Below are 115,343 nucleotides of genomic sequence, written 5' to 3'. Positions count from 1 at the left end.
CATACTTCTTCACTCCGCTTTCTCGAAACATTCCTTGAAGCAAAAACCGGGAAGAAAATTCCCGAGTCGAATATCAGCACCTGGCGAAAGACAATTTGTGGCAATCTCACCTCGGCCTTCCGCCAGTGGAACGGCGAAAAAACCGACGCACCTCAGCCTGTTGTACGCGAACCTTTCCTGGAAAGCATTCACAACGCAAAATTCAAACCTGTCCCTTCCAATTTCAGGAAGCTTGGCAACGACGAAATTTCCGGGATCAGGAAAGATCCTGGTGGATCGGAATTACTGCCGAAGCAGGAACCAGGGATCCGTTCTTCATGTGCCCTTTCATACGAACTATATGCAAATGGGAAAACCAGCGCAGATAAAAAAAACGTAGAGATCGAAATGAGTGCCGGCTCAGAAGTATTCGGTGACGCATCCTGTGGCTCCCCCTTCAGCATCTATGCATACCGTGCATACAAGAACGAAAAAGGAAGAAACTGGTCCTATACAGTAAGCGCAGGGAATTCATTAAAGGAACAATGGCCGGTGGCAGATTTCGCAGAAGGAAAATACCACCTTGCAGTTTATGGTCCCAATGGCTTCCACCGTGAATTCAGGGGAAGTGCCGACGACCCTTCGTTCGAAGTTCTTTTACAATATGAACGGCAAAAAGGCAAGCCGGCCCAGCTCACCGGGAACGTGGTTATTTCGCTGCGTAATACAGGAAACAAAGCCCTGGTAGTTGAAATAACTGACAATGCTTATGGCGGTGCGGCCAGGACCATTAACATCTCCGCGTCCGGGCAGAAAGGTGCTGAGGCCGCCATAGTAATTTCGCTTGCGTCGTCACATAACTGGTACGATCTTTCGGTCCGCCAGCGCGGTAACCGTGATTTTGAAAAACGATTCACGGGACGCGTAGAAAACGGCAAACCGGGCAAAACTGATCCATTTATGGGTAAAGTGGTATCGTAATAATCCTTATGTTTGAATTTTTCCATTAACGACCGTCAATGAAAGCAAGTCACGCCCTGCTGCTCTTAGCCATGAACAGTGCAGCTATCTGTTATGCCCAACCGAAAGCAAATGTTACTCCTGTCGCAAAGGAAGAGAAGGTTCAGCCTTCCAGCCAGGTTTTCAACCCCGACTCCTTCATCACTTCCAATCATGAGGTGAACATCAAGGGCCAGCGGGTTCCTTATAAGGCGGTTGCAGGTACGCTGCCTGTGTGGGATGAGGAGGGAAAGACAATTGCCGGACTATTCTACACTTACTACGAACGGACTGACGTGAAAGACCGGGGTGCCCGGCCGCTTGTCATTTCATTTAATGGTGGCCCGGGTTCTGCATCTGTCTGGATGCACCTTGCCTATACAGGCCCGCGAATTCTCAAAATTGATGATGAAGGTTACCCTGTGCAGCCCTATGGCTTCAAGGATAATCCCTATTCTATCCTGGATGTTGCTGACATCGTTTATGTTGACCCGGTTAATACCGGTTTCTCAAGGATAACGAACAAGGAAACACCACGGAGCCGGTTCTTTGGTGTGAATGCTGATATCAAATACCTCGCGGAGTGGATCAATACTTTTGTTTCCCGCAATAACAGGTGGTCATCCCCCAAGTACCTGGTTGGGGAAAGCTATGGAACGACAAGGGTTAGTGGCCTCGCCCTGGAACTCCAGGAGTCACAATGGATGTACCTGAATGGCGTGGTCCTGGTTTCCCCTACAGAACTGGGAATCGAACGTGACGGTGCAACCGAAGCTGCCCTTCGGCTCCCCTACTTTGCTGCAACCGCCTGGTTCCATAAAATGCAGCCTGCAGATCTTCAGCAAAAAGACCTTAACGCAATGCTTCCGGAAGTGGAAGATTTTACTATGAATGTGCTGATGCCGGCAATGCATAAGGGACACCTTCTTACAGATGCTGAAAAGAAGCAGCTTGCCGCACGTATGGCACGATATTCCGGAATTTCCGAAAAGGTGATCCTCCAGTATAATCTCAATGTACCGGTTAACTTTTTCTGGAAGGAACTGCTTCGCGAAAAAGGCCAAACTGTTGGCCGGCTTGACTCAAGGTATATCGGGATTGATAAAATGGACGCCGGTGAAAGGCCGGATTTCAATGCGGAACTTACTTCCTGGCTGCACTCCTTCACTCCCCCGATCAATATGTACCTCAGGGAAGAGCTGAATTATAAGACCGACCTGAAGTATAATATGTTCGGGCCTGTTCATCCGTGGGACAGGACAAATGACCAAACCGGTGAGGCGTTACGCAGGGCCATGGCCGAAAATCCCTACCTGCATGTGCTGGTGCAATCCGGTTATTATGATGGCGCCTGCGATTACTTTAACGCAAAATACAATATGTGGCAAATGGACCCCGGGGGCAAACTGAAAAACAGGATGAGCTGGGAGGGTTACAGGAGCGGGCACATGATGTACCTGCGCAAAGAAGACCTGATTAACAGTAATGAACATATCCGCCAGTTTATCCTGAAATCAACGCCCAAACCTGGTCAGCCAGCCAAATATTAACCTGGCTGAAGGCCCAAAGTCTGTAATTTTACAGTTCGATGAAAACCAGTTTTAAGATACTCTATATTGAAGACGACCAGGATGACATTGAGTTGTTGCAGGACGCGCTGAAAGAGCAGGAGGTTACCTGCCAAATGGACGTCATTACCGATGGCCAGCATGCAGTTGAGCACCTGTCGAAGATCAACACCCATCCGGATATCATTATACTTGATCTTAATCTCCCAAAGGTTCATGGTCGCGATGTTCTCAAATACATCAAGAATAATGAAGCGATCCAGCATTTGCCGGTATTAATCCTGACCACATCCAATCACCTTTCGGACATAACTGAGGCCTATAAGAACGGTGCTGTAAAATATCTTCCCAAGCCTTCATCTGTTACAGCGATCCGCAATACTGTTGAGACCATTATTCACCTCGTGAATTCCGCTACAGCCGTCTCCTGATTACCCGCTGTCCAAGCAGCACCATAGGAACAACCAGAAGTAGAGTTGCAATCCACATCCAGAGGGGTGATGGGATCATGAAGAGATTTGCGATACAAACCAGCAGGAAGATGCCTCCGGTGATCGAAGAATTTCTTCTGCCGTTGGGCTGGTCGATCAGGGTTGTAACCATACCGCCGGCAAACGCGCCGGCCAGCCAGCCGACCAATACCAGAATTATTACGGAAAGAGGCAGTTTGCTGATATAATTTTCCAGTTCTTCGCGACTCTCCATCTGGAAATCCGGTGGCAGCGGGTTCACCTTCTGGCCGATTGTTTCCACGATGAACACCACAATGCCAGCGGCAACAAGTCCGCCCACAACTGATAGAATACTTCTTATCATAAAAGCCCCTGGTTTTATCACCTTGAATTTAGTGAAAAAACCAGGGGCTTCATCTCACCCGTCGGGTGCCACCCGACGGGTGAATATTGGTCAAATGGGTGAAATCACTTCCAGCCACCGCCGAGGGCACGGTACAGGTCAACCACAGCGCTCACCTGCTGCCGCTGAACCTGGGCCAGGTTCAGTTCTGCGAGAAGTGCACTGCCCTGGGCATTCAGCACCTCGAGATAGTTGGCCATATCGCTCCGGAAAAGTAACTGGGCATTGTCGACAGCCCGGTTAAGCGTGTCCGTTTGTGCGCCTGCAATAAGTCGCTGCTCTTTCAGCTTATCCACCCTTACGAGTGCATCACTTACTTCCGTCGTGGCAACCAGAACTGTCTGCCTGAACCGTAACACGGCCTGTTCCCTTTCGAGTTTGGCAACCTCGTATGCAGTCTTTAACGCCCTGCGTTGAAACACCGGTTGCGCAATTGTACCTGCCGCGATACCAAACAGTGAACCCGGCATATTGAACCAGTTGCTGGCTTTAAATGATTCCAGTCCACCGCCTGCTGAAATATTCAGCGCGGGGTACATATTAGCCTGTGCAATCCCGACCTGGGAGTTGGCTACAACAAGCGCCATTTCTTCTGCACGCACATCCGGCCTCCTGCTTACGAGGGCAACCGGCAAACCGGCGGAAAGATCAATAGAAAGGTCAAATGAGTTCAGCGATGCATTTCGTGAAACAGCGCCCGGATATTGCCCGGTCAGTACCTGCAATGCATTCTCCTGCAGTGCGATATCCTGTTCCAATACGGGAATCAGCAACTCTGCACTCTGTTTTTGTGACTCTGCCTGTTGCACCGCAAGTGTAGTAGTTACACCTGCGTTCCGCAGTAGTTTCGTCGCTACCAGAAATGAATCGCGGATGCGGATGTTCCGCATCGTTATATCTTTTTGCAGATCAAGCATGAGCAGGTTGTAGTAGCCCTGCGCAATGCCCGCCACCAATTGGGTCTGTATGGCTTTCGCTGCTTCATTAGTACGCACGTACTCAGCCAGTGCAGCCTCTTTCTGCCTGCTGATCTTTCCCCAGATATCGATCTCCCACGACAGGTTTACAGCGACGAGGTAATTTTCGATATGACTTTTACCAAGAAAGCTGTTGGCACTTACCCCGTTCAAACTGTTCTTTGACGGATGATTATACTGGCCTGTCACCTGCAGGTTTACTTCAGGATACCAAAGTGCTTTCGATTGCCTCACCTGCTGTTGGGCAACGTCGATCCTCCTGAGTGCGATGAGCAGGTCATTGTTGTACCTGAGCCCCTTGTCGATCAGCGACACTAACACCGTGTCCGAAAAAAATCGTTTCCATTCAAGATTTGCTATACTGCTTGTGTCAGAAAAACTTTTTCCGGCAGTATCTGACAACCGGCTGTCTGAAAAGCTTTCCGGCAATTTCAGATCTGGCTGGCTATAATTCTGTCCCACTTTACATGCTGAAATGAACAGCACAGCAAGCATTATCAGGTTTATCTTTCTATTTATGAATCTGATTAACATACATTCTGATTATTGACCATTACTAATTACTGGTTTTCCACTAACCTTTTCCTGCAGGTACTGGAAGATGATGAACAATACCGGGATAATGAATATACCCAGGACAACCCCCGTGAACATTCCTCCCAATGCCCCGGTACCGATTGACCTGTTACCCAGTGCTGACCCACCTGATGCCCATGTAAGGGGAAGCAGGCCTACAATGAAGGCGAACGATGTCATAAGGATTGGCCTTAACCTCAGCTGTGCAGCTTCCAGTGCGGCGGCAACAAGTGTGAGTCCGTTTCTCCTGCGCTGAAGCGCGTACTCTACGATCAGGATCGCATTCTTAGCCAGCAATCCGACGAGCATTATCAATCCCACCTGCACATAGATATTGTTTTCAATTCCAGCCAGATTGATGAATGCAAACACTCCAAGCATGCCTGTCGGAATAGTAAGAATCACCGAGAGCGGCAGGATATAACTTTCATATTGTGCAGCAAGCAGGAAGTAAACAAACAAGATACTCAGCAGGAAAATGAAGATCGTTTGCGATCCCGCACCAATTTCTTCTCTTGTCATACCAGCCCATTCGTAAGTATATCCCCGCGGCAGGAATTCTGCGGTAACCTCTTCGATCGCCTTGATGGCATCACCTGAACTATATCCCGGTTTGGGCATACCATTGATTGTAACTGCATTGAACAGGTTGTTGCGGTTAACGGTCTCCGGACCAAATACCCTTTGCAGGCTAACCAGGTTATTCACAGGCACCATTTGCCCCAAGTTGTTCTTTACATAAATGTTATTAAGTGAAGTTGGCTCGGCACGGTAAGGGATATCAGCCTGCACTATAACCCGGTAGTATTTACCAAACCGGTTGAAGTCGGATACAAGGCTGCTTCCGTAATACACCTGTAATGTCTGCATGAGCTCACTTATTGAAACACCCAGCTGCTTTGCCTTGGCTTCATTTATGTCGAGCATATACTGCGGATTACCGGTATTGAAGGTGGTAAACGCATAGGCGATTTCCGGACGTTGCATTAATGCACCGATCAGTCCATATGCCGTATTTGCAAGCTTATCCAGCTGTCCGCCCGTCCTGTCCTGCAGGATGAATTCAAAGCCGCTTGTATTACCAAATCCCTGGATTGTCGGATAAACGAAGAGGAATATACTTGCCTCTTTGATCACACTGAATTTCTGGTTAAGCACTCCAATGATCTCATTGATATCTTTTACGGGGCCGCGTTCCTTTACTGGTTTCATCCTGATAAATCCTACGCCGTATGCTGAACTGTTTGCGTTTGCAACGATATTCAACCCGTTTACAGCACCCCGCCGCTCAACTGCCTCCACCTGTTGCAGGAGACTGTCCACTTTCGCCATCACCTTTTCCGTTCTGTCGAGCGAAGCTCCGGGCGGAAGGTTAACTGAATAGATCACAAAGCCCTGGTCTTCCGTAGGTATAAAACCTGATGGTGTGGTCCGCATCAACCAGAAGCTGGAAAGGGTTACCACGATCAATCCGCCAATGGCAACCCACTTGTGCCGGAACAGGAATTGGAGGCTTCGTTTATACTTATCTGTTGTTGCCTTGAAACCGGCATTGAATGCTTTAAAGAATCGGGCACCAAAACCATTCTGCACAACAGTATGGCCCTCGTCATGTGAATGATTGTTTTTCAGGAGCAGCGCTGAAAGTGCAGGACTAAGCGTCAGTGCATTCAGGGCTGAGATCAGGATAGCTATCGCAAGCGTGAATGCGAACTGCTTATAAAATACACCGGCAGGTCCCTGAATGAATCCAACCGGTACAAATACTGCGGTCATTACCAGTGTAATGGAAATGATGGCACCCGAAATCTCACTCATTGATTCCACCGTGGCCTGTCGCGCCGACTGTTTCGTTCGCTCCATTTTGGAATGCACAGCCTCCACCACCACGATGGCATCATCCACAACGATACCAATGGCAAGTACCAGTGCAAAGAGAGTAAGCAGGTTGATTGTAAATCCAAACAGCTGCATGAAGAAGAAAGTGCCGATGATCGCGACCGGTACTGCAATGGCAGGGATCAGCGTCGAGCGAAAGTCCTGCAGGAAAATGAACACTACCAGGAATACGAGTATAAACGCTTCAATCAGGGTCTCCTTTACCTGGTCTATCGACGCATCAAGAAATTCCTTGGCATTGTACATATTGAAGTATTCGATGCCTTTCGGAAATGACTGTGACGCCTTCTTCATCACCTTATCTACTTCTGTGAGGATATCGTTGGCATTTGATCCGGCAGTCTGGAATACCGCAATCCCGATACCAGGCTTGCCGGCTATCATCGTATTTGCACTGTAGGAAAATGCGCCGAATTCAATCCGTGCAACGTCTTTAAGTTTTACTACGGAACCATCGGGATCAGCCTTGAGAATGATCTCTTCATATTCCTGGTTCTTAGACAATTTGCCTTTGTACTTCAGGATGTATTCGAATGATTCTTTACTGCTCTGGCCAAACCGGCCCGGTGCTGCCTCGATATTCTGTTCCCTGATCGCATTCAATACGTCCTGGGTACTCAGGTTGTTGGCCGTGAGCCTGTCAGGTTTAAGCCAGATCCGCATTGAATAATCCTTGGCGCCGAATACCATTGCCTGGCCCACACCAGGTACCCGTTGGATTTCCGGGATGATATTGATCTTGGAATAGTTCTGCAGGAATGTTTCGTCGTAAGAACTGTCTGTACTGAAAACCAACGGCACGAAGATCATACTGTTCTGCTGCTTCTGTGTGGAGATCCCGGCCTGCACAACTTCCACAGGCACCTGGCTGACCGCTTTTGATACGCGGTTCTGCACGTTCACTGAAGCCAGGTCGGGATCAGTACCCAACTTGAAAAAAACGTTCAGGGTCATGGTGCCGTCGTTGCTTGAGGTGGAAGTCATATAAGTCATGTTCTCCACGCCATTAATGGCTTCTTCAAGCGGAGTGGCTACAGCCCTCGCAACAACTTCTGCATTTGCACCTGGATATGTAGCCGTGACCTGTACGGTTGGCGGCGCAATATCCGGGAACAAGGTAATGGGCAGGGAATAGAGTGATAACAAACCCAGCAATGTGAGTATGATAGACACGACGGTAGATAATACCGGTCGTTCAATAAATGTCTTTAACATCCGGAATTAGTTTGAATAATAAATAGTAGTGTGCTGATGCGCTTACAATGGCCTGCTGCGCAACAGACTGTCCATGGAAATGGGTTCCGGAACAATAGCAACACCTTCTCTCAGCCTGTCGAGGCCCATGTAAACAATCTTGTCACCTGCCTGCAGCCCGTTACCCACGAGGTAATAATTGCCACTGCTTGCTGTGATGGTGATGGGCTTACTGGAGACTTTATTGCTGTCTGCGACCACAAAGACGAATACCTTGTCCTGCAGCTCATAAGTAGCTTCCTGTGGAACCACGAGGGCCGACTGGATACTGCGTGGTATCCGTACCCTGCCGGTGTTGCCTGAACGAAGTAGTCCCTCGGTATTTTCAAATGCCGCCCTGAATGTGATCGATCCCATGCTGCTGTTAAATTGTCCTGATGCTATCTCCACTTTTCCTTTGCGGGGATAAACACTATTGTCGGCCAGCACCAGGTCTACCTGGGGCATCTTACTTATCTTCTCCTCAATGGAACTGCCTTCATACTGGTTCTTGAACAACATAAAATCCTGTTCGCTCAGTGAAAAGTAGGCATATACTTCCCTTACTTCCGAAAGAACGGTGAGTGGCTCAATGGTTGCTGAACCTACAAGGCTCCCTGTTTTGAACGGGATCCGACCGATGTATCCGTCGACCGGTGCTTCGATTGTGGTGTAACCCAGTCTTATTGAAGCGTTTTGCACCATGGCTGCGGCCTGCTCTACTGAAGCTTTTGCTGCATTCTTTGATGCTGTTGCTGCTTTCAGCTGAACGTCGGATACAACATTGTTCTCTACTAGCGGTGTAAGTTTTCCCACGTTGATCTCTGCGTTTGCGAGATTGGCTTCTGCTGCTGCCAATATGGCCTTAGCATTATTCAGCTCCTCACGGTAACGCTGTTCATTGATCTTAAAGAGAACGGTTCCCTTCTTTACATGTGCGCCTTCATCTACATAGATCCGGTCGATATATCCTTCGACCTGGGGCCTGATTTCAATATCCTTCGTGCCTTCGATGGAGGCAGAAAAATCCTGGTACGTGGTAGCCGGGATCCTGGCAACAGTCAGCACGGGAAGTGCAGGCGCCTGCGCCGCTGCAATCGGAGTGCTGCCTGATGTGGAATTACAGGAGTATGCAACGATGGTGAGTACTAACACTGCAGCTACAACCAACCTGTTCTTCGGTGACAAAAGAATCTTCACTAGGTTTCTGTTTAATCTGGTTAAGTTTTGCATAACGTTGTTTTTAGCCTTAAAAGGCTCTTTGCGTTTGATAATTGATCAGTGAGGCATTTGTAACACTATTACTTTTCCTAACAGTGTTAAATAATGTCGAAAAAAATTTTATTGCCGGAGGTTTTTGATGAATCCTTCAATTGCATCATCAAGCACCATCTTATTCAGGTCAGGTTCCACCGATGTGTTCATCAGCTTGATGGAAATCAGTCCGTGCATTACCGACCAGAAAGTGTGGTATTTCAGGCAGACGTTGACGTTGCGCGGATCGTTTTCCGATTTCGTTATGGCAATAATGGGACTCATCACAATGTCGCGGAAGGCAGATTTCTCCGCGATGCATTTGTCCGCTTCACAGCACGCTATACCAAGCCCAAACATCAGCTGGTAATATTCCTTGTGCTGGAACGCGAAATTCCAGTATGCATCGGCAATCGCTTTGAGTTGTTCAGCGGGGTCTTTGGATTTGCGGCTGGCCTGCTGCAGCTTTTTGGCAAGTAATTCAAATCCCTGTTTGCCAAATTCCAGCAGAATGGCCTCTTTATTTTCGAAGTGGTCGTAAATGACCGGGACGCTGTACTCGATGGCATCGGCAATTTTCCGGATGGAAAGGGACTGCCAGCCCTCCTCCAGCACCAGCTTCCAGGCCGTCGCCAGGATGTTGGAGCGGATTTCCTCCTTTTGCCGTAACCTTCTTTCCGTTATTCCCATGTTGTCATTTTTCCTAACACCGTTAGCAAATATAGCAACGTTTTAAAATCCCTGCCAAAAAAAATTTTGTTAAAGGCTGAAAACTCTCACCCGTCGGGTGCCACCCGACGGGTGAAACGGACCGCTGAACATAAATGGAGGAACCTGTTGGAAGGAGGCCGTTAACTTGGCGGCTTATAACCATGAAAACCATAACCATACTACTAGCTTTAATTTGCTATGCATTCGTTTTGCGCGCGCAACCGGGATTGTCGTCGAGCGGCCGGATCGAGATCGTGGTTAGTAGCCCGCAGCAGCAGCTTTCCTTTGTTACCGTTGAACTGGTAACGTCCCGCGACTCTGCCCGTGTTGCGGTAACCACAACAGATTCTACCGGAAAGGCTTTTTTTACCAGCATCCCCGCAGGCTTTTACCTCTTACGTTTGACCAGGGTGAACTTCACCGGCCGGATCATTGAGCTGAATCACAATCCACAGGGTGAATCAGCTGCCACAATCCGGGTAACGCTTCTGCCACTTGAAAAAGCCATGCAGGAAGTAGTGGTAAGCGGTAAGAAAAATTATGTCCGCCAGCTTGCGGATAAAACTGTTATCAATGTTGACGCAGCTATCAATAATACCGGCACGACGGCGCTGGAAGTCCTGGAAAGGTCGCCCGGAGTAACCGTAGACAAGGATGGGAACATCAGTCTTAAAGGCCGCCCTAATGTAATGGTTATGATAGACAACAAGCCGTCCTATGTGTCAGGCGGAGAACTGGCAACACTGCTGGGTGGAATGAGCAGCAACCAGATCGAATCAATTGAACTGATTGATAACCCTTCAGCCAAATATGACGCGGCAGGCAATGCGGGCATTATCAATATCATTACAAAGAAGAACAGGCAGCGTGGATTCAATGGCAATGCGAGCCTTTCGTATGGCCAGGGCCGTTATTACAAAAACAACAATAGCCTTGGACTGAATTACCGGGAAGGGGCATTCAATTTCTTCCTGAATTACAGCATGAACCTGAACCGGAACTATCTCGATATGTATGCCCTGCGAAAGTATTATAAGGACGATGGCCGACTCGAGTCCCAAATGGAACAGCCCACTTATATGAGATTCAAAGGGCAAAACCATACGATCCGGACAGGTGTCGATTACTTTGCCGGCAAAAAGACCACTATCGGCCTGGCATTGGTTGGAACTAACCTGAACCGCACAAGTGAAGGTGAAGGAGATGCGCTGTGGATGGACGCGTCGGGACTACCTGATTCCTCAATCAGTACTGAAAGCGCAAATAAAACACATTGGCAGAATGCCGGACTCAACCTGAACCTGCGCCACGCGTTCAACGCCACATCTGAACTTACTGTGGACCTGGACCTGCTCGGCTACCGTATTGCCGGATCCCAGGCATTCAGCAACCAGGTGGATAGCAACAACAGTGAAATAGAAACCTTTGTGGGCGATTTGCCATCCAATATCAATATCCTTTCTGCAAAAGCAGACTATTCCACTTCGATCGGCAATGACCTGAAGCTTGAAACAGGTATTAAAACTTCCGGAATATCCACAGACAATGAAGCGTCCTACTTTATCATGAAAGATGACAAGTGGGAACCAGACCCGGGTAAGACCAATCACTTTCTTTACCGGGAAAACATTCATGCTGTTTACGGAAGTCTGCATAAGAAACTGGACAAATGGACTTTCCAATCCGGCCTGCGTTATGAATACACACGTTATGAAGCCGAGCAGCGTGGCTATAATGGCAGGAAGGATTCAACATTCTCCCGGAACTACAGCAGTCTTTTCCCATCGGCACTAATCGGGTTGCAGGCTGATTCATCTCACCAGTTCAATCTCAGCATAGGAAGAAGGATTGACCGCCCCCCTTTCCAAAAGCTAAACCCTTTTGTATTCATCATCAACAAATACACCTACCAGCGGGGCAACCCCTTCATTCTTCCACAATACACCTGGAATATCGAACTATCGCACATTTTCAAAGAAGTACTGACCACCAGCATTTCCTATAACATAACAAATGACTACTTCTCACAGATCTTTTATTCCGACACTAGCGGCATGGTCATTTATACTGAAGGCAACCTCGGAAAAATGAAGAACCTGGGGATTACGGTAAGTGGACAATTTTCGCCGGCAAACTGGTGGACCGCCTCTGCCGAAGTAACCCTGAACCACAAGAACATGGAAGGGTTTGTGTGGACTAAACAGAAAGCCACTATCACGCAAATGAATATGAACATCAATAACCAGTTCAGGTTCAAACGCGGATGGGCAGCCGAATTATCCGGATATTACATCACAAAGAGCCAGACGGACATCCAGGAAATTGTTGAACCGACAGGCCAGGTGTCGCTCGGTTTATCAAAGCAGGTTTTGAAAAACAAAGGGAGTATCAAGCTGTCATTCCGCGACATTTTCTACACCCAGGCAATGGCAGGCAATACGCAATTCCTTGACGCCACAGAATACTTCAAACTTACCCGCGACAGCAGGGTTGTAAGCATCACTTTTGCCTATCGTTTCGGCAAGCCACTGAAAACTCCAGGCAAACGTAACAGCGGCGGGGCTGGTGATGAGATCGAACGCGTTGGAACCGGCGGATAGGCCCGGAAATTGCATGAATCATTTCATGAATGAAAAGCTGGGTAAAGTCGAAGAATTTGCGAGGCAGGCGCATGGCACCCAACGGCGTAAGTATGCCGACGAACTGTATATCAATCACCCGATCAGGGTAATGACAACAGTCCAGGCATATATCAATTCATTACCTGTTTTATCGGCTGCATTACTTCACGATGTGCTCGAAGACACCGAAATAAAAAAGCATGAGATCCGTGACTTCCTGTTAACAATTATGAATACACGCGATGCGGATGAAACAATTAACCTGGTCGTCGAACTTACAGACCAGTATACAAAAGATAATTACCCGCAATGGAACAGGAGAAAGCGAAAAAAGATGGAAGCTGAAAGGCTTTCGAAGATATCTCCCGCCGCACAAACAATCAAGTATGCCGACCTGGTCGATAACAGTGAAGACATTATAGATTCTGACACGGACTTCAAGCTCACCTACCTTAACGAGGCCCGTGATCTCCTGAAGAAAATCACTGCCGGCGTGCCCGATTTATATGAGAGGGCCAACCAGACAGTGCAGGAATGTATTGATACAGTGGAGAGGATGTCAAAAACTACAGGCAAGGACCATCAAATATGATTAACTTCCCTTAAAAGTGATTTATGGGATCCCCTTCCATATCCCGGGTAAGTATAACCAAAATAAAAGCCGGTATTGCGCACCCTGAGACCGATGCGCTTGCAATTGAAGAGCCATTGCAGATAAGTATCAAAAAGGGGAATTCAACTGAGCCGGTTTCTGTGACGATGCGCACGCCTGGAAATGATGAAGAGCTTGCATCAGGCCTGTTGATTACGGAAGGAATAATCGGTCACACTGCTGTCATTACTGATTTTGAGACTCCGGCCGCAGACGAACGCAATCACATCACCGTTATACTGGACGAAAATACGACACCTGATCTCCGCAACACCTCCAGGAATTCATATTCAAGTTCAGCTTGCGGAGTGTGTGGAAAGACAACTATCGATTCAATAGAGATCAACTCCCCTTTCATTCCATTACCGGAAGGCCCATTGATCCGGCACGAAGTATTGATTGAACTGCCACGAACGCTCAGGCAACACCAGTCGCTCTTTGACTCAACCGGCGGATTACACGCTGCTGCATTGTTCGATAGTTCTGGAGAAATAAGAATACTACGTGAAGATATCGGCCGGCATAATGCGCTCGACAAATTAATTGGTGCCAGTTTTCTTGAAAAATGTTTACCTCTACGCAATTGCATCCTGCTCCTGAGCGGACGTGCCGGTTTCGAACTGATCCAGAAGGCGGCAATGGCGGGGATCCCCGTAGTAGCAGCAGTCGGCGCACCTTCAAGCCTTGCAGTGTCCCTGGCAAAATCTGCCGGCATCACCCTCGTCGGTTTCCTGAGAGAAGATCGGTTCAACATCTATTCACACGAAGAAAGAATCTACTGTTCATCTTAAAATCATTAGCGATGAAATTAAGGATAAGCTCAAATTCTGTAAGGTTGAGACTTTCCCCGGAAGAGGTGAAACGACTGGCCCTCTCCGGATATATCGAAGAATACACAGAATTCGGAAATATGCCTTTTGTATATGCGCTGCAATGCAAACATTCGGGGAATGAACTTACTGCAGACTTTGACGGGGGTAAGATAACTATTTTCATTCCTGCGGATTTTGCTGCCGCCTGGACGACCAGCGATACGAACTCTATTTCAAGCAATATGCATGTGACCGATTCTGAATCCCTTTCACTACTTGTTGAAAAAGACCTGAAACCATGAGTGAAGAGCGCATTCCTGAAGCTGAAAATCCGGAGGATTTTACCGGGCTGAAACAGGAGAATATTAAACATTCCGCCGGGGGCATCCCTGCTGTTGTTTCCGCATTGAAACATGTTTTACCAGAAGCAGGTTTCGTTCGTGGATTGAAAGCGCTTGGTAAAATCAACCAGAAAGACGGGTTTGACTGTCCGGGTTGCGCATGGCCCGACCCCGATGATGAACGAAGCGGTATAGCAGAATACTGCGAGAACGGCGCTAAAGCCATTGCGGAAGAAGCTACGCTGAAAAAACTCGATCCGGAGTTTTTTGCAACTCATTCCATAGAAGAGCTGGCTTCATGGAGTGATTACCAGATCGGCAAAAGCGGCCGCCTTTCCCAACCAATGATGCTCTCAGTCGGTGACAATCATTATCGCCCCCTGACCTGGAGCGATGCCTTTGATAAAATCGCATCAGAGCTGAATAGCCTGGATTCACCTGATGAAGCGATCTTTTATACTTCTGGACGCACCAGCAATGAAGCAGCTTTCCTGTACCAGTTGTTCGTGCGCGAATTCGGCACCAACAATTTACCTGACTGCAGCAACATGTGCCACGAAAGCAGTGGTGTAGCACTGGGTGAATCACTTGGTATCGGCAAAGGAAGTGTTACGCTGGAAGATTTTTATGATGCACAGGTAATCTTTATACTGGGACAAAATCCCGGTACAAATCACCCGAGAATGCTTACTGCGTTGCAAAAAGCGAAAAGGAACGGGGCCATGATAATCTCCGCCAATCCTTTACCTGAAGCAGGGTTAATGGCATTCAACAATCCGCAGGAACTCAAAGGGCTCCTTGATCTTGATAGTAAGTTGACCGACCTTTTCCTGCAGGTGAGGATTAATGGCGACCTTGCCATGCTGCTGGCGATCGAAAAGAAATTGCTCGAAGCCAATAGCCACCAACGGGTATTCGACGAGGAGTTTATAAACAGGAATACGATCGGCTATGACGCACTCACTGCGCATCTTTCCCATTTGGATATCGAAGAATTGTATAAAATCAGCGGCCTTTCACCGGAGCAGATCGGTGCAGCAGTAGAAATACTGAAAGACAAAGAACGCATCATTGCCTGCTGGGCGATGGGACTCACACAACATAAAAACGCGGTAAATACGATCAAAGAAATAGTGAACCTGTTATTGCTGAAAGGTAGTATCGGCAAACGCGGAGCGGGTACCTGCCCGGTACGTGGGCATAGTAATGTACAGGGCGACCGGACAATGGGAATCGTGGAAAAGCCATCAGAAAGATTCCTGCAGAAAATAAAGGACAACTTCGGCTTTATTCCCCCCTCCCAACATGGACTCGACACGGTAGAAAGCATTAAAGCCATGCATGCAGGAAAAGGAAAAGTGTTTATCGCCCTGGGTGGAAATTTTCTATCCGCCACGCCGGATACACAATTCACTGCCGCAGCCCTTCAAAAGACGAGGCTCACAGTTCATATTTCCACTAAGCTGAACAGGAGCCACCTCATTCACGGAAGGGAAGCGATCATCCTTCCAGCGCTTGGAAGAACTGACCTGGATTTCGTTAACGGCATGCAGCAATTTATTTCCTGTGAAAATTCAATGGGAGTTGTACAAGCTTCGAAGGGAACACTTAAACCGGCTTCTGAACACATGCTTAGCGAACCTGTAATAGTCTGCAGGCTCGCCAAGGCAACACTGTCAAAATCAAAGGTAAGCTGGGACAAGTACCTGCAGCATTATGACCAGATCCGTGAGGACATCGAGCGTACTATTCCCGGGTTTGAAAATTACAACGAGCGCGTAAGAAATCCTGGGGGCTTTTACCTGCCAAATGCCAATCGGGCCGGCCTGTTTGACACAGCCACAAAAAAAGCGCACTTCAATATTGCGATGCCAGGTTATATCGAAACGAAGGCAGACGAACTAACAATGATGACCATACGCAGTCATGACCAGTTCAACACAACCATTTATGGACTGAACGACAGGTACCGCGGTATCAATAATGAAAGGCGCGTGATTCTGATGAATAAAAATGACCTGCAAAAGCGCGGACTGCAAAACGGATCAATGGTTACGCTTGTGAATGAACACGATGGCACACGACGTGAAGCGCATAATTTCATCGCAATTGATTACCCGATCCCTGAAGGGAATGCAGCGACTTATTTTCCTGAAGCAAATGTGCTGGTACCTATAAGCAGTGTTGCGGAGAAAAGCAATACTCCCACTTCAAAAATGGTGATCATAAAAGTTATCCCCTCAGGTGCCAGGCTTTAGGCTGTACGAAAGCCCTGATACCGGTGTATGACAGCGTGGAACCAAACCCGGAATTTTTTCTTCCCGACCATGGCAGTCCGGCGCTGACCCGGTCACAGCAATTCCAGTAGACTGTTCCTGTATGCATAGTCTTCATTAGCTTTTCCGCCCTGTCATAATCGTCAGAGTAAACGGCAGCGGTAAGCCCGTATTCCGTATCCATCATTAGCCTGGCCGCTTCTTCATCATCACGCACTTTTTGAATGCCGATCACAGGTCCGAATGATTCGTCCTTCATGACCTTCATCGAATGATCCACATTCGACAGTACCACAGGCCGCATATAATAACCGCGCAGATCCAATGGTTCGACGCCGGTATGCTGAATTGCTCCTTTTTCCCTTGCATCATGGACCTGGTCATTAAGGACTGCCATTTGCTCCTTCCTGCTTAACGGACCAATGTCGGTAGCGGAGTCCATCGGATCACCGATGACCATATGGTTGCATTGCTCAACAAATGATTCCAGGAAAGTGTCATACACATCTTCATGCACATAGATCCTTTCAACTGCGCAACAGCTCTGACCGTTGTTATACACAACGCCTTCAAGTGCGGCAGCTGCAACCTGGTCAATGTCCACGACATCATCCATTACATACAGCGGGTCTTTACCGCCAAGCTCGAACTGGCAGGGTACCATCCGTGCAGCGACACGTTCCGCAATATGCTTTCCGGTTTTGTAGCTCCCGGTAAAATAAAATCCGTCAAATGGCAGATCAAGCAGTTGTTCCCCTGTTTCCCGCCCGCCAATCACGGCCTGGAAACAGTTTTCAGGCACACCGGACCTGTATAGCATCGAAGCGATTTTCAATCCCGTAAGACTGGCATATTCCGAAGGCTTATAACAGACTGTATTACCGCCAATGAGTGCAGGCACAAATACATTAACACCAACCAGGTATGGATAATTCCAGGCGGAAATATTAGCAATTACACCAAGTGGTTCATAAGTGATCTTTTCTCTTGTGCCACCTTCAGTGGTGATCCATTCTTCCGACAACCATCTTTCAGAGTTCTCAAGAAAAAAACGGATCCGGTTGCGCGCACCCTTAAGTTCGTTATAAGACTGGCTGACGGGCTTTCCCATTTCACTGGTAAGCGTCCTTGCGAGTTCGTCTTTTTCAGTTTCAAGAAGATCATAAAACCTGGACAGGCACTGAAGCCTTTCCTGTAGTGGCAATGCAGCCCAACCCAGCTGCGCAGCCTTAAGCGAGCGGAACTTCTCTCCTACACTTTCAACGGTGTCTTCCTGCAGGTCTTTGATTTTTTCTCCGGTAGCAGGATTGATTACTGCAAACATGTAAAACTTATTATGTATTTGAACGTGGTTCCTGTTTTCTTACTTCGGCGAGAAACCTTTCCTTGATCCTGATTGACATGGGGTTTTCTTCTCCGCCAGGGATACGTTCCGGGTGCCACTGTACGCCAAGCATAAAAGCTTTACCGGATTTATCAGCAAATTCTATCCCTTCAATGCAACCATCGGGCAGGGACCATGCATTTGGTTTCAGGTTCTTTCCCAACATTCCCTCGCCTATCGCCTGGTGGTGAGCACTGTTGACCGCACCATTGTCTGCGTCAGTAAGCTCATGAAGCAGGCTTTCATCGTTGATTGTTATCTCATGACTTTTGTCAGTATCTGCATCTTTCTTGTGGATCAGGTTCTCTTCAGCCAGGTCCTGTACAAGCGTTCCACCTTCCAATACGTTGATCAGTTGCATACCCCGGCAGATCCCGAGTACCGGCAGCGAAGCAGATTGGGCATAACGGTAGATCTCGGATTCGAAAACGTCACGCTCAGGCTGTGCATTTATATCGATGCCACCCGTCAATACAAAGCCATCACATTCCGGTATTGCCGAAACATTATTTTCCTGGAAAGAAAGTATTACCGTTTCCAGGTCATCTCCCAGGTCATGCTCAGAAAACCATTTGACATAGTTTTCAAAGTTGGTAGTAGTAAAGCTTATTCCAATTTTCTTTTTCATCACCGCATATTTATAATGCCTCCTGGTAAAGCCTACGAAAGTCCTCCCGGGTAACAGGCTTTGGATTGTTGGGATGGCAAAAATCAGCTTCTGCCAGGTCAGACAAAGCTTCTATATGCCCTTCATTCACACCGATATCCCGTAGTTTAACGGGCAACATGACTTCGTTGTTCAATTGAAACAGGTAGTCGATCAGCTTAGCGCCATCATCTTCCTCCAGGTCCATCACCTGTGCCATGCGCCTGAACTGTGGTTCAAGCCCGGCCAGGTTGAAGCGCATGCCGTAGGGAAGATTTACAGCATTTGCGAGTCCATGATGCGTATCCAGCAAAGTCGACAAAGGGTGTGCCAATGAATGCACAACCCCCAGTCCTTTCTGGAAAGCAACCGCTCCCATCAATGAGCCGAGCATCATCTTCGCCCTTGATTCCAGGTCGGGTTTGTTCACAGCAGTTACGATCGACTGGCTGATCAGCCTCATACCTTCAAGAGCAATTCCTTCACAAAGCGGGTGAAAGTTTTTCGCGACAAAGGCTTCCATATTATGGGTCAGTGCATCCATCCCGGTTGCAGCAGTTACAAATGCTGGCAAATCCATCGTAAGCATTGGATCTGCAAACACCATTTTAGCCAACAGTTTAGGGGAGAACAGGATCCGTTTCCGGTGTGAATCGTCTTCCGAAATAATGGCGCTTCTTCCCACTTCACTACCGGTTCCACTTGTAGTAGGCACGGTTACAAAATATGGAACAGAACCAGTCACATAAATATCCCCGCCGATTAGGTCATCATAGTCGAAAAGGTCGCGTCTATGGTCGACGCGCAAGGCTATGGCGCGGGCAACGTCCATCGCTGCGCCACCACCAATGCCGATGATACAATCTCGCTTCCCGTCCTGGAACTGTTCGTCACCTGCCAGCACATCTGCCTTCACCGGGTTTTTGTGAATTGATGAAAACACAACAGGAGAGATTCCTGACCGTTCGAGATGATTAAGGATCTCTTTGAAAAATCCAAGGTCTTTAACCGTTGGATCTGTTACAATCAGGGGTCTGCCGAATCCGCCGTCACGAAGGTGATCCGGAAGTTCTTTGATAACTCCGGCGCCGAAACGAACAGTTGTCGGGAAATTGAACTGTCTGATCGAATTGAAATCTGTCATTTTGTTTTTCAGATTATTTCCAGGTAACGTTGAAGTTCCCAGTCTGTTACTGCTTTACTGTATTGACGCCACTCCCATTCCCTGCTGCCAACGAAATGACGCACAAATTCTTTTCCAAAAAGTTCTTCAGCCAGTGGGGATTGTTTCATGGCTTGTGTTGCATCCCAAAGTGACGCGGGCAATACCCCGTTCTTTTTATCTGTATATCCACTTCCGGAACTGGATTTAATGGTGAGTTTCATTTTGTTCCTGATCCCATACAATCCGGAAGCCAGGCAACCTGCCATAGCCAGGTATGGATTCGAGTCCGATCCCACAACACGCGTCTCCAGCCTTGTGGATGCATGGCTTCCAGGTAAAGCACGCAGCGCGGTCGTTCGATTGTCCATGCCCCAGGTTATCGTTGTTGGTGCCCAGGCGCCTTCAACAAGTCGTTTATAGCTGTTGACAGTAGGTGCAAACATGGGAAGGATATGCGGAAGGCAATGCAGCTGACCAGCAATATAACTTTCCATGACCGCACTCATTCCTGACACCGATTTCCCATCGTAGAACAGGTTGCGCTCACCGTCTGGCGACCAGAGGCTTTGATGCACATGCCCGCTGCAGCCAGGAAGTTTGTCACTGACCTTGGCCATAAAGGTGGCGATGATACCATGACGATAGGCAATCTCTTTTACTCCAGACTTAAACAGGACTGCACGGTCTGCCGCCTCAAGTATATCATCATACAGGATCGCCGCTTCATAAACCCCGGGACCTGTCTCAGTATGAAGTCCCTCCAGCGGCACTTCGAACTTCTTCATAAAGTCAAAAATGTCGCGGAAATATTCGCTGTTCTGCGACGACCGCAAAATTGAATAACCGAACATTCCCTGGGTGATCGGCTTTAAGGCATGGAAACCTGTTGAATATAACTCATCAATATTATTGACATAATTGAACCATTCAAACTCCTGGGAAAAGGAGGTAACAAACCCTTCATCCTGTGCGATTGAAGTAATTTTTTTAAGCAGGCTGCGGGGACACACAGCAAGTGGCTTACCTTTTCCAGGCGTGAAATCAGCGAGGAAAAATGGCGTATCACTTTCCCAGGGCACCTGGCGGAATGTGTTAACGTCTATATACGCTTTAGCATCGGGATAGCCCGTATGCCAGCCTGTGAACGCGGCATTATCATATGCCTGATCACCTGAATCCCAACCGAAAACCACATCACAAAAACCAAAGCCATTCTCGGCTACGGATCGGAATTTATCGAAACTGATGACCTTTCCCCGTAAAACTCCGTCCAGGTCTGTTATGGCGAGCTTTACTTTTTCTTCGTTCTGGTCAACCAGTTGCTGCAGGATCTCTTCTAAGGATTTTTTCCTGACCATCAGATTTTCTTTTTACAAAAAGATGAAACCATACATAGGATACTACCAATATACCAAAATATATCAGGGATAATTTCTTGTAAAGCGTGCACATTGCGATCATACAAATTACTGACAATACCAGGGCAACGATTGGGAAAACAGGGTACAATGGCACTTTGAAGGGCCTATCAAGCTGTGGCTCCTTTTTGCGCAACAATAATACGGAGATCATTGAAAGGAGGTAAAGGGTTACGGCACCGAAGCATGCGAGTGTGATAATCTCAGCGGTTTTGCCGGTCAGCAGCGCCAGAATGCCTATGATCATATTCGCCACCAGTGCGTTTGCAGGAGTCCGGAACCGCGCATTTACTTTTCCCAGTGCGGATGGAATATATTTCACGCGACCGAATTCAAACGTTGCCCGACCTGCAGCTAGAATGATGCCATGAAACGATGCCACAAGGCCCATCAGGCCAATTGAGATCAGGAGATGGTAAAACAACCCACTGTTACCGGTTATCTCAGACATGGCCAGCGGCAGTGGCGAGTCCGACGGCGTGGCTCCCCGTGATGGATAAACGATAGCCTCCCAGCCTGCAACACCTATTGATGAGATGAAAACAAGGATACATAAAATTACCAGTGTAATCAATGCAGAGCTGAATCCTTTAAGGATTGTTTTCTGTGGGTTGATTGTTTCCTCAGCAACATTGGCTACCCCTTCCAGCCCCAGGAAAAACCAGATTGCAAATGGGATTGATGCCCATACGCCTGTCCACCCATTAGGAAACGCATTCTGCCTGAGGTTAGCAATTTCAAAATGTGGCAACGTTATACCTGCGAACAGCAGCAGTTCAAATACTGCAAACAGGGTGATCACCAATTCGAATGTTGCGGCAGCCCTGACCCCGGCTATATTGAGGATTGTAAAAACAAAATATGCAGATACGGCAATAACATGTACGGGTACCTGCGGAAAGAAGATGTGGAAATATGCTCCGATAGCTGCAGCGATTGCAGGAGGAGCAAATACAAATTCGATGATCTGGGCCATGCCGGCAACAAATCCAAGATCACGTCCCAGGGCTCTTGTAGCGTAATCAAAAACACCGCCGGCGCGAGGGATGGAGCAGGCCAGTTCCGTGTAAGAAAAGATAAACGTGACATACAGTAAAATGATCATCAGTGTGGCGATGGCGAGACCCAGTGTACCACCTTCTGCAAGCCCGAGGTTCCACCCGAAATACATTCCTGAAATCACATAGCCTACTCCTAGTCCCCAAAGCATAAGAGGCCCTAGGGAACGGGATAAATGAGGAGAAGATTCGTTGGCTTGTGATCCGGGCATGAAAAAATTTGAAATGGAATATAACACAAAATTCTAATAACCATATTGGTTATATTTGATCAGACAAACTGAAGCTTATGTCGACACCAAAACGCTGTTTTGTGGTAATGGGCTTTGGAATTAAAACTGATCTGGCTACCGGACGCAAGCTCAACCTTGATAAATCATACCAGGCCCTCATCAAACCTGTCGTTGAAGCAAAAGGCATGACCTGCATCCGGGCAGATGAGATAAAACACTCGGGCCCGATCGACCTGCAGATGTTCCAGCAATTATTTTCAGCAGACCTTGTGATTGCAGATCTCTCCACATCAAACCTGAATGCCTTTTATGAATTGGGAATACGTCATGCGCTGAAACCCCACACGACCATTATTATCTCTGAAGCACAAATGGCTTATCCTTTCAACATTCAGAATCTCACAATCAAAAATTACACACACCTTGGCGACAGCATCGACTATTTTGAAGTGTTGCGTTTCCAGCAGTTGCTGGGTGAAACAATCGACCAGGTAGTCAACCAGGCCAATACTGACAGTCCCGTATATACGCTGCTGAACGGTCTTGTACCTCCATCATTGCAGGAGCAGGCAAGAATGGTTGTGGAAGAGATCGATGCGGCGATTACTGCCGGTTCTGACGTCGAAGAGACAGCGAACGATAGCAGCAACAGCTCGCTGGCAACTTTGACCAGGGAAGGTGAACTTGCATTGAAACAAAAAGATTTCGATGCCGCTAAATCATTCTTCGACACCGCCCTTCGATTGTCGGATAAAGAAATTGACTTAAATGAGAATTCTCATAACACCTACCTGATCCAACGGCTTGCACTTGCCACTTACAAAGCTGCAAGGCCGGATTATATCAGTGCGTTGAAAGCTGCACTGAACCTTCTCAGCAAAATAGACCTGGGTCGCACCAATGACCCGGAAACGGTTGCCATGGCAGGGTCTATAGAAAAACACCTGTATGAAGAAGGACAGGGTGACGCGCACCTTGAAAATGCCATCCTTTACTATCAACGGGGATATTACCTGCTGCACAACCGGCATAATGGGGTTAACCTCGCATACCTTTTGCACTGCCGTTCTCTTTCGTCTACACTTGACCCTTCACGTGAGGAACAGATTGCAGACCTTGTATGGGCAAACCGCTTTCGCCGGGATGTATTGATGCTATGTGACAGAGATGCCGCAAACAACCTAAAAAGGGAAACAATGGCCAGCGGCGCCGATACTGTCAGTAAAGAACAAGGCGAATTGTTAAATGAACAAAAATTCTGGATACTTGTAAATAAGGCGGAAGCACATTACGGACTTGGGGAAATGCCTGAATATGAAGCAGCTGCAATGGCAGCGTCAAAGGTTCTGCATGAAGACTGGATGATGGAGAGCTTCACCAGGCAACTTCAGAAGCTCGGCAAATTGCTTGAAAAGCCTAACTTGCACCCCCAGTAAAAAATTCAATATGCTTAAACGCGTGGTAATAACCGGCATGGGCGTCTTGTCCCCTACCGGCAGTGATATCAGGACATTCTGGAACAATACTGTAAACGGTGTACGCACCGCATCAACCATCACTAGGTTTGACGCTTCTCTCTTCAGGACACAATTTGCAAATCAGCTTCAAAACTTTGATGCTGCTGCATATCTCGATAAAACAACCATTAAAAGGACCGACCTGTTTACGCAATATGCACTGATTGCCTCTGACCAGGCAATCAAAGATTCAGGTTTCGACTTCCCGTCGATGAACCCTTTTGATGTGGGAGTTATCTGGGGTTCCGGTCAGGGCGGAATGGATACATTTGAAGAACAGGTTAAGGAATATGTGCTGGGCAACGGTCAGCCGAGGTTTAGTCCGTTTCTGATCCCGAAGTTCATCCCGAATATGTCATCTGGAATGATCTCAATCCGCAATGGCTACATGGGAATCAACTACACCACCATTTCTGCTTGCGCAACTTCCAATACGGCCATTATGGATGCGTTCAACTATATCAGGCTTGGCAAGGCAAAGATCATCGTAACCGGTGGTTCTGAAGCGCCTATCACACCAGCTTCATTTGGTGGCTTCAGCGCAATGAAAGCTATGTCTCACCGGAACGATGATCCCGGGCATGCATCCAGGCCCTTTGATTTACATCGTGATGGTTTCGTGATGGCCGAGGGCGCGGGCGCACTGGTGCTTGAAGATTATGATCACGCAGTAAAACGTGGCGCAAAAATTTATGGAGAGGTCGTTGGTGCTTCTATGACCTCCGATGCATATCACATGACGGCTACGCATCCCGAAGGATTGGGCGCCATCCAGGCGATGAAGTTCGCGCTCGAAGAAGCCGGTCTAACCATCAGTGATGTCAACTACCTGAACCCCCATGCCACATCGACTCCGGTTGGTGATCTGTCTGAAACAAAAGCCATCACGACATTGACAGGGGATCAGAAAAACGGGATGTTTATCAGCGCAACGAAATCGATAACAGGACATTTACTTGGTGCGGCCGGAGCGGTTGAAGCCATCATTGCACTCATGGCCATGCAGGAAAACACCATTCCACCGACGATCAATACCGAGGAAATTGATCCCGCTATCTCCGGCAACCTGAACATAGTAATCAATGAAGCAGTTCAGGCGCCTGTTTCAGTAGCTATGAGCAACACCTTCGGATTCGGTGGTCATAACGGAACGGTAGTGTTCAGGAAATTGTGATCTCCGGATCACTCTTTCACTACCAGGTCGCGTCGTACGATAGTTTTTGTGGCGAGTTCAAAGTTCCGGCTTGCCTGGAACTTTCCGTCAGTAACAGACACCTCGTAGTTACCGTCTTCCACATCGGACATAATATACCGGCAACGGAATACCGGGCTGCAGATCATTGTATCAACTACCGGTCCGGTTCCACTGTGCCGGATAGTGAGCCAGAGTCTTTTCTTTGCGGGATTTTCCACCTGCAGGATAAAAGCCTCATTGGATTCAGCCTTTACCTGCAGGGTGAAAGACGCCGGTTCACTAAATGCTGCCGCAACAACAGCGACGATAACAACTAATGCGGACAATGCAATTTTCATAACAAAGGTTTTAGGATGATTTGATGTCGCAAAGCTCAAATCACACTGTTACCCAGTTGTTACCGCAATAAGAATGAATGATTAATCTTTAGGAAGCTGTATTAGGAATCCACTGTTCCCACCCGCAACAGTTGTAGGAACCTGTCCTGACCATTTCTGAATTTTGACGTATTCAATGTAAAGTGGTGTCAATGAAAGCTGCTCACGCTTGATCGCCTCAGCACGACCAGATGCCTGGATCACCGCCTGCGCTGAGTCACCCCTTGCTTCCGCAATCTTTCGTTCAGCTTCTGCAATAGCGACCTGTCGTTGGTTCTCGGCCACCTGTACTTCCTGGATTGCACGCGTTTTCGCCACAATACTTTCGGAAATTTCCTTGGGAGGAATGATGTTCGTTCTTAATTGAGAAACATTGAACCATTGGGATACGCGCTTATTACATTCCTTAACTATTGATGCCTCAAATTCTTCCCGGTGATTAAAGATCGAGTCAACAGTATACCTGTTCGCCACATCATTAACCGAACCTATAATGGCATTCTTCAGCCAGCCCAGCTCCATCTCCTTCACACCCACGCGAAGGTTCTGGAACATATCCGCAACATTACCCGCATTAATGGAATAGTTGAATGATGGTTTGATCGTTGCCCTGAAACCACCCCTGGTTACGATATCCGCTTCTTCAAAATCGATGTGCTGCTGGTGAATTGGAAACTCATAAATACGCGAAATCCACGCGTTATAAAAAACCCAACCTGTAACGTATTCCGTTTTACCTACACCACGATTGTCACCAATATTGCTCACTTTAATGCCAACATGCCCCGCATCGATCCGCTCCATGTCGATCGGATTAATTATGGTGATTAATATGGCAAGGATTAATACAACTACAGGCCGCCAGATTGAAATGGCCCGGAATTTTCCGGCATCATCAAAATACATCCGCCTGCGGAACAATTGGAATACTATACTCAAAATGAATAGAGCAAGGAGGAAAATAACAAAAGAGATCATTTGGTTTTGGTTTTGATATAATTGATGAAGGAGATAACATGGGCCATAATGGTACCGATGACCAGCAATACCAAAAATGCGAAACCAATTACGGTCAGCCAGCTTCCGGTAATGTCAAAATCCGTAAGCCAGGAAATAAAGATAAAATTGATAAGGGCGTGCAAAAACAGGAGGACTACCCTCAGGTATATGGCATCAGGTTGCATTTTTCAAGCAGTTGTCTATGTATGAATAGATGTAAACTGCCGATGCGCGGTTGCATGTAGCCGATAGAAAATATTTATTAAACTGAAACACAGGCATGTTTCAGTGACTCCAGCCATGCCGATAACGGCCGGGATCGCTCCGATAAGCTGTCGGCCAGTGAATCAGTAAGGAATTCAAAATGTTCAAGTTCTGAAGTCTTCTGCCCTTTTGATCCTGCATTCTGCCACACTTTCATGTACGCATTCATGACATCGTCGAATGATTGGACCGGGTTCATTAAAAGCAGGCTTAGCCTAAGGTTGGCTTCATTGGACATTTCCCAGTAATTCATATTGCCTTCGAATCCAGATGCCAGGAGTTCCAGCTTCTTTTCAATTCCGGCAACAGCATCCGACAACGCCGGCAACCGATAGCTGCCTGTTGTGAAAAGGACCTCATCGCCCCATTTCCGTTTATCATGCAGGACAAGCAGTGACTCCATCTGCAGCCAGTTGCTCAGGGCATAAAGTGATTGATATTTGCCATTGCTCGCTGTATAATAATAGTATGCAGCTTTAGAACAGGCATCCAGCCTTTCATCCATATTCCCAAGGATTGCCTTGCGCTTGTAGGCACTGCCGAGCACACTAAGCCTTTCCGAAGTCTCGCCATAACTGAGAAGATTTTCAAGATCACGGATAACTTTATCGATCTGGACTTTAAGCTCATCAATCTGCGCACCGCCTTTCCTGAATCTTGCTACTACCTGCCGTGCCCGCATATTGCAATACTTCTCCATTGCAGAGAAACTGAAGGATGCATTTTCCATAGGCAGGAGACTTTCATATCTGGAAATAGCTTTGTCATAGTCGCCGAGTGAGTAGTAAATGAGCGCTTCCCTTTCTGTAATTATGCCGTTGCGGATTCCTGAGCGGTCTACCGCTTCAGTAATTATTTCCAGTTCCTTTTCCAGCATCTCGGGAGAATAACCAGGTATTTCTGTTTTATTCAACAGATTATTCAATTCAATCTCAGCTTCGATCGCAATTACATAATCCTTCTTTTTCTGCCTCCTCGCTTTTCGTTGCAGCTGGTAATACTGATCCCCGTAACACTGGTAAGCCCCCCAGGTATTCGTCCTGGGATATTTATTGTAGACAACTTCCCTGGCCCTCTGCACTGCCTTGCCAAATGGATAACCATCAAACATGCATTCATAAAATACCTCAGTGAATTCCAGCGCAGCCTGGTCGTCCACAGCCCATCCCGCAACAATCACGGCCTTTACTCCATTTTCGATCAGCTGTGTCCCGATATTTGCCGCAAGCCTGTATCGCTTCTGGTAAAACTCTTCCGCTATGGTGTTCATTTGCCCGAGATAACAGCAGTTGACGAATACCAATTCAGGCAAGGTGCTCATCTGCGCGACATCACGGGTTTTTAGAAAGACGTTTTTGCCGATTACCATGCCTGACCTATCAGGTTCTTTTTCATTGAACACACCATGCCCTGCCAGGTGAATGATCTTATACTCATTGCTGAACAATCCCTGGATGATCTCACTGTGGTGACCCCGAAGTATGCTTGTAGTCTCAAATCCATTCTCTTTCAGAATCACGCCCACCTTTTCGCCTTCCTTCAGCGCCCCCGGGAGTTGCCCCACAAATCCACCGAGTTCGGGATCGGCGATAACAAGTGCATTGTTCTTTGCAACGATAGTGCTGCTTATCCTGTAGTCCTGTGTGGCAAGTTGCCTAACCATGCCAGCGTTAATGGATAGTGGCCTGGCATTATTGAGGCTGTCCTGCAACAGCTCCCACGGATATGATGCGGTGTCTTTGTCAACGATCCACGCGATGTTGCTTTTCTTTTTCAGCTGCTCCTTGAAATCATTCGGAACCAGCAACTCAAAAATAGTTTTCGCAAGTTTCACCGTCCATCGGTTGTTGATTGAAAACTCCTCAACCAGTTCCTGGATGATCTCCCTGCTAGTCAGCAGGTCACGCTGTTCCTCCCTTGCCCCACCTGTCGAAATATTGAAACGAAGGCCCTGTTCCTTTGGTTGCACGTGGATCCGTGTCCACCACTCTTCATTATTGTCAGTAGGAAGGCGCCTCCTCGATCCGAAAATCGTTTTGTATTTCTTTTTGGTGGTGATGATATTAAGAGTCTGGTCCTCTTCTTTTTCGATGGCATTCAGTGCGTAAAAACAATCCAACGCTTTGTCCTCATATTGTTCCACTACTTCCACCGTATCAATAGCTGGTGCATTTTCGGCATGCAACTGTTTCATTTTATTATTTGCATTCTGGATTCCCTGCAGTACTGCCCGTAAGGAGCTCTCGACACTGAGACCGCCATAGCCGCAACCTATCGCCAGTGTTGAAAGACCGATGCCTGGCCTTGATTCCTTGCGAGTATCATTGTTCCTTAAATCGAGCAGGTATTTGAGCGTTGCCGATTCCACTGACCTTGAAAGCTGGTATGCCGTCAGTGAACCCAGGTGGCCAAGCCCGATGATAATTCCTCCCTTAAAGGTTGAATCTTTAGTAAGCAGGATTTCACAGGTGCCGATTTCACCCGGGTAGAGTCCGAGCTGATGCCTTTCTGTAAGCGCCCATTTCAGGTAATAATCGATCGCCCGTTCACCATTAAGGATTCCGTCATTCAGGAAATGACCAGCGATAACCGGGAACGAAGCAAAACCCAGGTCGCCATTGCTGACGAACACCTGCAGCGGCGTTTCCCCGATCTCCATTCTTGTTTCTTCTCCCAATCCTAGAATTGTATTTTCCAGTCCCCTTACCGAAAGATCGAAATCATACACATCGGGCGTCTTGAACACTTTAGCGTCGGTACGAACTGCAGGTCTCTTTTTGCTGAACAGGTCAGTGCTTCCCAGTTCAAGGATGTCAGCAATGCCTTTGAACAGCCGCGTATTTGCAGCAAGTGAACCATGCGATACATCCACAAAATATACCTGGCCCCGTTCTTCCATGATCTTCGGAATTCCGCTATCCCAGGTAACACTCTGGTCACCTTCGGCAGTACTCAGGAAAACAGGGCTTTCGGGATCATCCAGGTTACATCCTGATGGAGTTGACTTATCCTTTCCTGCTATATACGCAGCATTGTCAAAGTCACTGTCTTTCAATACCAGTTTTATTTTTTCGCGGTGCTCGCGGAATCGTTGCAACAGACCCGGTGATGGAACCGGCCAATCATCGTTGCCGCTTGCTTTGCATAATCGTTGCCATGTTTCAATTTGCGCAAAATCATGTTCAGCATTCAACGGCAGCAGGCTTAGCAATCCTTCCATCTGCGAAAACATCTCGACCAGTTGACGTTTATCATGGCGAAAATCGAGCAGACTGAGCTTTCGGATTATAGGATCGAGGCCAAGCAACACGTAGGGAATCCGGTAGGACCCACCGAGAGGTGCACCAAGGAATAATAAACGGAATCCCCGCGATTGGTTTAGCTTTTGCCAGGTGTCAGGATGACTTACAATAAAATCCCTTACCAGCACACCACCCATGGAATGCCCAATGATCTTGATTGGTTGATTATGTTGCAGGAGTTCAAGAACCCTGGCATTCAGCTTTTCAGCCATTGTCGAAAGTTGCTGACGCCAGTCGTAGTGCCAGGCTTCAACGTCATAGTATTGTTCCAGGAATAATTTCAATTTCTCATAAGACGTCCTCACCACTGATGTGGAGGAATAAAGATCCATGTGCTTCAGTTCGGTAAGTCCTCCCTGCACAAAGCCTGCAAAGTTGATCCAGATCAGTTCATCATCCCGGCCAATATTCGAGCCCATTATGCCTGGAAGTAACACTACAATCGGGCGTTTACCTGTGATCTGGCCTGACTTTAATTCACCGCTTTCAGGATGAAGGATTGCATTACGGGAAGCAATATCCGAAGACAGCTGCTCTGCGGATGTAAACCCGGGCACACTTGCACCCGCTCCTGCCTGTAATGCAAGCTGGATGGCATTGCCGGTCTTGCGGTTTGAAAAATAATGGAAGTGATCTACGTCGTCGGAATCATCATAAAAATATTGGATCTTTCCTTTCCTTTTCGCTCCAAGGTACATGGAGCGGCTATTCACAACCAGGTCATTGGATTCGAGAAAAAAGAGCCGGACTGCGATTATTTTTAATGCCCTCAGGCTGAAGTTCACACCACAATTTCCTGATACGACAGTCAACGCGCTCTCTACCGTGGCAGCAACAGACTGATTATTCAGGATTTTAATGAAAGGCGATTCAGGATTCATTGCCTCAATTCCACTCAATACTTCAGGATCATCTTTTGTGTCAATTACCCCTGCAATGAGATTCTTCATGGCAAGGTATACCGGTGTACCCATCAGCCCGGTCACCAGGCCCGTCAGGTTCGCTATGATATTGAAATAGATATCCAGTCTCCCTGAGGCAAGAATTGTTCCGCCGGCAGGACATGCCACCCGGATAAACTTTTCAATGATGAAATTCTTCCCGGAAAGATTTTTTTCTATTTCAGCAATGCATTGGATGTCGTCATTACGCCTGGCTTTTTTCAACACGGACAGTTCCTCCTGCGAAAATCCGCGTGACTGCACGTTGTTACCGGAAAAGCGAACGAGCACGTCTCCGATAAGTCCACCCCGTGAATGACTGATGATATGTAGTGTAATGTCGTGTGGCAGCAGGCTAATAAGGTCCCGGACATTCTGCAGCGGACTTTTCGTTATGCTTTCATGCTGGAAGGCAAGGATATTGTCGCCATACGACTGGCAGATGAATCGCCAGAGCTCTGTTCCTTTCATGCCCGCGAAAGACCCTGCTGTGGATGAAGCTGTGCCATGCAGGAACAGCAGGTATGGTTTTCCCTGGTCAAAAGGATTAAGTGACTGCAATTGGAAGTTACTGTCTACCCGGTAAAGACCGACCTTACTGTCAAGGTTCTTTTGTTCGAATTCTTCTGCAAGGCGCCGAACGCCCTTGCCAAGCTTTTTCTTCGAAAAGATCCTGACCATCGTGATAGCGATATCGGCTATTCCCCTTTGCTCACTTGTGTTTGCCAGTGTTGCAGGGATTTCAAAAGGCTCATCGGCCCGTTTTTTTATCGCGATCTCCGGAAACAGTTCTTCCAATCCTTCAGTTCCGGTCAGCCAGCTTGTTTTATCATCAAAAACAAATTCCGCCACCTTACTTTCGTCAATGCGCAGGATATGAGACTCCTCCACTCCCCGCGTCGCAGCGGAAAGCACATACACTTCCTCCAATTGCAACTGGTCAGGTGAATCTGTGACCACTGGATTCTCCAGTTTCTGGCCACGTATAACAAGGTTAGCCGGCTTCATGCTGCTACAAATTATCGTTCTTTAACGCTTGACGACAGGGTGTTTTTCCCGTTTTTCTCCCGACGGGTGGCACCCGACGGGTGGTTATTCAAGCGGCAGTTCAGCAAGGTCTTCCTGGCGCGGCTCGAGATGACGGTCCATGATGAGCCGGGCACAGGTGTTCCAGCGGAGAATGGCATCACAATTACCCTGGGGACGATGGCCTTCGGCCCTTTCGTAGTGGGACTGCGCTTCTACCAGCCACTCGTAAGCGCTAAAGGGATCATTTGTCCGCCCCATCGTGAGTGCAGCAATGCCCTGCCTTTCAGCAATTATTCCCTGGTAATAATGACGATCGTATTCGTCTTTCAACTGGTTCACGAGTTGCCTGGCTTTATTCAGGTCAAATGCAGTATTGATACCGAACTGGTCAGTGATGGCGAGAATCAGTACCACAATCGCATCTTCGTTGCCCGGCTCCACTTCGAGTACGTCGCTGCAAATACTTTCAGCCAGCCAGGGCTGGTTCAACAGGCGATAGCGTTCCGCTTTTTGTAGCGCATTAGGAATTCCATCCTTTGAAATCCGCTTGAGTTGAAACATCGTTGTCATTTGAATAAATTGAAAAGTTTCCGGATGGGATCATAGAATCTGTCGACCACTCTTTCTTTCAGTGGAATGATCGCGTTATCTGTGATCCTGATTTCTTCGGGACAAACAGCAGTACAACATTTGGTTATATTACAGAGGCCAATGCCGTTTTCTTTTTTAATGAGGGGAATACGGTCTTCCACGTCCAGCGGATGCATTTCAAGTGCAGCCAGGTAAACCATATACCTTGGACCAGAAAAGGATTCAAATTGCTGGTGATCACGAAGCACGTGACAAACATCCTGGCACAAAAAGCACTCTATGCATTTGCGGAATTCCTGTACCCGGTCAATATCTTCCTGGGCGATTCGCCAGGTTCCATCGGGTGCATCAGGCTTGCGGGGCCTGAAGGGCGGAATCTTTTTCTTCACCCTGAAATTCCAGGAAACATCGGTAACCAGGTCCCGTATCAATGGAAATGCTTTCAATGGCGCTATGGTTACCGGTTGCCCCACTGGCAGTTCACTCAGCCTCGTCATACACATCAGCTTTGGCGTTCCGTTAATCTCAGCAGAACATGATCCGCATTTACCCGCCTTGCAATTCCACCTTACTGCAAGGTCAGGTGCCTGGTTGCTCTGAATGTGATGTACCGCATCCAGGACAACCATTCCCTCCGTCGTTTCGATCGAATAAGATTCAAAGCGACCGGCAGAATCTTTGCCTCCGCGCCAGATTTGAAATTCTGCATTCATGATCATTTCATTTCATCTATCAGTTGCTGCAGATCGGGCCTTACCGGTTTCAGGGGAATGGATTCGACGTGCATCCTGCCGTCACTGCCTTTACGGATTACCTGGTTCATTTTTCCGTTAACAGGGTCGGGATCGGGATAGTCAATCCGGAAGTGAGCTCCCCGGCTCTCTTTCCGGTAAATCGCCGCAAGTGTTATCGCCTCCGACACGATTATCATGTGTTGCAGGTCGAGTGCAGTATGCCAGGCGTTGTTATACTCCCGATTGCCCTCTACCCTCACTTTCCGTGCACGCTGCCTGAACTGAATCAATGATTCTTTGGCCTGTAACAATTCGCTTTCAGTTCTGACAATGCCTGCAAAGTCCTGCATCATTTCCTGTAAAGCGGTCATCACTGCATAGGGATTCTCTCCGTCTGCCTGTCTAAAAAAACTTACTGCATCGTCTGCAAGCGACTGGATATTAACATCATCAGTTTTACCTGCCTTGTTCTGCGATGCGAATTCTGCTGCGTATAACCCGGCCCGTTTGCCGAATACCAGCAGATCGGATAGGGAATTCCCACCCAGCCTGTTTGCCCCATGCAGTCCTGCCGCACATTCACCTGCCGCAAACAAACCTGGGATTGTGCTCATTTGTGTATCTGCATCTACCATTACACCTCCCATCATGTAATGTGTTGTAGGTCCGACTTCCATGGGTTCTTTCGTGATATCGATGCCTGCCAGTTTTTTGAACTGGTGATACATCCCCGGCAGTTTCCGACGGATAAAGCCTGGGGCATCAGGCATTTTTTCTCTGATCCAGCTGATATCGAGGTATACACCTTTATGCGGACTACCCCTGCCCTCCCGGATCTCTCTCACAATGCACCTGGCTACATGATCCCGCGTAAGCAGCTCAGGCGGCCTCCTTGCATCCCTATCACCCTGTGTATAACGCCAGCCCTCTTCGGGCGAATCTGCAGTCTGGTTACGGTACAACGGCGGGATGTCGTTGAACATGAATCTTTCATTCTTATTATTCAGCAGAATCCCACCTTCGCCGCGAACACCCTCCGTCACCAGGATACCCTGCACACCTGGTGGCCAGACCATACCGGTCGGATGAAACTGCAGAAATTCCATATCTACCAGCGCTGCGCCCGCCTGGTATGCGAGCGCGTGTCCGTCACCGCTATATTCCCAACTGTTGCTCGTAATCCTGTATGCACGGCCCACACCGCCAGTGGCCAGGATAACTGCGGGGGCATGAAACAAAATGAACCCACCCCTTTGCCTGTCGTACCCAAAAGCGCCGGCGATCCGGCCCTCATCTTTCAGCAGGCTGATGATCGTGCATTCCATATGCACTTCCATCCCCATGTGAATACCATGATCCTGGAGCGTCCTTATCATTTCCAGCCCGGTACGGTCGCCTACATGGGCCAGCCTGGGATATTTATGTCCACCAAAATTCCGTTGCAGGATCCGCCCATCTTCAGTCCGGTCAAACAATGCACCCCAGGATTCAAGTTCATGTACGCATTTTGGTGCTTCACGGGCATGGAGCTCGGCCATTCGCCAGTTATTGATATACTGCCCTCCCCGCATGGTATCGGTGAAATGGACCTGCCAGTTGTCTCTCTCATCCACATTGCTCAGCGCGGCAGCAATGCCCCCTTCAGCCATTACGGTATGTGCTTTGCCCAGGAGCGACTTGCAGATCACCCCTACCCTTGCACCGGTTGCTGAAGCTTCAATTGCTGCACGCAGGCCGGCGCCACCTGCTCCAATCACCAGCACGTCATAATGCCATTCGTCATATCCGATCATAAGAGAATTTTCCAGTCAGTCAGCATGCCGGTTGCACATAACCGGACATACAGATCCGAGAATGCCACCCACACCAGGCTCAGCCATGCCCATACCATATGACGCCGGTTAAAGCAACTAACGCACATGTACATGCGCCTCCTTATTGGCCTGCCGGAAAGCCTATCCTTTATGCCCCCTGCCAGGTGCCTTAAGGAGTGGCATCCGAAAGTATAGCCGCCCAGCAGCACAACATTTACAGCCAACACAATAGTTCCAACACCCACCCCGAACCTTTCATGCCCGGTTTCGGCGTCGTTGAACCACATTGCTTTCCATACATCATACAGCAGGATCAGGAGAAAAAAAAGTGCTATGTACAGGAAATACCTGTGGAGGTTCTGTAGAACAAGTGGAAACTTCCTTTCTCCGGAATACTTTCGGGAAGGTTCACCTACTGCGCAGGACGGCGGATCGGCAGCGAATGCGCGGTAATATTGTCCGCGGTAGTAATAACAGGTAAGACGGAATAGTCCTGGCGCCCACAAAATGAAAAGGGCCGGTGATGTCGGAAGAAAAGCAGGCCAGCTTTCAGGAAGCGGACCAAACCATGCATGCGACGACTTCCCAAACAATTCGGGTGAGTATAATGGTGACAGGTACGACCCGTAATGATAATTCACGCCCTGCAAAGCAGCCCAGGTTGCATAGATCACAAAAGCGGAAAGAACGGTAAAAACAACCAAAGGCCTGACCCACCAGGCATCCCTTCGGGCTGTCTGACCAAAACGCTGAATCGTGGCCGGAACGTGGAGATCAGCCATACTACTGGTTTTGATAGGTCTGTATTAAAGTTACATCAAAGTGGCTGCATATCCACTTCCACTTTTTCTGCTTCATCAATGGAAACCTCAGGCAAGCTTCTTTCTTCCACATCTGCCTGCTGTGCTTTTGGCGCTGACTTATCGCGAACGATGAGTTCAAAATTAAAATCTACATTTCTCGTCGGATATGTCAGCTTATTGATACCCAGCTTGTCAAAATCGCCATACAGTGTCGTATAGCTGTTGATCACAGTGCCGAGTGCTTTATCCTCGACCTTCCCGAGATACTTTCCGACAATGCCGGCAACTTCCACGATGATATCGGTTACCGGGCTAAAATTCGTAGCACCTTTTGCGATGTCTTTAAGTGTACCGACCAGGCTCTTATAATCCGAATCGTTTTTGACGTCCCCAAGGATCTTCGACGCATCACGAAGGTCCTGTTTGCTTTTTATAACAGTTGTGAGTACGTGAATCTGGCTTGGTGCCACTGTACCGGTGGTTTCACCCATCTGGTAGTAAAATATCGTCTTGTTAATAGGAAGGTGTTCCTGGTCGCCGATCCTGGGAAAGCCTTTCAGATCAATATTGCCGACCAGTTGATTAGTTACATCGCTAATCACGATCGTAAGTGCATACAACCTTGCGAAGCCTGGAAAAGGCCACACTTTCGGCGTGTTATTAGCTTTTATCAGCGGAGCGAGCATGCGCAACTCGACTCCGCTGATGTCTTTTGAAGTAGTAATATCTGTAAGTCCACGTAATGTTGATTCACTGCCGTCGGTGCTTACATTTTTCATCAGTCCTTTGGAAAGAGTTGTTGTCTCTGCATCGAGGAAATTAATGGCCATAGTATTGGTTTGAATGGTTCAAAGAAATCTTCGGCAGGGGGACGAGGGCGTTTTGCAAAGGCGCGGTTGCAACTTTTAAAATAAGAAATTTCCGTCAGATCACCCGCTTCAACCTGAAATAACCATCTATTGTAACCGTACCAGTTTGCTTACCTGTTGCTACCGAGAATTTGCCGGCAGGACTCGCGGAAAATGTTCCTGTCACATATTCACCAACGTTAGCCCATTTCGTGATCTTAACGCTGCCTCCGCTCGGCACCATTTCTTCCAGGGAATTCTCATAAAACGCTGCAACTGTACTAGCGCCACCATCGGGACTATATGCAAGAGCTGTGGCGGAAACATTTGTTTCGTGATTCCAACCGAATGAGCCTTCGCCGCCAGGCCAGATAATGGCCAGTGACATATTATCTCCAGTGCCGGAAACACCTGACTGTGTCGCGTCCAGCTTAGACGCGCCTCCTTCCAGCGTAACCCACTCCCCTCCATTTATCCTGAATGTCATTCCGTCCCCAAGCACACGGATATGCGCGAGCAATAATAACTGGTGATTGTCACTGGCCATCGTTGCCGTTGCGGTAACTTCTGCATAACCATTCACTGACGCCGGGGCTGTGTAGGTTGCAAGTCCGCCGTTACCTTTCAACGTACCAACGCCAGCAAGACTCCAGCTCTTAACGAAATTATCGGGAACGGCAACACCTCTGCCGAGGGGCAGTTCACTGTTATCAGCTGACGTAAGCGGGGCCAGGAGATCATCATTTTCATTCAGCGGAAAATAGTTCAGCACCTGCAGCTGCTGCTTTTCACCAACTCCTATGATCGATGAAACCGGCTTAATCTTTAGCCAGGTTATCAGGGTCCAGTCACTGAAATGCGAGGTAGTTATACTTACTGCCTTATTGACCTTATCGATGGTTTTATTCCCGATCATCTTCCATACACCGTTGTCCGACTGGTAAGCTATACCCAGCGCATCTATAGCAGCTATGCTGTCAGTAAATGCACCATAAGAAATCTTTATTGTAACCGGCTTCAGGAATTGGGTGCCATGCGGTAGCAGCCTGAAAGTTTTGCCTAAGCCGGCAGAACAGTTGTTCGTTACCTGCTGCACCTGCAATTGAACGGGGGCGTTTACTGCACCCTGGGGAACGAGGACGGTAATTGCTCCGTCGGCAGTCTGGAGCTCTCCGCCGTTAACGTCAATGGTAACTGATTTTATCTCGCCAACGGGTTGTCCGACAGGAGTGATTTCCGGATCCTGGTTAACATGAACCGGAGCCTGGCTGTCTTTGCTACAGGCCATAAAAAGCAGGCAGAAGAATGCGACAACCAGGACTCCCGTCCGTTGCATGAAAATATTCATAGCATAAAGTTTAGGGCCGCAAGATATTTTGAAATAAGACGGGAGAGAATCACACGAACATGTGAAAATCAGAGGGGAAGGCTAAGCTTTTTTTCGCTGCGCAGTAGTTTCCTGAGTTGACCTGCGTGAATACCGTAATTGAAATTCTCTTTTGTATTGTAGCCCTTGTAGTTGATGGCAACGAGTCTGCCGAACTGGTCAAAAACGGGACTTCCGCTGCTTCCGGTAAGTGCGGGAATGGTATACAATACGCGATACTGGTCGCTCTCCTGCGACACTTCACCACGGGTGAACTGGACCTTCAGACCGGCTGCGGTTTTTGCGATTTCCGGTCCATAGTTATAACCGATCAGATATAGCGGCGTGGTCACCTTGATTGTATCAAAAAGATAGATCGGCTCAGCGATTGGCCCAGCCTCTTCCGGTACTTCGTGACCTGCGGTTTGAATCAAAGCGAGATCGATGTTTTTATCCTGGCTCAGTGCAATGACCCGGCAGGCATATGCATCCTCATTGGATGTGGCTCCGTCGAGGTAAATATCCAGGTCGGCGGTCACCAGCTCAATGGTAAAGTCCTGTGTAAGCAATGCCTTCACCAGACGGGCCTGCGATAAAATAGAATCCACGCTTACTTTCAGCCGGTTTACTGAATCGAATTTATAACCGTTGAAATGCGGCTCGAAATGTTTATGACGGGAAGTATCGAGATGAGTGGAGGAAACAGCCCGCCCGGGAAGGCTGTCATGTTTCACTGTTTTTGCAAGACGGTGGGCAGCGACACTCAGTTTGCGGTCTTCATTTTCGGACCAGTTTTTCAGGGCCCTTGACACGCTGTTTTTGAAATCCATTTCCTCGAGGAGCCTGTCGATGGGCGCCAGAACATGAAGATTGGTGGCAATCACGCCTCTTTCATTGACGAAAAAGCCTGTTCCATAATTTATTTCGGCTTCCTTCCTGATCCTGTCCTCATTTTCACTGAGGTACATATGGCCATTGCTGTTGATCTCCGTGCAATACATCCTGACACCGCCTGCGAACCTGATACGGTAATAGCTTTTATTCTGGATGAGCACAACCGATTTCCGGTACGTATCAAACAATTCCTCATTGCTCAGGGGTTGATTTGCTGACGTACGGGCAGATTTGTCCCGACAGGCGAGCAAAAGAACCAAAGAAACAACCAGGATGTACGGTTTCATACGGCTTATATAGTTAGAATAGCAGGACTGCAAATTCTTTGCCCATTTTATTCTACAAGCCGAAGTATGGTAAATTTTACATTTTTTCTACGAAAACAGTGGTCGAATTGAGCCGGTTCCGCTATTTCGGGGCAAAATCCGATCCATGACACCGGTATAACCGGTTAATAGCCTTCGTTCTGTTCCACGTTGCTGTTTACATTCAGTTCAGCCTTTGGTATCGGGTAAATTCGCCGCGGGCTGGATACAGGCAACTCAAGCGGCACGAATGGCTGGTAATTGCCGGTTGAATTGTCACGCACCACTGCACGACCGAGGCGGACAAGATCCCAGTAACGGTGCCCCTCAAACGCGAGTTCCTTACGACGTTCTGTATAGATGTCTTCCAGCAGCTGCGCGCCGGTAGATGTATAACCAGGAAAATCAAAGTCCCGCAATTGTGTAAGCTGGTTGAGTAGCGACACAGCGTTTGCTTCATCGCCAAGCCTGTACAGGGCTTCAATGAGGATGTACACTACCTCTGCAAAACGAATGACTTTTATGTTGTCCTTATCATTGGGGTTTGTAGTATTCGGATACTTGTTCACTACCCATACATCTATACCTGCACGACTCCCGGGAATGATTAACTCGCGGCGGACATCTGTTTCACTGTACAGGTTGTAGAGATCGTCTGTTGCCAGCGCATCCCCATATCCTTCCTGGGCATAGAAATACGCGAGATCATCGGTTCCATTGTTTCCGATCACGTCAAAATCGATTTCAAAAATGGTTTCCAGCCTGTTTGAAACGGAAGCAGGATTAGCCCAATAGCTTAACAGGGAGCCGCCCGGCGCAACCCCGTAATTCCCATTCTGCAGCACATCAAGCGACCAATTCAGGGCATTTTCCCAATCGCCCTTGAACTGATACATTCTTGCCAGCAGAGACGCTGCTACATACTTACTCACATATGCGGAACCCTTCTCCTGGGTCAGCAATTCATAAGCGGCAAGCAGGTCGGCTTCTATCTGGTTATACACTTCAGCAACGGTATTGCGGGCCGGTTTCAGGTTCGGATCGTATTGCAGAACAAGTGGTACACCATCGGCATTCGGATTAACCCCGTAATGAGGAGCGAAAAACTTCACGAGCTCAAAATAACAAAGGGCACGGATCGTACGCGCTTCTCCTTTCAACTGGTCAACGACCTCATTGGAAGGAATATCTGCGTTGATGATATTATTGGCCCGGAGAATAACATTATAGCCACCTGCCCACATATTATTCACCACGCCATTGGTTTCAATATAGGTATACGTGTACTCGGGAATATAACGGTTTGAATTCTGGGGCGACAGGTAAATGTTGTCTGCCAGCAGGTCTCCATCAATGGGAATCGAACGCCCGAATAAGTCTATCGCGCGAAGTCCGCTGTACATCCCGTTAACCGCGGTTTGCATACTGTTTTCATCAACTATGGCTTCGTTCAACGGAACTGCATTGGGCGGAGTCAGATCGAGGAAATCCTTGCTGCAAGCAGTAAAAAGCACGAGTACTGTCAATAGTGCCGTAACTGTCTTCTTTTGCATAATTCCAATGTTTATGGGTTAGAAATCCAGGTTCAGTCCAAATGAAAATGTGCGCTGCAACAGCATCTGAAGATCGTTAACGCCATTCACAGGCTGTTCAGGATCAAAGGTGATGTTGTCATCGAATGCGTGAGTCCAAAGGTTCGTACCGCGCAGGTAAACCCGGAGCCCTTCCATTCGCCATGATTTTACCATATTGGCTGGGAACTGGTACGATAGTGTCAGGTCACGCAACCGCAGGTAATCTCCCTTATAGAAATATCGGCTGGAAGTGAAGTTTGAATTGGTGGAATTGCCAGCAACATACTGCGGAACATTTGTCCTGTCGCCTGGCCGCTGCCAGCGCTGCTCAAATTCCTTGCGATTCTGGTTAAGCGGGAAGAAAGCTCCGTCACTTTCATTCAGGAAGCCCCAGTTATTAAGCAACTGGTTGCCATACTGGAAATTGAGCTGGGCGGAAAGGGAAATGCCTTTGTAGCTCAGCTGCGTATTGAATCCGCCAAATCCTTTTGGTGATGCAGAGCCATAAATGGCATTTTCCACCTGGGTGATATCGGATGTGGTTTCTTTTTTTGTTTCATCGGTATACCAGAGTGGACTACCTGTCTCAGCATCCACACCTGCCCAAAGGAAAGTATAAACGGTTTGAACATCCTCACCCACCCTTATAAGATTTGTTCCGTTGATGATATCTGCCCCATTGTCCAGTGCAGTCACCTTGTTCTTGTTCCAGGAAAAATTCACCCCAACATCCCAGCGGAATGACTTGTTCACGATAGGCGTGGCATTCACGGTAATTTCAAATCCCTTGTTCTCCATGGAACCGATGTTGTCCAGGTAAGATGTAAGTCCGGATGTAAGCGACAACGGCACATTTTGCAACAGTTTGTCAGTTTTCCTGATATAGTAGTCTGCTATTATCGTTACCCGGTTGTCGAGCAATCCCAGGTCAATACCCACATCGAAGGGTTTGTTCTGTTCCCAGGTCAGGTCAAGGTTGCCAACACTTGCCGGGGCGCTTCCGGGCAACTGCGTATAGTCGGCCCCGAAACCATACAGCGGTCTCCAGGCATAATTGCCGATTGCGGCGTTACCGTTTACTCCATAAGAAGCCCTGAGCTTCAGCGCGGAAACGATTTTGGTGTCAGGGAAGAACCCTTCCCTGTCTATGTTCCATGAGGCACCGACAGACCAGAATGTACCTGCACGGTTATTACTTCCGAATCGGGATGATTCATCACGACGCAGACTTCCGGAAAGAAAGTATTTGTCTTTGTAATTGAACTGCAGGTTGGAAAAAATAGATTCAAAGGAATAATCCGATCCGGATCCCTGTGCGTCTTTGGGTGAACTTGTCGGAGGCAACGTGAGGCTGGTCAGCAATGGCACCTGGGAGCCATAGGCATTGATGTTGTACTCCTTTGATTTCTGCGCTTCGTAGCCAACTTTCAGGTCTGCACTGAAATCACCGTCTTCATCAAAGTTATGGTGATAGTCAAGGGTATTGGTCCAGACCCAGTTGAACACGCGGGTGTAGTAATTGTAGAAATCACCGCCGCGGGTCACACCATCACCAAAGAAGGGGTTATAATAGGTTTTTTCTTCTATGTTAAAGTAGTCAACACCAAATTTGGTAGTAAACCTGAGGTTTTTGAGGATGTTGAATTCACCAAAGACAGACCCCAACACTTTCGTGTTATTGCTTTGCTGATCATCATAATTGACCAGGGCAACCGGGTTATAAATCTGTGGAAATTCATTGTCGTCGATATTGAAGCTGCCGTCGTCATTGTACGGATGTTGCCATGGGGTTAGAAAGTATGCAGCAATAACCGGGTTCCGGAAGTTACCCGCCTGCGACGGCGTATTCTGGTCCGAATGTGAACCGTTCAGGTTCAGGCCGATTGCGATGCGGTTACTGATGGCATGCTTGATATTGAAATTGGCACTAAACCGCCGGAAATCGGATTCGATTACCACACCTTCCTGTTTGAAGTATCCGCCGGATAAATAAAAAGTGGTCTTTTCCTGTCCACCCGAAACCGATAGGTTATACTGCTGGGTTACTCCCTTACGAGTCACTTCATCGAACCAGTCCGTATCGTAACCCTGGTCTGCTCCCATTACTGCATTCATATAACCTTCAGCCTGGCTGTCACTGAGACCGGCGTTTACCAATCCTTCTTTGGTCAGCTCGAAGAACTGGTCACTATTTAATGGCCGGGAAAGATCGTTGATGTAGGAAACATCACTTATACCGCCTTCTGCATCGAAACTTATCCTGGTTTTGCCAGCCTTCCCTTTTTTCGTAGTAATGAGTATAACACCGTTTGCCGCCCGCGAGCCATAAAGGGAAGCCGCGGATGCATCTTTCAAAACTGAGATATTATCGATATCATTTGGATTAAGGCCTGCTAGCGCGTTGGCTGTGGTGGTATTCCGGGTGAAATCACCAGAGTTTACCGGCACGCCGTCGATTACATATAAGGGAGCTGAGGAAGCGTTTATAGATCCGATGCCCCTTATTCTCACCTGTTGCAAGCCGCCCGGCTGACCTGAGACCGCCGTTGACTGCAACCCAGCAACCTTGCCCTGCAGCATCGCGTCAACAGAAGCCATCGGAACCATTTCAAATTCCTTACCGTCAACCTTCGCAACGGCACCTGTAAGTTTGCGCCGGTCCGACTGGCCATATGCTACGACGACAACTTCATCGAGCTTCTTGTCGTCCGCGGTCAGGGCAACCGCCACTTCATTACTGGCATCGACGGTTACTTCCATTTTCGCATAACCGACAAATGAAAATACCAGGATCCTGGCTCCGGAAGGAAGATCAATGCTGAACGTTCCGTCGGGCCCGGTCTGCACCGCCAGGTTTGCGCCTTTAGCCTGGACAGTAACACCCGAAAGGGGGGCGCCATCCTTGTTATCGGTGACCTTACCAGTCACTTTTGTCTGGGCCAGGGTAATGAGGGAGAAAAAGAGGATTAAAGGCAGCGTGCATAGCAATTTTTTCATAAGCAGTGTTTTAAAACTTATCTAGCTAATAACCTTTCCACGTCTATTACTTCCGCTGATAACAAATCTCTTGTTTTAGACAGGCTGTTTTTTCTAATTGCTGTTGTTTAACTTGCAGTAAAATCCTGAACCCGTAAACAGACCCCCTGAAACCGTATTTTATCTGACTCACTACTAAAACGCAGGTCATGAAAATTATCCACCTTTCGGATGACAAACCTTTTCAGCGTAACCGGGTAGTTGTTAAAAAGGGACGAGAATACCAGACTGTCCGGCTTGAGGACGTAGTTTGTTTTTATTCGGCCTACAAAATCATCTTTCTGTACGATCGCGAAAATCACAAATACATTACGGAGAAAAAAAACCTGCGCGAACTCGAACATGAACTTTCGCCGGATCTATTTTACCGGGCGAACAGGCAATACATCATAAATGTCAACTATATAAAAAGTTTCAGAAGTCTTCCGCACAGCAATATCAGTGTTGAGATGGTAGTGCACCCGGATGAAAAGATCATAATCAGCCAGGAAAATGCTGCTGCTTTTAAACGATGGATCAATGGGTAAGGATTCATTTCCCTTAAACACTATCTTCCTAGTAGAAATGTAGACGGGAATCCTTTATACTTTTGCGTTTTGAATTGAATTTTTAAGATGGAAATCGTAGGATTCTTTGCTGCAGCCCTGATCGGATTATCGCTTGGACTTATCGGCGGTGGCGGGTCAATCCTGACTGTTCCTGTTCTTGTCTATCTTTTCCATGTAGATCCTGTACTTGCAACATCATATTCATTGTTTATCGTTGGCACAACAAGCCTGGCCGGTGCGATAAAAAATTATTATCTCGGGCAGGTTCACACCAGAACAGTACTGACATTTGGAATATCGTCACTGGTTACAGTTCTTCTGGTACGCAGGTTTTTGCTCCCTTTAATCCCGGCACAGATCAATATTTCCGGCATTAGCATTTCAAAGGCATGTCTCTTTATGGTGCTGTTTGCGTTGCTCATGATCTATGCTTCTGTTTTACTTATAAATGATAAAAAAACTGCTGCGAACAGAAACCGGGAGATGCATGTTAACATGCTGGTCTTTTATGGCGCTGCGATTGGGCTAGTTACCGGGCTGCTCGGAGCTGGTGGAGGTTTTTTACTGATCCCGGCTTTGGTAATGATCCTTAAGCTGCCAGTGAAAACTGCGATCGGGACATCATTGTCCATTATCGCCATTTCTTCACTGGCGGGTTTTGCAGGAGATCTTGCAGGCAATGATTTTGACTGGAAACTGCTGATCAGCATCACCCTGCTGGCTGTATTTGGTATCATTTCCGGCAACCTGTTGTCCGCACGCATCTCCGGTGAAAGCCTCAAAAAAGGTTTTGGTTTCTTTGTTTTGTCCATGGGTATATATATCCTGGCGCATGAACTCTTTACGACACACTGATTAGTTATGATAGATTTTCTTTCTCAACCCTGGCCCTGGTATATAGCCGGCCCTCTGATCGGCTTAACCGTACCCGCCCTGCTTATTACCGGAAATAAGCGATTTGGTATTTCGTCGACACTTCGGCAGGTTTGTGCAGCCTGCGTTCCCGGCGACATCCCTTTTTTTCAATACAACTGGAAAAAAGAAATCTGGAACCTCTTTTTTGTGGCTGGCATCCTGCTTGGCGGCGTTATTGTTTCTGTTTGGTTGTCTAATAGCCACCCTGTCAGCGTAAATCCTGCCCTGGCAGCAGAGCTCAATAGCTATGGCATTACGACCAATGACACGTTGGTACCATCTCAATTATTCAACTGGCATCAGCTTCTTACGCTAAGGGGTCTCCTGATGATGGTTGGCGGTGGCTTACTTGTCGGATTCGGCACCCGTTATGCGGGCGGCTGCACTTCCGGACATTCAATTATGGGATTATCCACCCTGCAATGGCCTTCATTGGTTGCTACCGTTGCGTTCATGGCTGGCGGCATTATCATGGCTAACTTAATTCTCCCCTATATCCTCAAACTCTGATCATGAAAACTAATTTGAAATACCTGCTAATGGGCATGTTGTTCGGCATCCTGCTCGTGAAATCTGAAGTGGTCTCCTGGTACCGGATACAGGAAATGTTTCGGTTCCAGAGTTTTCACATGTTTGGAGTAATTGGCTCTGCTGTTGCCGTTGGCGCTCTATCGGTATGGCTGATCAAAAAATTCAACATCAGGACGATTGAAGGTGAATCTATCGTCATTCCAGATAAAGTATTCAATAAAGGACAGATCTATGGCGGCCTGATCTTCGGCCTTGGCTGGGCTGTAACCGGTGCCTGTCCCGGACCTCTATTTGCGCAGGTAGGTACCGGCGCTACTGTAATAATAGTCACCCTGCTGAGCGCTATAGCAGGAACATGGATTTATGGCAGGTTCCGTGAAAAGCTGCCACATTAAAATATGATGTATGAAAATCAGACAATGGGAGGACAAAGGGCTCGCGCAGTTCAGTTATGCGATCCTGAGTGAATGTGAAAACAAAATTGTTTTGGTGGACCCGTCAAGGGACCCGCAGCCTTACCTGGATTATGCAAAAGAAAATGATGCGATGATAATCGGCATCATTGAAACACATCCACATGCCGATTTTGTCAGCAGTCACCTCGAACTGCACAACCTAACGGGTGCAGCGATCTACACACATAGTCTTGTAAAACCTTTGTATCCGTTTATCGCGTTTGATGAAGGTGTGGACATTACTTTCGGCAAGATCCGGTTATATTCCCTGCATACGCCGGGTCACTCACCGGACAGCATCTGCATAGTACTTGAACATGATGGGAAACCTAATTCCGTTTTCACTGGCGACACACTGTTTATCGGCGACTGCGGCCGGCCCGACCTACGTGAATCTGCTGGCAACCTAACGGCTACGCGTGAATCGCTTGCTGTGCAGATGTACCATAGCCTGAGGACGAAACTGGCAACACTTCCTGACAATGTGATTGTGTATCCCGCCCATGGAGCCGGAACTTTGTGTGGAAAGTCGCTAAGCAACGCAACGTCCAGTACAATCGGGCAGGAAAAAGAAACCAACTGGTCATTGCAAAGCCTGTCCGAAAAAGAATTCGTTAAACAATTGCTGGCTGATCAACCCTTTGTTCCAGCATATTTTCCCTTCAGTGTGGAACAGAACCGAAATGGCCTGCCGTCATTCCGCGAGAGTGTTAATTCAGTGCCAAGAAACAGTGCCATCCGGAATCCCGCTGACATTTCGCGGCTTGATCCGCAGACCTGGATCATTGACGCAAGGGATGAAGCGAGCTACAAAATGGGCCACCTTCCTCATTCAATCAACCTGATGGAGGGTGAAAGATTTGAAACCTGGCTGGGCAGTATGATCAGTCCCGGCGAAAAATTTTATCTCGCTGCTTCTTCATCTGAACAATTGGAACGGCTGATCCAACGAGCTGCAGCAATTGGATATGAATCGCAGATCAGGGAAGCATTCCTTGTTCAGTACGGAGAAGAAACATTGCCCGAACTTGATCTCGAATCATTCAGGAAATCTGCAGATAATTATACTGTTGTTGATGTGCGGAACGAGGCAGAAGTGAAGAAGAACAGGATTTTTCCCGGCAGTATTTCGATTCCGCTTGGTGAACTGAGAAACCGCGTAGCCGAAGTGCCTACCGGCAAGCCTGTTGTGGTACATTGCGCGGGCGGATACCGGAGTGCGGCTGCAAGTTCATTCATTCATTCCTACCTCAAAGGCAGGACAAATGTGTTTGATCTGAGTGAAAGCATCCGGGAGTTTTAATCCTCCACCTAGCCCACCATAGCTTTAGCGAAGGTGGGACGTTCAGTAACCAGGAAGCTGACGGTTTTTCTCGCAGCTCGTACATGCAATAAGCTATTGTCCTTGTTCTTGATCAGCTCATCATCAACATGGTACAGATTATGTTCACACCGAAAGGACACCCTTGATGCCGGGATCGGCTCGATATCGAGTGTAAGCTCTTTGCCCATGATTTTACTGTACACGTAATTCGCAAACTTTTCCTTGTCTGTTTCTTTCATCAGCACCAAATCCAGCTTATCATCAAAAGGATCGCCGGCAGGTGACAGGAAAAGATTTGTGCCAACACACTTAATGTTCAGTGCTTCGATCAGCAGGTACTTACCGGAATGGTCCAACCCGTCGACCAGCAATTCGCAATAGTCCGGCTTATAAACGCTGATTGATTTTAGCAGTCGCTGCAGATCCACCTGCATCCGTTCCTGCGTTCCCAGGCCGTCTTCCATCGGATTTTTGATCATGTTCTGGATATGGAACGGGAAAACTCCACATCCTGCGCCTTCGAGAAGGCAATGCATCTCATGACCGGATTCCAGTGAACTGAGATGAAAGGGCATTTCTTTCGCGCTTTCCCAGGAAGCAATGATCTCCCGGGTATTTCCACAGATTCCCAGTGTCGTGGCAATATTGTTAGCTGTGCCGAGTGGCAGAATTGCAAATGGTTTTTTCAGGACTTCATGTTTCTCTTCAATCAGGTTAACAACCGCCTTGCGAACAGTACCGTCACCACCGGCTATAACGGTCAGTTCCACATCCCGGGGAATTTCCTTCCAGGACGTTTTTGTAGAAAAGTAAGCTGCTTCATAACCTGCATTTTTGAGTTCACCTGTCAGCGCTTTCTTATCATGCGCAGCGTCTCCTGCAGTGGGATTGTGGATTAATAAAACCTTTTTCATTGAACAACGTCTAAAAAAATAATACCAAGGCTATAAAACACCGGCAGCTGGCACAATAATTTGATGGCTTTTGGTATGAAAATCCTTGTAACGAACGACGATGGCATATATAGCCCAGGTCTACAGGCTCTTGCGCGTTCAGCAACTGCTTTTGGCGAGGTGACCGTAATGGCCCCAGATGTGGAGCAATCTGGTATGGGTCACGCAATCACGCATTCGCGGCCCCTTTCGTACAAGAAAGCTCCTGTTGACTTCGCTACCCCGGCCGCCTATCGGGTAAATGGCACCCCGGCTGATTGTGTTGCATTGGGAACCCACCTGCAAATGAATGTAAGCCTGGTGCTATCAGGCATTAATATGGGTTTGAATCTCGGTAATTCACTCTGGCACTCGGGAACGATGGCTGCTGCTAAACAGGCAGTGTTGCTGGGAATCAAAGGAATTGCCCTGAGCACACCGGTCGGAAGTGAGGGACCTGACTTTAACTACCTGGAGCCCTTTGTAAAGGAAGCATTACAGCTGCTTACAGAGATTCCCGGCCCCGGCCTTTTCAACGTCAATTTCCCGCCCAAGCCGACAGGAATCACCTGGACCAGGCAATCGGTACGCCATTACGATGGTACGATCATGCCGGGTATGGACCCGATGGGCAGAAAACATTACTGGTTCACCGTTATACCACTTGAACCCGCAGAGGAGGGTACCGACCGCTGGGCTATAGAACAGGGGCTCGTTTCCATAACACCTTTACGCCTGGACCTCACCGATCATGCCTTCCTGCAAAAGGCACCAGAACCAGGCATTCATTCTAAAACATCTTAACATGGGGAAGGAAAAAAAACCGGGCATTCCGACGGAAGTCCCGGAACCTGAACAAAAGCCCGAAGTGGAACAGCCTGTCCATCCTGACGATCCCGGGGCGCCGAATGTAAAGCCTGAGATCATACCTGAAGAAGAGCCGGAAATAGTACCGGAAGAAAAACCGGATGATCCTGAGCTGCCTAAGTCAGGACAGTAGAACTGGGATTCAATTTCCGCCCAGCCACTCCCTGAAAGCTGCGGCTTTTTCCCGGCTAACAATTACTTCCTCATCCAATGGGATTGACACTGATATTTTCAGTCTTCCCTTGAACCAGGAAGTCACAGACTGCACTATGTCATGAACTATGATCAACTGGCGGCTTGCCCGAAAAAACTGTCCAGGATCGAGCATCTTTTCTATCTCGTCAAGCGTATGGTCCACAACATATTTCTGTTTTTCCCGGGTGATTATAAACGTCAGCTTATTACTTGACAGGAAGTACGCAACCTGGGAAACATTGACAGGCATCATCTTCTGTCCATGTCTTACAAGAAACCGCTCACGGTAATTCATGGAAGCAGTTAGTCCGGCCTTACCGAGAAGCGACAACAAGTTTTCAGCAATAATTTCCCGGTTGTTGCCATGCAGTTCGCTGTATTTATCAATAGCTGACCGCAACTCCTCCTCCCTGACAGGTTTAAGCAGGTAATCGATGCTGTTTAATTTGAAGGCCCGCAGGGTATATTCGTCATATGCAGTCGTGAAGATCACCGGCACCTTACAATTGGTCTGGCTGAAAATTTCGAAACATTGCCCATCCGCAAGTTCGATATCCATTAGTAAAAGATCAGGCGGCTCGTTTGTTTGCAGCCAGTTTACAGTTGAACGGATACTATTGGTCCGGCCTACAACCTGGGATCGCGGGGCAACTATTCGCATCAGGTCGGCCAGCTGCTTCGCCAGCAGGTTCTCATCCTCAACGATAAGCACCTTCATACTGTTCATTTTTAATCAGTGGTACAAATACGCGAAACTTCTCTTCCGTCTCGGAAACCAGCACGTCACGCTGTTGCAGCAGCGAGTACTTGGACATTATATTTCGAAGGCCCAGCCTGCCTGTCTCTGCCGTGGTAATTTTCTTGTTCAGGTTGTTTTCAACTACAAGGGTTCCTGCTTTGTCAGCATAGATCTGGATCAGCAACGGCTCTTCGGGAAGGATAACATTATGCTTGATCGCGTTTTCCAACAACAACTGCAGTGTCAGTGGCGGCAATGAATACGACAGATATTGTTCGGGTATATCCAGCTTCAGCCCGATCGCATCATCAAACCTTGTCTTAAGCAAATGAAAATAGTGATCAATAAATGACAACTCTTCGCGCAATGTGGTGAGGTGGTTTTCATTCGACTGTAATACATATCGGTAAACTGCAGCAAGCTCACGGATAAAGACTACCGCTTTCTTCTGGTCTTCCATTACCAGCGATGACAATGAGCCCAGGCTGTTGAAAAGAAAATGCGGATTCACCTGTGCTTTAAGTGCATCCAACTGTGTTTGAAGCTGCTCGCGTTTCAAAGCTTCCGTCTCAGCAAATGTCCTCTTCCACTGGGTAAAATAGAAGACTCCTTCATATAAACCAGCGATGATCATGACATAAAGGAGGGCTATCATGATATTGTACCAATAACCTTCCGGGGGAAAAACATACCCCCAGAAAAGTGTCTCATCGTACAACCGGATATTGAGGTAACGGACCAGGATAGTAACCAGCATACATCCCAGGAAGATCCCTGTGATGCGCTGCCTCGACTGCTGCAGGGATGGGTACCGGTTATAGAAAAACAGCAGCGCAAGCCTGTTGGTCTCCCACAGCAGAATGCCTTCGACCAGCGAAATAAGGAACACCTGCCAGGACGAGAATTTCTCTTCAGCCATATGATTTTCGTTGAAGAAAATGATGTGACTCATAAAAGCAATGAAGGGAATACCCAGCAGCCGAAACCATTTGTCGTGTAGTCTGACCTTAAAGCGCATTATTTACTTTTTGTTATCAACTGCAGCGTGTATTCCATCACTGCATCGCGGCCGGCCAGCACATCATCAATACTGTTCCTCACAATGTGACCCGGAATGACGCCCCTGTCCTTGGCCGGAGCCTGCACATTCATATAAAATGCCATCAACGGGATCCCTGCAGTAAGACGCGTGTTGGGCAGGGTAACGACAGCAAATACGCCGCTATTGTTTCCCTGGTATGCGCCACCGGTCTCTTCCCCTATAAATTCGGCCCTTGTATTATTTTGAACAATGGCAGCCAGTTCGGAAGTTACTGAAAAGCTGAGACCATTCACAAGCATATAAACTTTACCACTGAACGCATTTGCCTGTGGACTTTTTACTGCCAGGTAGTCCTGCATGGGCCACAGGTACTCGCCATCTTTTACCTGGATCAATGAAAGTGCGGCATCGTACTGCGGCGGCAGCCAGGCGTACCTGCGGAAACTGAAAGTGTCTTTGCGGGCCAACCTGATCTTGCTGTAATATTGGAAATCTCGGTCAGCCAGGTAAGAATATAGATAGCCACCCCACTCTTCTATTCCACCTTCATTATTACGAAGATCGATCACAAGATCTTGCACATTCCGTTCTTTCAGCAACCGGAATGAGCTGTCAATAAACCAGAAATAATCCTGTTGACCCTTGTCCACGTAAAAATTTTCAATTGTCATTATTGCAGTGGTACTATTGTCAAATTGCAGGCGGAGCGGAAGTTCATTGGGTTTGCGATCAGTACTGTCCTTCTGCCGGATAATGGTGTAGTGAACCCCATGCAAAACCGAGCGACGCGTCTGGGCCTTATAGGTCCATGTAATTTCATATTGTGGTCCTTGGCTGATAAAGGTTGAAAAATACCCATTGAAGAACAGGTTCATTTCTTCATTCAGTGTTGATTGAACATTTGCATCCACCGGAATAAACTCCCTGAGTTTACGAATGATATCGGGAATCTTGAGTCCATTGATGGAATTAACTCTGGCTCCCCGGGGTATGCCTGATCCGGTTGCATAAAAGTCCCTAACGTATGCATTTCCATTGGAAAAATAAAGCTTCAATGGAAAGAGCTGTTTATCATGGAACGCATAACGGTCGTCCGGCCTGCCTTCGCGGTAAAATTTTGTATGCCCGCACTTTATGGCAGTGATCACCGGCATCATCAGCCGGTAAAATTCCTTTTCAGTCATAGGCTTGTCTATGGCCATGCGCGTTTGTTCAAAGAGCCTGTCCATCTGTTCCCTGGAAGTATAGCGATAAAGCCCGGCGTGCGCCTCCTTTAATGAACGGACCAAAAGTTCATGATCCTCTTTCAATTGAGATATCGTAAACTTAGTGGCCTCAGACTGACCTAAGGCAAATACCGCAAGTATAGACAGCATGCCGACCAAAATTCCTCTTTTCATACCTGTATTTTGAGAGCAAGTTCGATAAGGAAGGAAAAGTGAAGAAGCAAATCCCTGCTGAAACGGAAAATCCGGCTGATAAAAGTGAATTACATGCCGATGAAGCGCTTCGAAATGAAGGGCAATTTCCCCTTTTGATTTATAAATTCTAAATTTAAAAGAGCGCTTAATCCTTCAGTTATGAGAAATCTTATCGTATTGCTTCTGCTGGTATTTTTCTCAGCCTGTTACTCACAGGATTCGGAGAACCTGGATAAACCAGTTGATTCACGCCAACGTGAGATCGTATTCCTGTCAGTAAACGTAATTCCGATAGATAAGGAGCAGGTACTGGCTGACCAGACCGTTGTAGTCCGCGATGGGAAGATCGTTGAGATGGGAAAAACGGGCAAAGTGAAATATAACCGTGAAGCATTACTGATCGAGGCTAAGGGAAAGTATTTAATACCCGGACTTGCAGAAATGCATGCACATGTTCCACCGGTGAATGACCTGGAACCGATGAAGGATGTGCTCCTGCTTTTTGCAACGCATGGCATCACCACAATCCGGGGAATGCTCGGCCATCCCAGGCATCTTGAATTGCGGAATATGCTGGAGAAGGAAGAAATTCTCGGGCCGAGGTTTTACACATCGGGGCCTTCATTCAATGGTAACAGCATAAAATCCACAGCCGCAGCAGATAGCCTTGTCCGCCAGCAGAAACAGGCGGGATATGACTTCCTGAAATTGCATCCCGGATTATCCAGGGAAAATTTTGACGCAATGGTAAAGACAGCCAGGGAGGTAAACATCACTTTTGCCGGGCATGTTTCCTTTGATGTTGGTGTCTGGCATGCGATTGAATCAGGGTATGCTACCATAGACCACCTCGATGGGTTCGTTGAAGGTTTGGTTCCCAGCATTCAGCAAATGAATGAACAGGAAGTGGGAATCTTTGGAATGAATGTCTCGGATAAATCTGACCCCGCACAGATCCCAAAACTGGTCGACGCCTTAAAAAGTCACCATATCTGGGTCGTACCGACCCAGGCACTTGCAGAAAGATGGTTCAGCCCCTGGCGTGACGCAAACAGCTTCCGCCAGGATCCCGCCATGAAGTATATGCCGGCAGCAACATTGACGAACTGGGTAAACTCGAAAAACAACCTGGTCAGCAACGCAGCCTACGACTCCGCAAAAGCTGATGCATTTATCCGGTTCAGGCGGCGGTTGATCCTTGAGTGCCATAAGGGCGGTGTGGGAATATTATTGGGAAGCGACGCACCCCAGGTCTTCAATGTACCGGGAATTTCAACACACCAGGAGCTACAGTACCTGGTAGAATCCGGGCTGACACCTTACCAGGCATTGAGGACAGGAACATTTAACGTCGCCGAATTTTATGGGGCAAAAGACAGGGGAGTAATAAAAAAAGGCGCTGTCGCAGAACTTGTACTTCTTAAAGGTAACCCTATCGAAAACATCAGCAATACCCAAACAATTGAAGGGGTTATGCTGGTTAATAAATGGTTACCCCGAAAATACCTCGACAGCACCTTGAAAAAACTGGAGAAAAATTAGCGGGATCAGTTGGCTGAGAACGCAGGAAAATCATTCCATTCTGCATGAGAACCAGAAGAATCCAACACCAGGAAGCGCATTATCCTTTCATTCCGCTTCGTGATAAAATGTTGCCTGATATTCTGGTTCAATTCCGCAAATGACCCGCCGTTATATGTGATCATATCTGTCTCAGCCTGCAAAACGGGTAGTACTGCCGAAAGTTTCCTGACATTTATTTCCATGTCGGTCTCGTCCGCAATTACCAGGTCAAAATGCTTCGAATGTGCCATTTCAATGGCTCTCTCATCCGTGTCAGCAAATGTTATGATATAAGTATTGGAGAGGCCGCTCCACAAGGGAAACTCATTTATCCTGCTTTCCGGCCCCGCTACGATCATGATTTGTTTTGTATTCATGTGGTTGTATATACAAATATCATGCTGCGTTAATCATTTCTGCATTTCGGCATAAACGCTGCCTTTTTGACGGCAAACAAAATGTTAAAGCTATGGTGAGTTAATAGCTTCCCTGATATCTGTGATCGATCCGGTTATCTATTGGTTTCTTTAGCGGGATTTGTAGTCCGTTTGTTTCTTTCAGCCAGTTAAAAAGCTCTGTTTTTAGTTCCATGCCGATCCGGCGGCTGGCGGAATCCCTTATCAGATTGTTCATTTCGTAGGGATCATTTTCCAGGTCATACAACTCATTGATGTCCCAGACACCATGATTGTAGATGTACTTATACCGGCTTGTCCGGACAGCGAACATGGTTGGCGTTTGCGGAAAAGGAGCTTCCCAATAGTATTCATAGAAAGCCCTGTCGCGCCAGGGGGTCTTCTCCCCTTTTAATAACGGTAACATCGACTTGCCCTGCATGTCAACAGGAGTCCATATACCTGCCAGGTCCAGGATACTGGGCGCAACATCCACATTCATGATAATTTCCTGCAGAACCGATCCGGGTTTTACCATGCCTGGAGCCCAGACAAGCATTGGCACCCTCATGCTTTCCTCGTACGCATGTCTCTTGTCAATCAGGCCGTGTTCACCAAATGAAAACCCATTGTCGCCCATATATACGACCATCGTCTCCTGGTCAAGTTTATTTTCAGTCAACCACTTTATGACCTGTTCGATGCTTTCATCTACTGCCTGCAGCGTTTCAAAATACCTGCGGTAAAATTTATCGAAACTGATATAACCGTGGTACATATAGTCAACTCCATGCCAGCTGTACCGTTGGTTGCGTACCCATTTGGGTATGTCATGATAATTCACTTTACTTGCTGGCGCGGTCGCAATCCCATAATGTTTGCTGCTGTCGGTCGCAGTGAGGTACATCGAGGGTGGCGTAATTATCGGCAGGGAAGCATATTTTCCTTCGTGCCTTGCGGCAGGCTGGAACTCAGCATGCACCCCCTTGTGCGACAGGTAAACAAAGAAAGGCTTTCCTTTATCACGTCCATTCAGCCAGCGGATGCTGTGATCAGTCAGCACATCGGAAATATAATCCTGCTTTCCCAATGTTTCGTGCTTGCCGTTAATATTCAGTGTGCCTCCCAGGTATACGCCCTGCCCCAGGAAGCTTTCCCAATGATTGAAACCGGGCTGTGGCTGATCGCCCGTATTTCCCATATGCCACTTGCCGAAAAAAGCTGTCTGGTAACCGGCCTGCTGCAAGTACTGCGGAAAGAATTTCAGGTTGGGCGGCAGCGGAGCATCATTATCTACTACGGTATGAGTATGCGCGTACTGACCGGTCAGAATGGAAGCCCGGCTTGGTGAACAAAGAGCGGTTGAGACAAATGCATTTTTGAGATGAGCCCCCTCGCGCGCCATCCTGTCCATACCGGGCGTCTGGAGCCCATTTACTTTCCCCATAAAACCCATCGCATCGTACCTGTGATCATCTGCGAGGATAAAGATGACATTATACTTCTTCTTCTTTGGCTGGGATTGTGCAAGCGCCCAGCCTCCAAGGAAAAGCATTGCTGTTAACATCAGTAGAGTTACAATGTTGATAGGTCTCATATTTTTCGTTTACTCCCGCAGCAAATTACTTAACCTGCGCGGTTCGGGACTGGTGATTTTCCTGATCAGTGAGTCCATTGTGGGTACACCTGCAGATTTCATCGCCTCCGTACTGTCGTTATTGTGAAGAAGTAATATTCGTCGTTGAAGTTCCGGTTTAAATACGGGCGTATAGAAATAATTCATAATTGCCGAGGAGTGCAGTTCAGCAATTGGCTTCAGGAAGATGACCGCATCATACGCTTCCTGCATGGTCTGACCCTTTTGAACGTCCAGCATATGATTACCAACGTATGGTGTGTTCCCGAACACATTTCCTTTGATTGGAAATGCAACCGGCCTGTTGCCAGCCTGCGAAAAGGCACTATCCCATTTTCCGCCATCGATCAGGACCCAGCGGTATGACACGCGGTCCAGCCCCTCAGTTGTCCGGCTCTTCTGGTCATTCAGCTGCTTTTCAATATAAAGCGAGACATTATGCATTCGCACGGAATATATTTTGCGCGGATGGTATTGATGCAGGAAGGTGGCGGCATTCCAATACAGCCGGCCGTCGGCGTGCCGGATGGCTTTATATGCATGCCGGGTATTGGTCAGGAAAATACCTTTTTTCGAACTTTTGAAATCTTTCATCCCCGCTGCAATGACCTTATACATGAAATAATCGCGGGCTGCAAGTGACTGCTGGAAGATGTCATAATCCTGCCGGGTATGAATTCCCTCCCAATATATGGGTTGATCAACGCCGACAACTTCTATCTTCTTTCCGTCCGGCAGCTCACGGTTCGCATCCCACACAGCCGCCAATAAATCCAGGCAGGTCTGGTAACGCCAGCCATACCCACTGAAATCGTCCTGGAATACTTTCATCAAAAGTGTACTGTCTTTCACCGGAGATTGCAAAAAACGGTTGATGTGCGGCTGAGCGGCAATACTTAAAACCTCAATGAAAATGGTCGGTGAATAATCCCGGAATTTCTTATCCTGAACAAGGTCTATGTAAAATCGGAATGGTTCATCCGCGCTGTGTAATGCGTCATCGAACACTACCAGGTCCTTTTGCCCCAGCATATTGTTTACGAATTCAACAGGAGACTTTCCCCTTTGTACTACCGAGGTATATTCATGAATGGGCCGTTGGGAATAACCTGAATTAAAAACGAGGACCAGGAGGAGGGCAATGGCAAAATATCTCATCTGCAGCTGTTACATTGTTTCCTCAAATATATCTTCCTGCATACGGTTTTGCTTCAACAACAGGTAGTGATTTTTCAGGGAATGGAAAAGGGTATACTCGCGGTAAGGCAGTTCATATTCTGCTGCCCATGTTCGCAGCCGTGCTGTTATTTCGGGGTAATAAACGTGATTTATAAATGGAAAAAGATGGTGCGCAACGTGATAATTGAAACAACCCATAAAGAACCGCGTAAAGAAATTGTTATGTGAAATATCATTTGTCGTCAGCATCATATGTATCATCCAGCTGTACGGCATCTTACCGTCTTTATCCGGCTGTGGAAAAACATTGTCAGTGTTTGCGTGCGGCGTTAATAATACCAACAGGGAAAAAATGCTCGCAGTAAAAAGGAAAATAAAAAAACCGCCGAGCACCTGCAACCAGCTTAGGTGTAATACCAGCTTCGGAATGACTATCATATAAAAAAGGAAGCCGGATTTGAAAACAAACAGTCGTACAAACTCTGCCAGGGGGATTTCAACCAGTTTGTGAACCGTTCTGCTTTTCACGAAAAAATCCTTGAAATCACGGACCAGCAACCAATTCACCAAATAGAACGGGTAAAGTAACGGAAGATAGATATGCTGGTACCGGTGGAATGGTGAATAATCCCCTTCAGGAAATACCCGAAACAGCTGGCTTTGTTCAATGTCGGTATCCCAGTGATTGACGTTTGGAAACTGGTGATGAAAACGCACATGTCTCAACTGCCAGATAAAACTGTTGGCACCCATAAGGTCAAAGAGCCTGATAAAAAAGCTATTCGCCCATTTCTTCCTGAAAATAGTCCCATGTACCGCGTCATGAATGATGTTCAGGAATATAATTACCAGCAGTATGCCCATCACGAAAAACGCACTGTAATAAATGCGCGGGTCATTACCGTATCTTAATGCAAATATGTATATTAACAGGTAAAGAATCGGGAAAATAAAAGCCTTGAAGAGAATGATTTTCCTTCTCTCCGGTTCAAGCAGCTTGACAATTTCGTTAACCTCCTGCCTAAGCAGCCTGTATACTGCCTGGTCGCCAGCGTTGTTATAAACAGGTTTTGCAGGATTGGTCTTAATAATCCGTCTAACCATATTAGTATACGAGTACCGGGGGTACAAAAATAACTAAAAACCAGTCGCATTTCACCCGTTAAAATGCCGGAAATGCACCGCCGGAAAATGAATAACGGTTTTTAGGTTTGCACAATCAAAACAACAATTATATTATGAGGACACTTAAAATCACCGGCATCGTACTTGGCAGTATCATCGCCTTGCTGCTTGTCATTGCCCTATTTGTAAAAAAGGATTATAGCGTTACCCGCGAAGTGACGATCAACAAGCCAAAAGGGGAAGTGTTTAATTATGTAAAATTCGTTAAGAACCAGGATAATTTCAGCAAATGGAACCAGATGGATCCGGCAATGAAAAAATCATACAAGGGGACTGACGGTTCTGTTGGATTCATTTATGGATGGGACAGCCAGGATAAAAATGTAGGCATGGGTAGTCAGGAAATAAAAAACATTATTGAAGGAGAACGGGTTGACCTGGATATACATTTCATTAAGCCATTCGAAGGAGACGCGTCTGCAGATTTTATCACCGAAGCGGTTTCTGAAAACCAGACCAAAGTAAAATGGGAATTTAACAGCCGCATGCCATATCCCATGAACCTGATGCGTTTATTCATGGACATGGAAGGAATGATCGGTGACGATCTTCAGACCGGCCTGAACAACCTGAAATCGGTTCTCGAGAAATCTTAATCGCCGGTTACCTCCAGCCAAAATAATCCAGGGCGTTATTGTAACAGATGTCCTGGACTATTTTTCCTGTCCACTCGATATCATGCGGCAATTCGCCTCTTTCTATCTCTTCGCCAAACAGGTTGCACAGGATTCGCCGGAAATATTCATGCCGTGGAATCGAAAGGAAACTACGGCTATCCGTCAGCATTCCGATAAAACGGCTGACCAGGCCCAGGTTGCTTAGTGCATTTAATTGCGCGGTCATGCCATCTTTCTGGTCCAGGAACCACCAGGCACTTCCCCATTGAATTTTTCCCGGCATCGACCCATCATTGAAGTTCCCTGCCATAGTTGCAAAAACTTCATTGTCCGAAGGATTGATATTATAAAGAATGGTACGGGCAAGCTTATCCTGGCTATCAAGCCTGTCAAGGAAACGCGAAAGGGACCGCGCCTGCAGGTTATCCCCTATGCTGTCAAAACCGGCATCCGCGCCTAGGGATCTCATCATGCGACTACTGTTGTTCCGAAGCGGGCCGAGATGAAATTGCTGAACCCAACCTTTTTCATGATTCCATTCTGCCAGCTGCTGAAGGACGGCGCTTTTAAATTTTCGTTGTGCTGGCACTGTGGCCTGTTCGCCTGAACGGAGCTGCGAAAAAACACCTGCGACATCTGATTCAGTAAAATCGTCTGCGTACATCTCTTCCAGGCCGTGATCACTTATCGTGCAATGATTTTCTGCAAAATAATCGTGACGCTTTTTCAGCGCATGCAGGTAGTCATGGTAGGTGTTTATGGACATACCTGAGACCTCTTCCAACCTGCCGAGATAGTTATTGAACTTCTGCGGATCGCTCACGTCAATAGCCTTATCCGGGCGAAACGCCGGCAACATAACCAGCTCACCTGTTCCGGTCCTGAGCTGCCGGTGAAATGCCAGTGAGTCGGTAGGGTCGTCAGTGGTGCATACGACCTTCACATTCATTTTCCTTAACAACCCCTGAACGCTGAATGCATCCTGTTGCAGCATTTCGCCACATTGTTCATAGATCTTTTTTGAGGATTCAGGTCGCAGCAGGTCGGACACATCAAAATAGCGTCGCAATTCCAGGTGCGTCCAATGGTACAACGGGTTTCGAAGGGTATATGGAACCGTTGCCGCCCAATGGCTGAACTTTTCTTCATCTGTCGAATCTCCTGTGATGAACTTCTCTGCAACACCATTGATGCGCATAGCGCGCCACTTATAGTGATCGCCATAAAGCCAGGCTGTGGTAAGGTTGCTGAATTTGGCATCCTCCGCAATGTGTGCGGGGGACAGGTGATTGTGATAGTCAACTATCGGCATCAGCGCTGCATAGTCGTGGTACAGTCGCTCCGCTGTCGGATTATTCAGCAAAAAATCTTTGTTTAAAAAAGGTTTCATCGGGTTTCGTTTTACCTGGCTACTCCGAGTGGTGAAAAATAGCAGAATATTCCTGCAATAATCAACAACACAATCAGGGACAAGACTACATCTGTAATATTCCAGCTCGCACGACTGGCCGCCTTATCTTCCGCAACTGTGGTGGCAAAGGTAAGGCCGTGGATCTTCTCTTCCTTCGGTGGCGGAGTCATCCAGCTCACTGTCACCATAATAATGATGCTGAACAGGAAAAGATAAATGCAGAAATAAAGAAAGTTGATTGTAGCAAAGCGGTGGAGAAGCCCCCCGGCTTCAAGATTATCCTTGACCATCTGCAATGTCAGCTTGAGTAAACCAATGATAAACCCCACAACCATTGCCGCATATGCGCCCTGTGCATTGATTCTCTTAAAGAATACCCCGAGCAGAAAAACAGCTGCGATCGGTGGAGCAAGATACGACTGCACACTTTGCAGGTAATCGTACAGACCGCTTGAAATTCTACCCATTAACGGAATCCAGGCCATACCTAGCAACACAACCACAGCGGTCGCGATTCTTCCAACCCGCACCAGTTGCTTTTCCGGGGCGTCCGGATGTTGCTTTTTATAGATATCCATGGTGTATAGGGTGGAACAAGCGTTGTATACAGACGCCAGTGAACTCATCAGGGCAGCCAGCAATCCACCGGCAAGTAGTCCCCGCAGGCCAACCGGCATGATCTGCTTTACCATGGCGGGGAATGCCGCGTTGGTATCATCAAGCTGTAACCGACCCTGTGAATGCAACACCGCGGCAATGAGTCCGGGTATCAGGAAAATAAAAAACGGCAGCAGTTTAAGATAGGCGGCAAAAATGGTTCCTCTCCTTGCCTGTCTTTCATCGCGTGCGGCAAGACACCGCTGAACAATATGCTGGTCGGTACACCAATACCAGAGTCCTACGATAGGTGAGGCGATAAGTATCCCCAGCCATGGATATTCAGGATCATTGAATGGAGGGAACATATTCAGCTTTTCTTTGGGCAGTGAAGCAATCATATTATCCCACCCGCCAACTTCCCTGAGGCCGAATACCAGCAGGATAGCTGAACCTGCGAGCAACACAATTGCCTGGATGGCTTCCGTGTACATCACAGCATGCAATCCGCCGAAAATCGTGTACACACCCGTTACCAGCACCAGGATAATTGCTCCGGTCCAGAAATCAACACCAAGGAACTGGTTAAAGACCAGCGCACCGGCAAAAATAGTTACCGAGGCTTTGGTGATGACATAACTAAGCAGCTGGATTATGGAAAGGAGCCTTCTTGCCTGCGGATTGAACCTCCGTTCAAGAAATTCAGGCATAGTATATACCTGGCTGCGCATATAAAAAGGCACAAAGACCCAGCCGAGAATTAAAACGATATAACTGTGCAATTCATAATGACCCAGTACAGTGCCTGTCCGGGCTGCAGAACCAGCGAGACCGACAATATGTTCGGAGCCCACGTTTGAAGCAAGAATGGATGCGCCTACTACAAACCAGCCAAGATTCCTGTTAGCGAGGAAGTAATCTGCAGCGGAATCCTTGCTTCTGCGGATACTCCAGACAGACACTCCTGCAATGACAAGCAGGTAAAGTGTTACGAAAATCCAGTCGACAGGGCCTAAGAAATTCATAGCAGTTTATTTCCAATATATTGATTTATCGCCAATTTTTTTTTGAGAGGAGCGGACGTTATTTTTAGGACTAACATTCGGATATGAGTACACAGTCAAAAAAAGTAGCCATAGTAACCGGCGGTGGTTCCGGAATCGGTCTTGCGATCGCTCAAAAATTTGCAGCTGAAGGCATAACTACGATAATAGTAGGGCGCGACCAGGAAAAATTAAACAATGCCCTGTCGGAGATAGGTGAAAACTGCCATGCAATGACCTGTGACCTGGCCAACCTTGCTGGCATTCCGGCTTTTGTGGAAGAAATTCTTAAACTTTTTGGCCAGGTCGACATTCTCGTGAATAATGCCGGCATCAATATGAAGAAAGATTTCACAGAAGTAACGGACGAGGACTTCCTGCAGGTAATTAACACGAATGTATGTGCCGTTTTTACACTTTCACGCGAAGTAGTGAAACACATGCAGTCGCGGAAAACCGGCAGCATTATCAATATCAGTTCCATGGCAGCACAATACGGATTGCCGAGGGTCATCGCCTACAGCGCATCCAAGTCGGCGATAGACGGTATGACGCGAGCAATGGCAAGCGAACTGTCCCCCATGGGCATCCGCGTAAATGCTATAGCCCCGGGTTTTATTGAAACAGCTATGACTGCAAAAGCTTTTAACAGCGACCCGGCAAGGCGGGACAAAGCACTTGGCAGAACGCCGATGGGTTATATGGGCAAACCGGAAGACATTGGCGATGCTGCTGTCTTCCTCGCATCTGATTCTGCAAAATATATTACAGGTGTGGTGCTGCCGGTTGATGGGGGAAATTCCATTGGGTTCTGATCATGCCCGGTGCTCAACGACTTCACGATACTGCTGCAGGTTGATGGCGTTCTCGCTTTTCGCGATCACCACAGTTGCAACAGTATTCCCGATTATATTGGTGATAGCCCTTCCCTCACTCATAAAACGGTCGACCCCGATCAGCAAAGCAAGTCCTTCAACAGGTATGACCTTTAACGCAGTGAGAGTAGAAGTCAGAACCAGGAATCCGCTACCAGTTACCCCGGCTGCGCCTTTACTTGTTACCAGCAATACGGCAATTATGCTCAGTTCCTGTGTAATGGTCAGGTTGATCCCGAATACCTGGGCCAGGAAAATGGTTGCCAGGCTAAGGTAAATACTCGTACCGTCGAGGTTGAAACTGTATCCTGCAGGAATGATCAGTCCCACCACACTTTTCTCACAGCCGGCATTTTCAAGTTTCTCCATGATATTCGGCAGTACACTTTCACTGCTGCTGGCACCAAACACAATTAGCAACTCTTCTTTGATATAACCGAGCAGTTTCCAGAGGCTAAATCCAAACCAGTAGGCAATCAGGTTGAGTACGATAAAAATGAAAATGAACCCAGTCAGGTAAAATGTTCCGAGCAGTTTAGCTAACAAAGCCAGGCTCACAAATCCAAATTTCCCGATGGTATATGCCATCCCACCAAATGCACCGATGGGACTAACCCGGATGACTATATGCAGGATATTAAAGAGGATCTTGTTGACTTTTTCAAAGGCGGAGATCACCGGTCGTCCGCTTTCTCCAAGCCGGCCCAAACCTATGGCAAACAGGATCCCGAAAAACAGGATCTGGATGATATCACCCTTTGCGAATGACTCAACAACGTTTGAAGGCACTATATGTGAAAGGAATTCACCCCAGTTCATCATGGCCCCCTCAGCGACGGCGGCATTCTTCACCGGCGGAATGTGTGTCGGATCTACGCCTACTCCCGGCTTTATGAGATTGGCTGCTACCACACCAATGATGATTGCCAGTGTGGTTACCACTTCGAAATAAATAATGCCTTTCCCGCCTACCCTTCCTACTTTTTTCAGGTCACCGGCGCCGGTAATTCCCAATACGATACTGATAAAGATGACCGGCCCGATCACCATTTTTATCATATTGATAAATGTCTCACTGATGAGTTTGGCGGCCGGCGCGAAGCCCGGCCATAACGCCCCTACGATAATTCCGGCTGCAATACCAATCAGGACCTGGATATAGAGAACTTTCAGATACTTCATTCAGTCAAATATACAATCAGGCTCTTGAGCAATTCCACGGAATTTCATTAAATTAGGATACCTGCGGATGTAGCTCACCTGGTAGAGCGACAGCTTCCCAAGCTGTAGGCAGCGGGTTCGAGTCCCGTCTTCCGCTCTAGTAGGTCAATGGGTGAAGGGTGAAAATTCATTCACGTGTAATAACGAACCATTGGCCGGTTTTTTGACTTCCGGTCAACGATCCTGAAGCCTGCCCTTTCGAAGGATTTATACAAGCCGACCCAGACGAAGGAGTCGGGGAAAGAAGGTTGCGTGGGGATTGTGGGATATGCTTCAAGAATTTTAATGCCCTTTGTTCTGGCATAATTTATTACCCCCTTCAGCAGGGCAACGGAGATGCCCATACGCCGGTACTTTTTGTCGATAAAAAAACAGGGAATGGACCACACGGGTTGGTCATCAATTCGTTTGTGTACACGCGAGTTTTCCAGTTTCAGGAAATCTTCCCGCGGTGCAAGGGCGCACCAGCCAATAGCCTGACCCTCGTAAAATGCGAGGATCCCTGCCGGCCTGTCAGAAGATACCAGTTTATGCATGGCATTACGGTTCCCATTGTTGACTTTGCCTTCATTGAACGCAGACTTTGAAAGCCGGTGATACATGCACCAGCAGTTGCCGCAGGCGCCCTTTTCCCCGAAGAGGTGAGTGAATCCATTCCAGTTATCAATGGTCAGGGGTTCAAATGAGATTGCTGAAAGATCAATCGTCTTCATGGCACTAAGGTTTTAATTCAGCTTTCAACAGTTTTAACGCGCTTTAAAGACGGCTCTTAGACGGCTTCAGGCCAGTCCACCCCCAAAAGTAAGACCAGATGTAATTTTCACCACATATTGCCTATTGCCATCCTATTGCCATCCTATAGCCATCCTATTACTAAGGCCTTTTATGCAAAGCTGTCATCGGCTGGTAATTTCCACAGGTAAAAAGGAACACTTACAGGTCAGCGTGAAGCCTTTACTTTTTCTGCGAGGATCAGACCGGAATGAAACGCTGCTTCAACGGTACCTCCCTTTGGACCGTCGTAGAGGGCTTCGCCGGCGAAGTAAAGGGTTTCGTGAATGGGCGTGTTCAATAGCTCCTTTGCTTTTGCAGAGCGGGTGGTGGAAAAACTGTAGGCCCCAAGAAAGCCAGTTTGTTTTGCCCAGTTGCAGATGTAGGTGTCCGTAAGCATGGAACCCAGCACGTCTACCGGTAAACCAGTGATTTTGGAAAGCGAACCCAGGGCTGCCTGGAGCAGGTCGTCATCGGAATGGTTAATGAAAGCATCAGAAGGGGGCCCTCCCAACCAACCAGTAAGCGAGGGATCGTCGCCCGGGTACTGCGTCCACCATGTCGGAACACTCTCTTCGGTAAGAATAAACCCGGCTTCCGGATGTTGACTTTCCCAGAATGGCTCTTTGAATCGTAAAATGACCTTGATCACATTGCCAAACCCAATGTCACTGGCTGCCTCAATGTATTCCGGTATTTCGGGCGTAAAAACTATAGCATTTCCTGATGTATCCCGCAAAACACCAACCGATACCGTTATAATCACTTTAGAAGCATGAAAACTCCTGTTATCACGGGCATGCACAGTCGCCTGGTCAGCTGACCAGCTTATCCTGTCGACCCTGCATTTTGTATGGATCTCCGCTCCCTTCTTTATAGCATCGTTTTCCAGGTAGCTGATGAGCCGGCCATAGCCGCCATTTACACGGTAATTCTGCAGATCGTCGTGTGACCATTCCTGGTACAATTCCTTCACACTGGCGATGCTGGGATCTGCAACATCAAAACCCTGGACAAACCCCTCTACCTGCAACCTGAAGCGCCTGAATTTATCCGCACTGAAATACTTATCGAGAAGGGCTTTCATTGTCATGTCCTCATCTGCAGAGCGCATCAGGGGCAATAGAAGGTCCCACCCTTCAAGCATCTCGTCTTCCTCTTCCCATTTACCATCAATCACCCGGTACATCCTTCCCGTGACCTGTGTGTAGGGAATAGCTGCTTCGTTGAGCAAGGACATGGTAATCGGCAGCTCACCATGAACAAACTCAGCTCCTGATTCCATTACATGCGGGGAGGCGCCTGAAGTCAATGTGCGGACCCTGCCTCCCACCTGGTCTTCCGCCTCCAGCACCGTTACATCGTAATGGCCCGCAAGCTCCCGTGCGGCCATTAACCCTGCTGCTCCCGCGCCAATGATAATAATTTTACTGGCAGATTCACCCGTTCCGCTTACCAGCTCGCCCATTGTAAAAAAATTGTTTCACTTAAGTTATTGAAATAAATTTAATCGTCGCAATCACCCTCCTGATTGTCGTTATCACACAGCATCGCGATGATCAATTAGACGGATGTTTGTATTGAAATAAAAATCAACAAGATGTCAAAAACAATCATCACAATCGAACAAACAATCGAGGCACCTGTTTCCAAAGTGTGGGAATACTGGACAAAACCGGAGCATATAACCAAATGGAACAGTGCATCTGACGACTGGCATACCCCGCGTGCTGAAAATGATCTTCGTGCAGGCGGAACATTCTCTGCACGGATGGAAGCGAAAGACGGGAGTATGGGTTTCGATTTCGCGGGCATTTATGATGCAGTGCGAAACAATGAATACATCGAATACACCATGGGCGATGGCAGGAAAGTGACAGTAAATTTCGATGCAAAAGGCGACAGCACTTACCTGAAGGAAAGTTTTGAAGCTGAAAGCATGCACCCTGAGGAAATGCAGCGCGCCGGCTGGCAGGCCATCCTGGACAATTTCAAAAAATATACGGAAGCATCATCCTGACAAACTCGAATATTCATGGAGTCACACATCGTAAAAATCGAATCTGTTGAACCAGTTACCCATGATGTGAAGCGTTTCCGGCTGGAGAAGCCCAGCGGGTACAAATTCACACCCGGACAGGCAACAGAAGTATCGGTCAACCGGCCTGGCTGGGAAGAAGAAAGAAGGCCATTTACTTTCACTTCGCTTAACGATGACGTATGGCTGGAGTTTACGATAAAGCGGTATGCCGATCACCACGGTGTTACAGACCTGCTTCACCAGCTGGCAGCAGGCGATGAGATCATCATCCGCGATGTGTGGGGCGCTATTGAATACAAGGGACCAGGATATTTTATTGCAGGGGGTGCCGGCATCACGCCGTTTGTCGCGATATTACGGCAACTGTTCCGCGACAACCGGATCAACGGCAACTCCCTGTATTTTTCCAACAAAACTTCAAAAGACATTATTTACGAAAAAGAGTTCAGCCAGATGCTGGGAGAAAATGCACACTTTATTCTTACCAGGGAGGAACATCCGAAATATACAAAGTCAAGAATTCAAAGGGACTTCCTTGCCGGCCAGTCACTTGACTTTTCCCGGCACTTTTATGTGTGCGGTCCCGATAAGATGGTAGAAGAAATCTCCGGCCTGCTCGCTGAAATGGGAGCGGCAAGCGATGCACTGGTTTTTGAAAAGTAACAGGATCAGAACAACTTTTCCTGGGGCGGCTTAATACCTTGCAGGCGGATATATATTGTCGTCTGCCCGCGGTGATGGGTCTGGTGCTCAAATGCCTTCAGCATAAGTGCAAACATTGGCTCCTCAAATGAAAAGAATTTCCTTTTTTCTGCCCATTTACTGACATCCGAATTCTTCACTGCATTAATACAGAAATCGTAACTCGTATTCACATAGTAAACGACAGAATCCTTTTTCTGTGCACCCGCTGCATTTTCCATGTCGTGCATGATATAACCAAGCGGTTTTGTACCCGTTGCGCTTGACATCAGGAATACATTGGCCTGCGCCAGGTGCAGCATTTGCTGGGAAAAACTGCGGATGCTGTCCACAGGCCTGTATTCATACTTATCAGCCGGCATAGTATTAAGGTATTCATTTGTGTAGGCTTTTGCCCTTTCCCACTCTTTCACCATCTGGGCCCTGATATCTTCAAGCTTCATGGATTGGGAGTGGCCCTGGAGTGAGGACACGAGGACAATAAAACAGCAGCAAGTCATGTGTAGTAACAGCTTTTTCATATAGTCATCATTTTATCTTCTCAGCTACGATTTTGTAGGTAAGCGTATCGGCACTCGTGCTTATAGTACAGCCAACAAGCTTTTTACCTCCGGGTGGAATATCGTTAACCACGAGCATCTCCGTAGTAGAAGCACCTCCGGGCTTGTCTATCTTCACTTCCACAGTTACATCGTATGTGTGGGACACATCTCCATTGCGGACATATTGTTCATAGCCTGAAGAATTGCATTTTGTGTTGGAAGGAGAAATATAATTTTTGAACTCCTGGCTGGACGCCAGGGAAAATATCAATGGCCACAGGAGCGAAAACAGGAGTGTCATAAAAATCGGTTTAAAAATTATTGAATAAATTTTACCGCCACATTCGCGGAACCATCCTGTATGTACACTAAAAATAAACCTTTTCTTACTCTTAGTTGAATCCAAAAACGATGCCACCAAATAAAAAAGCCCGTATAACCTTACGGCATACGGGCAGATGCTGGTTTTTCCTTTCGACTGTTATTGCTGACCTGAGGCATTTTCGGATGCATCGACGATTACCTGGCCAACAGCTTCAGGTTGCGACATAAATACAACATGGCTGCCTTTTACCTCAGTAACCCTGGTGTTGGAACGTTTGTACATATTCCGCTGGATCTCCGGATCAATACTTTTATCTTCAGTAGCTACAACAGCATATGCAGGCTTTTCACGCCAGGCGGCCCGGGTAATCGGGGTTGCAAACCCCTTTGCATAAAATGCACCCTGGGAAGCATACATAAATTCCGCTTCTTCCCTGCTGATATCTGCCGCAAAACCTGCATGAAATTTTTCCTTATCATAATACACTATTCCTTTTTCATCCGGCGCCAACACCCCGTTCTCAGCAGCTGGCGGAGCCGTCTGCAGCCATTGCAATGCAGATTCACCGTTATCCGGCTGGAAAGCTGCAATATATACCAGTGCTGCTACTTTGGGATGGGTACCTGCCTCGGTAATGACCGCGCCTCCCCATGAGTGACCGGCTAAAATTGCGGGACCATCCTGGCGATCCAGCGCTACTTTTGTTGCGTTAACATCATCTTCAAGGGAGGTCAGCGGATTTTGCACCACCGTAACCTGGTAGCCTTTTCTGGTAAGTACCTGGTAAAGGGCTTTATATCCTGACCCGTCGGCAAATGCACCATGTACAAGTACGACATTCTTCACTTTGGAGTTTGATGTGCTCATTTTGTTGTTGTTGATTTTTTTAGCGTATCAACACCACAAAGCTACAACCTCACGAAGGCCATCATGTTGGACAGATTACCCCATAAATTGTAAATTATTCCCGCCAGCCTGCTGTCAGACAGCTTCCCTGCTATTCCTGAATTCGAGGGGCGACAACGAAGTATGTCTCTTGAAAAAATTGGAGAAATATGCCGAGTCTTCGAATCCCAGGTCGTAAGTAATTTGTTTCGCGGATTTATCCGTATACATCAGTAACCTTTTTGCTTCCAGGATTATCCTGTCCTGGATCACCTGCAGCGGAGACTTATCATTATAAAGAGCGAACAGGTTGGACAGCGTCTTGGGTGATTTGTTCAGCTGCCGGGCATAATAAGCAACTGAATGTTCAGTACGGAAATCAGCTTCCACAAGCAAGTTGAACTTCCTGATTATGTTGAACCGGTCTTCAGGTAATTTGTTGTCCGGAATATGTTCAGACCTTGCCAGTCGCGTGACAACAATAATGAGGCGTTTCAGCAACATGAGCAGCATATCGTTCTGGATATGATCAGCCGTCTTCAGTTCATCAACAAAGATGTGAAGCAGGCGCTGCAGCTTTTCCCTGGCTTCTTCATCCAGCCTGACAAACAGGTTTCCAGTGCCAAAGAGAAATCCGGCACAGCTTACCTCCGCATCATGGTCCACAATACAATAAAATTCCCGGTTAAACTGCCAGGCAACAATGTCCGTGGCCCGCTCGAAGCTGAACGACTGGTTAAACATCAGGGGAAGAATGGTGTGCGGCATGAAGGCGTGTGATGTACCGTCGACAGTGATAACCTGTTCGTCCCCGTAATTCCAGGCAATAGTAAAATACTTGTTGTCACGATCACGCCCATAATACTTTCGGTCAAAGTCCTGTTCACTTCTTAACAGCATGAGCATGCCGCCGGTTTTCGGATCTTTAACTTCCAGTTTCATGAGTGGCTAAAGTTAAATAATTAGCTTGCAACCAATTCAAACAAATAAAACCTGGAAATGGAAAACAGAAGACTGGGAAATACGGATCTTGAATTGTCGGCGATTGCATTCGGTGCATGGGCAATCGGAGGCTGGATGTGGGGCGGTGCGGAGCGGACGGACGCAATTGATGCAATCAGGACTTCGTTTGATCACGGTATCACTACTATCGATACCGCACCGGTGTATGGACAAGGTTTAAGCGAGGAAATAGTGGGTGAAGCTATCCAGGGTGTTCCCAGGGACAAAATCCAGATCCTCACGAAATTCGGCATGCGTTGGGATGAAAAGAAAGGCAACTTCGCATTCGCGAGCCGTGATAATTCAGGAAAGGAAATTGATATTTATAAATACGCAGGCAGGGAAAGTATCATCAAAGAATGTGAGGACAGCCTTCGCCGCTTGCGGACCAGCTATATTGACCTATACCAGATCCACTGGCCCGACATTACCACACCTATAGCCGAAACAATGGAAGCTGTCACGAGACTGCTGGAGCAGGGAAAAATCCGTGCGGCAGGAGTATGCAATTACAATGTGGAGCAGATGCGTGAAGCTGAAAACACAATTGTACTTGCTTCCAACCAGGTGCCTTACAGCATGCTGGAAAGAAACATTGAAAAAGAAGTTGTCCCCTATTGCCTTGAACATAAAAAATCTATCCTGGCATACAGTCCCCTGCAACGCGGGCTGCTGACCGGAAAAATAAAGCCGGGTCACCATTTCGCTGAAGGTGATCACCGGCCTGATAATGTTTTTTTCAAGGAAGCCAACATCAGGAGTGTAAATGCTTTCCTGGAAAAGATAAAGCCTGTTGCAGAGCAGAAACAGGTCACCTTATCGCAACTCGTTCTGAGATGGACCATCAGTCAGCCGGGCATTACTGTTGCACTTGCAGGCGCCCGGAATGCTGCGCAGGCAGCAGAGAACGCAGGCGCCCTGAAGGTAACCATGACTAAGGACGAATCCGGTTATATCAGCCAGCAACTGGATGCCCTGCAACTTGTGAAGTAACAACAGCACCCATCAGCGGGTCAGTCTTCCCGGGCTGGCCCGTTTCTACCCGTCCGGCAAATTGCCTGTCGAACTGGGGGAATCCTTCTACTTTAATTTCCAGGTCGTACCAGCCGAAGGATGAAGTAAGATCAAAAACCGCCGTTGCAGTTGCACCGGCTTTTTTAAGTTCTATCGTCCGCTCCCCCGTTCCATAGCTTAGGTCCCTGATGACAATGGTATAAGTACCCGCCTTACCTGTATGCCCGAATGCCAATACAAGATTGCCGGTCAGTTTTCCGGGGTTTCCTTTGACATTTTCATACATAAGTTTTATTCCCATCTCAGGATCTTTTACAGAGCCTTTAAATTTCCGGTAAAAACCATTCGGTCCATAAACACCCAAATGATACTCTCCCTTTTCAAAGTCACGCAGTTCCCATTTGTCTCTCAGCAGGTCACCAGCCCTTACAGCGTAAGCCCTTGTCCGGAACCATTCGTTCCTGCCGGGTGCATACACATTGAACGGGGCTCCCGCGGCCGAATCGCCGAAGACCTGGTTAGCAGCCTGGAACTCCAGCTCAAAGGCCGACTTACCTGTACTTAGTTTTCCGTCCACATACAATTCATATGGTATTGGGCAGGCATCACGGGTACCAGGTTCCTGCTGAGGTACAACGGGCTTTTTGCCGCCAGAAGCATAGCCTGCAGGAACATCCCTGAACTTTGCATTGTAGATCTCCTGCACAAATGGTTCTTTCTGCAGGAATTCCGGAAGGTTGATCTTTTCGCCATTATACGGCCTGAATACCGAAACCAGGTTACCTGAAACAGTTCGTCGCCAGTCGCTGATATTGGTTTCCTTAATCGATTTTCCTGTTTTTTTGTTCAGGAAATTTTCCATGAACATGAGTACTGAAGTGATATCGCATACTTCACTGTTAACCCATCCGCCCCGCGACCATGGGGAAGCGATAACAAGCGGAACACGATAACCCAATCCGACCGGACCTTCGCGCGCGTCTTCCTTACTTTTGTTCGCACGGTTCAGCTCGTCGTCCATCGTCACAAATTCTTCAGCCGTATCAATTCCCGCAGATACTTTTCCGCTTTTCGGGTCACCTGGCTTTGGGGCCACAAATGGCGGTATATGATCGAAGTAACCATCGTTTTCATCATAGGTCAGTACGAAAATGGTTTTCTTCCAGACTTCAGGATTACGGGTCAGGATATCGAGCACTTCGGACACGTACCAGGCACCAAACCAGGGCGCGCTGGGATGATCTGAAAAATTCTGCGGAGCAACCAACCATGATACAGTAGGTAACACTCCTTTATTCACATCCTCCCTGAACTGGTGAAGGATATCACCTTTGGGAAGCAGAGTACTGCGCTCTTCACCGTTTTCAGTATATGAAAACATTTCAGTGCGATGGTAGTCCGGATCGCCGCTGTTTGTTACAAATGCTTTCCGGTGAAGCGATTTCTGGAATTCAGTGAGGCGCTCAAAATTCTCGGGATTCCAGGTGACCAGGTCTTCTTTGTACTTCGAAAGCTGCTCCTTTTTCTGCTTAAGTTTTTTGGCCACCGGTTCACGCTCGTTTTGGGCCAGCCTGCTTACCTGGGATTCGAGATCTGCGATCTCACCGGGCAGTTCTTTAACACGCTTCTGCAGGAACTGGTAGTGTGCTTTGCTGAAACGGACATTGAACTGGCTGAACCATTCAAGGTTGTTGTCCGTAAAATTTGAAAGCCAGGCTTCATCTTCACCGTCCAGTTCAGTCTGAAGACTGATCTCATTCTGGTATACTTTCCAGGAAATGTCATTTTCTTCGAGACGTTCGGGAAAAGTTTTCCAGTTGCCTTCGCGGTTGAAATACAGGTCCTCATTCCGGACGCGGGCCATCCCCTCCTTCCCATCACGGGTGCTTCCTGTCCAGAAAAAACTACGGTTGGCTGTTGTTCCGGTCAGCGAAGCACAGAAATGCTGGTCACAAACGGTGAAAGAATCAGCAAGCGCGTAATAAAAGGGAATATCCTGGCGGTCATAGTAGCCCATGGTCATGGGAATATCCCGGTACTTTTTGTTACCCGGACGCTTGGCATCAATCCAGCCATCATAACGGCCATGGTTGCGCGCATCCTGCTGGTCTTCCCATGAATGCGGCAGGGAACTCATCCAGGTGGCTTTGGTGTCTTTGATATTCAATCTGAACGGTGCATAGGCCTGGCCAGATTTGTTTGGCTGAATCCAAACGGGGTTACCGTCAGGCAGCCGGATCGCACGCGGATCATTGAACCCGCGAACACCCTGCAATCGTCCGAAACAATGATCAAATGACCGGTTCTCCTGCATCAGCAATACGATATGCTCTGCATCATAAAATGTACTTCCCTTCTCAGGGTCAATCGCCAGTGCCTTTTGAATGGCAGCGGGCATTTGAGTCCAAATGCCCGCACCACCAGTGGCCAGCGAAACTTTCTTTAGAAATTCTCTTCTGCTGCTCATGGGTTAAAGATCGTTAGTCCTTCAATATCCACATTATTTCATTTACATTATCATTTCCACTGTATTGTGCTTTCAACGCATTGTCAAGATTACCGGTATTGTAATCAAGTTCGTTTGAAGGATACAACCAGCGTAAAGGAAATTGTGTATTCGGATTATTAAGATTTGTTGATGGATTCAGGACGAAATCCGGGTAGCCGGTCCGCCTGTTCTCATACCAGGCATTGTAGTTGCTGCCCTGCAGGAAGCCCGCTAGATATTTCTGCAGGATGATCTGGGAAACCTGCTGCTCTGTACTACCGGCAAGCGCCACTTCAGGGGTTGAAGGATACGCATCAATGTAGGCATCATCCATTTTCATGTTATGATGGTAGTCAGCGATATCAGGGGTATACTTTACCACAAACCGCATGGCATCCATTATGCCATTGGCATAATAGGTTTGTGCAGGTGTTCCGCCAATCCATCCTCTCACCGTTGCTTCTGCAAGAATAAATTGCAGTTGCGCATAACTGAACTGGCTTACAGGCTCGGCATTTACCAGGTTAATATATCGGTTATTAAAGTCGGAATAATCTTTTGACACCCTTAATTGCTGAAGGTTCGTAAATGAATTGGAAGGTTCTGCACCAACATAGGCATCCCAGTCAGACTGGCTTTTACCGGCTGCCAGCTGTACCGGTGAAGGCTTTGCATAGTAGAAGAGACGACGGTCCTGCAGTTCCTTAAGCGGCTCCAGCAGCGTAGTCGTAAGCATGGTGTAATTGGATTTCACATTCGGGTTTGATCCGGCAGGCACGTCGGACCAGGGGTAATTCTGATTCTGCGTCGCATTATACACCAGGGCGAAATTATCTGCATTTGAAGTCAGCAGTGGCCTGTTGCTAACGATTTCGTTGAATCGTTGAGCTACTTTCAGCTCCGCATCCCCGGTTTTCTTATGCAATTGAAGCAATACATGCAGTTGGAAACTGTTCGCCAGCCTGCGCCACTTATCAACCTTTCCTCCATAAACCGGATCTCCGCCGAAATCACCGCCGACTGCAAACAGCTGGTCGGCCTGGTCCAGTTCATTTAAGATTCCCATGAAAACCGCCTTCTGGGCGTCATATACCGGCTTGATTGTATTTTCTGTTTCTCCTTTTACAGCTTCGGCATAAGGAACATCACCTACCTGCATGGTAGTATGAAAGAATTGCCACGCACGAATAAAATGCCCCAGGGCCGTATACGAATTTTTCAGCTTCTCATCGGGGGCGAAGCCGATCATCGGATCAACATTCCGGAGAAGGGTGATGCGACTGAAACTTGTGCGACCAAATTTGTTGTATTGCAGATCTTCCTGTCCTTCCCCCCAGGTCACATATTTACCGAGCAGGTAAGGCTGCATAAACCCTTTTTGCGAACTGATATCGTTGCGGGTGATGCTTAGGATCATATTGGTGGCGAGCATTGCCGAACTCACTTCCGTAGGCCGGTTCGGGTTGGTATTGATCTCATTAAATTTCGAACATCCGGCACCCAGCATTAACAGGAGCGGCATTATGAAAATATATTTTGAATTCCTCTTAGTCATAATTCATTTGTTTTTACGCGCACAATTTGGTTAGAAGCCTAGTTTGAAGTTTACACCCACAACACGCTGCGACGGGGAGTTCAGGTTCTCATCATCCACATCGGGATCCGAGAACTTGAATTTGGTGAACAGGATCACATTCTGCGCTGTAAGTGCGATTGAGGCAGACTTTATTCCCGACTTGCCAAACACCCGGGCCGGGATGCGGTAACCTGCTGAGATCTCACGGAGTTTCACAAAAGATTTCTTTTGAACGCCATAGTCACCACCGCGGAAATTCTGCGCGTAGTCCTGGTATGACACTTCAACATCGTTTGGTGCATATTTGCGGGAGTCGCTCACGATGTTGCCATAATTATCGAACTGAACATCGCCGGAGGTCACTTTCACTCCCTTACCGACAAAATTGGTCAGGCCGTTTACAACTTCATCATAACGGTACTGGTTATCCGAGTCAGGATTCGTGCCGGTATCCCACATCTTGTCATATACGTAGTTGTACATGAGCCCTCCAATCCTGCCATCGATATTCAATCCAACCATGAACTGCCCCATTACGAAATTGTTGATGAACCCGAAGCTGAATTCAGGATCAGTATAACCATATCGCTGACGGTAGTCACTTCTCACCGGCCGGCCATTGTTGTGAATCACGTTGCCCTGCCCATCACGAAGCCAGTAATAATCGATATAGCCATCGAGGCGCTGCCCTTTTTTCGTCCATAGGTCCTTGGCTGAAAGTGCAGAATCAATATTCACAAAGTAGCGATGCTGGTTCGACCAGTTGATCATGCTCTGCCACTCAAACTTCTTCTTCTTGATCACCGTTCCGTCGACTGTTATTTCGAATCCCTTCCGCACGAAGGTTTCGTCTGTATTAACCAATGTTGTATTAAATCCTGATGAAGCAGGAATAGTGGCGGGTACCTGGCGATTGAAATAATACTTGTTAAAGTATGCCACATCGACGTGTAACCGCTTTTTGAACAGGTAAGCGGAGGTACCGACTTCCCAGGTGCGTGCAGAAGTAGGCAGCAGATCACCACCAAACAGGTTGTCGGGATAGCTCGCAGAATTCAGGTTATTCCAGGCAGATGCAGTAGTGGAATATAACCGGTTCGTTGCAAATACATCGGCCGGAGTTTTAAACGTCGCCCACGATCCCCGGATCTTCCACATATCCACGAATGCAGGCATTTTCAGGAACTCTGACAATACAACACTCGCGCCGACAGAAGGATAGAAATAGCTGCGGTTATTTTCCGGCTGGGTAGAGATCCAGTCATTACGCCCTGTAAAGTCGAGGAATACTCCATTGCGCCATCCCAGTGAAGCCCGGCCAAAGAGACTGTTCTTCTGGTAACTGCTGTAACCGGGTGTGATGGTCGCCGGTTCAACAGATCCTGCAAGCGAATAAAAAGTCGGTGAAGTGAGCCCGTTCTTTGTACTTGCATTTAAGTTCTCGTCGATATAACGGTAAATGTTTCCACCTGCCATCGCATCGATGGAGAATTTGCCGAGCTTCTTGTTATAATTCAGGATGAGATCATCATCAGTGCTCCATCCCCATGCTTTATTGATGGAATAACGGCCTCTTGCATTCCATCCGCCACGGGTTGAATAAATGTTGGATGTCGGATTACGCCAGGTCTCTGCATTGCTGTAGACATCATAACCTACGCGCAACATCAGTTTCAGGTCACGGGTAAAATGATAGTTCGCCGTTACGCTTGCATTGATCGTGTTCTGTTCGATGCCGTTCAGTTTCTCATTTGCTATCAGGTAGGGGTTGTCGTACCACGCATCGTATAACCAGTTCTGCGTTTGGTTTGGCGTTTTCCAGTAGTTGCGGTATTGACGGATATCGTACTCCGTGCCGGTCCACATGATCAGCTGGTACAAGTATCCCTGGTTGCCATAACCAGTACCCCATACCTGGGGCGCCTGCCTTTTGCTGACGCCCATACGACCTTCCAGTGCGAATTTGTCAGACGCTTTTATATCACCGCTCAGGGTGAAGTTGTACATATTCAGCTTGGCATTTGGAAACTGTCCCCTGTTGTGAACATGGTTGAAGCTTGCCCTGAAACCACCGTTCTGGCCACTCTGGGAAACATTGATATTGTTATTGGTAACGATACCCGTACGCATGAAATTCTTCAGGTTGTCCTTACCCACGGAATTAAGCGGACGATCATCCTCGAACTGCATGGTTTCCGGGTTCCAGTCGCGGGCAGTATTACCTGCATTCAGTCGGGGGCCCCATACGTAATCGTTATCTATTTGTCCATACTGGCCGCGGCCATAATTACTCTGAACTTCTGGCATGGCCAGGTATCCCAATTGGAACATCGTGTTACTGTTGATGTTCACAGACAAGCCCCTGCCCGCAGCTTTTTTGGTTGTTACCATCAGCACACCACCGCTTGCCCTGGCCCCATAAAGTGCAGACGCTGTAGGACCTTTCAGAACATCGATGCTTTCAATATCATCTGTGGGGATATCCCTGAGGGTCATGTTTCCATATGCAACACCGTCAACAACAAGCAGGGCGTTCTCGCCGCGGAGCTGGATAGTCGGACGGGCAAAAAATTCCGTAGAGTTCTTTATTACAAGTCCTGAAACCTGGCCCGTAAGAGAAGTAGCCACATCAATTCCTTTAACGGTTTGAATGGCTTCCGCCTTTACTTTCTGCACCGCATAGCCGAGTTGCTTTTCTTCTCTTTTGATACCAAGTGCAGTAACAACTACTTCATCGATTTTCTTTTCTGAAAGTTTCAGGGCAATGCTCCCGGCTCCCGCACCTGATGCAGGAAGTTCCGTTGGCTCATAGCCGACAAATGAAATAACAAGCACACCTCCTGTCTCGGGCGCCTGTAAAGTAAAATACCCGTTTACATCCGTGGTCGTACCACCCGGTGCGCCTTTTAGTTTTACTGAGGCGCCCGCGAGAGGATTTCCGTTCTCGTCGGTCACCCGTCCGCGGATCTCTACAAGTGCGGGAGAATCTTTATGCCCCGGTTCTGCAACCGGCGTATTCTTCAGCTTCAAAACAATGGTATTTCCTACAATGGAATACGTCAGCGGCTGGTTCCTGAAACAGATGTCCAGCGCCTGCTCCAGCGGCATGTCATTAGTCCGGATGGTTACCCGGTTGGCCTGCCTGAGCCAGGATTCATCAAAGAAGAAAGCGTATCCCGTCTGCGATTTAATGTCCCGGAAGATCTTATCCAGCGGGACATTGCTCCTGGAGAGTGTCACTCTCTGGGAAAAGCCATTGGCGCTTACCTGCAGGAAGCCGGCCACTAATAGTATGGCTGTAAATTTCATGATCAGCAACGTTTTGGTTGTTGCCCTTTGGGCCTTTTGCATACTTTTGTACAAGTTTTGGGTTAAACAATAGCAGTTTGTCGAACGAATTGTAAACATTGGATAACTCCGACTTTCCGCCGCCCCGGCTCTCACCCCAGGGCGGCTTTCTTTTCGCAGGACCTATCCTATTATTGATCTATTATTCTTTGTTTCTTTTTTCCTCTCATTCACTTATGATCACCTTCCTTCCATTCATCCTGAAATAAATTTTGCTTTCCTCCAATATCTTCAACACCTCCTTCAGATTGGCATCGCGGGAAATTTCGCCACCGAACTTGCGGTCAGGAATTTTACCGGCATATTCAACTTCGACATTATACCACCGGCCGATCTGCCGCATCAGTGTGGCCATGTCTGTCTTTGCAAACGAGAAGAATCCATTCTTCCAGGCAACCACCGCATCAGTATCCACATTCGGGAGTACAATTAAACGATCCTGCTGCACCTGGGCCTGTGAGCCGGGAACCAGTGTTTTCACCTGCATGCCCTTGCGGACATTTACCTTCCCCTCAATCAATGTTGTCATCGCGCTGGATTCATCTTCATAAACGTTCATATTGAAATGAGTGCCGAGCACTTCAACAACCATGTCATCACCGGCCCGCCGGACATGGAATGGCTTTGAAGCATCTTTTGCTACTTCAAAATATGCTTCACCGGTTATCTCTACATTTCGTTCATTCCCGGAAAAAGTGGCAGGGTAACGAAGCGAACTCTCACTGTTCAGCCATACCCGTGTTCCATCGCTCAGCCTGAGACTTACTACCCTGCTGCCACGGGGATTGAAAAGGGTATTGTACTGCATATCCCCCGCAGATCTCGTATCGGCATTATAAGTGATTTGCCCATCACCGGTCTTGACCACATTTACATTTCCCAGGTCAGCAAGCGTACCTGTTCCCGCACTGTCGAGGTAAATTTTTTCCCCGTTGGCCAGCGTAATGATAGCCTTGTTCCCCGTGGGAGCCTGCCCCGCATTGGGGACCGGATCCGCGGCCACTTTGACTTGTTCCGTGCTTTTGTCATTCATTACGAGGTAGGTAATGGCACTGCCGAGCATGACAAGGATGATCGCAGCAGCAGCCATCCGGAAGTACTTCCGGTAAGGGACACTTGCTTTTTCAATCTCCACTGGTGCCGACTCGTTAGCCTCATCCATCATCAGGTTGAACCTGTCATCCCACTTACTGGCGTCCACGTCAGCTTTCTCCTTCGCCGTTTCCCATTGGGCTTTAAGCGCAGACTCTAGTGATTTTGCGTCGTAGTCTTCACCGGCCATTTGCAGAAGCTGGTCCAGTTCTTCCTTCGAGATGCTGTTATTAAAATATTTTTCAACCAGTTCGTGCCAGGTTGTTTTCGAGTTTTCAGACATAGCTGCCTGACAAGACGATAAAAAATGGATGGATAACTACCCGGCCAGAAAAAAAATTTCAGATCCGGCCAATGAAGAGGATAACAGCAGCAAGGTCGAGGTTTTTTGCAAGGTAATTGCGGATGAACCGCTGTGCTTCGACTATATGGTTATTGACTGTGGCTTTGGAGATTGCAAGCTTTTCCGCGATCTGGTCATGGGTAAATTCCTGTTCACGGCTCATCTGGTAAACTTTCTTACGCTGCGGGGAAAGCATATCGATTGCTTTCCTGACTTCCTGGACATATTCTTTTTCGACAAGGAGATTGTCGGCTCGCGCAGACGAAGCGGCAGCTATTTCTTCCCACAACAGTTCCTTCAGGCGCGGATTCCTGTTTGCGGCCCGCAGGAAGTCGATCGATTTATTATGCGCAACCCGGAAGAGGAAAGCGTCCATGTTGTCGATCCGGTTCACAAGGTCCCTGCCCATCCAGATCTTCATGAAAACATCCATAACAAGCTCTTCAGCTGCCTGTTCGGATTTCACTAAGCCATAAACATAATGGAACAGCCTGTTGCGATAAGCATCGAACAGAACCTTGAAGGCTTTTTCATTACCGGCCGCCAACATCGCCAAAAGCTCTCGATCGTTAGAAAGCGTTTCCACAGGCACGCAATTTGGACGGCAATATAAACGAAACCCATAAATGTTTTTATATTACCGGCAATCGTTTGCATAATAAGAAGGAATGATATGAGAAAAATTATCCTGAACCTGGCAGTTACACTTGATTGTTATATTGAAGGACCTAACGGCGAAATCGATTGGTGTAACACTGATGACAGTGGCGATACCGATGCATTCTTTGACCGTTTCCTCCCTGATGTTGATGCAATCTTCTATGGCCGCATCAGTTATGACCTGTGGGGACAATACCAGCCACCCGCAGAAGCCACTCCCGGCGAACGAAAGATCATGGACATGATCAACAGTAAGAAAAAGTATGTTTTTTCAAGGACCCCGCGGACAGATGACAAGGCGACATTTATTACTTCAGACATTCTCCAACGGGTAAATGAGATCAGGAACGAGCCAGGAAAAAATATCTGGCTCTATGGCGGCAGTAACCTGGTTACAGAATTCATCAATGCAGACCTGGTAGATACTTACCTGCTGGCAGTCTTCCCGGTGATACTGGGCTCAGGAAAACCATTGTTCTCCGGCATAAAAGAAAGGAAAAACCTTAAACTGGAAAGTGTGGAAACTTCAAAGTCTGGTGTTATGCTGGTAAACTATTCGCGGCGGTAACCTCAGTTCGTTGCGATCAACGACATAATTGCGATGAAAAGCATGATCATCACTGCCTGGTAATAGTTCCAGGCACGACTCATGCCGTTGTCTTTGTCATAATTGTAAAGACTGACAAATACGCCTACGAGCGGAATCCAATATATGGTTTTGTTTTGCACGGCTCCTGTGCAAATGATTCCCTGTAAAGTTACGCTTTACATCTTGAACTGGAGCGTTACATAGATGTTTCGTTTATCCGCCGGCATGATACCAGGACCGGGATAACCATCAGCACGCCGGGTAAAATATTTCCTGTCCGCCAGGTTATTCACCCCGCTGTAAATGGTAAACCATCTCCAGTTATAACCCACACTCAGGTCCATTACGCTGAAAGCGGGAATGGCACCATCTACTGCGGTTGGTGTCGACTCGGCATTTGTTGCATCGGAATATTGTTTCGCCTGGTATGAGAACTGGTACGTGACATTGAAACGTGGATTGCCAAAAGACAAGCCTGACCGGAAGAGAACCGGTGGCACATTCTCAACCAGGTTATCGTCGATTGCTGTGTTCTTCGTATTTATATAGCGGGCATCGATAAGCGACAGGTTGGTATAGAATGACAGCCTGTATTTTGACGTCCCTTGCGATATTGCTTTCAGGATATCCCCTTCAAGCAATACTTCCAGTCCGAAGTTCCTGCTGTCGGATACATTGGTTCGTAGCCGGTAGGTCATAAAGCTGGTATCGCGTGTAAAGATGGATCCTATCCTGTCATTATACTTCAGGTAAAAGACACTGACGTCTGCATAAAGCCAGTTGCGGAATGTTCCGCGGAAACCAAGGTCGATATTATAACCGGTTTCATCTTTCAGGTTTGGATCCACCCGGGAATTGGTATTGACCACCCGGATATCATTAAAGTTGATGCTCCTGTAATTCTGAGAGATATTGGCATAGAATTCAGATGCTGCTCCCAGCTTCCAGGAACTTCCGATGCCAAGCAAAACGAATGACCTGGGATTGGACTTATTTTCGAAGACCTTCTCATCTTCGATGTACATGTTGTTCTTGTAGTAATACCCGTCAGCTTTTGTATTGATGTGTTCGTACCGCACACCCGGAGTGATACTCCATTTTTTGGTAACCCTGAAGATATTTTCCGCAAAGAGGGCAACATTGTTCCCGGGAAAACGGTAGGAAGATTTATTGGGTTCCGGCCCTTCAAACTCAAAGTCGGCACCGCTTCCATCGCTTCCATCGCCCTGGCTTCTTTTGGTAAGTCCCTTGTAAACCCGCACCCCGGCAAGAAATGTATTGCGCTCGTTATTCAGCAGTTTATACTGGTGAATGAACCTTAGCTCGGAACCGAAGTTGTTGTATTTATCGGACATGAAATCACGCGGGCCTCCATTGTCCGGCCGGTTGATATAGGAAAGGATGCCAATCGCATCACGGCCCCCGATCAGCGAATAGTTGCGCCAGTTGAGGCGCGTGTTTTCGTTGAACGCGTAATCAAAAGTCAGGTTGACCAGGTTCCAGTTCACCTCGAACCAGTTTCTCGCCCTTACCGAAACTGAAGGGTCTTTTTCGAATTGTTCGTCTGTTAGTCCGCCAGGCTGTTGCGCCAGGTAGTGCATGAAACTGTACTGGCCGGTAACTTTTAACCTGTCGGTTACTTTGTAAGCCAGGTGCGCGTAGGCATTATGCTGGTCATAGTGGCTGTTGGGTCGCCAGTCATCGCCACGCTTGTATTGGTAGAAGGTATAATAATTCAGTTTTTTATTTGCAACCGTGCCGCCTATGCTATTGAATGAGTTGAAGAAGCCGTATGAACCTGCCGTTTGCCTGCTGGTGATCTCAACCGGCTTATCCCGCGCTCCCTCTTTCATTACGAAATTGATCAGGCCACCGAACTGCGGACCATATTGCAGGCTGGCAGCACCGCGGATGATTTCAATCCTGTCGAGTGCTTCGGCCGACGGCGTGTAATAACTTTCGGGGTAGCCGAGTGCATCTGCACTGATATCATAACCGTTCTGCCTGATATTGAAATTAGAGGAGCGGTTCGGACTGAGACCACGGCCGCCGACGCCCAGCTGCAAACCACCACGGTCGTTCTCCCAGATGTTCAGGCCGGGTACCCGTGCATAGATCTGCCTCGTATTATTGGTAGCAAGGTTGGCATTGACATTTTTCAGGTTGATCACCTCTGTTTTTTTCCCTGCATAGATCGCGGTTCCCGAAACATCATTCAGTTTGCCGGAAACAGATTCACTCTTCAACGTCTTCACCACCACTTCGTCCAGGATAGTGGTGTCATTCTGCAGGTTAATATCGAGCACGACGCTTTTATCGTTCAGGCTCAGCGTTTGCCTGTAAGTCTGGTACCCCGTCAGTGTTACCACGAGCTCCAGGATCCCTGAATCAACATTTGCAAAACGGAAATAGCCATTGTCATTGCTCAAAAGGTTTTTCTGAACAGGTAAAAGCTTAACCGATGCGCCTGCACCCGGTTCATTTCCTATCCTGACAGTCCCGCTGACTGTCTTCCCCTTCTGGCCAACAACCAGCAGGCTTACCAAACATGCTAAAACAACAAAAATGCTCTTTCTCATCACAGTCCGACTATTTTGACTTTTAATTTTTACTTGTTTCTTTCTGCAACACCCACGCATAATGTCCCCAGCCCTGTTTCTGCGCAGCAAGGTTCACGGTCGAATCAATAAACAGCGCAGATCTCGAACCGTTTAACGACACATAAACTTCCCCATAAACTTTCGGTTCCGTAATTCCTTTTTTGGCATACTCCGCAGCCAGGTAATGTGCATACTTAAGGATCATATCGGGCTGGGTACTCATCATTTTTTCCTGCAGGGGTGTAAGAAACTCCTTATTGTTTACCGTATAGAATTCCTGCCCTGACTTATCCTTTACTGTAAAGTAGGCTGCACCCGACTTTTCCATCAGCATTACCCGCCAAGAAAACCTGTACCCCTCTTCGTTCCAGAAAAGGTGACCAGGATACAATAAAAAACGCAGCGGTATCAGCACCTGAGCAAATGCATATATTATTATTGCCGCCGTAATGAACCTGGGATACCTGTAATTGTAAGATGTCTGTAATTGCGACAGTAACCTGTTCTTATAAAATGGCAGGTACGACAACAATTTCTCATGAAATTCCCCGGAGAAGAAAATAAGGCTGCTCACGATCATTACATAAGGAAACATCCCGATACCGGGGAAGAAAACTGCCGTTGCGATGTGGAATATCAGTACAAATCCATATGCAATGGGCCGGCTTTTTTTATTGAGGAGGAAGAATACAATGAACAGGTCGTAGGCGGCACCAAACCATGAGAACAGGTACGCCACCCATTCTTCATACATAAACTGGCCTACAACCGGCAGGTGGCTCCTTGCGGGCAGCCACGTCTTCATTGGCTCAGCCCTGAGCAGCCAGTCGCTGTTCAATTTTGCAAGCCCGGCAAAGACATATACAATTGCCATCTGGAAACGCAGGATCCCGATCGTCCAGCGCGGAGTTTCCTCTCGCCTTATTTCCGGGCGACGCCAGGCATCGATCGAATAGTCACGATTGGCAGGTAGCCAGATCATGATAAATGCGACGAGGCTGATAAAGTAGTAATGGTTGAGGTAGGTAGTAACATCGATCAGCTCAACATACGTAAACCCAAGGAAAAACACCACTATGGCAACCCGGTAAAACCAGCCAAGTGCAACCAGTAAAGCAGCCAGGGTAATGACCAGGAACAGCAGGTGCATACCGGTATTTCCCAACGGCTGCACCCAATCAAAGCCCATGTAGGTGAAATGAAATTTCGGTTCCACATACACCGAGGTTACCCAGCCCCGCCACCAGAAACGCAGCAGGCTGAAAAACATCAGGAGCCCGAAGGTGATCCTGAAAGTAACCAGTGGGGCTATTCTAGTCACCGTCATTATCCATGTAAGTAATCTGTACACCTGTTGCAGAAGCAACATCCGTTTTCAACAGGGTCAGCAGCTTCTGGATCTGCTTATATGCTTCTTCCACAGTTGCCGGGCTGCCGGTAAAGGCCGCAGACAAAGGTGCAGGAATAGCTTTCAGCGCGTTGATGGCAATATCAAACTGCGCCAGCACATCCGTGTTCAATTGTTCTTTTTTCAACAAAACCAGGTAATCAGCGATGCCATCGCCGGACGCACCGGTATAGTAGTTTTTTAAAGCGGTAAGATTGGCCACTGCCAGGTCTCCCGAGATCCCTGAAAAATATGCTTCGGCTTTGTCAGCGAATACTATACCATTGGATTGCTTTCCAAATGGATACCCGATCCGCGGTCCTTTCAGCGCATCCATTTCAAAAGCCAACTGGTTTACAATGCTTCCTATGGAACTACCAACATCTGTTTTCAGGGAATTGACGAATGTAGTGCGGTAAGAACTATTCCATTGAGAAAGCGCATTTCCGCTGAGTGTGGCGATCCGGTCCATTACATCTCGCACATATTTTTTCCGATTGGCGGCATGAGTGTCAGTTGTAAATTTTTCAACCGCATTATCGGAGAAAAGGAGGTAATCAAGTGCCGGCAGTCCCTGCAGGCTGTCTGAAATTCCTGGTTGGGTAAAATTATAAGTGCCACTGGCAACGCCGGCTTCGATCTTACTTGTAGCGGGCGGAAATGTATTGACATAGCTGTTAAGCTGAAGCGCGGCAGCCGGGCCAAAATAAGGCATAGATACGTTTTCAAATGCCAGGTATGCCGTTTTGAAGGGCGCCTTTACTGCATCGCGCGTTGCAGCCGACGGATTGTCGAGGAAGGCATTAACAGCAGCTTCCAGCAGGTCCATCTTTGCGATAAAGTCGGTATAACCAGGGATGATGATGTTGTCGGCATAGTTGACCAGCATCCCCTTCTTAAACTCATCGGTGCCAGACGGGTTGTTGTCATTGGGATCATCATCGCTCTTGCTGCATGCGAAAAAAAGCACCACAGTAAGCATCAGCATAGTACTTAAGACAAATCTTTTATTGGTCATAACGGGCCTGTTTTTTAAAGCAATATGACAGCCTCTGAATGTTGATCAAAGGCTGTCAATGAAAAAGTTTCGCGAAATTAAGTCATTAAGGCTGCAACTGACCATACGCGGTAGTAAGGATAGCCTGGGCCTCTTTGAGTTTGGTATTGCTGGCGTCATCGGCCAGTACATAGAAATCAGTTTTAAGAATGTCGACCAGTTTCAGGAAGTTAGCCTCGCTAAGCTGGCTGTTGGCAGCACGATACTTCAGGGCGAGCATGAAGCCGAATCCTTCTGACAGGCTATGGAATTTAGCGCCAAGGTCGGCCTGGGTCTGCGATGAAGTTACATAGTAGTAACCGGCAGCTGCGATGGTCTTTTCCAGGTACTCCTTAATGGTCGCGATAGCTGCGTCACGGGTTACATAGTCTTTAGCTGTAATAGCTGCACGACCCTTACGGAAAGCTTCGAATACCTTTCCACCCGCCTGGATATATTTACCCCGCTCGCCAAAATATCCACCAATTGCAAGCGGACGATCAACAATCGCAGAGGTATATGCGAATGCCGTATCATAGTCTTTGGGAATTCCTACATACCCGAATGCCAGGTCCCAGTTGTGTTCCATTGCAGTTCCTGAGCCGTTAACCGGTGATGTGTTGTCGTCAGTTTTAACTTTATCAAGGATCGCATTGATATTATACAGGGCAAGGGAACCCATCATGCCTTTGGCAATTGCCTGGTTGAATTCAAGGCCGGTGTAGTTGTAAACCCGGCTGCCGTACTTACCGGCGACACCGCGGGAGGCAGGAGTATTATAATACTGGCTGATCTTTACCATCGAATCTGCCAGCACTTTAAACACTTGTGCATCTGCGGTCTTTCCTGACAGGTTGAATGCCAGTACATTCAGCGCGTCCTGGTTATAGGGCACATTTCCTGCAGTTTCAGCGGTAAATGCATTGTTGGTGTTGTTCCAGAGGTAGTTGACGCTATCCTGGCTGAGCTGGCGGGAGCTGCCCTTTCCGAGGATGCCGGTATAGCCTGCCCACATACTGATCCGGGCGGCTGATTCTGAATATTCTACGTTATCAAAATTATAGGTATCAGGAACTGTGTAAGGCTTAATAGAAGGCCCATCATCATCTTTACTACAGGAAACGAGGGAAGCGGATAAAAACAGAGCAGCAGAAAGTTGGATCAAATTGAATTTCATTCTGTTAAAGTTTGAAATGCAAAATTATCCGAGAGCTGAAAGCCGGCTTTACGAAAAGAGGAAAACGAACACCGAATTCGGGAAAAACTAAATTATTTATGGTATCGCGGTTACAAATAGCCCTTCGGTGGTTATAATTCATACGAATTGCCCCTTGTTGACCGTTATAACCCCAGACCCATGAAAACAAAGTTGCATATCTACCTGGCTGCCCTGCTCCTGCTAACGGGCTTCATTGCCTGTCATAAGTCACTGGATCCCCGTGATCCGGAAAGCCCAACCGGTCCGGTTGGTCCGGGCGCACCGGGACCAGGTACTGAAGAGCAACTGGACACCATTCCCTATCCCCAACACATTTCCCAGCGTTGTTCCGGTGCCCCGGATTATGGCGACAGCATTCTCTACATGCACCCTGGCAGCACCGATATCATCGCAATGCCCCTTAATCAGCCTGACAGTGGCGAGTACTTTTCCTGGCCTACCGGGATGGTCCTTGACCGGATTTCCGGCGCTATCAATATCAGCCGGAGTGAAGGCGGGGTTCGGTATCACCTGGGTTATGTAAAAAAAGGCACAACCGACACCTGTATCCAGACAATTATCCTCGGCGGAGCCTCGTATGCAGACAGCATTTATGTGCTTGAAGATGACCACCGGTATGCAAAGCCATTTTTTAATGCAAATACCAACCTGGTCAATGTCTGCAGCGGAAGTGGTGTTCCCGGCGGCGGGATCTGTGAGTGGGATGTGGATGGTACGGCAGAAAGAAACCGAATTAAGATCGATAACAATACCGGGGTGATCGACCTTGAGAACACCCTGAAAGACAATGCATTCGGACTCCTGGCACTGGACGGTTCAACAGTAAAGGTGACCCTCGCTTACCGGCTGAACGACAACAGCTCCATGGCGACCCAGTACTTGCCGGTCACCCTCATGTATTACCGCAATAAGTCCAGTGTCCCCTCTGACCTCAAGCTGCAGATCAACCTGAAACTGAGCCAGATCCTGACGAATGACCTGCTGCTGTTCAGCGTTGCCAAACCAAGACCACCAATTATCGTAGTTACCCGGTATAAGTAACGAAGTCCGCTCCCCGGGCAATAGCGTGCCCCACCGGAACGTTGATGGGAGAAATCCGATATCGAATGTCCCGGAGGGTTATTTGGCTGCTGTTGTTTTCGTTCGCGCTGGTGCGGGGAAATTCGGGCAAACCCGCTGATCCGGCAAACGAATGGCTGAGCACATACCTGCGGGCAGACAAATTCTTCAACTCTGCCGAACCGACTGAATCCACCGACAGCATCGCGCTGGCGGGGTTCGAGAAAGTTATCCGGCTGCTCACCACAACCGGAAGCCGGCAGAAAGACAGCATCCTCTTTGAAAGCCAGCTTAAAAAAGGTATCCTGCTGGCTGTTCAGGACCAAACAATTCTTTCCAAGGAAGCATACCTGCAGGCAGCCGCTGTGCACCGCCGCTCCGGGTCATTGAGTGACTCTGTTCTTTTCCGCTTATTCGTATATGTGGGTTCCAGTTACTATACCCTGAATAACTTTGACAGCGCCAACCATTACCTGATTAAAGCAGAAGCCCTGGGCCGGAAGTTTCCCGGTGTCACCGAAAAGGAACGGCTCTTCAATAACCTCGGCGCTTTACATTTTGCAAATGGAAACTATTACCTGAGCAAAAATTATTTTGAGAAGGCCCTCGACCTGGTCAAAAGCACGAAACCTTTTGATGCCGCGTTTGCGCGTGGACTTCAATCCAATATTGCCTCTGCCAATTATAAAGCCGGCAAATACCCCGAAGCGCTTACCATTTACCGGGAGATCATTGGCGATAACTCAGCTGATTACATTTATTACAGCATTTGCATGAACATGGGAAAGGCGTACCAGGCACTGGGAAAGTACCCCGAAGCACTTTCGAGCTTCAGGCGGATCGACCCGAATGAGTCGCCCGGCGTTTTCAACGAAATAGCTGCAGCACATTTTGAACTGGGTAACTATGATTCGACGGCATATTACCTTGGCAGGCTCGAAGCAATGCAAAAAACAAAAGAACTGAATATACTGGACGAAGGCATTTATGCCCTTTACAAGTCGGACCTGCTTATACAGAAACAGCAATACCCAGAAGCGATCAAAGACCTCCAGCTTGCCATCTGTGCGTTCAGTAGTAACTTTCGAAATACAGATATCTACTCCAACCCAATCAATTTTTCAGGAAGCTATACCTATTTCCGTCTTTATGAAGCGTTACAAAAGAAAGCGCAGGCATTTTACCTGCTCTATCGTAACAGCACAAACGAAAAATATCTTACCGGGGCGCTCGACTCCTATATGTCTGCCCTGCAACTGATCGGATACATAGAGAAGAGTTATGATACGGATGATGCCAAGCTCTTTCTGAAACAAAACAGTGGTGACGTATATGCATCCGCATTGGAAGTTTGCCTTGAACTGAATGAGTTGCACCCTGGTAATAAGTACCTCGACCAGGCCTTTCGCATCAGTGAAATGAACAAAGCTTCGATCCTGGCTTCAGGCCTGCACCAAAGGAAGATTGCAAATTATCCCGGGGCTGATTCTTCGCTCCTGCAGACCGAAAGGAATATCAGGTATAATATAGCCCGCCTGGATGTACAGAGTCAACAGGCTTCCGGCAATGATGAGCTGGAAAAACTGGCAAAGGAAAAAGCAGGCTATGAAATTGCATTAAGTCAACTGCAGAAAAACCTGGAACAGGACAACCAGTATTTCCGACGTAAATATGACCATTCCGTACATGGCGCCGACGAACTGCAAAAAGCGCTTACCCGCAACCAGGCCCTGTTCAATTTCGTGAAAACAAAAAGGGGCCCCGGAATATTTGCCCTTACCCGGAAAGAATTTAAATACATTGAACTCAGCGGGGGGGAATCTTTACAGGATGCAGCGGCAGACTGGATTCACCTACTGCAGTCGACGGGAGATGGCCGGAAATTCAATGGCAAACAAACCGGGGGTTACCTGTATTCTCACCTCGTTAAACCTATGCTTGAATTTGGCAGCCGCCAGGATGAGTGGATCATTATTGCTGATGGCAATCTCCAGCAGCTGCCATTCGAATCGCTGCCTGCTGACGAGTCGGGGAAGTACCTCCTGGAAAGTAAAACCATCAGCTACCAGTTCTCCACCCGTTTCATACTTACAGGCCAACAGGTTATAAATGAAGCTTACAAGGTACTTTCATTCGCGCCTTTTGCCTCGCCAGGCACAAGGATGGAGCAGTTACCTGCATCAAAAGAGGAAACTGAAGGTTTGGCCGGAAAGATCTACTTAAACGAACAGGCAACCAAACAGGATTTCCTCCGGGAAGCATCGCAATATCCTGTAGTACACCTGGCAACCCATGCGATTGCGGAAACCGAAAATCCTGCAGCCTCATACATTGCTTTTTATCCCAAACAGGATTCACCTGCCGAAGACAACCTCTTTCTTGAAGAAATCTACAACCTGGCTCTCGATAAATGCCAGCTTGTGATTATCAGTGCCTGCGAAACGGGCAAAGGGGAAATTGTAAGTAATGAAGGAGTAATCAGCCTGGGAAGGGCATTTGCTTATGCGGGCTGTGGCGGAACACTCAGCAGTCTCTGGAAGGCTGAGGACCGGTCAACCGCTGCAATATTAAAGGCATTTCACAAGTACCTGCAAAAAGGATATACAACAGCCGCCGCACTCAGGCAGGCGAAACTTGATTACCTGCATAGTGATGCTTTGTATAAGAATCCGGCTTTCTGGAGTCACCTTGTATTCACCGGCAACCCACAGGCTGTAACAGCAGAAGCATCATCCGTCGTACCATGGATGATGCTTCTGTTGGTTGTTGTATTGTTGATCTTGTTACGAGAGACAAAGTTGAAAAAAAGTCGGCGCAACTTGCAAATGTCGTGAGCATCAAAGCCTGCCGGTTCAGTTTAGGGTACGTCGACTTTTTTTAAGGTTCTGCTTGATCTTCATTGGATTGGATTGGATCTGGATCTGTTGAATTTTTCAGGATAATGGATCATGGACGGTTCTGGACAATTCTGGTGATTTTTCGGATACTGGATACTTCATCGGCTTTTCATTGATACATGGATATTTGGTCTTTCGGATACTGGCTGGTTCATGGATACTGGCTGGTTTCTGGATTTCGGATTCTGTGTGGCTTTTCAGGGATATTGTGTTCTGCTGTTTCATTATTTAATAACCGCTGCTAAATAAAATGTAACCGGGATTCTGGATTTTTTTTGGTTTTTTTTCGAAGGATATTGTCTGTGGTTTCAAAGAGCGCTTACATATATTAATAACCGCTGCTAACCGGTATGTAACCGGATTTCAGAAATTTTTTCAAAAAAAAACGCCCCGCCATGCGGGACGTTTAAACTTAACGTACAAGAAACGGTTATTCCTGTTTGTTCCCTTTTAAGGTCAGCACCTTCAGATCCAGTGCAGAAATGTTTTGGGCTTTGTCGTGGAAGATATGGTCTTTGTTACCACGGATATTTTTGAGAATATCCGAACCTTCTGCTCCTTTACCGGCACCCAACAGCGCCATGGCAAGGTAATATTCAGCTTCTTCCTGGTATAAAGACTCTTTTACCCCTGCGTTGATGGCCATGACAGACCGGAACCTGACCACCGCAGTTTCAAACTGTTTCAGCTCGAGACTTGCCATACCTGCAAGAAATTCTGCTTTCTGGTTTTTAGTTGCCATGCTGTTATACAGGCTGTTAACCGCTGTCCAGTTTTTATCACGATAAGCGTTCTCCAGGTCGGTCAGAGTACCTGTACCGCGGCTGGTATTGAGTTCGTACGAACTGAAGCTTTCATTATATAAGCCAGAAGCGTTTGTAGTTGTATACCGGTATGCTGCCGCCGCACCAACAAGTACTATCACCATTGCAGCTATCCGCATTACTTTGCTGAACATGGGGCGAACAATTGCCGGTTCTTTGGCTGCCTCAAATTGCCTGCGCACGTCTGCAACCTGCATCTGGAGACCCGCCTCACGGACCAGGCTAACCGAGAAAAGGTAGCTTTCATATTCTTCTGCAGCGATAGGGTCAGCCTCTAAAAGCGTTTCCACCTCCTGCCTTCCGTTCTCGTCAAGCTGGTTGTCGATGTAATCGATCAGAAGTTCATTTTGGGGCACTGACATATCAAGTTGTTTTTATTCTTCCTGCCAACAGTGGATGTTTTTTAACCATACCGGTGAATTGCTGGAGGCATTTATACTTTTTGTTACGCACCACCTGTTCATTTTCATAAGGCAGGTGGCTGACGATTTCTTTCATGGAAAGGTTCTCGTAATAAAAAAGGAGCAAAATCTTTCGGCAGGGTTCATCCAGTTTTGACAACAGCTTTTGCATCTCCTGCTTCAGCTCGCGTTCCTGGATGTGCCGGCTCGCATCTTCTTCAACCTGGTCACGGCCCCGTTCGAAGATCTTATCACGCAGATCTGAACGCTCTTTCTTGCGGACTTCATTGTACCAGATATTTTTCGCGATGGCTGCGAGAAAGGTTCCTATTTTGGCTTCGGGCCGGTAACTGCCTTTCCTGACAGTGTCAATGAACGCGACTACTGTATCCTGGAACACATCCTTCGCCTGTTCCTCACTTGCTCCGTATTTCATAATAAAAGAACTCAATTTCTCCGCATGTTGCCGGTAAAGTGCGCTGATGGCGTTGTTCAGGTGTCGATCTTCCCTAATGGCCATTATCAGCTCCTCATCGGCGTAAAACTCAACTGCTTTCATATTTAATGGTGGCTGGGGGTCAAAATGTAACCGGGTTAAATGATCTTTTTATAATGTATTAATATACAACATTTTAGAAACAGCTGGCTATTCTTTCACAACCCCAGCCTGTCTTACCCCCTGGCCCACAGTGTTTGTCAGTCCATCTCCCAACTCAGACCGATACCGGTTTGCAACCTGGATAAGTTCCCTGACAACTTCGGGATACAAGTCCTGTACATCCCTGTCCTCCCCTGGATCAGTCGACAGGTCGTACAAAGCCTGCTTTACTTCAATTGATCCGTACCGGCCCGGGTACCTATCCTTACCAAGGGTTGCAGGTGGACCATAAGTTTGTGAATTTGCAGGAAAAACAAGTTTCCATTTCCCCTTCCTGATGGCCTTCAGGCTGTTGCGATCGTAATAGTATGCAAACTCGTCGCGGGGATTGGATTTTCCCTTGCCGGTTAACAATTCAGTAAAATCAACACCATCTATTTTTTTCACGGGCATGGACAAGTGGCAGATGTTTACAAGTGTCGGAAGAAGATCCATCGCAGTTACAAGATTGCTGCGGACAAGTCCACCCCTGATTCTTCCGGGCCAGGAGACGATGAATGGCACTTTGAGGCCTCCCTCCCATGCAGTACCCTTTCCTTCCCGTAATCCACCTGTATTACCGGCATGATTGCCGAAGGTCAGCCAGGGTCCGTTGTCACTGGTAAAAATCACAATGGTATTCTGATCGAGTTTATTTTCTTTCAATGTTCTCATCACTTCACCAACCGACCAGTCGACTTCTTCCATCACGTCGCCAAACAGGCCCGCACCGCTTTTGCCTTTGAACCTGCCGGACACTCCTAATGGTACATGCACCATAGGATGCGCAAAGTATAAGAAGAAGGAACGCTTCCTGTTCCTGTTGATAAAATCAACTGCCCTTTTTGTTAAGCTGCCGGTGAGCTGGTCCTGGTCATCGAAGGTCGAAATGATTTTGGTTGTTGTATTCCCATCGATCAATGGCAGTGGCGGATACTTTGCCCGCCAGAAAGAGGTATCCTTCCAACGCTCGCCGTTATAATCATAAGCCCACATATCATTTGAATAAGGAAGACCGTAGAACTCATCAAATCCATGCTGTAAAGGAAGGAAGGGCACTTTATGTCCAAGGTGCCATTTTCCGACCATTCCGGTTGCATACCCACCGTCCCTCATCAGCTCGGCGATGGTTTGTTCGTCGGGATTCAAGGCAAATTTTGCATTATGGTCAATAGCACCACTGATACCGATCCGCGTCGGATAACAGCCGGTAAGCAGGCCACTACGTGAAGCAGTACATACAGCCTGGGCGGCATAATAGTTGGTAAAACGAATGCCTGCAGCCGCAAGCCTGTCGATATTCGGCGTTCTATAGGGACCACCACCATAACAGGCGGGGTCGCCATAACCCATATCATCCATAAGGATAACAATTACATTCGGACGCTTACCGTCCTGGCCAAACGAACCAATAGCGAATAACGTAAACAGGAAAAATATTGCGGTCATCCTTTTCATAGCTGCAATATAGGTCACCGGCAGTTTCAATTGCCTGTTGCTTAACTTTAGCATGGTTGTTGAACCGATAACCCCAAAATTGCTGCCATGCAACACACTAGCTACGGTAAAGAGTGGGCGCACGAACTACAGGCCGAAGCACCTGCCACCCGCAAATGCCTTGAAAGGATTCCCAATTCCACTTTCGGCTGGAAGCCTCATGAAAAATCAATGGAAATGGGCTACCTGGCACTGCTGGTAGCAGAGATACCAAGATGGATCAGTGCCATGATCGAACTGGGTGAGATAGATTTCGCCACATACGAACAAACGCCGTTGAATGAGGAAACCGATCTTGTCGCGCATTTTGACAAAAATTATGAAAAGGCCAAAAAAGCATTGGAATCACTGCAGGATGAAGACATTTCAAAGTCATTCTCGCTGAAAAACAATGGAACTGTATTGTACAGTTCACCGTTGAAAGAAAGCATCGGCTCCACCATTAATCACTGGGTTCATCACCGGGGCCAGCTCACCGTATATATGAGGCTGAATGAGATCCCGGTTCCATCCATTTATGGCCCGAGTGCAGATGAGAAGACGTTTTAATTTTACCTGATCTTACGGAAGATGACTCTCTCCCTTCCAGAGAATAAAAAGCCCGTTACCTTATTTTTCCGGCGAATGAATTCAACATCAATGTTTCTGGCCGGATCAATAAAAAAGAGTTGGTCACCTGCCGCTTTCAGTGGAATGGTATCGCGGCCTCCGATGGCTATAAGGCTACTGTTCTGTACAAAAAGCCTGACCGTATCATCATCGGCGCCAGCTACGTACCAGCCTTCATAGTCCTTAAGTTTTGTCTCTGGAACTTTTATTTCGCTGTACTTAAATTTCCGGTGTGCAAGGAACCAGTCATAGAGTGAGTCACTTGAATTATATGCACTGTCCCAGCTGTTGTGATTTGCCTCGGGATATAAAGTGAACCTGACTTCAGGATTATACTTCCGTGCCGCCTCAACCATTTTTATGCTTGAAGCTGGCAAAACCACATCGTCTTTTGCCCCATGAAAACACCAGATTGGAATATGCCTCAATTTCCAGATGCCGGCTGTGTCGCCACCGCCACAAACTGGTGCGATCGCAGCGAACTCATCGGGATATTTCATGGCCAGGGACCAGGTTCCGAAACCTCCCATACTGAGACCGGTCAGGTAAACCCTTGAATCATCAACCCTATAGCGCTTTTTAACATCCTGTATCAGCTGATACAGCATTTCGACATCCCATCCATTAGGTACCGCAGACTGAGGCGAAACCACGATGAAAGGGAACTGTTTTGATTTTGCAGCCAGGCTGGGAGGTCCGTGAACCTTCACTTTTTCAATATCACTTCCACTTTCACCGCTGCCATGCAGGAATAACATTAATGGCCACCGGGTACTGGTATCCGATGCATAACCCTGCGGCATTGAAAGCAGGTAGTTGGTTTCCCGCACAAACTTCTGTGAGGTTTGCTGTGCTTTGGCCAGACCAGCCACTGCGAAAATGAGGGACAGACAGGTAAATAACCTGTAAATGAACTGCATCCTACAAATTAGAAAATAAATCGTAAAAATGAAAAGTGAAAAAGGGTTTAGTTAGCAAAACCCCGGCTGGAAGAGTAGTAAATTACTGCAAACACTCAATGATGTTACGTAGTGCCATTATACTGTGTGCTGTGTTTTCTTCAGCTTTTTCACTGGCCCAGACAGTCAACTCCGAGGAATACCGGAAACAACTGAATGAGGAATATACATCCGGCCTTTTCTCCACTGATAACGCATATATGTTGGTACCGGATGATGATCCTGCTTCAGTAGGTTACTGGAATGTTTTCCAGTACTTACAGGGACGGGTACCTGGCCTCAATATCAGGAACGCTTACAGCTTCGGTTCCACAAGAGTTGCATACCGTGGAGGACGACCAGCCTTTTTCCTGGATGAAATGCGTGTTGATCAAAGCGTGATCAACAACATTAATGTTTCGGACATTGCCCTGGTTAAAATTTTCCGAGCTCCGTTCATGGGTGCAATTGGCGGAGGACCCAACGGTGCAATTGCAGTGTATACGAAAAGGGGTGATGAGGAATAAAGGCCTAACTTCGGGTGACTGGAAATTCTAACATGACAACACAAACCTTAACGCTCCAGGTTTCCCCGGAGACAGGTACTGTTTCTGCAGAGTATATCGTTCCCGAAAAACCTGCATGCATCATGACATTGGCGCATGGCGCCGGCGCCGGGATGAACCATACATTCATGGTCAATATCGCCCACTCACTGGCAGAAGCAGGGATAGGCACTTTACGATTCAATTTCCCATTTACCGAAAACAAAAAAGGAAGACCAGACACGCCTGCAGTCGCGCACCAGGCAATTGCAGCGGCACTTATGCATGCACATGATTCCTACCCCAAACTCCCGGTATTCGCGTCAGGAAAATCATTTGGCGGACGAATGAGCTCACAATACCTGGCAGCCCACCCAAAGCCTTTCGTAAAAGGGTTGATTTTTTATGGCTTTCCACTTCACCCTGCCGGCAAACCATCAACCGACAGGGCCGAACACCTGAAAGAGATAAAGATTCCCATGCTGTTCCTGCAGGGCACAAAAGATGAACTCGCAAAATGGGATCTTATCGAGCCGGTTTGTGCGTCGCTTCCCACTGCCACACTGGTAAAAATTGAAGGTGCAGACCACTCCTTTAAGGCAGGGAAAATCAACGTGATGGAACTACTTACAAATCACTCCCGCGATTGGATCAAGGCTATTATCGGCTAAACTCCGTAGCTTTACTACCCCCAATTTCTGTAACCTTATATGTTCATTCTAAAACATTCTTTATGGCACAGAAAGTTCTTGTCACAAAATTCAACTACAAGGGTTCCCGGGAAGAGTATGAAAAGATGGCAAATGAAGTTGCCCCTGCCTTTGCGGAAGTACCGGGCTGCGACTGGAAACTTTGGATCATAGACGAAGCAAAAAATGAAGCCGGCGCGGTTTATCTTTTCAGGGATGAGGCCTCTTTGAAGCAATTCCTTGACAGTCCACTTGTAGCTTCTGTTTTGTCTAATCCTGCATTGGAAAACTTCGACCTGCGGGCTTCGGATGTAATACCGGGATTAAGCGAGATCACCCACGCACCTGTTGGAACCCGTGTAACGGCATAACAATTACTGTTTTACTCCGAATTGTTCTTCGATGTACCTGGCAAGGTTATCCCCTTCCCAGCTGCCTTCGTATCGTTCACCATTAACAAAAAAAGTAGGAGTTCCGTTTACCCCGCTCCTCATGCCACCCATGAAATCATTTTCAACTTTGTCGTGCAGACTACTATCCTGCAGGTCATCCGTGAATTTCGCGATATCAAGTCCTATTGTTTCAGCATAGCTGAGGAGTGACTCAATATTGAGGTAAGCCTGATTGTCGAAAAGCATGTCATGCATTTCCCAGAATTTATCTTGTACCGCTGCCGCTTCAGCAGCGACGGCGGCAGCCATTGCCTGTGGATGAACCCTGGTCAGGGGAAAATGCCTGAACACCAGCTTTATTGAATCCTTGAAAGTATATTTCAATTCCTTCACTAACGGGTATGCACGACCGCAATGAGGACACTGGAAATCTCCATATTCAACCAACTCAATGGCCGCCTTTGAATTACCCCAGGTATGATCCAGGTTCGAAACGGGAATTGCTAATGGCATAACGAAGGATTTATATTGTTTTTTCCTTTTCCATTTTTTCCAATGCGCTCATAATTCCGTCTGCCCCGGGATTGACACCGCGGTCAGAAAGATAACTCCATTGTATAACACCGTCCTCATCCAGTACAAACAAGGCCCGTTCACTCTGACCTTCCTGGTCATTATATACCCCATATGCTTTCGACACCTTTCCTTTCGGTTCAAAATCTGCCAGCAAAGGAAAATCAAGGTTGCGTTGCTCACGATAACTGGTATGGCACCATTTACCATCAACGGAAATCCCTATCACCTGCGCGTTCAGGTTTTTGAAATAATTATTGACTTCATTATAGAGCGCAAGCTGGTCGCCACACACCGGGCTCCAGTCAGCAGGGTAAAACACGAGTATTACCCGTTTCCCTTTCCACTGTGTAAGGGTCATTTTTTCTTTTGGTCCTGAAAACAATTCAAAATCAGGAGCTGTGGTACCTGGTGACAACATGGCAAAAGGTTTTGTTAATAGCAGATATGGCAAAGTTAATGCCGGACACTAACCATTCGACATATCCTGGCTGCCGTTTTGACCATTTTCTGTTTTGGAACGCGGATTGAGCGTTTTTACAAATGATCAGATTTATACAGCAGGATGCATCCTTGCTGGATGCTTATTCCTCTACCGTATCGAATGTATTCCGCACTATGTCTCCTGCCGTGGTGCACATTCGAAACAGCGGTGCAGGGAATGGTCGCGGACGCGGGGGATCAGGATCAGGCTTTCTTATCTCGTCCGATGGCTATATCATCTCCAATCACCATGTTACAGAGGGCACAGGGCAGCTGGAAGTGTCGCTGGATGATGGAACCATACTATCAGCTGAGCGGCGGGGTTCTGATCCTTCAACTGATATCGCCGTGTTAAAAATTGATGGCCGCTCTTTCCGTTCACTTACGTTCGCGGACTCGGCGACACTCGTACCCGGACAGATAGCAATCGCAATTGGGAATCCCTATGGCCTGCAACAAACGGTAACTGCTGGTGTTGTCAGTGCAGTTGGTCGCAGTCTGCGGGCAGGTAACGGAAGATTGATAGATGATGTGATCCAGACAGATGCAGCATTGAACCCCGGTAATTCAGGCGGACCGTTACTTAATTCTGAGGGAAATGTTATAGGTGTTAACACAGCAATTATCCAGGCAGCACAGGGCATCTGCTTTGCGGTATCATCGAACCTTGCTTCATCCATCGCGGGTCAGCTCATTATGAAAGGAAGGATTAACCGGGCTTTAATTGGAATTGCTGGCCAGGCTGTCAATCTTACTTCCCGAATGAGAGAGGTAAACAGGATCCCGAATAAAACGGGTATATATGTGTTTGAAGTGATGAAGATCAACGCACTCAATCACAAAAAGATCTTTTACGGTGACATTATTGTCCAGTTCAATGGGAAACCCGTAGAATCAATTGACAGCCTGTTCAAATACCTTACTGAGGAAACAATCGGGCTACCTGTCCAGATCGGTTTGCTGCGTGAAGGCATCTTGCGACAGGTGATGATCGTTCCTGAGCCATCAGGAAACTGATCCGGGCAGTGGTTAACCGTCTCGGTTAATCACATGCCTGCAATGGATGAAATAGAGATGCTCACTGCAACCTGACAACGCCAGCGTAAGTCTATTATGTGTTTAAACGAATTACATACCCCGTTTTTAATATCCAATTCAATTATCCGGTTTTTAGGTTAGGGCTTTGTTTTTTTGAATCACCCAATCTGTACCAACTGTCCCTTCTGGGACAGTTCTTTTTTTATGCAGAACTTTAGGTCAACACTGGTTTCAACATGAACAGCGCGCGACCAACCTATTGGCTTACCCGATTCTTGATCCTAAGGCTGCTGGGAGTAGTCTATGCAGTTGCCTTTCTTGTCGCCCTTGACCAGGTCATTCCACTTATCGGATCGAACGGCTTGCTGCCGGTTGGCAATTACCTTGACGAGGTCGCGCTCTCACTGGGATCGCGCAATGCCGGCTTCTGGAGATTACCGTCAATTTTCTGGTTCGGTCATTCAGACTCTACCCTCCTGGTTGTTGCCTGGATCGGATTTGTGCTGGCCTGCATTGTGATTTGTGGCTTTGCTAACGCGCCACTCCTTTTCCTTCTTTGGATGCTGTACATGTCGTTTGTACATGTGGGTCAGGACTGGTACGGATACGGCTGGGAAATCCAGTTGCTCGAAACCGGTTTCCTGGCTATTTTTCTTTGTCCGCTCTTCGATGCAAGACCATTCCCCCGACGACCGCCACCATTCTTCATAATAGTTCTCTTAAGATGGCTGGCCTGCCGGATCATGTTAGGAGCCGGGCTGATAAAACTTCGCAATGATTCCTTGTGGCTCAATGGCACTGCTCTTTATTATCACTTCGAGACACAGCCCATCCCTGGCCCGCTGAGCCGGTGGTTTCATTTCCTGCCCCACCCAATCCTCAAAGCTGGTACCTGGTTCAATTTCCTGGCAGAGCTCGTTGCCCCTTTATTTGTTTTCTGGCCCCGGACTACCAGGCATGTTGCAGGAATTGTGATCGTTCTCTTCCAGTTTACGATTATCCTAAGCGGGAATTTATCTTTTCTCAATTGGCTAACCATTGTGCCCGCATTGGCTTGCTTTGATGATGGATTCTGGTCGAAGGTCCTGCCACGGCCGCTGGTTCAACGGGCGGAAGCAGCAATTGGTCTGTCCGAAGATTCCAGGCCAATGATCGTTACTTCATATGTAATCACCCTGGTGATTGGAAGTCTCAGCATTCTACCCGTTTTCAATATGCTCTCGTCACGCCAGGTGATGAACACATCTTTCGAGCCCTTCGACCTGGTAAACACTTACGGTGCCTTCGGCTGGGTTGGACGTGAAAGGCTGAATGTCGTTTTTGAAGGGACTTCTGATACAGTACCAGGTGACAGCGCGCACTGGAAAGAATATCCGTACAAGGGACTACCTGTTGCCCTGGACAAAAGACCACCGCAGATTGCCCCATACCATTTAAGATTCGACTGGCAGATGTGGTTCGCTGCGATGGCAGATGCCGGGGATTACCCGTGGACCTTAAGCCTTACCGATAAACTCCTGCATAACGATCCTTTAGCCATTCAACTGTTCGCGTCCAATCCTTTCCCCGGAAAGCCACCACGTTATGTCCGGGCAATACTTTACAGGTATTCTTTTTTACCATCGGCAAACAAGGAAGGCAAATGGTGGAAGCGCGAACAACTGGCGATCTGGCTTCCTGCACTTTCAGCAAATGATCCGCGACTGCCCTGACAATTTATCTTTTTGCTTCAATGCGAAGTCTCTTGTTAAAGACCAACTCTCCTCCTACATAAACTTTAACATAATAGCGCTGAGGAGGCCGATAAGACATATCATAGTTAAACACGGCTTCCTTAAGATCATTGTAAACATGCTCTTCAACAACAGTGTCTCCAGGGTCAGTTACAATTTTAACCACAACCTTTCCCGCCTTGTTACCGAAATAATCAAGCGTAGTTTTGCCGGCAGACCGAGTTGGATAAACGCCCACTGCAGGTAATGATGCTGGGGAAGTGTGCAATGTGGAATCCGCGTTTACCTCGAAACCATAGTGGATGAAATTTCCGAAATCGGATTCAAAGTTCTTAAGGAGATTTCCTTTATCATCGAGTAACCGGCAAATGCCCCGACCGCCTTTATTGTTAAACCAGAATTCCAGGCCATCACCCGCCGTATCTGTTAAAAGCAACTCATAAGCGCCAGGTTGAAGCAATAAGGTATCCCGGTAATCAGTATTTGCTTTCAGCGTTCCGGGCTTTCTTTCATATACTACCTTACCCTCAGCATTGCGGATATAATAATCATTGTGTTCCGGCTGATTATTTGTGCGCAGGTTCAGTACCAGCGCCTTGCCATGAACGGGTACCCTGGTGAACACTGTACTCATGCTGTTATCATCCATAACTGCATCTTTCCTGCCACCAGGTGATAAGAGCGTCACCCTGAAAGTATTCTGCCCTGTCTTTCCCTCTACGGCTCCGGGTAGTGTTACCACAGCCTTCCCATTGAAAGCAAGGTTGCCCCTCCAGGTGAACTGCTTTTCTGCAAAACCTATGGTACCATAACGGATGTCAACTTTTGTGAGGGGCTTCGACCCGTTGTTCCGGATCACTATTGTCGGATTAATGGATGCAGGATTTTTCCTGCCGTGAACCTGTTTGTCAGTGGGTGCAAAAATATCTTCTATAGCCACATCATTCGTCTGCAACGGACTGGAGTACTCGACAATATATGCAGTAATAAGTTCATTGGCGCTGGGCTTATCAGTTATATAAGGCTGCATGTTGATATCCACGACATTTTGTGAACCTCCTTTGACAGGTACGTCGTATATATCAGGCTGGTTTAATTCACCCGGGCACCAATAAGCGCGATCTATCACCCAGGTACCCGCCTGCGGATAGAGTGGATTATCTCCGCATTTTTTCCAGATGTCCCTTTTGTCAATCATCCGGCCGTTGTACCACACTTCCCGGTAACGGCTGCAGAATTCCCCGCAGCCATTGGCGTCCATGCCATGACCTGTCTGGTAAATAAAAATCCGCGCATGTTGCGACTTTTTACCGGCAGTAAAGGAAAACGCCTTCAGGCTATCCTCAAATGGCTTGCTGCCATCGCCATAAGCGAATACCTTGTTGTACACCTGGTGAATGGCTACAGGCTCGAGTACGGGTTTGCCTTTTACCAGTTCAAAGTCTACGGTCACTTTCCAGCCACGATCATTATTAGGTTCATAACCGGTATGAATATATTCAATCTCTACACTGTCGCGGAGAAGCATACTGAAATCTGTAATATCAGCCTGCCATTTAAAACTCCAGGTTTTTCCGAAAGCGCCACCATATGGTGTGAGCATACGACCGATCTCATAATTCAAGGCCGGTCCGTTTACACCACCTTTCCGACGAATATAAATATGATCCAGGTAATCCCAGTCAGCGCAGCGCATCCCGTCAGGGCAACCAAAAGTGATATTCAGGTTTATTTTCCTGAGCTTTTCATCTTTTGATGGAAACACAACCCAGCTTGTAAAGGATTTAGTACCCGAGGAAGGTTCGGTTGTAACCGTAATAGCTTTATGGGAAATAACATGGAGGGTGTCTGCGGCAAAGATCTGATGACTGGCGAGTATTAAGACCAGCACGATTAATTGTTTCATATTGTCAGGGCTATGCGCGCAAATTATTCATTCCTGGTTTTCGGGTATGCCTTGTTTTAACCAGCTTCCGCTATAAAATTAGCCGCCACGAGCCGCGTTTATATTCATTTGAGCTTAACGGTTTGTTAAAGACCACCTGATTAAGTCAGCGGTATAACTGGTTCCGCTGAATTAGTGAAAATCAGCCATTTCCAGAGGTTGTTGTTGCAACCTTATTGAACCGTAACAAGTCTATATTGTGTATTTCGAATGGTCCCGTTTTTATATCCAGATACTATGTCGAACCAATGTCCTTAATGACTAACCATGATCCGTACCCGCCCGGGATGGGCACAGCAAAAAAAGTAATTATCAGTCCCGTTTTTAATATCCAATTCCAATTCCAACGTTAAGGTTCTGATCTCATTTTCGCATCACACATGAGAATTTCAGTACATGAAAACCAACAGCCCTTTAACGGGGCTGTTTTTATTTAAACCTGGTTTTCCGGTCAAAATTCGATAGTCACTCCTTCTACCACATCCGCTTTCCGGTAAGTCACACTATGTACTGTATTCTGTTGACTATCGATAAGATTAATGGTAGCGCCGGAATTTGCCAGTCGTGCTGTCAGTAACCGGATTGATTTTGCCTCACCTCCGGCCAGCGTAAACAGCAAGGATTGTTTCTTGCCTTTTACTTCAATGGCCCAGCCGGAAAGATCGATGCTGTTTGCGGTAGTATTCAACAGGGATACTTTCTCATTACCAAGATCCAAAGCTTCAGGATTTACCAGCGCAGAAATGATTTTCACCCGGCTTCCCACCGTTACAGTTTGTAATTGTTTCGCCATCCTGACCGCCTTTTCAGCATTAATTCTGCCGTGACCATAAAATGGGCTGCGGCCTGAAGCATTATATGCCCCGTTCGCAGTGTCGATCTTATCACAGGTTTCGGCGATAATATCGCGGACCTGCTGCCAGGTAAGTTCCGGATTTGCCGAAAGGATCAACGCTGCAGTGCCCGCAGCACCCGGGCATGCGCTTGAAGTGCCCCCAAAAGTTTCCGTATAATCGCCCCCGGAATTGTAACCGGCTGAACCAGTTCTATCAGTTGTGAAAATTCCTGCAGTCAACGCATCCGGATGGTTAAATGGAACATGTCCAAAGTCATTGCTGGGAAATGCACACCACACCTGGTCGCCAAAATCACTATATACACTTCGACGGTCGGTGTCATTGCTGGCAGCAACGGCAGTTACATTCTGGTAACTGGCGTAGCCATCAAACTTTACATCCTCATTACCATTACCTGCAGCGAAAAATATGACACATCCTTTACCATTGCGCCCACGCGTTACGGCATCATCGATTGCCAACCTTGTACTGTCCGGAAGATCAACCTGTGTAGTATGGGTTGGATCTGTAAGGTCAGACCAGTCACCATCCTGCGGTCCCCAACTGCAGGAAATAATATCTGCGCCATGATCAACCGCCCATTTAAAAGCGTTTGCCTCGGCAATTGACCCGAGGTTGGAACTCAGGCGAATAGGCATCAGTTTAGCTTTTGGTGCAACTCCCGAAGCATTAACTCCGGCTGCCGTTGCAACTCCCGCACAGGCCGTTCCATGGTTGTCAAATGACTGCTTTGGCCTGGGATCATTGATGTTTAACGTAATATCTCTTCCATCCGCAACTTTTCCTGGCAGATTAAACTCGGGATTACTGATATCAACCCCATCATCGATGATGGCGACAACGATATTCTCTCCCTCGGTTATAGCATGTGCTGCTTCTACATTTGCATTCGCCGTTATTGCAACACCGCCGATCGTCGTTGCTTTCAGGTGCCATTGGTTTGAATTAATTACTTTAAGGCTCTTTTTCCTGATCACTTCAGGGTGACAAAGCTCCACTTCATTTCTTTTCAACAGGCTTTCCGCAATCTCGAAGACCTGCAGCCCCGTATTCTCCGGTGCAGAAACAAAATAACTGTTGACTGCAAAGTCAAGTTTCTGCTTAATAACGAGGTTATTTTCCGCCAGGATTTTCTCACAGGTATCCGCCGAAACATTGTCGTAAAACTTGATGAATATGTTTTCAGTATATACTACAGGTTTTTTTGTTTCCGCATCAACCAGGACCCTTCCGGCAAAACGCAGTTCGGGTTCATTCTTTAATACCTGCCTGGCACCGTCCCTCAAAGCCTCACCCGCACGATCGCTTTTAGCTTTAAGAATAGTGATATCCGCTTCTGGAAATTGTTCTTCAATATTGAAATCTTCTAATGTCTGCCGTCCTTCATCTGTAAAGATGGCATCGCTGAGTGGCCTGGCATTCCTGGTGCGAACGACCACACGGTCGTTGCTCTCCTGGAGAGAAACTTTCTTTCCATTTTTCCCTCCTAATGTGTAGGTAAACATGGTTCACAATTTGGGGTGATAGATATGGATGGGAGAATACCTGCTAAAGGTATCTTGTTATCTCATACAACCGCATGGGAAAATTATCAGTGCTTCTCCTGAAATTCCCGTTTGAAATCCGCCTTTTTTTTCTTATATTCTGGAAGCCGGGAGGCACGCCATATTTCAGGATTCTTTAAGCGAATCCATCCTAACCCTTACCCGGTTATAAAACGCATCGTGGCTGTCCGCACAGGGCTCGAACCTGGTGGCAAGTTCAGACAGCCGGGTATCATGATTAATGAGCCAGATATTGAACCAACGGTAACCACTAAGTATACCCTTAGCATCTTCCGGCATATTGGAATGAACCCTTTCAAAGGCATCCATAACTTCTTCGATAGATTTCAAATTGTGGATCATATAACAGAAACGTTCTAAAAATCTTTATAGTATTCAGAACGCTGAACGAATCAGTCCGCCTTCGACCCGTAAGGTTGCACCGTTGGTTGCGGAAGCGAGTGGACTCACCAGGTAAGTTACCATATTGGCCACTTCATCAACATCTGCGAAGCGGTGCAAAAGCGATGTTGGCCTGAACTCCTGGAAAAACTTCTTCTCCATTTCTGCTTCATCCAGTCGTTCCTGTTCAGATAATGCTTTGATAAAATCTTTCACTCCCCTTGAACGGGTTGGTCCAGGCAATACTGAATTGACCGTAACATTGGTCCCCTTTGTAATTTCAGCCATCCCCCTGCTGATAGCCAGCTGTGCAGTTTTTGTCATACCGTAATGGATCATCTCTTCCGGGATCATTACGGCCGATTCGCTGGAAATAAATATGATCCGGCCCCAGTTTTTGTCCAATAATTTCGGTAACACCGTTCGCGATAATCTTACCCCGCTCATGACATTTACTTCGAAGAAACGGTACCAGTCTTCATCAGGTATTTCAACAAATGGCTTCGGTTCAAATATGCCAACGTTATTAACCAGGATATCTATATCAGGTAGCGCACCCACCAGTTGATCCACCTGGCTCCTTTCACCAAAGTCCGCAGCGATGCCGGACACTTTCGCACCAGGGGAGTTCTTCTTAATGTTGGCTACTGTTTCATCCAATGACTTCTGCGACCTGCCATTAATGATAACCGCGGCTCCTTCACGCAACAACGCCTCAGCAATAGCAAGCCCGATTCCTGCCGTTGAACCGCTTACGAAAGCAGTCTTTCCATTTAGTTGAAGATCCATAAGTGAAATTTGTTATGAGCGGATGTTTGACTTAACAAGACGCAGGGCAAAAAGTTGTATATTTTAGGACAACTCACGCCACATGAAACAGTTCCTTTCAGTCACTTTGCTCTTATGCCTCCTGGGTTACAAGCTTACTGCCCAGTCCCTGCCCGATTCCACTGTAAAAAAGATCGACAGTATTTTTGCGAAGTACAGTAAAGGCAACAGTCCGGGTTGTACAGTCGGCATCGTACGCAACGATTCGATCATTTTTGCAAAGGGTTATGGACTTGCCAACCTGGAATATGAGATTCCCAACCAGCCCACCACCATCTACCATATGGCATCAGTAAGCAAACAGTTTACAGGATATGCCATCGTATTACTCGTGCGCCAGGGAAAACTAAAACTTGAAGACGATGTACGGAAATACCTGACCTGGTTTCCTGACCTCAAACATACTATCACCATCAGGCACTTATTGAACCATACCAGCGGTATTCGCGACCAGTGGCAGCTGCTGGCCATTTCCGGTACCCGGCTTACAGACGTTATAAAGCAGGAACATATCGTTAAGCTGCTCAGTAAACAACAGGCACTTAATTCTCCACCAGGTGAACAATATAATTACTCAAACAGCGGGTACACCATGCTTGCCGAAATCGTGAAAAGTGTGACGGGACAAACCTTGCGGCAGTTCACAGACAGCGCAATCTTCAAACCGCTTGGCATGACAGCTACCCATTTCCATGATGATAATACAGAGATCGTAAAAAACCGCTCATATTCATATGACCAGGTTGGGAATGACCGATACGAGAACAGCCCGCTCAATTATTCGAATGCCGGCGCAACCAGTCTCTTTACCAATATTCCTGACCTGGGCAAGTGGGTAATGAATTTTTACAGGTATAAAGTTGGTGATCAGCGGGACATCAGCCTTCTGACGACCAGGGGTAAGCTAAACAACGGCAAGGAACTCAATTACGCTCTGGGAATCTCCGTGGATACATACAAAGGATGGCGCCAGTATTCACATAGCGGTGGTGATGCCGGTTACCGGACCTATCTCGCCGTTCTTCCGGACCTGCAAATGGGCTTCATGGTTTTCGGTAATCTTGGCGACTTCGATGCTGGGGGAAGTACATACGCCATGATGGACCTCCTGGTGAAAGACACCGCCACGAAAAAAGCAGCGGCTGCCGCAAAACCCCGCGATAGCATTGCTGCAATGCTGCGGGACACGAACTCAACCCGGAAATATGTTGGCAGCTATATAGGGGATGACGGGCTTTCGCTGAGCTTCGAGATCCGGAATCGCCGATTGTACTACCAGGTATATGGTGAAACAAATTTCCTGATCAGGGAGAACCTGGATACTTTTTCCATAGCCCCCTACCCCGATATCAGGTTTGCATTTGCAGTCAATGGAAAGGACACACTCGTGGATATTATTTTTCCTGATAAACTTATGAAGCTCAAAAAGTACGTGCAGGCTTCTAAAGTTTCCGACGACATACTGAAGCAATATACTGGGCTATATTATTCGCCCGAGCTGGACTGCAAATACGGTATTTCCCTGAAAGACAACAAGCTGTTCCTCACCAACAGCAAATACAGTGATTCTGAGCTTACCCTGATCAATAGTGATCACCTGACCTCAGGCAGCTGGTACATGAATCATTTACAGGTGTTAAGGGACGCAACAAACAAGATTACCGGTTTCGAAGTGAATTCCGGCCGGATCATGCACCTGAAGTTCAACAAGATTGAGTAAAAATCAACCCTTATCTATTACGATGTATACCACAGACCTTGCTGGCAGGTTTACCCTGATACCATCACTGGTCCTGGCAGACAAGGCCTTTAGGTTGGCATAATTCGCAGGACCACCGGAAACACCGAGACTGCTTTCACCATTCACATAAACCTTTCGGGAGAATTCACCATTATCCGTTCCCCCGGTTAAAACATACCAATAGTATCGCGCACCAACCTTCCTGTCCCTCACTGTTATCCCGGCATTGATGACAGCTGCAGAAGTATTCACCAGGACAATACCACTTTGCCCGGAGCTGAATGTACTTGCATAAGCCTTTATAGCGTTGGTTTCAGCAAGACTGGTTGACACCATCCTGTCGCCAAAGAACTTCTGAAAGTAATACAAGTAATAAAATGCGGGCCTGGGATTCCATTTCGGTACTCCGTCCGGTTCATCACCGTTATTGAAAAGCCCGTGGTCATCACCGTTACTCCAGCCATTGGCCAGGTCCCAACGGGATGTCATACCATATTTGCTCTTTATTGACTCCCCGATCACCATTACCGCATGCATACCGTTCACAAATGATACCTGTTGCTTTTGTCCAACAGCGTTAATGTTCCACTCTGTCAACGCTATGGGTTTGTCTTCTACTCCAGCCGAACGCAGCGCTGACTTCACATGATTCATCACCTTGCCTGTTTCCGTAAGGGCAGAGGATAGAATATTAGCCGCATTGGTCTGTTGGTTATAAGGTGTAAAATAGTTGTGAACTATAAAGTAGTCTGCAGTGGAACCAGCCTCCGTACAAACACCAGAATTCCATGTCCGGATCGTATTTGTTTGCCATGATTGCGGTTCGGAATCATACAAAACAGCGCCGATATAAATTGTGGCTCCTTTTTCGGCTGCAGCCTTTCGCATGGAATCCGCAAATACCCTGAAATGACGGCCGTATAATTCACCACTTATGTACTCTGATTGCCCGTCTTTGTTAACTGCCCGGTCAATCCTGTATCCTGCTTCCCATTCCCCAAAGTTTTCATTACCGACTTCCCAATACCTGGTACGACCATTGTCATACCTCACCCAGTCGGCAGCGAGATGTGCAGCTGCAGCAACAGGATCGGACGCAGTTCCATAGCGGGCGAAGCCATAGTTGACCGTAATCATTCCGGTATTGTGAGTCTGCTTTAGCACCTGGTAATAGTTGTCAAGTGACAAGGTCCAGCTTTCCTGGTTTCGACCAAACCAGAAGCCTGCAATCTCACGTGTTCCGTCGGACTTAACCAATTGTGATGGCGTATAAACCGGTGGCACTCCCGGCATTGCATTCCAAAAGTATACATCACTGATGCTCCCACCGGGAAAGCGGATAATTTGTGGTTGAAGTTGTGACAGGTGAGTCACAAGGGGACTCTCCGTTACCATCTGCGTCATCCAGAGATTAGCGTTGTTACCGGCAATGGACCGGGGCACTTTTGAAATGATATCCGCGGTATTGATCGTAATATTTTCTGGCGCTTCTGCAGGAGCAGTCTTCTCTGTATAGGATGGTGGCACAAAAGTTTTGGCAGTCCAGTCATCCATAAAAAAACCTATGGTCTTTTCCGATTGAGGATCCTGGGGTACTATCACAACTGTTGTATCGCCACCGTTTCCCGGATCATTCCTTCCTTCATGATTTTTATTGCAGCCAGCTGCAATCAGGCAACCGGCTGCAATGATATATATGCGTGTGATCATTTATGGTATGATATAATGAAAGGTCAGCCATTCATCTTTCCCCGCATCATAGCTTGTTCCGAACCAAATTCCTTTTACATGGTAATCATCAAAGGCTTTTACCACTTTGATTTTAGTCGCTGTCGGATTCATCCAGCTGGCGGCATTTTGCAATAACGTATTCCCGGCAAGTGTTATCTCATTGTTTGCCTCATCTATACTGAATGTACCTGTCGTCGTCTGGCCATCCTGGAAGCGTGTATAATTCATTCCCCCATCAAATCTTATCCAGGCGTTCTTTACCGCCTCATCCCACGACTCATTCCAGCCCCAGTTGTAGGATGAAGATTTTGATGTAGTCCAGCCATTTCCCTTGGCCACCCAATCAACCGGGTTACCATTCGCATCAAGCGTCCAGAACCGTCCTGTCTGCGAGCCCCCCGTCAGCATGGTGAGCAGTTCACCTGGTTCAAAAACCGGGTTGAATCCTTCATCCGGTTTTTTTGCCGGTGGCGGCGGTGGAGTCCACGATTCACTGTAAGACTTCGAAATGTAATTCAGCACCTGGTATTCTGCTTTTGACTTATTCTTAACCGCAAGCTGCATAGTGTTTTCTGTGAGTGAGAGAATCCTCCAGCTGTAAACAGATACCACATCAGCCGGCGTATAGCCAACGCTCAGTGGCGTGGCATTGCTTGTAGTAAGCGTTAATGTATTGATATCGAGGAAATACGTACCTGACTCAGTTTCCACACCGGCGACACCTTTGTGGTCGGTTTTCAGGAATGGCCCGCCTTTAAGGCTGAAAGTCATGTAACCATAGTCACGCTTTTCTGCAGCCCAGGTATCGGTCGTATAGTCGGGACCGTATGTCCAGCAATTGGGTCCACTGGGATCTGTACAATTTTTTGTCCATTCCACTGTTTTGCCATCAGCCGATTTGCTGCCATAGGCATTGTCCTGCCCCGCAAAATATATGGGGCTCGTAAAGAATTTCTTATCTCCATTTGCATTGGCATCGAGCAGCCAGGTCTTTTCATTTCCTACTCCACCGGAGAGTAAAGTCCATAACGGATCGTTGACATAGTTCAGGTTATCTTCGGTAACAGTGATTGTTACCGGTGGCATTTCAACTAATCCTCCGGATGTAACTGCAGAATATTTGATCACATATTCTCCCTTGAACGCAAACCGGATGGTATCGCGCTGACGATTTGATTTACCTGTACCATAATCCCAGACCGGAACAGTTTCAGGTGCATTGTTTACCAGGTAAACGGTGTTACCGCCCGGATCCACATCGTAGTCCTGCAGGACTTCAAACTTCAATTCATTTTCCCCTGGCAATTTGCCCAGTTCATAGTTGTGTTTACTGCAGGAAAGGAATCCCAGCAGCGCGAGTAATATAAATATTGATAGATTTTTATAACGTCTCATACTGATGTTTTTAGTTGGGTTACCATCCTGCATTCTGAACCAGCACATTATTGGATAAAGTGATCTGCGTATACGGGATCTGCTGTAATCCTTTTGTTTCACGGACTTTATCGGCAGAGATCACTTTTGCCGTGCTTACGCCTCCATTTTCCAGGCTTGTATTTTCAGCAATGGCATTTGCAGCCACGTCTACTCCCTGGCGAAGCAGATCCCAGTAACGGATTCCCTCCAATGCAAATTCAAGTCTTCTTTCATTCATGATATTTGCCTGTGATACTGCCAATGCAGTAAAGTTGTTACCATATGCACGCTTACGAACATCATCAAAATATGCCTGGGCATTCGATGAACCCAGTTCAGCTGCCATCAACAACACATCAGAATACCGGATAGATACATAATCCTGGAACTGCCCGATCATGAAATTTACCCCGCCCATCTTTACAGCCAGGCTATTTCCTGCTTCGTCTGACATTGGTGTATATTTCTTTGCGTAGTAGCCGGTGTACTCCCGTTGGTTATTCTTTGTCTTGAAATCAATGGCTTCACCGGAAATAGAAATGATACTTGCTTCCCGCCGCGAGTCATTTGCAGCATATGCATTCCAGAGTTTTGCATTTACCGTTCCTCCACCCCAACCGTTACCATAAGGGAAAGTTGTCTGCTCCCTCAGACCAAACATGACCAGCCAATGGTTTCCATCAGTATTGCCATCATAGTTGCTGGTATAAGTATACTTAATGGAAAATATCGTTTCCAGGTTGTCTTCTCCGGCATATTCATCCACAGAAGCAGCAGGCCAGAGCTTTGCAAAATCAGGTAACAGTGCATGACCACTGTTATTGATCACATCTTCCAGATATGCCAGCGCATCCGTCTTACTTATTACTCCCGCAAGGTCCTGCTTTGAATAATACCCGGTATAATACAGGTATACCCTGCCGATCATGGCTTCAGCCGCCCATTTTGTAACGCGACCGAAAGTTGAGGCAGATTGTGACGGGCGGTTTACGGCTGGTAAATTTCCGGCAGCATATTTGAGATCTTCAGCAATTACTTTATACACTTCGTCAGGGTTAGCCTGCGGCAGGTTCTCTGAGGAAGGTTCAGTCAGCAGCGGAATGTTTCCCCACAAACGAACCATATCAAAATACAGGTATGCACGCAGGAAACGTGCTTCTGCTGTATAGGTGGTTTTGGTCACATCATCGCCCTTAAAGTCGATGCCATCGATTTTTCCCAGCAACATATTGCACCGGTAAATTGCTTTGTAGTAGGCATTCCAGTTGGCATTGAACATGTTCTGGTCAGATGGTGATCTCAGTTTATCGAATTCATCCATCATCTGGTAACCAAATCCATCTGAATAGCCAGTACCACCAAATGTATTGTCAGAAAATATTTCTGCTGCAAGGGGCAAAGCAACCCCGTCGGCCCAAACACGCTGCAGGCCATCATATGAACCTACAAGCGCTTTCCAGGCGTCATCAGGAGTTTTGTAAAAGTTTTGCTCGGTCACTGAAGTAACATCTTCTGTTTGCAGGAAACTTTTGGTACATGCGCCTAGTGAAAGCAGCGAAACTGCGATTATATAAATATTTAGTTTTTTCATGATCATAGTTTGCTTATGGTTAGAAACGAATATTGGCGCCAAGCATAAATGTGCGCGGACGTGGATAATATCCAAGGTCGACTCCTGAAGAGAATCCTTCCCCATACCCTATTTCCGGATCCATTCCATTATAGTTAGTAAATGTGTGGAGGTTCAGGACAGAAGCATACAACCTGGCTTTACCGATAAAATTTTTGTTGATCAATTTTGCGAAATCATAACCAATTGTGATGTTGTTGATACGCAGGAAATCACCATCATAAACATACAGGTCTGAAAACTGTGTCCAGTTACGGTTGTCCTCAGTTACCCTTGGCATCCTGTTTGAAGATCCTGGTCCATGCCAGCGCTCGAGTATTTCGGCGGAATAATTTGCCTTTGCGTTGGCCTGGTTGCGCCATGATTGCACCAGCTGG

The 115,343-nt window shown here is 47.5% G+C and carries 97 protein-coding genes and 1 tRNA gene (2 of these 98 cut by a window edge); 34 read left to right on the top strand and 64 right to left on the bottom strand.

The features are described 5' to 3' along the window. The 3 genes in view from OI18_RS04300 to OI18_RS04290 are tightly spaced (at most 38 nt apart) and all read left to right on the top strand, a layout consistent with a single transcriptional unit that may run on beyond the window. Positions 1 to 960: the end of a phosphocholine-specific phospholipase C gene (locus OI18_RS04300; RefSeq protein ID WP_039137494.1), read on the top strand. Its footprint begins 1,575 nt before the window's first position; the window shows 960 of its 2,535 coding nt (coding positions 1,576–2,535); the start codon falls outside the window, past its left edge; the stop codon is at positions 958 to 960. A gap of 38 nt (positions 961 to 998) precedes the next feature. Then, complete coding sequence (locus OI18_RS04295; protein WP_039137493.1) at positions 999 to 2,528, top strand: S10 family peptidase; 1,530 nt, start codon at positions 999 to 1,001, stop codon at positions 2,526 to 2,528. A 38-nt stretch (positions 2,529 to 2,566) separates the two neighbouring features. Beyond that, positions 2,567 to 2,977: a response regulator gene (locus OI18_RS04290; RefSeq protein WP_052272856.1), complete on the top strand. Its 411-nt coding sequence runs from the start codon at positions 2,567 to 2,569 to the stop codon at positions 2,975 to 2,977. Here the strand turns inward: OI18_RS04290 and OI18_RS04285 are convergent. From OI18_RS04285 to OI18_RS04265, 5 genes are all read right to left on the bottom strand, one after another. Then, on the bottom strand, positions 2,961 to 3,362 hold the full coding sequence (locus tag OI18_RS04285) for a hypothetical protein (RefSeq protein ID WP_152616721.1): 402 nt from the start codon (positions 3,360 to 3,362) through the stop codon (positions 2,961 to 2,963). The genes OI18_RS04290 and OI18_RS04285 overlap by 17 nt on opposite strands. 104 nt (positions 3,363 to 3,466) lie before the next feature. Then, positions 3,467 to 4,912 carry an efflux transporter outer membrane subunit gene (locus OI18_RS04280; protein WP_039137491.1) on the bottom strand — a complete coding sequence of 482 codons (1,446 nt, stop codon included), beginning with the start codon at positions 4,910 to 4,912 and terminating at the stop codon, positions 3,467 to 3,469. A 9-nt stretch (positions 4,913 to 4,921) separates the two neighbouring features. After that, a complete protein-coding gene (locus OI18_RS04275) occupies positions 4,922 to 8,068 on the bottom strand; it encodes an efflux RND transporter permease subunit (protein WP_039137490.1) in 3,147 nt (1,048 codons plus the stop codon). 42 nt (positions 8,069 to 8,110) lie between these two features. After that, positions 8,111 to 9,286 (bottom strand): efflux RND transporter periplasmic adaptor subunit, encoded by a 1,176-nt coding sequence (locus OI18_RS04270; protein ID WP_039137536.1) that lies wholly within the window; start codon positions 9,284 to 9,286, stop codon positions 8,111 to 8,113. Positions 9,287 to 9,427: 141 nt separating this feature from the next. Further along, on the bottom strand, positions 9,428 to 10,030 hold the full coding sequence (locus OI18_RS04265; RefSeq protein ID WP_039137489.1) for a TetR/AcrR family transcriptional regulator: 603 nt from the start codon (positions 10,028 to 10,030) through the stop codon (positions 9,428 to 9,430). Between the two features lie 182 nt (positions 10,031 to 10,212). On the opposite strand from OI18_RS04265, the gene OI18_RS04260 reads away from it, so the two are divergent. From OI18_RS04260 to OI18_RS04240, 5 genes are read left to right on the top strand one after another with little or no spacing between them, the layout of a single operon-like run. After that, positions 10,213 to 12,651, top strand: a complete 2,439-nt coding sequence (locus OI18_RS04260) for an outer membrane beta-barrel family protein (RefSeq protein WP_160290191.1) — start codon at positions 10,213 to 10,215, stop codon at positions 12,649 to 12,651. Between the two features lie 25 nt (positions 12,652 to 12,676). Further along, positions 12,677 to 13,264: an HD domain-containing protein gene (locus OI18_RS04255; RefSeq protein ID WP_039137535.1), complete on the top strand. Its 588-nt coding sequence runs from the start codon at positions 12,677 to 12,679 to the stop codon at positions 13,262 to 13,264. A 23-nt stretch (positions 13,265 to 13,287) separates the two neighbouring features. Further along, complete coding sequence (gene fdhD / locus OI18_RS04250; RefSeq protein ID WP_039137487.1) at positions 13,288 to 14,115, top strand: formate dehydrogenase accessory sulfurtransferase FdhD; 828 nt, start codon at positions 13,288 to 13,290, stop codon at positions 14,113 to 14,115. An 11-nt stretch (positions 14,116 to 14,126) separates the two neighbouring features. Continuing rightward, positions 14,127 to 14,438 carry a DUF7009 family protein gene (locus tag OI18_RS04245; RefSeq protein WP_052272855.1) on the top strand — a complete coding sequence of 104 codons (312 nt, stop codon included), beginning with the start codon at positions 14,127 to 14,129 and terminating at the stop codon, positions 14,436 to 14,438. Next, positions 14,435 to 16,735 (top strand): FdhF/YdeP family oxidoreductase, encoded by a 2,301-nt coding sequence (locus tag OI18_RS04240; protein ID WP_039137486.1) that lies wholly within the window; start codon positions 14,435 to 14,437, stop codon positions 16,733 to 16,735. The genes OI18_RS04245 and OI18_RS04240 overlap by 4 nt, the downstream gene beginning before the upstream one ends. Here the strand turns inward: OI18_RS04240 and OI18_RS04235 are convergent. The 5 genes from OI18_RS04235 to eat are packed head-to-tail and all read right to left on the bottom strand — an operon-like array spanning position 16,710 to position 22,636. Next, a complete protein-coding gene (locus tag OI18_RS04235; RefSeq protein ID WP_039137485.1) occupies positions 16,710 to 18,077 on the bottom strand; it encodes an aldehyde dehydrogenase family protein in 1,368 nt (455 codons plus the stop codon). The genes OI18_RS04240 and OI18_RS04235 overlap by 26 nt on opposite strands. A 10-nt stretch (positions 18,078 to 18,087) precedes the next feature. Continuing rightward, positions 18,088 to 18,765, bottom strand: a complete 678-nt coding sequence (locus tag OI18_RS04230) for a gamma-glutamyl-gamma-aminobutyrate hydrolase family protein (RefSeq protein ID WP_039137484.1) — start codon at positions 18,763 to 18,765, stop codon at positions 18,088 to 18,090. Positions 18,766 to 18,775: 10 nt separating this feature from the next. Continuing rightward, complete coding sequence (locus tag OI18_RS04225; RefSeq protein WP_039137483.1) at positions 18,776 to 19,927, bottom strand: iron-containing alcohol dehydrogenase; 1,152 nt, start codon at positions 19,925 to 19,927, stop codon at positions 18,776 to 18,778. An 8-nt stretch (positions 19,928 to 19,935) separates the two neighbouring features. Further along, the gene (locus OI18_RS04220; protein WP_039137482.1) at positions 19,936 to 21,306 is read right to left on the bottom strand and encodes a glutamine synthetase family protein; all 1,371 of its coding nucleotides are present in this window, start codon (positions 21,304 to 21,306) and stop codon (positions 19,936 to 19,938) included. After that, a complete protein-coding gene (eat, locus tag OI18_RS04215) occupies positions 21,260 to 22,636 on the bottom strand; it encodes an ethanolamine permease (protein WP_039137481.1) in 1,377 nt (458 codons plus the stop codon). Before eat ends, OI18_RS04220 begins: the two co-directional genes overlap by 47 nt. A gap of 77 nt (positions 22,637 to 22,713) precedes the next feature. On the opposite strand from eat, the gene OI18_RS04210 reads away from it, so the two are divergent. Next, positions 22,714 to 24,093 (top strand): tetratricopeptide repeat-containing protein, encoded by a 1,380-nt coding sequence (locus OI18_RS04210; protein ID WP_039137480.1) that lies wholly within the window; start codon positions 22,714 to 22,716, stop codon positions 24,091 to 24,093. A 10-nt stretch (positions 24,094 to 24,103) separates the two neighbouring features. Continuing rightward, positions 24,104 to 25,348 (top strand): beta-ketoacyl-ACP synthase II, encoded by a 1,245-nt coding sequence (gene fabF, locus OI18_RS04205; RefSeq protein WP_039137479.1) that lies wholly within the window; start codon positions 24,104 to 24,106, stop codon positions 25,346 to 25,348. A gap of 8 nt (positions 25,349 to 25,356) precedes the next feature. Here the strand turns inward: fabF and OI18_RS04200 are convergent, their stop codons facing one another. From OI18_RS04200 to OI18_RS04140, 13 genes are all read right to left on the bottom strand, one after another. After that, entirely contained in the window at positions 25,357 to 25,707 is a 351-nt protein-coding gene (locus tag OI18_RS04200; protein ID WP_039137478.1) for a hypothetical protein, read from the bottom strand. 81 nt (positions 25,708 to 25,788) lie between these two features. Next, a complete protein-coding gene (locus tag OI18_RS04195; protein ID WP_082037848.1) occupies positions 25,789 to 26,724 on the bottom strand; it encodes an SPFH domain-containing protein in 936 nt (311 codons plus the stop codon). Beyond that, entirely contained in the window at positions 26,721 to 26,930 is a 210-nt protein-coding gene (locus OI18_RS04190; RefSeq protein WP_039137476.1) for a hypothetical protein, read from the bottom strand. The genes OI18_RS04195 and OI18_RS04190 overlap by 4 nt, the downstream gene beginning before the upstream one ends. A gap of 77 nt (positions 26,931 to 27,007) precedes the next feature. Further along, positions 27,008 to 32,260, bottom strand: coding sequence for a CHAT domain-containing protein (locus OI18_RS04185; RefSeq protein WP_039137475.1), 5,253 nt, complete (start codon positions 32,258 to 32,260; stop codon positions 27,008 to 27,010). An 84-nt stretch (positions 32,261 to 32,344) separates the two neighbouring features. Continuing rightward, positions 32,345 to 32,851 carry a hypothetical protein gene (locus OI18_RS04180; RefSeq protein ID WP_052272852.1) on the bottom strand — a complete coding sequence of 169 codons (507 nt, stop codon included), beginning with the start codon at positions 32,849 to 32,851 and terminating at the stop codon, positions 32,345 to 32,347. Then, entirely contained in the window at positions 32,848 to 33,585 is a 738-nt protein-coding gene (locus OI18_RS04175) for a succinate dehydrogenase/fumarate reductase iron-sulfur subunit (RefSeq protein ID WP_039137532.1), read from the bottom strand. The genes OI18_RS04180 and OI18_RS04175 overlap by 4 nt, the downstream gene beginning before the upstream one ends. Before the next feature lie 2 nt (positions 33,586 to 33,587). Further along, a complete protein-coding gene (locus tag OI18_RS04170; RefSeq protein ID WP_039137474.1) occupies positions 33,588 to 35,399 on the bottom strand; it encodes a fumarate reductase/succinate dehydrogenase flavoprotein subunit in 1,812 nt (603 codons plus the stop codon). After that, complete coding sequence (locus OI18_RS04165; protein WP_039137473.1) at positions 35,396 to 36,202, bottom strand: hypothetical protein; 807 nt, start codon at positions 36,200 to 36,202, stop codon at positions 35,396 to 35,398. The genes OI18_RS04170 and OI18_RS04165 overlap by 4 nt, the downstream gene beginning before the upstream one ends. A gap of 35 nt (positions 36,203 to 36,237) precedes the next feature. Further along, complete coding sequence (locus tag OI18_RS04160) at positions 36,238 to 37,053, bottom strand: hypothetical protein (RefSeq protein ID WP_039137472.1); 816 nt, start codon at positions 37,051 to 37,053, stop codon at positions 36,238 to 36,240. A gap of 94 nt (positions 37,054 to 37,147) precedes the next feature. Continuing rightward, the gene (locus OI18_RS04155) at positions 37,148 to 38,419 is read right to left on the bottom strand and encodes a hypothetical protein (protein ID WP_039137471.1); all 1,272 of its coding nucleotides are present in this window, start codon (positions 38,417 to 38,419) and stop codon (positions 37,148 to 37,150) included. Between the two features lie 68 nt (positions 38,420 to 38,487). Further along, positions 38,488 to 39,618 carry a S1 family peptidase gene (locus tag OI18_RS04150; RefSeq protein ID WP_039137470.1) on the bottom strand — a complete coding sequence of 377 codons (1,131 nt, stop codon included), beginning with the start codon at positions 39,616 to 39,618 and terminating at the stop codon, positions 38,488 to 38,490. Between the two features lie 164 nt (positions 39,619 to 39,782). Further along, the gene (locus OI18_RS04145) at positions 39,783 to 41,189 is read right to left on the bottom strand and encodes a RagB/SusD family nutrient uptake outer membrane protein (protein WP_039137469.1); all 1,407 of its coding nucleotides are present in this window, start codon (positions 41,187 to 41,189) and stop codon (positions 39,783 to 39,785) included. Positions 41,190 to 41,207: 18 nt separating this feature from the next. Beyond that, positions 41,208 to 44,207: a SusC/RagA family TonB-linked outer membrane protein gene (locus tag OI18_RS04140; RefSeq protein WP_052272850.1), complete on the bottom strand. Its 3,000-nt coding sequence runs from the start codon at positions 44,205 to 44,207 to the stop codon at positions 41,208 to 41,210. Positions 44,208 to 44,395: 188 nt separating this feature from the next. On the opposite strand from OI18_RS04140, the gene OI18_RS04135 reads away from it, so the two are divergent. The 5 genes from OI18_RS04135 to OI18_RS04115 all read left to right on the top strand — a co-directional run bounded on the left by OI18_RS04135 (position 44,396) and on the right by OI18_RS04115 (position 47,998). After that, complete coding sequence (locus OI18_RS04135; RefSeq protein ID WP_039137468.1) at positions 44,396 to 44,773, top strand: LytR/AlgR family response regulator transcription factor; 378 nt, start codon at positions 44,396 to 44,398, stop codon at positions 44,771 to 44,773. A gap of 87 nt (positions 44,774 to 44,860) precedes the next feature. After that, a complete protein-coding gene (locus tag OI18_RS04130; RefSeq protein ID WP_039137467.1) occupies positions 44,861 to 45,649 on the top strand; it encodes a sulfite exporter TauE/SafE family protein in 789 nt (262 codons plus the stop codon). Positions 45,650 to 45,655: 6 nt separating this feature from the next. Beyond that, entirely contained in the window at positions 45,656 to 46,219 is a 564-nt protein-coding gene (locus tag OI18_RS04125) for a YeeE/YedE family protein (RefSeq protein ID WP_039137466.1), read from the top strand. Positions 46,220 to 46,221: 2 nt separating this feature from the next. Continuing rightward, the gene (locus OI18_RS04120; protein ID WP_039137465.1) at positions 46,222 to 46,635 is read left to right on the top strand and encodes a DUF6691 family protein; all 414 of its coding nucleotides are present in this window, start codon (positions 46,222 to 46,224) and stop codon (positions 46,633 to 46,635) included. A 10-nt stretch (positions 46,636 to 46,645) separates the two neighbouring features. After that, positions 46,646 to 47,998, top strand: coding sequence for an MBL fold metallo-hydrolase (locus OI18_RS04115; protein ID WP_039137464.1), 1,353 nt, complete (start codon positions 46,646 to 46,648; stop codon positions 47,996 to 47,998). An 8-nt stretch (positions 47,999 to 48,006) separates the two neighbouring features. Here the strand turns inward: OI18_RS04115 and OI18_RS04110 are convergent, their stop codons facing one another. Next, positions 48,007 to 48,933, bottom strand: coding sequence for a diacylglycerol/lipid kinase family protein (locus tag OI18_RS04110; RefSeq protein WP_039137463.1), 927 nt, complete (start codon positions 48,931 to 48,933; stop codon positions 48,007 to 48,009). Positions 48,934 to 49,008: 75 nt separating this feature from the next. On the opposite strand from OI18_RS04110, the gene surE reads away from it, so the two are divergent. Continuing rightward, positions 49,009 to 49,755 (top strand): 5'/3'-nucleotidase SurE, encoded by a 747-nt coding sequence (gene surE, locus OI18_RS04105; protein WP_039137530.1) that lies wholly within the window; start codon positions 49,009 to 49,011, stop codon positions 49,753 to 49,755. Position 49,756: 1 nt separating this feature from the next. After that, entirely contained in the window at positions 49,757 to 49,951 is a 195-nt protein-coding gene (locus tag OI18_RS04100; RefSeq protein WP_039137462.1) for a hypothetical protein, read from the top strand. A gap of 9 nt (positions 49,952 to 49,960) precedes the next feature. On the opposite strand, the gene OI18_RS04095 is transcribed toward OI18_RS04100, so the two are convergent. Genes OI18_RS04095 through OI18_RS04085 form a run of 3 tightly spaced genes read right to left on the bottom strand, consistent with a single transcriptional unit; the run spans position 49,961 to position 53,194 of the window. Then, a complete protein-coding gene (locus OI18_RS04095) occupies positions 49,961 to 50,731 on the bottom strand; it encodes a LytR/AlgR family response regulator transcription factor (protein ID WP_039137461.1) in 771 nt (256 codons plus the stop codon). Then, the gene (locus OI18_RS04090; protein ID WP_039137460.1) at positions 50,712 to 51,770 is read right to left on the bottom strand and encodes a sensor histidine kinase; all 1,059 of its coding nucleotides are present in this window, start codon (positions 51,768 to 51,770) and stop codon (positions 50,712 to 50,714) included. Before OI18_RS04090 ends, OI18_RS04095 begins: the two co-directional genes overlap by 20 nt. Continuing rightward, positions 51,770 to 53,194 carry a S41 family peptidase gene (locus OI18_RS04085; RefSeq protein ID WP_039137459.1) on the bottom strand — a complete coding sequence of 475 codons (1,425 nt, stop codon included), beginning with the start codon at positions 53,192 to 53,194 and terminating at the stop codon, positions 51,770 to 51,772. The genes OI18_RS04090 and OI18_RS04085 overlap by 1 nt, the downstream gene beginning before the upstream one ends. Positions 53,195 to 53,374: 180 nt before the next feature. On the opposite strand from OI18_RS04085, the gene OI18_RS04080 reads away from it, so the two are divergent. After that, positions 53,375 to 54,757, top strand: coding sequence for an amidohydrolase family protein (locus OI18_RS04080; protein ID WP_039137458.1), 1,383 nt, complete (start codon positions 53,375 to 53,377; stop codon positions 54,755 to 54,757). A 5-nt stretch (positions 54,758 to 54,762) separates the two neighbouring features. Here OI18_RS04080 and OI18_RS04075 read toward each other — a convergent pair whose 3' ends face one another. The 4 genes from OI18_RS04075 to OI18_RS04060 all read right to left on the bottom strand — a co-directional run bounded on the left by OI18_RS04075 (position 54,763) and on the right by OI18_RS04060 (position 59,092). Beyond that, complete coding sequence (locus OI18_RS04075; protein ID WP_039137457.1) at positions 54,763 to 55,155, bottom strand: hypothetical protein; 393 nt, start codon at positions 55,153 to 55,155, stop codon at positions 54,763 to 54,765. 100 nt (positions 55,156 to 55,255) lie between these two features. Further along, positions 55,256 to 56,770, bottom strand: coding sequence for a sulfatase family protein (locus OI18_RS04070; RefSeq protein WP_039137456.1), 1,515 nt, complete (start codon positions 56,768 to 56,770; stop codon positions 55,256 to 55,258). Between the two features lie 9 nt (positions 56,771 to 56,779). After that, entirely contained in the window at positions 56,780 to 57,967 is a 1,188-nt protein-coding gene (locus OI18_RS04065) for a hypothetical protein (RefSeq protein WP_039137455.1), read from the bottom strand. Between the two features lie 9 nt (positions 57,968 to 57,976). Beyond that, positions 57,977 to 59,092, bottom strand: coding sequence for a fatty acid desaturase family protein (locus tag OI18_RS04060; protein WP_072038951.1), 1,116 nt, complete (start codon positions 59,090 to 59,092; stop codon positions 57,977 to 57,979). A gap of 134 nt (positions 59,093 to 59,226) precedes the next feature. Here OI18_RS04060 and OI18_RS04055 point away from each other — a divergent pair, with 134 nt between their 5' ends. Further along, positions 59,227 to 59,769, top strand: a complete 543-nt coding sequence (locus tag OI18_RS04055) for an SRPBCC family protein (RefSeq protein WP_039137454.1) — start codon at positions 59,227 to 59,229, stop codon at positions 59,767 to 59,769. Between the two features lie 7 nt (positions 59,770 to 59,776). Here the strand turns inward: OI18_RS04055 and uxaC are convergent, their stop codons facing one another. Continuing rightward, positions 59,777 to 61,180 carry a glucuronate isomerase gene (uxaC, locus tag OI18_RS04050; RefSeq protein ID WP_039137453.1) on the bottom strand — a complete coding sequence of 468 codons (1,404 nt, stop codon included), beginning with the start codon at positions 61,178 to 61,180 and terminating at the stop codon, positions 59,777 to 59,779. Between the two features lie 11 nt (positions 61,181 to 61,191). Further along, positions 61,192 to 62,823: a sodium:solute symporter gene (locus OI18_RS04045; RefSeq protein WP_039137452.1), complete on the bottom strand. Its 1,632-nt coding sequence runs from the start codon at positions 62,821 to 62,823 to the stop codon at positions 61,192 to 61,194. Between the two features lie 83 nt (positions 62,824 to 62,906). Here OI18_RS04045 and OI18_RS04040 point away from each other — a divergent pair, with 83 nt between their 5' ends. Beyond that, positions 62,907 to 63,656, top strand: coding sequence for an SDR family NAD(P)-dependent oxidoreductase (locus OI18_RS04040; RefSeq protein ID WP_039137451.1), 750 nt, complete (start codon positions 62,907 to 62,909; stop codon positions 63,654 to 63,656). On the opposite strand, the gene dctA is transcribed toward OI18_RS04040, so the two are convergent. Further along, the gene (gene dctA, locus OI18_RS04035; RefSeq protein ID WP_039137450.1) at positions 63,657 to 64,898 is read right to left on the bottom strand and encodes a C4-dicarboxylate transporter DctA; all 1,242 of its coding nucleotides are present in this window, start codon (positions 64,896 to 64,898) and stop codon (positions 63,657 to 63,659) included. A 63-nt stretch (positions 64,899 to 64,961) separates the two neighbouring features. Between dctA and OI18_RS04030 the strand changes: the two genes are divergently transcribed. Next, positions 64,962 to 65,034: transfer RNA gene (locus tag OI18_RS04030), tRNA-Gly, on the top strand. Between the two features lie 34 nt (positions 65,035 to 65,068). Here the strand turns inward: OI18_RS04030 and OI18_RS04025 are convergent. Both OI18_RS04025 and OI18_RS04020 read right to left on the bottom strand, forming a co-directional pair. Continuing rightward, positions 65,069 to 65,650 carry a GNAT family N-acetyltransferase gene (locus OI18_RS04025; RefSeq protein ID WP_039137449.1) on the bottom strand — a complete coding sequence of 194 codons (582 nt, stop codon included), beginning with the start codon at positions 65,648 to 65,650 and terminating at the stop codon, positions 65,069 to 65,071. A gap of 227 nt (positions 65,651 to 65,877) precedes the next feature. Further along, complete coding sequence (locus OI18_RS04020) at positions 65,878 to 67,176, bottom strand: flavin monoamine oxidase family protein (protein WP_039137448.1); 1,299 nt, start codon at positions 67,174 to 67,176, stop codon at positions 65,878 to 65,880. A gap of 132 nt (positions 67,177 to 67,308) precedes the next feature. On the opposite strand from OI18_RS04020, the gene OI18_RS04015 reads away from it, so the two are divergent. Both OI18_RS04015 and OI18_RS04010 read left to right on the top strand, forming a co-directional pair. Beyond that, positions 67,309 to 67,728: an SRPBCC family protein gene (locus tag OI18_RS04015; RefSeq protein ID WP_039137447.1), complete on the top strand. Its 420-nt coding sequence runs from the start codon at positions 67,309 to 67,311 to the stop codon at positions 67,726 to 67,728. Positions 67,729 to 67,743: 15 nt separating this feature from the next. Beyond that, positions 67,744 to 68,412 (top strand): FAD-binding oxidoreductase, encoded by a 669-nt coding sequence (locus OI18_RS04010; RefSeq protein ID WP_039137446.1) that lies wholly within the window; start codon positions 67,744 to 67,746, stop codon positions 68,410 to 68,412. A 5-nt stretch (positions 68,413 to 68,417) separates the two neighbouring features. Here OI18_RS04010 and OI18_RS04005 read toward each other — a convergent pair whose 3' ends face one another. The 4 genes from OI18_RS04005 to OI18_RS03990 form a co-directional block, all read right to left on the bottom strand. Continuing rightward, positions 68,418 to 68,972 (bottom strand): DinB family protein, encoded by a 555-nt coding sequence (locus OI18_RS04005; RefSeq protein ID WP_039137445.1) that lies wholly within the window; start codon positions 68,970 to 68,972, stop codon positions 68,418 to 68,420. Between the two features lie 7 nt (positions 68,973 to 68,979). Beyond that, a complete protein-coding gene (locus OI18_RS04000; RefSeq protein WP_039137443.1) occupies positions 68,980 to 69,294 on the bottom strand; it encodes a hypothetical protein in 315 nt (104 codons plus the stop codon). A gap of 180 nt (positions 69,295 to 69,474) precedes the next feature. Further along, on the bottom strand, positions 69,475 to 70,185 hold the full coding sequence (locus OI18_RS03995) for an alpha/beta hydrolase (protein WP_082037847.1): 711 nt from the start codon (positions 70,183 to 70,185) through the stop codon (positions 69,475 to 69,477). Between the two features lie 114 nt (positions 70,186 to 70,299). Beyond that, positions 70,300 to 71,145 (bottom strand): helix-turn-helix domain-containing protein, encoded by an 846-nt coding sequence (locus OI18_RS03990; RefSeq protein WP_039137439.1) that lies wholly within the window; start codon positions 71,143 to 71,145, stop codon positions 70,300 to 70,302. A 57-nt stretch (positions 71,146 to 71,202) separates the two neighbouring features. Here OI18_RS03990 and OI18_RS03985 point away from each other — a divergent pair, with 57 nt between their 5' ends. Next, complete coding sequence (locus tag OI18_RS03985) at positions 71,203 to 72,198, top strand: aldo/keto reductase (RefSeq protein ID WP_039137437.1); 996 nt, start codon at positions 71,203 to 71,205, stop codon at positions 72,196 to 72,198. Here OI18_RS03985 and OI18_RS03980 read toward each other — a convergent pair. The 5 genes from OI18_RS03980 to OI18_RS03960 form a co-directional block, all read right to left on the bottom strand. Next, positions 72,161 to 74,686: a phosphocholine-specific phospholipase C gene (locus OI18_RS03980; RefSeq protein ID WP_039137435.1), complete on the bottom strand. Its 2,526-nt coding sequence runs from the start codon at positions 74,684 to 74,686 to the stop codon at positions 72,161 to 72,163. The two genes, OI18_RS03985 and OI18_RS03980, sit on opposite strands and share 38 nt — an antisense overlap. A 13-nt stretch (positions 74,687 to 74,699) precedes the next feature. Further along, positions 74,700 to 76,262, bottom strand: coding sequence for a SusD/RagB family nutrient-binding outer membrane lipoprotein (locus OI18_RS03975; protein WP_039137433.1), 1,563 nt, complete (start codon positions 76,260 to 76,262; stop codon positions 74,700 to 74,702). Positions 76,263 to 76,292: 30 nt separating this feature from the next. Beyond that, positions 76,293 to 79,634, bottom strand: coding sequence for a SusC/RagA family TonB-linked outer membrane protein (locus tag OI18_RS03970; protein WP_052272847.1), 3,342 nt, complete (start codon positions 79,632 to 79,634; stop codon positions 76,293 to 76,295). Positions 79,635 to 79,797: 163 nt separating this feature from the next. Next, positions 79,798 to 81,006: a FecR family protein gene (locus OI18_RS03965; protein WP_052272846.1), complete on the bottom strand. Its 1,209-nt coding sequence runs from the start codon at positions 81,004 to 81,006 to the stop codon at positions 79,798 to 79,800. Between the two features lie 58 nt (positions 81,007 to 81,064). Then, positions 81,065 to 81,652, bottom strand: coding sequence for an RNA polymerase sigma-70 factor (locus OI18_RS03960; protein WP_152616720.1), 588 nt, complete (start codon positions 81,650 to 81,652; stop codon positions 81,065 to 81,067). An 87-nt stretch (positions 81,653 to 81,739) separates the two neighbouring features. Here OI18_RS03960 and OI18_RS03955 point away from each other — a divergent pair, with 87 nt between their 5' ends. Next, positions 81,740 to 82,294: a dihydrofolate reductase family protein gene (locus tag OI18_RS03955; protein WP_039137429.1), complete on the top strand. Its 555-nt coding sequence runs from the start codon at positions 81,740 to 81,742 to the stop codon at positions 82,292 to 82,294. 2 nt (positions 82,295 to 82,296) lie between these two features. Here the strand turns inward: OI18_RS03955 and OI18_RS24640 are convergent, their stop codons facing one another. The 5 genes from OI18_RS24640 to OI18_RS03935 form a co-directional block, all read right to left on the bottom strand. Continuing rightward, positions 82,297 to 82,455 (bottom strand): hypothetical protein, encoded by a 159-nt coding sequence (locus OI18_RS24640; protein WP_160290190.1) that lies wholly within the window; start codon positions 82,453 to 82,455, stop codon positions 82,297 to 82,299. 36 nt (positions 82,456 to 82,491) lie between these two features. Next, on the bottom strand, positions 82,492 to 84,894 hold the full coding sequence (locus OI18_RS03950) for a TonB-dependent receptor (protein WP_039137428.1): 2,403 nt from the start codon (positions 84,892 to 84,894) through the stop codon (positions 82,492 to 82,494). 22 nt (positions 84,895 to 84,916) lie between these two features. Then, on the bottom strand, positions 84,917 to 86,242 hold the full coding sequence (locus tag OI18_RS03945; protein ID WP_039137427.1) for an HTTM domain-containing protein: 1,326 nt from the start codon (positions 86,240 to 86,242) through the stop codon (positions 84,917 to 84,919). Further along, positions 86,229 to 87,320: an imelysin family protein gene (locus tag OI18_RS03940; RefSeq protein ID WP_082037844.1), complete on the bottom strand. Its 1,092-nt coding sequence runs from the start codon at positions 87,318 to 87,320 to the stop codon at positions 86,229 to 86,231. Before OI18_RS03940 ends, OI18_RS03945 begins: the two co-directional genes overlap by 14 nt. A gap of 85 nt (positions 87,321 to 87,405) precedes the next feature. Continuing rightward, entirely contained in the window at positions 87,406 to 88,515 is a 1,110-nt protein-coding gene (locus OI18_RS03935) for a DUF4856 domain-containing protein (protein WP_039137425.1), read from the bottom strand. A gap of 180 nt (positions 88,516 to 88,695) precedes the next feature. On the opposite strand from OI18_RS03935, the gene OI18_RS03930 reads away from it, so the two are divergent. Both OI18_RS03930 and OI18_RS03925 read left to right on the top strand, forming a co-directional pair. Next, positions 88,696 to 89,598 carry a hypothetical protein gene (locus tag OI18_RS03930; protein ID WP_039137424.1) on the top strand — a complete coding sequence of 301 codons (903 nt, stop codon included), beginning with the start codon at positions 88,696 to 88,698 and terminating at the stop codon, positions 89,596 to 89,598. 65 nt (positions 89,599 to 89,663) lie between these two features. Continuing rightward, the gene (locus OI18_RS03925) at positions 89,664 to 92,450 is read left to right on the top strand and encodes a CHAT domain-containing protein (protein ID WP_039137423.1); all 2,787 of its coding nucleotides are present in this window, start codon (positions 89,664 to 89,666) and stop codon (positions 92,448 to 92,450) included. A gap of 493 nt (positions 92,451 to 92,943) precedes the next feature. Here the strand turns inward: OI18_RS03925 and OI18_RS03915 are convergent, their stop codons facing one another. The 3 genes from OI18_RS03915 to OI18_RS03905 all read right to left on the bottom strand — a co-directional run bounded on the left by OI18_RS03915 (position 92,944) and on the right by OI18_RS03905 (position 95,887). Further along, positions 92,944 to 93,699 carry an anti-sigma factor family protein gene (locus tag OI18_RS03915; protein WP_039137421.1) on the bottom strand — a complete coding sequence of 252 codons (756 nt, stop codon included), beginning with the start codon at positions 93,697 to 93,699 and terminating at the stop codon, positions 92,944 to 92,946. A gap of 1 nt (position 93,700) precedes the next feature. After that, positions 93,701 to 94,297: an RNA polymerase sigma factor gene (locus tag OI18_RS03910; RefSeq protein WP_039137420.1), complete on the bottom strand. Its 597-nt coding sequence runs from the start codon at positions 94,295 to 94,297 to the stop codon at positions 93,701 to 93,703. Between the two features lie 87 nt (positions 94,298 to 94,384). Continuing rightward, positions 94,385 to 95,887 carry a sulfatase family protein gene (locus OI18_RS03905; RefSeq protein ID WP_240312715.1) on the bottom strand — a complete coding sequence of 501 codons (1,503 nt, stop codon included), beginning with the start codon at positions 95,885 to 95,887 and terminating at the stop codon, positions 94,385 to 94,387. 33 nt (positions 95,888 to 95,920) lie between these two features. Here OI18_RS03905 and OI18_RS03900 point away from each other — a divergent pair, with 33 nt between their 5' ends. After that, positions 95,921 to 96,421 (top strand): DinB family protein, encoded by a 501-nt coding sequence (locus OI18_RS03900; protein ID WP_039137419.1) that lies wholly within the window; start codon positions 95,921 to 95,923, stop codon positions 96,419 to 96,421. Between the two features lie 2 nt (positions 96,422 to 96,423). On the opposite strand, the gene OI18_RS03895 is transcribed toward OI18_RS03900, so the two are convergent. Further along, a complete protein-coding gene (locus tag OI18_RS03895) occupies positions 96,424 to 97,401 on the bottom strand; it encodes a carboxylesterase family protein (RefSeq protein WP_072038950.1) in 978 nt (325 codons plus the stop codon). 98 nt (positions 97,402 to 97,499) lie between these two features. On the opposite strand from OI18_RS03895, the gene OI18_RS03890 reads away from it, so the two are divergent. From OI18_RS03890 to OI18_RS23600, 3 genes are all read left to right on the top strand, one after another. Then, entirely contained in the window at positions 97,500 to 97,946 is a 447-nt protein-coding gene (locus tag OI18_RS03890; protein WP_039137417.1) for a TonB-dependent receptor plug domain-containing protein, read from the top strand. Positions 97,947 to 97,978: 32 nt separating this feature from the next. After that, positions 97,979 to 98,635, top strand: a complete 657-nt coding sequence (locus OI18_RS03885) for an alpha/beta hydrolase family protein (RefSeq protein WP_039137416.1) — start codon at positions 97,979 to 97,981, stop codon at positions 98,633 to 98,635. A gap of 62 nt (positions 98,636 to 98,697) precedes the next feature. After that, positions 98,698 to 99,024: a YdhR family protein gene (locus OI18_RS23600; protein WP_052272845.1), complete on the top strand. Its 327-nt coding sequence runs from the start codon at positions 98,698 to 98,700 to the stop codon at positions 99,022 to 99,024. A 3-nt stretch (positions 99,025 to 99,027) separates the two neighbouring features. On the opposite strand, the gene OI18_RS03875 is transcribed toward OI18_RS23600, so the two are convergent. Continuing rightward, on the bottom strand, positions 99,028 to 99,558 hold the full coding sequence (locus OI18_RS03875) for a DsbA family protein (RefSeq protein WP_039137415.1): 531 nt from the start codon (positions 99,556 to 99,558) through the stop codon (positions 99,028 to 99,030). A 10-nt stretch (positions 99,559 to 99,568) separates the two neighbouring features. Continuing rightward, positions 99,569 to 100,039, bottom strand: a complete 471-nt coding sequence (locus tag OI18_RS03870; RefSeq protein ID WP_039137414.1) for a redoxin domain-containing protein — start codon at positions 100,037 to 100,039, stop codon at positions 99,569 to 99,571. Between the two features lie 122 nt (positions 100,040 to 100,161). On the opposite strand from OI18_RS03870, the gene OI18_RS03865 reads away from it, so the two are divergent. Beyond that, on the top strand, positions 100,162 to 101,118 hold the full coding sequence (locus OI18_RS03865) for a S1C family serine protease (RefSeq protein ID WP_039137412.1): 957 nt from the start codon (positions 100,162 to 100,164) through the stop codon (positions 101,116 to 101,118). A gap of 296 nt (positions 101,119 to 101,414) precedes the next feature. Then, positions 101,415 to 102,851: a lipase maturation factor family protein gene (locus tag OI18_RS03860; protein ID WP_240312714.1), complete on the top strand. Its 1,437-nt coding sequence runs from the start codon at positions 101,415 to 101,417 to the stop codon at positions 102,849 to 102,851. Positions 102,852 to 102,855: 4 nt separating this feature from the next. Here OI18_RS03860 and OI18_RS03855 read toward each other — a convergent pair whose 3' ends face one another. The 4 genes from OI18_RS03855 to OI18_RS03840 all read right to left on the bottom strand — a co-directional run bounded on the left by OI18_RS03855 (position 102,856) and on the right by OI18_RS03840 (position 108,409). After that, complete coding sequence (locus OI18_RS03855) at positions 102,856 to 104,778, bottom strand: peptide-N-glycosidase F-related protein (RefSeq protein WP_039137408.1); 1,923 nt, start codon at positions 104,776 to 104,778, stop codon at positions 102,856 to 102,858. A gap of 490 nt (positions 104,779 to 105,268) precedes the next feature. Further along, entirely contained in the window at positions 105,269 to 107,179 is a 1,911-nt protein-coding gene (locus OI18_RS03850) for a S8 family serine peptidase (RefSeq protein WP_072038949.1), read from the bottom strand. 165 nt (positions 107,180 to 107,344) lie between these two features. Continuing rightward, the gene (locus tag OI18_RS03845; protein WP_039137406.1) at positions 107,345 to 107,581 is read right to left on the bottom strand and encodes a hypothetical protein; all 237 of its coding nucleotides are present in this window, start codon (positions 107,579 to 107,581) and stop codon (positions 107,345 to 107,347) included. 33 nt (positions 107,582 to 107,614) lie between these two features. Further along, the gene (locus OI18_RS03840; RefSeq protein WP_039137404.1) at positions 107,615 to 108,409 is read right to left on the bottom strand and encodes an SDR family NAD(P)-dependent oxidoreductase; all 795 of its coding nucleotides are present in this window, start codon (positions 108,407 to 108,409) and stop codon (positions 107,615 to 107,617) included. 82 nt (positions 108,410 to 108,491) lie between these two features. On the opposite strand from OI18_RS03840, the gene OI18_RS03835 reads away from it, so the two are divergent. Continuing rightward, complete coding sequence (locus OI18_RS03835; RefSeq protein WP_039137402.1) at positions 108,492 to 110,168, top strand: serine hydrolase domain-containing protein; 1,677 nt, start codon at positions 108,492 to 108,494, stop codon at positions 110,166 to 110,168. A gap of 3 nt (positions 110,169 to 110,171) precedes the next feature. On the opposite strand, the gene OI18_RS03830 is transcribed toward OI18_RS03835, so the two are convergent. The 4 genes in view from OI18_RS03830 to OI18_RS03815 are tightly spaced (at most 19 nt apart) and all read right to left on the bottom strand, a layout consistent with a single transcriptional unit that may run on beyond the window. Further along, the gene (locus tag OI18_RS03830) at positions 110,172 to 111,899 is read right to left on the bottom strand and encodes a DOMON domain-containing protein (protein WP_152616719.1); all 1,728 of its coding nucleotides are present in this window, start codon (positions 111,897 to 111,899) and stop codon (positions 110,172 to 110,174) included. Then, entirely contained in the window at positions 111,900 to 113,315 is a 1,416-nt protein-coding gene (locus OI18_RS03825) for a hypothetical protein (RefSeq protein ID WP_039137521.1), read from the bottom strand. Positions 113,316 to 113,334: 19 nt separating this feature from the next. Continuing rightward, positions 113,335 to 114,927, bottom strand: a complete 1,593-nt coding sequence (locus tag OI18_RS03820) for a RagB/SusD family nutrient uptake outer membrane protein (RefSeq protein ID WP_039137519.1) — start codon at positions 114,925 to 114,927, stop codon at positions 113,335 to 113,337. Between the two features lie 19 nt (positions 114,928 to 114,946). Beyond that, on the bottom strand, positions 114,947 to 115,343 hold the final stretch of the coding sequence (locus tag OI18_RS03815; protein ID WP_039137401.1) for a SusC/RagA family TonB-linked outer membrane protein. It continues 2,693 nt past the right edge of the window; the window shows 397 of its 3,090 coding nt (coding positions 2,694–3,090); its start codon lies beyond the right edge, outside the window; the stop codon is at positions 114,947 to 114,949.

The organism is Flavihumibacter solisilvae, assembly GCF_000814475.1.
Taxonomy (GTDB): Bacteria; Bacteroidota; Bacteroidia; order Chitinophagales; family Chitinophagaceae; genus Flavihumibacter; species Flavihumibacter solisilvae.
The sequence above is the reverse complement of the archived record's forward strand: the minus strand, read 5'-3'. Positions and strand labels throughout refer to the sequence as shown.

What these genes read in the sequence shown, in the direction of transcription:
- OI18_RS04295 (WP_039137493.1), top strand. Translation starts at nt 999, where the DNA reads ATGAAAGCAAGTCACGCCCTGCTGCTCTTAGCCATGAACAGTGCAGCT.
- OI18_RS04290 (WP_052272856.1), top strand. Translation starts at nt 2,567, where the DNA reads ATGAAAACCAGTTTTAAGATACTCTATATTGAAGACGACCAGGATGAC.
- OI18_RS04285 (WP_152616721.1), bottom strand. Translation starts at nt 3,362, where the DNA reads ATGATAAGAAGTATTCTATCAGTTGTGGGCGGACTTGTTGCCGCTGGC.
- OI18_RS04280 (WP_039137491.1), bottom strand. Translation starts at nt 4,912, where the DNA reads ATGTTAATCAGATTCATAAATAGAAAGATAAACCTGATAATGCTTGCT.
- OI18_RS04275 (WP_039137490.1), bottom strand. Translation starts at nt 8,068, where the DNA reads ATGTTAAAGACATTTATTGAACGACCGGTATTATCTACCGTCGTGTCT.
- OI18_RS04265 (WP_039137489.1), bottom strand. Translation starts at nt 10,030, where the DNA reads ATGGGAATAACGGAAAGAAGGTTACGGCAAAAGGAGGAAATCCGCTCC.
- OI18_RS04260 (WP_160290191.1), top strand. Translation starts at nt 10,213, where the DNA reads ATGAAAACCATAACCATACTACTAGCTTTAATTTGCTATGCATTCGTT.
- OI18_RS04255 (WP_039137535.1), top strand. Translation starts at nt 12,677, where the DNA reads ATGAATGAAAAGCTGGGTAAAGTCGAAGAATTTGCGAGGCAGGCGCAT.
- fdhD (WP_039137487.1), top strand. Translation starts at nt 13,288, where the DNA reads ATGGGATCCCCTTCCATATCCCGGGTAAGTATAACCAAAATAAAAGCC.
- OI18_RS04245 (WP_052272855.1), top strand. Translation starts at nt 14,127, where the DNA reads ATGAAATTAAGGATAAGCTCAAATTCTGTAAGGTTGAGACTTTCCCCG.
- OI18_RS04240 (WP_039137486.1), top strand. Translation starts at nt 14,435, where the DNA reads ATGAGTGAAGAGCGCATTCCTGAAGCTGAAAATCCGGAGGATTTTACC.
- OI18_RS04235 (WP_039137485.1), bottom strand. Translation starts at nt 18,077, where the DNA reads ATGTTTGCAGTAATCAATCCTGCTACCGGAGAAAAAATCAAAGACCTG.
- OI18_RS04230 (WP_039137484.1), bottom strand. Translation starts at nt 18,765, where the DNA reads ATGAAAAAGAAAATTGGAATAAGCTTTACTACTACCAACTTTGAAAAC.
- OI18_RS04225 (WP_039137483.1), bottom strand. Translation starts at nt 19,927, where the DNA reads ATGACAGATTTCAATTCGATCAGACAGTTCAATTTCCCGACAACTGTT.
- OI18_RS04220 (WP_039137482.1), bottom strand. Translation starts at nt 21,306, where the DNA reads ATGGTCAGGAAAAAATCCTTAGAAGAGATCCTGCAGCAACTGGTTGAC.
- eat (WP_039137481.1), bottom strand. Translation starts at nt 22,636, where the DNA reads ATGCCCGGATCACAAGCCAACGAATCTTCTCCTCATTTATCCCGTTCC.
- OI18_RS04210 (WP_039137480.1), top strand. Translation starts at nt 22,714, where the DNA reads ATGTCGACACCAAAACGCTGTTTTGTGGTAATGGGCTTTGGAATTAAA.
- fabF (WP_039137479.1), top strand. Translation starts at nt 24,104, where the DNA reads ATGCTTAAACGCGTGGTAATAACCGGCATGGGCGTCTTGTCCCCTACC.
- OI18_RS04200 (WP_039137478.1), bottom strand. Translation starts at nt 25,707, where the DNA reads ATGAAAATTGCATTGTCCGCATTAGTTGTTATCGTCGCTGTTGTTGCG.
- OI18_RS04195 (WP_082037848.1), bottom strand. Translation starts at nt 26,724, where the DNA reads ATGATCTCTTTTGTTATTTTCCTCCTTGCTCTATTCATTTTGAGTATA.
- OI18_RS04190 (WP_039137476.1), bottom strand. Translation starts at nt 26,930, where the DNA reads ATGCAACCTGATGCCATATACCTGAGGGTAGTCCTCCTGTTTTTGCAC.
- OI18_RS04185 (WP_039137475.1), bottom strand. Translation starts at nt 32,260, where the DNA reads ATGAAGCCGGCTAACCTTGTTATACGTGGCCAGAAACTGGAGAATCCA.
- OI18_RS04180 (WP_052272852.1), bottom strand. Translation starts at nt 32,851, where the DNA reads ATGACAACGATGTTTCAACTCAAGCGGATTTCAAAGGATGGAATTCCT.
- OI18_RS04175 (WP_039137532.1), bottom strand. Translation starts at nt 33,585, where the DNA reads ATGAATGCAGAATTTCAAATCTGGCGCGGAGGCAAAGATTCTGCCGGT.
- OI18_RS04170 (WP_039137474.1), bottom strand. Translation starts at nt 35,399, where the DNA reads ATGATCGGATATGACGAATGGCATTATGACGTGCTGGTGATTGGAGCA.
- OI18_RS04165 (WP_039137473.1), bottom strand. Translation starts at nt 36,202, where the DNA reads ATGGCTGATCTCCACGTTCCGGCCACGATTCAGCGTTTTGGTCAGACA.
- OI18_RS04160 (WP_039137472.1), bottom strand. Translation starts at nt 37,053, where the DNA reads ATGGCCATTAATTTCCTCGATGCAGAGACAACAACTCTTTCCAAAGGA.
- OI18_RS04155 (WP_039137471.1), bottom strand. Translation starts at nt 38,419, where the DNA reads ATGAATATTTTCATGCAACGGACGGGAGTCCTGGTTGTCGCATTCTTC.
- OI18_RS04150 (WP_039137470.1), bottom strand. Translation starts at nt 39,618, where the DNA reads ATGAAACCGTACATCCTGGTTGTTTCTTTGGTTCTTTTGCTCGCCTGT.
- OI18_RS04145 (WP_039137469.1), bottom strand. Translation starts at nt 41,189, where the DNA reads ATGCAAAAGAAGACAGTTACGGCACTATTGACAGTACTCGTGCTTTTT.
- OI18_RS04140 (WP_052272850.1), bottom strand. Translation starts at nt 44,207, where the DNA reads ATGAAAAAATTGCTATGCACGCTGCCTTTAATCCTCTTTTTCTCCCTC.
- OI18_RS04135 (WP_039137468.1), top strand. Translation starts at nt 44,396, where the DNA reads ATGAAAATTATCCACCTTTCGGATGACAAACCTTTTCAGCGTAACCGG.
- OI18_RS04130 (WP_039137467.1), top strand. Translation starts at nt 44,861, where the DNA reads ATGGAAATCGTAGGATTCTTTGCTGCAGCCCTGATCGGATTATCGCTT.
- OI18_RS04125 (WP_039137466.1), top strand. Translation starts at nt 45,656, where the DNA reads ATGATAGATTTTCTTTCTCAACCCTGGCCCTGGTATATAGCCGGCCCT.
- OI18_RS04120 (WP_039137465.1), top strand. Translation starts at nt 46,222, where the DNA reads ATGAAAACTAATTTGAAATACCTGCTAATGGGCATGTTGTTCGGCATC.
- OI18_RS04115 (WP_039137464.1), top strand. Translation starts at nt 46,646, where the DNA reads ATGAAAATCAGACAATGGGAGGACAAAGGGCTCGCGCAGTTCAGTTAT.
- OI18_RS04110 (WP_039137463.1), bottom strand. Translation starts at nt 48,933, where the DNA reads ATGAAAAAGGTTTTATTAATCCACAATCCCACTGCAGGAGACGCTGCG.
- surE (WP_039137530.1), top strand. Translation starts at nt 49,009, where the DNA reads ATGAAAATCCTTGTAACGAACGACGATGGCATATATAGCCCAGGTCTA.
- OI18_RS04100 (WP_039137462.1), top strand. Translation starts at nt 49,757, where the DNA reads ATGGGGAAGGAAAAAAAACCGGGCATTCCGACGGAAGTCCCGGAACCT.
- OI18_RS04095 (WP_039137461.1), bottom strand. Translation starts at nt 50,731, where the DNA reads ATGAAGGTGCTTATCGTTGAGGATGAGAACCTGCTGGCGAAGCAGCTG.
- OI18_RS04090 (WP_039137460.1), bottom strand. Translation starts at nt 51,770, where the DNA reads ATGCGCTTTAAGGTCAGACTACACGACAAATGGTTTCGGCTGCTGGGT.
- OI18_RS04085 (WP_039137459.1), bottom strand. Translation starts at nt 53,194, where the DNA reads ATGAAAAGAGGAATTTTGGTCGGCATGCTGTCTATACTTGCGGTATTT.
- OI18_RS04080 (WP_039137458.1), top strand. Translation starts at nt 53,375, where the DNA reads ATGAGAAATCTTATCGTATTGCTTCTGCTGGTATTTTTCTCAGCCTGT.
- OI18_RS04075 (WP_039137457.1), bottom strand. Translation starts at nt 55,155, where the DNA reads ATGAATACAAAACAAATCATGATCGTAGCGGGGCCGGAAAGCAGGATA.
- OI18_RS04070 (WP_039137456.1), bottom strand. Translation starts at nt 56,770, where the DNA reads ATGAGACCTATCAACATTGTAACTCTACTGATGTTAACAGCAATGCTT.
- OI18_RS04065 (WP_039137455.1), bottom strand. Translation starts at nt 57,967, where the DNA reads ATGAGATATTTTGCCATTGCCCTCCTCCTGGTCCTCGTTTTTAATTCA.
- OI18_RS04060 (WP_072038951.1), bottom strand. Translation starts at nt 59,092, where the DNA reads ATGGTTAGACGGATTATTAAGACCAATCCTGCAAAACCTGTTTATAAC.
- OI18_RS04055 (WP_039137454.1), top strand. Translation starts at nt 59,227, where the DNA reads ATGAGGACACTTAAAATCACCGGCATCGTACTTGGCAGTATCATCGCC.
- uxaC (WP_039137453.1), bottom strand. Translation starts at nt 61,180, where the DNA reads ATGAAACCTTTTTTAAACAAAGATTTTTTGCTGAATAATCCGACAGCG.
- OI18_RS04045 (WP_039137452.1), bottom strand. Translation starts at nt 62,823, where the DNA reads ATGAATTTCTTAGGCCCTGTCGACTGGATTTTCGTAACACTTTACCTG.
- OI18_RS04040 (WP_039137451.1), top strand. Translation starts at nt 62,907, where the DNA reads ATGAGTACACAGTCAAAAAAAGTAGCCATAGTAACCGGCGGTGGTTCC.
- dctA (WP_039137450.1), bottom strand. Translation starts at nt 64,898, where the DNA reads ATGAAGTATCTGAAAGTTCTCTATATCCAGGTCCTGATTGGTATTGCA.
- OI18_RS04025 (WP_039137449.1), bottom strand. Translation starts at nt 65,650, where the DNA reads ATGAAGACGATTGATCTTTCAGCAATCTCATTTGAACCCCTGACCATT.
- OI18_RS04020 (WP_039137448.1), bottom strand. Translation starts at nt 67,176, where the DNA reads ATGGGCGAGCTGGTAAGCGGAACGGGTGAATCTGCCAGTAAAATTATT.
- OI18_RS04015 (WP_039137447.1), top strand. Translation starts at nt 67,309, where the DNA reads ATGTCAAAAACAATCATCACAATCGAACAAACAATCGAGGCACCTGTT.
- OI18_RS04010 (WP_039137446.1), top strand. Translation starts at nt 67,744, where the DNA reads ATGGAGTCACACATCGTAAAAATCGAATCTGTTGAACCAGTTACCCAT.
- OI18_RS04005 (WP_039137445.1), bottom strand. Translation starts at nt 68,972, where the DNA reads ATGAAAAAGCTGTTACTACACATGACTTGCTGCTGTTTTATTGTCCTC.
- OI18_RS04000 (WP_039137443.1), bottom strand. Translation starts at nt 69,294, where the DNA reads ATGACACTCCTGTTTTCGCTCCTGTGGCCATTGATATTTTCCCTGGCG.
- OI18_RS03995 (WP_082037847.1), bottom strand. Translation starts at nt 70,185, where the DNA reads ATGAGCACATCAAACTCCAAAGTGAAGAATGTCGTACTTGTACATGGT.
- OI18_RS03990 (WP_039137439.1), bottom strand. Translation starts at nt 71,145, where the DNA reads ATGAAACTGGAAGTTAAAGATCCGAAAACCGGCGGCATGCTCATGCTG.
- OI18_RS03985 (WP_039137437.1), top strand. Translation starts at nt 71,203, where the DNA reads ATGGAAAACAGAAGACTGGGAAATACGGATCTTGAATTGTCGGCGATT.
- OI18_RS03980 (WP_039137435.1), bottom strand. Translation starts at nt 74,686, where the DNA reads ATGAGCAGCAGAAGAGAATTTCTAAAGAAAGTTTCGCTGGCCACTGGT.
- OI18_RS03975 (WP_039137433.1), bottom strand. Translation starts at nt 76,262, where the DNA reads ATGACTAAGAGGAATTCAAAATATATTTTCATAATGCCGCTCCTGTTA.
- OI18_RS03970 (WP_052272847.1), bottom strand. Translation starts at nt 79,634, where the DNA reads ATGCAAAAGGCCCAAAGGGCAACAACCAAAACGTTGCTGATCATGAAA.
- OI18_RS03965 (WP_052272846.1), bottom strand. Translation starts at nt 81,006, where the DNA reads ATGTCTGAAAACTCGAAAACAACCTGGCACGAACTGGTTGAAAAATAT.
- OI18_RS03955 (WP_039137429.1), top strand. Translation starts at nt 81,740, where the DNA reads ATGAGAAAAATTATCCTGAACCTGGCAGTTACACTTGATTGTTATATT.
- OI18_RS03950 (WP_039137428.1), bottom strand. Translation starts at nt 84,894, where the DNA reads ATGAGAAAGAGCATTTTTGTTGTTTTAGCATGTTTGGTAAGCCTGCTG.
- OI18_RS03945 (WP_039137427.1), bottom strand. Translation starts at nt 86,242, where the DNA reads ATGACGGTGACTAGAATAGCCCCACTGGTTACTTTCAGGATCACCTTC.
- OI18_RS03940 (WP_082037844.1), bottom strand. Translation starts at nt 87,320, where the DNA reads ATGACCAATAAAAGATTTGTCTTAAGTACTATGCTGATGCTTACTGTG.
- OI18_RS03935 (WP_039137425.1), bottom strand. Translation starts at nt 88,515, where the DNA reads ATGAAATTCAATTTGATCCAACTTTCTGCTGCTCTGTTTTTATCCGCT.
- OI18_RS03930 (WP_039137424.1), top strand. Translation starts at nt 88,696, where the DNA reads ATGAAAACAAAGTTGCATATCTACCTGGCTGCCCTGCTCCTGCTAACG.
- OI18_RS03925 (WP_039137423.1), top strand. Translation starts at nt 89,664, where the DNA reads ATGTCCCGGAGGGTTATTTGGCTGCTGTTGTTTTCGTTCGCGCTGGTG.
- OI18_RS03915 (WP_039137421.1), bottom strand. Translation starts at nt 93,699, where the DNA reads ATGTCAGTGCCCCAAAATGAACTTCTGATCGATTACATCGACAACCAG.
- OI18_RS03910 (WP_039137420.1), bottom strand. Translation starts at nt 94,297, where the DNA reads ATGAAAGCAGTTGAGTTTTACGCCGATGAGGAGCTGATAATGGCCATT.
- OI18_RS03905 (WP_240312715.1), bottom strand. Translation starts at nt 95,887, where the DNA reads ATGCTAAAGTTAAGCAACAGGCAATTGAAACTGCCGGTGACCTATATT.
- OI18_RS03900 (WP_039137419.1), top strand. Translation starts at nt 95,921, where the DNA reads ATGCAACACACTAGCTACGGTAAAGAGTGGGCGCACGAACTACAGGCC.
- OI18_RS03895 (WP_072038950.1), bottom strand. Translation starts at nt 97,401, where the DNA reads ATGCAGTTCATTTACAGGTTATTTACCTGTCTGTCCCTCATTTTCGCA.
- OI18_RS03890 (WP_039137417.1), top strand. Translation starts at nt 97,500, where the DNA reads ATGATGTTACGTAGTGCCATTATACTGTGTGCTGTGTTTTCTTCAGCT.
- OI18_RS03885 (WP_039137416.1), top strand. Translation starts at nt 97,979, where the DNA reads ATGACAACACAAACCTTAACGCTCCAGGTTTCCCCGGAGACAGGTACT.
- OI18_RS23600 (WP_052272845.1), top strand. Translation starts at nt 98,698, where the DNA reads ATGGCACAGAAAGTTCTTGTCACAAAATTCAACTACAAGGGTTCCCGG.
- OI18_RS03875 (WP_039137415.1), bottom strand. Translation starts at nt 99,558, where the DNA reads ATGCCATTAGCAATTCCCGTTTCGAACCTGGATCATACCTGGGGTAAT.
- OI18_RS03870 (WP_039137414.1), bottom strand. Translation starts at nt 100,039, where the DNA reads ATGTTGTCACCAGGTACCACAGCTCCTGATTTTGAATTGTTTTCAGGA.
- OI18_RS03865 (WP_039137412.1), top strand. Translation starts at nt 100,162, where the DNA reads ATGATCAGATTTATACAGCAGGATGCATCCTTGCTGGATGCTTATTCC.
- OI18_RS03855 (WP_039137408.1), bottom strand. Translation starts at nt 104,778, where the DNA reads ATGAAACAATTAATCGTGCTGGTCTTAATACTCGCCAGTCATCAGATC.
- OI18_RS03850 (WP_072038949.1), bottom strand. Translation starts at nt 107,179, where the DNA reads ATGTTTACCTACACATTAGGAGGGAAAAATGGAAAGAAAGTTTCTCTC.
- OI18_RS03845 (WP_039137406.1), bottom strand. Translation starts at nt 107,581, where the DNA reads ATGATCCACAATTTGAAATCTATCGAAGAAGTTATGGATGCCTTTGAA.
- OI18_RS03840 (WP_039137404.1), bottom strand. Translation starts at nt 108,409, where the DNA reads ATGGATCTTCAACTAAATGGAAAGACTGCTTTCGTAAGCGGTTCAACG.
- OI18_RS03835 (WP_039137402.1), top strand. Translation starts at nt 108,492, where the DNA reads ATGAAACAGTTCCTTTCAGTCACTTTGCTCTTATGCCTCCTGGGTTAC.
- OI18_RS03830 (WP_152616719.1), bottom strand. Translation starts at nt 111,899, where the DNA reads ATGATCACACGCATATATATCATTGCAGCCGGTTGCCTGATTGCAGCT.
- OI18_RS03825 (WP_039137521.1), bottom strand. Translation starts at nt 113,315, where the DNA reads ATGAGACGTTATAAAAATCTATCAATATTTATATTACTCGCGCTGCTG.
- OI18_RS03820 (WP_039137519.1), bottom strand. Translation starts at nt 114,927, where the DNA reads ATGAAAAAACTAAATATTTATATAATCGCAGTTTCGCTGCTTTCACTA.